The sequence below is a fragment of the Rhizobiaceae bacterium genome, from assembly GCA_023953835.1.
GTDB lineage: Bacteria > Pseudomonadota > Alphaproteobacteria > Rhizobiales > Rhizobiaceae > Mesorhizobium_G.
In genome coordinates this window covers 115343-229629 of sequence record JAMLJB010000003.1, presented here as the reverse complement: position 1 = coordinate 229629, position 114287 = coordinate 115343, and the positions used below count along the sequence as shown (strand labels likewise).

General features: G+C 63.0%; 101 protein-coding genes and 10 pseudogenes (1 of these 111 cut by a window edge). 53 read left to right on the top strand and 58 right to left on the bottom strand.

What is annotated here, in order from left to right:
- From M9924_21145 to M9924_21100, 10 genes are all read left to right on the top strand, one after another.
- Positions 1 to 347 (top strand): branched-chain amino acid ABC transporter permease (locus M9924_21145; protein MCO5066877.1); only part of this gene is annotated, 347 nt, incomplete at its 5' end.
- Between the two features lie 34 nt (positions 348 to 381).
- Positions 382 to 1290, top strand: a complete 909-nt coding sequence (locus tag M9924_21140) for a hypothetical protein (GenBank protein MCO5066876.1) — start codon at positions 382 to 384, stop codon at positions 1288 to 1290.
- Positions 1291 to 1342: 52 nt separating this feature from the next.
- The gene (locus M9924_21135; protein ID MCO5066875.1) at positions 1343 to 2275 is read left to right on the top strand and encodes a 3-keto-5-aminohexanoate cleavage protein; all 933 of its coding nucleotides are present in this window, start codon (positions 1343 to 1345) and stop codon (positions 2273 to 2275) included.
- 193 nt (positions 2276 to 2468) lie between these two features.
- On the top strand, positions 2469 to 3716 hold the full coding sequence (locus M9924_21130; GenBank protein ID MCO5066874.1) for a Rieske 2Fe-2S domain-containing protein: 1248 nt from the start codon (positions 2469 to 2471) through the stop codon (positions 3714 to 3716).
- On the top strand, positions 3713 to 4207 hold the full coding sequence (locus M9924_21125) for a hypothetical protein (GenBank protein MCO5066873.1): 495 nt from the start codon (positions 3713 to 3715) through the stop codon (positions 4205 to 4207). The genes M9924_21130 and M9924_21125 overlap by 4 nt, the downstream gene beginning before the upstream one ends.
- The gene (locus M9924_21120; protein MCO5066872.1) at positions 4204 to 4545 is read left to right on the top strand and encodes a non-heme iron oxygenase ferredoxin subunit; all 342 of its coding nucleotides are present in this window, start codon (positions 4204 to 4206) and stop codon (positions 4543 to 4545) included. The genes M9924_21125 and M9924_21120 overlap by 4 nt, the downstream gene beginning before the upstream one ends.
- 71 nt (positions 4546 to 4616) lie before the next feature.
- Positions 4617 to 5327 carry an aldolase/citrate lyase family protein gene (locus M9924_21115; GenBank protein MCO5066871.1) on the top strand — a complete coding sequence of 237 codons (711 nt, stop codon included), beginning with the start codon at positions 4617 to 4619 and terminating at the stop codon, positions 5325 to 5327.
- Positions 5328 to 5431: 104 nt separating this feature from the next.
- A complete protein-coding gene (locus M9924_21110) occupies positions 5432 to 6295 on the top strand; it encodes an amidohydrolase family protein (GenBank protein MCO5066870.1) in 864 nt (287 codons plus the stop codon).
- A 55-nt stretch (positions 6296 to 6350) separates the two neighbouring features.
- Complete coding sequence (locus tag M9924_21105) at positions 6351 to 7163, top strand: SDR family NAD(P)-dependent oxidoreductase (GenBank protein MCO5066869.1); 813 nt, start codon at positions 6351 to 6353, stop codon at positions 7161 to 7163.
- Between the two features lie 12 nt (positions 7164 to 7175).
- Positions 7176 to 8144, top strand: a complete 969-nt coding sequence (locus M9924_21100) for an alpha/beta hydrolase (GenBank protein MCO5066868.1) — start codon at positions 7176 to 7178, stop codon at positions 8142 to 8144.
- Between the two features lie 28 nt (positions 8145 to 8172).
- Here the strand turns inward: M9924_21100 and M9924_21095 are convergent, their stop codons facing one another.
- Positions 8173 to 8823 carry a GntR family transcriptional regulator gene (locus tag M9924_21095; GenBank protein MCO5066867.1) on the bottom strand — a complete coding sequence of 217 codons (651 nt, stop codon included), beginning with the start codon at positions 8821 to 8823 and terminating at the stop codon, positions 8173 to 8175.
- Positions 8824 to 9227: 404 nt separating this feature from the next.
- On the opposite strand from M9924_21095, the gene M9924_21090 reads away from it, so the two are divergent.
- The 3 genes and pseudogenes from M9924_21090 (at position 9228) to M9924_21080 (ending at position 11135) form a co-directional block, all read left to right on the top strand.
- Positions 9228 to 9689 carry a nuclear transport factor 2 family protein gene (locus tag M9924_21090; protein MCO5066866.1) on the top strand — a complete coding sequence of 154 codons (462 nt, stop codon included), beginning with the start codon at positions 9228 to 9230 and terminating at the stop codon, positions 9687 to 9689.
- 177 nt (positions 9690 to 9866) lie between these two features.
- Positions 9867 to 10463 (top strand): transporter substrate-binding domain-containing protein, encoded by a 597-nt coding sequence (locus M9924_21085; GenBank protein ID MCO5066865.1) that lies wholly within the window; start codon positions 9867 to 9869, stop codon positions 10461 to 10463.
- Between the two features lie 423 nt (positions 10464 to 10886).
- Positions 10887 to 11135 (top strand): annotated as a pseudogene (locus M9924_21080) (transposase).
- On the opposite strand, the pseudogene M9924_21075 reads toward M9924_21080, so the two are convergent.
- The 8 genes and pseudogenes from M9924_21075 to M9924_21040 form a co-directional block, all read right to left on the bottom strand.
- Positions 11122 to 11464 (bottom strand): annotated as a pseudogene (locus tag M9924_21075) (autoinducer binding domain-containing protein). The pseudogenes M9924_21080 and M9924_21075 overlap by 14 nt on opposite strands.
- A gap of 99 nt (positions 11465 to 11563) precedes the next feature.
- Entirely contained in the window at positions 11564 to 15025 is a 3462-nt protein-coding gene (pyc, locus tag M9924_21070; protein ID MCO5066864.1) for a pyruvate carboxylase, read from the bottom strand.
- An 83-nt stretch (positions 15026 to 15108) separates the two neighbouring features.
- Positions 15109 to 16266, bottom strand: a complete 1158-nt coding sequence (locus tag M9924_21065) for an acyl-CoA/acyl-ACP dehydrogenase (protein MCO5066863.1) — start codon at positions 16264 to 16266, stop codon at positions 15109 to 15111.
- A gap of 216 nt (positions 16267 to 16482) precedes the next feature.
- Positions 16483 to 17301 (bottom strand): enoyl-CoA hydratase/isomerase family protein, encoded by an 819-nt coding sequence (locus M9924_21060; GenBank protein ID MCO5066862.1) that lies wholly within the window; start codon positions 17299 to 17301, stop codon positions 16483 to 16485.
- 37 nt (positions 17302 to 17338) lie between these two features.
- Positions 17339 to 18490 (bottom strand): acyl-CoA/acyl-ACP dehydrogenase, encoded by a 1152-nt coding sequence (locus M9924_21055; protein MCO5066861.1) that lies wholly within the window; start codon positions 18488 to 18490, stop codon positions 17339 to 17341.
- A 34-nt stretch (positions 18491 to 18524) separates the two neighbouring features.
- Complete coding sequence (locus M9924_21050; protein ID MCO5066860.1) at positions 18525 to 19457, bottom strand: hydroxymethylglutaryl-CoA lyase; 933 nt, start codon at positions 19455 to 19457, stop codon at positions 18525 to 18527.
- 160 nt (positions 19458 to 19617) lie between these two features.
- Entirely contained in the window at positions 19618 to 20451 is an 834-nt protein-coding gene (locus tag M9924_21045) for an enoyl-CoA hydratase-related protein (GenBank protein MCO5066859.1), read from the bottom strand.
- Between the two features lie 52 nt (positions 20452 to 20503).
- Positions 20504 to 21844 (bottom strand): LacI family transcriptional regulator, encoded by a 1341-nt coding sequence (locus tag M9924_21040; protein ID MCO5066858.1) that lies wholly within the window; start codon positions 21842 to 21844, stop codon positions 20504 to 20506.
- On the opposite strand from M9924_21040, the gene M9924_21035 reads away from it, so the two are divergent.
- The 10 genes from M9924_21035 (at position 21783) to M9924_20990 (ending at position 33168) form a co-directional block, all read left to right on the top strand.
- Entirely contained in the window at positions 21783 to 22727 is a 945-nt protein-coding gene (locus tag M9924_21035) for an acetaldehyde dehydrogenase (acetylating) (GenBank protein ID MCO5066857.1), read from the top strand. The genes M9924_21040 and M9924_21035 overlap by 62 nt on opposite strands.
- On the top strand, positions 22706 to 23755 hold the full coding sequence (gene dmpG, locus M9924_21030) for a 4-hydroxy-2-oxovalerate aldolase (protein ID MCO5066856.1): 1050 nt from the start codon (positions 22706 to 22708) through the stop codon (positions 23753 to 23755). The genes M9924_21035 and dmpG overlap by 22 nt, the downstream gene beginning before the upstream one ends.
- A 186-nt stretch (positions 23756 to 23941) precedes the next feature.
- A complete protein-coding gene (locus M9924_21025; GenBank protein MCO5066855.1) occupies positions 23942 to 24763 on the top strand; it encodes an enoyl-CoA hydratase-related protein in 822 nt (273 codons plus the stop codon).
- Positions 24764 to 24785: 22 nt separating this feature from the next.
- The gene (locus M9924_21020; protein MCO5066854.1) at positions 24786 to 25565 is read left to right on the top strand and encodes an enoyl-CoA hydratase/isomerase family protein; all 780 of its coding nucleotides are present in this window, start codon (positions 24786 to 24788) and stop codon (positions 25563 to 25565) included.
- Positions 25555 to 26328 (top strand): SDR family oxidoreductase, encoded by a 774-nt coding sequence (locus tag M9924_21015; GenBank protein MCO5066853.1) that lies wholly within the window; start codon positions 25555 to 25557, stop codon positions 26326 to 26328. Before M9924_21020 ends, M9924_21015 begins: the two co-directional genes overlap by 11 nt.
- Before the next feature lie 103 nt (positions 26329 to 26431).
- Positions 26432 to 28735, top strand: coding sequence for a CoA transferase (locus M9924_21010; GenBank protein MCO5066852.1), 2304 nt, complete (start codon positions 26432 to 26434; stop codon positions 28733 to 28735).
- Positions 28728 to 29870 (top strand): PrpF family protein, encoded by a 1143-nt coding sequence (locus M9924_21005; protein ID MCO5066851.1) that lies wholly within the window; start codon positions 28728 to 28730, stop codon positions 29868 to 29870. Before M9924_21010 ends, M9924_21005 begins: the two co-directional genes overlap by 8 nt.
- A gap of 178 nt (positions 29871 to 30048) precedes the next feature.
- Positions 30049 to 31044: a tripartite tricarboxylate transporter substrate binding protein gene (locus M9924_21000; GenBank protein ID MCO5066850.1), complete on the top strand. Its 996-nt coding sequence runs from the start codon at positions 30049 to 30051 to the stop codon at positions 31042 to 31044.
- 146 nt (positions 31045 to 31190) lie between these two features.
- A complete protein-coding gene (locus M9924_20995) occupies positions 31191 to 31649 on the top strand; it encodes a tripartite tricarboxylate transporter TctB family protein (protein ID MCO5066849.1) in 459 nt (152 codons plus the stop codon).
- Positions 31650 to 31659: 10 nt separating this feature from the next.
- Entirely contained in the window at positions 31660 to 33168 is a 1509-nt protein-coding gene (locus M9924_20990; protein MCO5066848.1) for a tripartite tricarboxylate transporter permease, read from the top strand.
- Positions 33169 to 34428: 1260 nt separating this feature from the next.
- On the opposite strand, the gene M9924_20985 is transcribed toward M9924_20990, so the two are convergent.
- From M9924_20985 to M9924_20950, 8 genes are all read right to left on the bottom strand, one after another.
- Entirely contained in the window at positions 34429 to 35358 is a 930-nt protein-coding gene (locus M9924_20985) for an electron transfer flavoprotein subunit alpha/FixB family protein (GenBank protein MCO5066847.1), read from the bottom strand.
- 18 nt (positions 35359 to 35376) lie between these two features.
- Positions 35377 to 36123 carry an electron transfer flavoprotein subunit beta/FixA family protein gene (locus M9924_20980; GenBank protein ID MCO5066846.1) on the bottom strand — a complete coding sequence of 249 codons (747 nt, stop codon included), beginning with the start codon at positions 36121 to 36123 and terminating at the stop codon, positions 35377 to 35379.
- 175 nt (positions 36124 to 36298) lie between these two features.
- Positions 36299 to 36982 carry a hypothetical protein gene (locus M9924_20975; GenBank protein ID MCO5066845.1) on the bottom strand — a complete coding sequence of 228 codons (684 nt, stop codon included), beginning with the start codon at positions 36980 to 36982 and terminating at the stop codon, positions 36299 to 36301.
- 159 nt (positions 36983 to 37141) lie between these two features.
- Complete coding sequence (locus M9924_20970; protein ID MCO5066844.1) at positions 37142 to 38425, bottom strand: TRAP transporter large permease; 1284 nt, start codon at positions 38423 to 38425, stop codon at positions 37142 to 37144.
- On the bottom strand, positions 38422 to 38946 hold the full coding sequence (locus M9924_20965) for a TRAP transporter small permease (GenBank protein ID MCO5066843.1): 525 nt from the start codon (positions 38944 to 38946) through the stop codon (positions 38422 to 38424). The genes M9924_20970 and M9924_20965 overlap by 4 nt, the downstream gene beginning before the upstream one ends.
- 82 nt (positions 38947 to 39028) lie before the next feature.
- Complete coding sequence (gene dctP / locus M9924_20960; GenBank protein ID MCO5066842.1) at positions 39029 to 40060, bottom strand: TRAP transporter substrate-binding protein DctP; 1032 nt, start codon at positions 40058 to 40060, stop codon at positions 39029 to 39031.
- 418 nt (positions 40061 to 40478) lie between these two features.
- Positions 40479 to 41849 carry an MmgE/PrpD family protein gene (locus M9924_20955; GenBank protein ID MCO5066841.1) on the bottom strand — a complete coding sequence of 457 codons (1371 nt, stop codon included), beginning with the start codon at positions 41847 to 41849 and terminating at the stop codon, positions 40479 to 40481.
- A gap of 42 nt (positions 41850 to 41891) precedes the next feature.
- Positions 41892 to 43076 (bottom strand): CoA transferase, encoded by a 1185-nt coding sequence (locus M9924_20950; protein MCO5066840.1) that lies wholly within the window; start codon positions 43074 to 43076, stop codon positions 41892 to 41894.
- A 358-nt stretch (positions 43077 to 43434) separates the two neighbouring features.
- On the opposite strand from M9924_20950, the gene M9924_20945 reads away from it, so the two are divergent.
- Positions 43435 to 44640 carry a CoA transferase gene (locus M9924_20945; GenBank protein MCO5066839.1) on the top strand — a complete coding sequence of 402 codons (1206 nt, stop codon included), beginning with the start codon at positions 43435 to 43437 and terminating at the stop codon, positions 44638 to 44640.
- A 78-nt stretch (positions 44641 to 44718) separates the two neighbouring features.
- Positions 44719 to 45915, top strand: a complete 1197-nt coding sequence (locus M9924_20940; GenBank protein ID MCO5066838.1) for an MFS transporter — start codon at positions 44719 to 44721, stop codon at positions 45913 to 45915.
- Positions 45916 to 46205: 290 nt separating this feature from the next.
- Here the strand turns inward: M9924_20940 and M9924_20935 are convergent.
- The 3 genes and pseudogenes from M9924_20935 to M9924_20925 form a co-directional block, all read right to left on the bottom strand.
- A pseudogene (locus M9924_20935) lies at positions 46206 to 46611 on the bottom strand (IS481 family transposase).
- 17 nt (positions 46612 to 46628) lie between these two features.
- The gene (locus M9924_20930) at positions 46629 to 48284 is read right to left on the bottom strand and encodes a thiamine pyrophosphate-binding protein (protein MCO5066837.1); all 1656 of its coding nucleotides are present in this window, start codon (positions 48282 to 48284) and stop codon (positions 46629 to 46631) included.
- Between the two features lie 124 nt (positions 48285 to 48408).
- Positions 48409 to 49383: a tripartite tricarboxylate transporter substrate binding protein gene (locus M9924_20925; GenBank protein MCO5066836.1), complete on the bottom strand. Its 975-nt coding sequence runs from the start codon at positions 49381 to 49383 to the stop codon at positions 48409 to 48411.
- A 434-nt stretch (positions 49384 to 49817) separates the two neighbouring features.
- On the opposite strand from M9924_20925, the gene M9924_20920 reads away from it, so the two are divergent.
- The 4 genes and pseudogenes from M9924_20920 to M9924_20905 all read left to right on the top strand — a co-directional run bounded on the left by M9924_20920 (position 49818) and on the right by M9924_20905 (position 52841).
- Entirely contained in the window at positions 49818 to 50216 is a 399-nt protein-coding gene (locus M9924_20920) for a transposase (protein MCO5066835.1), read from the top strand.
- Positions 50213 to 50559: pseudogene (gene tnpB / locus M9924_20915) on the top strand (IS66 family insertion sequence element accessory protein TnpB). The gene M9924_20920 and the pseudogene tnpB overlap by 4 nt, the downstream one beginning before the upstream one ends.
- A 92-nt stretch (positions 50560 to 50651) precedes the next feature.
- Positions 50652 to 52226 (top strand): annotated as a pseudogene (locus M9924_20910) (IS66 family transposase).
- 75 nt (positions 52227 to 52301) lie between these two features.
- Entirely contained in the window at positions 52302 to 52841 is a 540-nt protein-coding gene (locus M9924_20905; protein MCO5066834.1) for a plasmid pRiA4b ORF-3 family protein, read from the top strand.
- On the opposite strand, the gene M9924_20900 is transcribed toward M9924_20905, so the two are convergent.
- Both M9924_20900 and M9924_20895 read right to left on the bottom strand, forming a co-directional pair.
- Complete coding sequence (locus M9924_20900; GenBank protein ID MCO5066833.1) at positions 52829 to 53902, bottom strand: thiamine pyrophosphate-binding protein; 1074 nt, start codon at positions 53900 to 53902, stop codon at positions 52829 to 52831. The two genes, M9924_20905 and M9924_20900, sit on opposite strands and share 13 nt — an antisense overlap.
- Positions 53903 to 54148: 246 nt before the next feature.
- Positions 54149 to 55549 carry an MmgE/PrpD family protein gene (locus M9924_20895; GenBank protein ID MCO5066832.1) on the bottom strand — a complete coding sequence of 467 codons (1401 nt, stop codon included), beginning with the start codon at positions 55547 to 55549 and terminating at the stop codon, positions 54149 to 54151.
- A 790-nt stretch (positions 55550 to 56339) separates the two neighbouring features.
- On the opposite strand from M9924_20895, the pseudogene M9924_20890 reads away from it, so the two are divergent.
- Positions 56340 to 56831 (top strand): annotated as a pseudogene (locus M9924_20890) (DDE-type integrase/transposase/recombinase).
- A gap of 139 nt (positions 56832 to 56970) precedes the next feature.
- Here M9924_20890 and M9924_20885 read toward each other — a convergent pair.
- Positions 56971 to 57174: pseudogene (locus M9924_20885) on the bottom strand (conjugal transfer protein TrbJ).
- Positions 57146 to 57444: pseudogene (locus tag M9924_20880) on the bottom strand (conjugal transfer protein TrbE). Before M9924_20880 ends, M9924_20885 begins: the two co-directional pseudogenes overlap by 29 nt.
- An 83-nt stretch (positions 57445 to 57527) precedes the next feature.
- Here M9924_20880 and M9924_20875 point away from each other — a divergent pair.
- Positions 57528 to 57698 (top strand): annotated as a pseudogene (locus tag M9924_20875) (conjugal transfer protein TraH).
- A 125-nt stretch (positions 57699 to 57823) separates the two neighbouring features.
- On the opposite strand, the gene M9924_20870 reads toward M9924_20875, so the two are convergent.
- Together M9924_20870 and M9924_20865 are read right to left on the bottom strand one after the other, a co-directional pair.
- Complete coding sequence (locus tag M9924_20870) at positions 57824 to 58852, bottom strand: alpha/beta hydrolase family protein (protein ID MCO5066831.1); 1029 nt, start codon at positions 58850 to 58852, stop codon at positions 57824 to 57826.
- Positions 58842 to 60449: an ABC transporter permease gene (locus tag M9924_20865; protein ID MCO5066830.1), complete on the bottom strand. Its 1608-nt coding sequence runs from the start codon at positions 60447 to 60449 to the stop codon at positions 58842 to 58844. Before M9924_20865 ends, M9924_20870 begins: the two co-directional genes overlap by 11 nt.
- Positions 60450 to 60606: 157 nt before the next feature.
- Between M9924_20865 and M9924_20860 the strand changes: the two genes are divergently transcribed.
- Complete coding sequence (locus M9924_20860) at positions 60607 to 60948, top strand: hypothetical protein (protein ID MCO5066829.1); 342 nt, start codon at positions 60607 to 60609, stop codon at positions 60946 to 60948.
- 594 nt (positions 60949 to 61542) lie between these two features.
- On the opposite strand, the gene M9924_20855 is transcribed toward M9924_20860, so the two are convergent.
- Genes M9924_20855 through M9924_20845 form a run of 3 tightly spaced genes read right to left on the bottom strand, consistent with a single transcriptional unit; the run spans position 61543 to position 63370 of the window.
- Positions 61543 to 62238, bottom strand: a complete 696-nt coding sequence (locus M9924_20855) for a thermonuclease family protein (GenBank protein MCO5066828.1) — start codon at positions 62236 to 62238, stop codon at positions 61543 to 61545.
- Positions 62235 to 62771, bottom strand: coding sequence for a thermonuclease family protein (locus tag M9924_20850; GenBank protein ID MCO5066827.1), 537 nt, complete (start codon positions 62769 to 62771; stop codon positions 62235 to 62237). The genes M9924_20855 and M9924_20850 overlap by 4 nt, the downstream gene beginning before the upstream one ends.
- Entirely contained in the window at positions 62768 to 63370 is a 603-nt protein-coding gene (locus tag M9924_20845; GenBank protein ID MCO5066826.1) for a hypothetical protein, read from the bottom strand. Before M9924_20845 ends, M9924_20850 begins: the two co-directional genes overlap by 4 nt.
- A 36-nt stretch (positions 63371 to 63406) precedes the next feature.
- Between M9924_20845 and M9924_20840 the strand changes: the two genes are divergently transcribed.
- The 13 genes from M9924_20840 to M9924_20780 all read left to right on the top strand — a co-directional run bounded on the left by M9924_20840 (position 63407) and on the right by M9924_20780 (position 76264).
- Positions 63407 to 64390, top strand: a complete 984-nt coding sequence (locus M9924_20840) for a lytic transglycosylase domain-containing protein (protein ID MCO5066825.1) — start codon at positions 63407 to 63409, stop codon at positions 64388 to 64390.
- 75 nt (positions 64391 to 64465) lie between these two features.
- Positions 64466 to 64738: a TrbC/VirB2 family protein gene (locus tag M9924_20835; GenBank protein MCO5066824.1), complete on the top strand. Its 273-nt coding sequence runs from the start codon at positions 64466 to 64468 to the stop codon at positions 64736 to 64738.
- A 3-nt stretch (positions 64739 to 64741) separates the two neighbouring features.
- On the top strand, positions 64742 to 65041 hold the full coding sequence (locus M9924_20830) for a VirB3 family type IV secretion system protein (GenBank protein ID MCO5066823.1): 300 nt from the start codon (positions 64742 to 64744) through the stop codon (positions 65039 to 65041).
- Between the two features lie 2 nt (positions 65042 to 65043).
- On the top strand, positions 65044 to 67458 hold the full coding sequence (locus M9924_20825; GenBank protein ID MCO5066822.1) for a VirB4 family type IV secretion/conjugal transfer ATPase: 2415 nt from the start codon (positions 65044 to 65046) through the stop codon (positions 67456 to 67458).
- The gene (locus tag M9924_20820) at positions 67455 to 68519 is read left to right on the top strand and encodes a lytic transglycosylase domain-containing protein (GenBank protein ID MCO5066821.1); all 1065 of its coding nucleotides are present in this window, start codon (positions 67455 to 67457) and stop codon (positions 68517 to 68519) included. The genes M9924_20825 and M9924_20820 overlap by 4 nt, the downstream gene beginning before the upstream one ends.
- Before the next feature lie 11 nt (positions 68520 to 68530).
- The gene (locus M9924_20815; GenBank protein MCO5066820.1) at positions 68531 to 69229 is read left to right on the top strand and encodes a type IV secretion system protein; all 699 of its coding nucleotides are present in this window, start codon (positions 68531 to 68533) and stop codon (positions 69227 to 69229) included.
- 29 nt (positions 69230 to 69258) lie between these two features.
- Positions 69259 to 69450, top strand: coding sequence for a hypothetical protein (locus M9924_20810; protein MCO5066819.1), 192 nt, complete (start codon positions 69259 to 69261; stop codon positions 69448 to 69450).
- Between the two features lie 9 nt (positions 69451 to 69459).
- Complete coding sequence (locus tag M9924_20805; GenBank protein ID MCO5066818.1) at positions 69460 to 70479, top strand: type IV secretion system protein; 1020 nt, start codon at positions 69460 to 69462, stop codon at positions 70477 to 70479.
- A 33-nt stretch (positions 70480 to 70512) separates the two neighbouring features.
- Positions 70513 to 71208, top strand: coding sequence for a VirB8/TrbF family protein (locus tag M9924_20800; protein ID MCO5066817.1), 696 nt, complete (start codon positions 70513 to 70515; stop codon positions 71206 to 71208).
- A 53-nt stretch (positions 71209 to 71261) separates the two neighbouring features.
- Positions 71262 to 72014 (top strand): TrbG/VirB9 family P-type conjugative transfer protein, encoded by a 753-nt coding sequence (locus M9924_20795; GenBank protein MCO5066816.1) that lies wholly within the window; start codon positions 71262 to 71264, stop codon positions 72012 to 72014.
- Entirely contained in the window at positions 72014 to 73225 is a 1212-nt protein-coding gene (gene virB10 / locus M9924_20790; protein MCO5066815.1) for a type IV secretion system protein VirB10, read from the top strand. Before M9924_20795 ends, virB10 begins: the two co-directional genes overlap by 1 nt.
- Complete coding sequence (virB11, locus tag M9924_20785; GenBank protein ID MCO5066814.1) at positions 73206 to 74237, top strand: P-type DNA transfer ATPase VirB11; 1032 nt, start codon at positions 73206 to 73208, stop codon at positions 74235 to 74237. Before virB10 ends, virB11 begins: the two co-directional genes overlap by 20 nt.
- Complete coding sequence (locus tag M9924_20780) at positions 74234 to 76264, top strand: type IV secretory system conjugative DNA transfer family protein (GenBank protein ID MCO5066813.1); 2031 nt, start codon at positions 74234 to 74236, stop codon at positions 76262 to 76264. The genes virB11 and M9924_20780 overlap by 4 nt, the downstream gene beginning before the upstream one ends.
- Here M9924_20780 and panC read toward each other — a convergent pair.
- Positions 76261 to 77151, bottom strand: a complete 891-nt coding sequence (gene panC, locus M9924_20775) for a pantoate--beta-alanine ligase (GenBank protein ID MCO5066812.1) — start codon at positions 77149 to 77151, stop codon at positions 76261 to 76263. The two genes, M9924_20780 and panC, sit on opposite strands and share 4 nt — an antisense overlap.
- Positions 77148 to 77993, bottom strand: coding sequence for a 3-methyl-2-oxobutanoate hydroxymethyltransferase (gene panB / locus M9924_20770; GenBank protein MCO5066811.1), 846 nt, complete (start codon positions 77991 to 77993; stop codon positions 77148 to 77150). The genes panC and panB overlap by 4 nt, the downstream gene beginning before the upstream one ends.
- Before the next feature lie 596 nt (positions 77994 to 78589).
- Here panB and M9924_20765 point away from each other — a divergent pair.
- Complete coding sequence (locus M9924_20765; protein MCO5066810.1) at positions 78590 to 79057, top strand: MucR family transcriptional regulator; 468 nt, start codon at positions 78590 to 78592, stop codon at positions 79055 to 79057.
- A gap of 224 nt (positions 79058 to 79281) precedes the next feature.
- Here the strand turns inward: M9924_20765 and M9924_20760 are convergent, their stop codons facing one another.
- The 3 genes from M9924_20760 to M9924_20750 are packed head-to-tail and all read right to left on the bottom strand — an operon-like array spanning position 79282 to position 81322.
- A complete protein-coding gene (locus M9924_20760; GenBank protein ID MCO5066809.1) occupies positions 79282 to 79539 on the bottom strand; it encodes a hypothetical protein in 258 nt (85 codons plus the stop codon).
- A 34-nt stretch (positions 79540 to 79573) separates the two neighbouring features.
- Entirely contained in the window at positions 79574 to 79795 is a 222-nt protein-coding gene (locus tag M9924_20755; GenBank protein ID MCO5066808.1) for a hypothetical protein, read from the bottom strand.
- A gap of 9 nt (positions 79796 to 79804) precedes the next feature.
- Complete coding sequence (locus M9924_20750) at positions 79805 to 81322, bottom strand: hypothetical protein (GenBank protein MCO5066807.1); 1518 nt, start codon at positions 81320 to 81322, stop codon at positions 79805 to 79807.
- On the opposite strand from M9924_20750, the gene M9924_20745 reads away from it, so the two are divergent.
- Positions 81287 to 81802, top strand: a complete 516-nt coding sequence (locus M9924_20745) for a hypothetical protein (protein ID MCO5066806.1) — start codon at positions 81287 to 81289, stop codon at positions 81800 to 81802. The two genes, M9924_20750 and M9924_20745, sit on opposite strands and share 36 nt — an antisense overlap.
- An 18-nt stretch (positions 81803 to 81820) precedes the next feature.
- The gene (locus M9924_20740; GenBank protein ID MCO5066805.1) at positions 81821 to 82042 is read left to right on the top strand and encodes a hypothetical protein; all 222 of its coding nucleotides are present in this window, start codon (positions 81821 to 81823) and stop codon (positions 82040 to 82042) included.
- Positions 82043 to 82293: 251 nt separating this feature from the next.
- Here the strand turns inward: M9924_20740 and M9924_20735 are convergent, their stop codons facing one another.
- A complete protein-coding gene (locus M9924_20735; protein ID MCO5066804.1) occupies positions 82294 to 82647 on the bottom strand; it encodes a MobC family plasmid mobilization relaxosome protein in 354 nt (117 codons plus the stop codon).
- Positions 82648 to 82963: 316 nt separating this feature from the next.
- Here M9924_20735 and M9924_20730 point away from each other — a divergent pair, with 316 nt between their 5' ends.
- From M9924_20730 to M9924_20720, 3 genes are all read left to right on the top strand, one after another.
- The gene (locus M9924_20730; protein MCO5066803.1) at positions 82964 to 83665 is read left to right on the top strand and encodes a ParA family protein; all 702 of its coding nucleotides are present in this window, start codon (positions 82964 to 82966) and stop codon (positions 83663 to 83665) included.
- Positions 83662 to 84018 (top strand): hypothetical protein, encoded by a 357-nt coding sequence (locus tag M9924_20725; protein ID MCO5066802.1) that lies wholly within the window; start codon positions 83662 to 83664, stop codon positions 84016 to 84018. Before M9924_20730 ends, M9924_20725 begins: the two co-directional genes overlap by 4 nt.
- 174 nt (positions 84019 to 84192) lie before the next feature.
- Positions 84193 to 84696: an XRE family transcriptional regulator gene (locus tag M9924_20720; protein MCO5066801.1), complete on the top strand. Its 504-nt coding sequence runs from the start codon at positions 84193 to 84195 to the stop codon at positions 84694 to 84696.
- 119 nt (positions 84697 to 84815) lie between these two features.
- On the opposite strand, the gene M9924_20715 is transcribed toward M9924_20720, so the two are convergent.
- Entirely contained in the window at positions 84816 to 85376 is a 561-nt protein-coding gene (locus M9924_20715; GenBank protein MCO5066800.1) for a hypothetical protein, read from the bottom strand.
- A 504-nt stretch (positions 85377 to 85880) separates the two neighbouring features.
- Between M9924_20715 and M9924_20710 the strand changes: the two genes are divergently transcribed.
- Positions 85881 to 86159, top strand: coding sequence for a WGR domain-containing protein (locus tag M9924_20710; GenBank protein ID MCO5066799.1), 279 nt, complete (start codon positions 85881 to 85883; stop codon positions 86157 to 86159).
- A gap of 123 nt (positions 86160 to 86282) precedes the next feature.
- Here the strand turns inward: M9924_20710 and M9924_20705 are convergent, their stop codons facing one another.
- The 14 genes and pseudogenes from M9924_20705 to M9924_20640 all read right to left on the bottom strand — a co-directional run bounded on the left by M9924_20705 (position 86283) and on the right by M9924_20640 (position 103024).
- Positions 86283 to 86558, bottom strand: coding sequence for a hypothetical protein (locus M9924_20705; protein ID MCO5066798.1), 276 nt, complete (start codon positions 86556 to 86558; stop codon positions 86283 to 86285).
- Between the two features lie 65 nt (positions 86559 to 86623).
- Positions 86624 to 86947 carry a DUF736 family protein gene (locus tag M9924_20700; GenBank protein ID MCO5066797.1) on the bottom strand — a complete coding sequence of 108 codons (324 nt, stop codon included), beginning with the start codon at positions 86945 to 86947 and terminating at the stop codon, positions 86624 to 86626.
- 760 nt (positions 86948 to 87707) lie between these two features.
- On the bottom strand, positions 87708 to 88241 hold the full coding sequence (locus tag M9924_20695; protein MCO5066796.1) for a hypothetical protein: 534 nt from the start codon (positions 88239 to 88241) through the stop codon (positions 87708 to 87710).
- Positions 88242 to 88548: 307 nt separating this feature from the next.
- Positions 88549 to 89490 (bottom strand): SLOG family protein, encoded by a 942-nt coding sequence (locus M9924_20690; GenBank protein MCO5066795.1) that lies wholly within the window; start codon positions 89488 to 89490, stop codon positions 88549 to 88551.
- 249 nt (positions 89491 to 89739) lie between these two features.
- Positions 89740 to 90783, bottom strand: a complete 1044-nt coding sequence (locus tag M9924_20685) for a toprim domain-containing protein (protein MCO5066794.1) — start codon at positions 90781 to 90783, stop codon at positions 89740 to 89742.
- A 12-nt stretch (positions 90784 to 90795) separates the two neighbouring features.
- Positions 90796 to 95292, bottom strand: a complete 4497-nt coding sequence (locus tag M9924_20680; protein ID MCO5066793.1) for a strawberry notch family protein — start codon at positions 95290 to 95292, stop codon at positions 90796 to 90798.
- A 900-nt stretch (positions 95293 to 96192) separates the two neighbouring features.
- Positions 96193 to 96771: pseudogene (locus tag M9924_20675) on the bottom strand (intradiol ring-cleavage dioxygenase).
- Between the two features lie 286 nt (positions 96772 to 97057).
- A complete protein-coding gene (locus M9924_20670) occupies positions 97058 to 97690 on the bottom strand; it encodes a DUF1419 domain-containing protein (protein MCO5066792.1) in 633 nt (210 codons plus the stop codon).
- An 85-nt stretch (positions 97691 to 97775) separates the two neighbouring features.
- On the bottom strand, positions 97776 to 98282 hold the full coding sequence (locus M9924_20665; protein ID MCO5066791.1) for a hypothetical protein: 507 nt from the start codon (positions 98280 to 98282) through the stop codon (positions 97776 to 97778).
- Positions 98254 to 98730, bottom strand: a complete 477-nt coding sequence (locus M9924_20660) for a hypothetical protein (protein ID MCO5066790.1) — start codon at positions 98728 to 98730, stop codon at positions 98254 to 98256. The genes M9924_20665 and M9924_20660 overlap by 29 nt, the downstream gene beginning before the upstream one ends.
- A 74-nt stretch (positions 98731 to 98804) precedes the next feature.
- Complete coding sequence (locus M9924_20655; GenBank protein ID MCO5066789.1) at positions 98805 to 100961, bottom strand: ParB/RepB/Spo0J family partition protein; 2157 nt, start codon at positions 100959 to 100961, stop codon at positions 98805 to 98807.
- Positions 100962 to 101077: 116 nt separating this feature from the next.
- Entirely contained in the window at positions 101078 to 101278 is a 201-nt protein-coding gene (locus tag M9924_20650) for a hypothetical protein (GenBank protein MCO5066788.1), read from the bottom strand.
- Positions 101275 to 101745: a hypothetical protein gene (locus M9924_20645; protein MCO5066787.1), complete on the bottom strand. Its 471-nt coding sequence runs from the start codon at positions 101743 to 101745 to the stop codon at positions 101275 to 101277. Before M9924_20645 ends, M9924_20650 begins: the two co-directional genes overlap by 4 nt.
- 82 nt (positions 101746 to 101827) lie before the next feature.
- Positions 101828 to 103024 carry a DUF932 domain-containing protein gene (locus tag M9924_20640; protein ID MCO5066786.1) on the bottom strand — a complete coding sequence of 399 codons (1197 nt, stop codon included), beginning with the start codon at positions 103022 to 103024 and terminating at the stop codon, positions 101828 to 101830.
- A 281-nt stretch (positions 103025 to 103305) separates the two neighbouring features.
- On the opposite strand from M9924_20640, the gene M9924_20635 reads away from it, so the two are divergent.
- The gene (locus tag M9924_20635) at positions 103306 to 104502 is read left to right on the top strand and encodes a DUF1173 domain-containing protein (GenBank protein MCO5066785.1); all 1197 of its coding nucleotides are present in this window, start codon (positions 103306 to 103308) and stop codon (positions 104500 to 104502) included.
- Positions 104503 to 104801: 299 nt separating this feature from the next.
- On the opposite strand, the gene M9924_20630 is transcribed toward M9924_20635, so the two are convergent.
- From M9924_20630 to M9924_20595, 8 genes are all read right to left on the bottom strand, one after another.
- Positions 104802 to 105044, bottom strand: coding sequence for a cold-shock protein (locus M9924_20630; protein ID MCO5066784.1), 243 nt, complete (start codon positions 105042 to 105044; stop codon positions 104802 to 104804).
- Between the two features lie 96 nt (positions 105045 to 105140).
- Positions 105141 to 105308, bottom strand: a complete 168-nt coding sequence (locus M9924_20625; GenBank protein MCO5066783.1) for a cold shock domain-containing protein — start codon at positions 105306 to 105308, stop codon at positions 105141 to 105143.
- A gap of 443 nt (positions 105309 to 105751) precedes the next feature.
- Positions 105752 to 106360 carry an RES family NAD+ phosphorylase gene (locus tag M9924_20620; GenBank protein ID MCO5066782.1) on the bottom strand — a complete coding sequence of 203 codons (609 nt, stop codon included), beginning with the start codon at positions 106358 to 106360 and terminating at the stop codon, positions 105752 to 105754.
- Positions 106361 to 107095, bottom strand: coding sequence for an XRE family transcriptional regulator (locus M9924_20615; GenBank protein ID MCO5066781.1), 735 nt, complete (start codon positions 107093 to 107095; stop codon positions 106361 to 106363).
- Between the two features lie 142 nt (positions 107096 to 107237).
- Positions 107238 to 110546 carry a UvrD-helicase domain-containing protein gene (locus M9924_20610; GenBank protein ID MCO5066780.1) on the bottom strand — a complete coding sequence of 1103 codons (3309 nt, stop codon included), beginning with the start codon at positions 110544 to 110546 and terminating at the stop codon, positions 107238 to 107240.
- A complete protein-coding gene (locus tag M9924_20605) occupies positions 110543 to 113194 on the bottom strand; it encodes a PD-(D/E)XK nuclease family protein (protein MCO5066779.1) in 2652 nt (883 codons plus the stop codon). Before M9924_20605 ends, M9924_20610 begins: the two co-directional genes overlap by 4 nt.
- 64 nt (positions 113195 to 113258) lie before the next feature.
- Positions 113259 to 114197 carry a hypothetical protein gene (locus M9924_20600; GenBank protein MCO5066778.1) on the bottom strand — a complete coding sequence of 313 codons (939 nt, stop codon included), beginning with the start codon at positions 114195 to 114197 and terminating at the stop codon, positions 113259 to 113261.
- On the bottom strand, positions 114184 to 114287 hold the end of the coding sequence (locus M9924_20595; protein ID MCO5066777.1) for a helix-turn-helix domain-containing protein. Its footprint extends 292 nt past the window's final position; the window shows 104 of its 396 coding nt (coding positions 293–396); the start codon falls outside the window, past its right edge — the gene reads right to left on this strand; the stop codon is at positions 114184 to 114186. Before M9924_20595 ends, M9924_20600 begins: the two co-directional genes overlap by 14 nt.

The following is a 114287-nucleotide window of genomic DNA, read 5'->3' as shown; positions in this document are numbered from 1 at the left end:
CCGCCGCGCTGCTCGGCATCCCGGTCAACCGAATGCTGATGCTCTCTTTCATGCTGTCGGCCGCGCTCGGCGCCATCGCCGGCATCCTTGTGACGCCGACGCAGGTGACGTCCTACAATGCCGGCATCTCCATCGGCATCAGCGGATTCATCGCGGCCATTATCGGCGGCTTCGGCAATGCCGGCGGCGCCATCGCCGGCGGCATCCTGCTCGGCGTCCTCCAGGCCGCCGCCATCGTGACCTTCGGCGCCGGCTTCAAGAACGTCGCCGCGCTCTCGGTCCTCCTCGTCGTCCTGTTCTTCTTCCCGGCGGGCATCTTCACCCGCTGGCAGGGCAGGTGGCACTGACGAGCCCCGCCTCGCATTCCGTGGAGTGACAGCGATGTCCTACGACAGCACCGATCCGCGCGCCGCGCTCGCCGCCTCCGCCGCGGCGCGCCCCGCCACCCCGACCGTCTACACCGGCGCCGAGCTCGACCTGTTCTACGACCAGCCACCGCAGGACGACGATGCCAACGGCCGGACCTGGTACATCCACGGCCAGAACATGATCCTCGCCTATACGGAGGCGAAGCCGGGCGCGACCTTCGCCCGCACCAATCGCGACGAATACTGCATCTTGGTGCCGGACCGCGACACGCCGGCGGATGTCTCCGCGGCGGGCGGCAAGGGCCACACGGACGGCCATGCGCTGATCATCATGCCGCCGGGTGAGGGCTCGCTGAGCCTGCCGAAGGGCGGCCGGTTCGTGCGGCTTTTCTCGCCCTTGGCCGACGACCGCGCCGTGAAATGCGCCAACCGCGCCTCGTTCCTGTCGGCGCACCTCAACATTCCGCCGTTCAAGTCTTGGCCGGAGCCGAAGGACGGCTTCAGGATCCGCATCTACACGCTGGACGTGCCCGACGAGCCCGGCCGGTTCGGGCGGATTTGGCGCTGCACCACCATGATGGTGAACTTTCTGGCGCCTCAGGTCGGGCCGCGCGACGTCAGCAAGCTCTCGCCGCATCACCACGACGATTTCGAGCAGTGCTCGCTCGCGCTGGAGGGCGGCTCTATGCACCATCTCCGCTGGCCGTGGACGGTCGACATGCGTATGTGGCACGACGATCTGCACCTGTCGGTCGGCTCGCCCTCGGCCACCATCATCCCGCCGCCGGTCATCCACACCACGCGCGGCATGGGAGAGGGCGTCAACCAGTTGGTCGACATCTTCTCGCCGCCCCGCCTCGACTTCTCGGAAAAGCCGGGCTGGGTGCTGAACGCCGACGAATACCCGATACCGTCCGCCTGATCTGCCCGACCGGAAGGACCGATTTCGAACGCTCTTCTTGAAAGGAATTTCCGTGGCGAAGCGCGGCAAGGTCATCATCACCTGCGCGGTGACGGGTGCGATCCATACGCCCTCCATGTCCCCCTACCTGCCCGTGCAGCCGGAGGAGATCGCGGACGCGGCGATCGGCGCGGCCGGGGCGGGCGCGGCCATCGTCCACCTCCATGCGCGCGATCCCCGCGACGGCCGTCCGAGCCAGGCTCCGGAGCATTTCCTGCCCTTCCTCCAGGTCATCAAGCAGCGCAGCGACTGCGTGGTCAACATCACCACCGGCGGCGCCCCGAGCATGACGGTCGAGGAGCGGCTGCAGCCGGTAACGCAGTTCGCCCCCGAGGTCGCCTCGCTCAACATGGGCTCGATGAATTTCGGCCTCCACCCCATGCTCGGCCGCTTCAACGAATTGCGGCACGACTGGGAGCGGCCCCATCTCGAAGGCTCGCGCGACCGCGTCTTCAAGAACACCTTCGCCGACATCGAGAACATCCTGTCGATCTGCGCCGAGAACGGCACGCGCTACGAGATCGAGTGCTACGACATCGGCCACCTCTACACGCTGGCGCATTTCGTCGACCGCGGCCTCGTGAAGCCGCCCTTCTTCATCCAGAGCGTGTTCGGCATCCTCGGCGGTATCGGCCCGCATCCCGAGGACGTCATGCACATGAAACGCACGGCCGACCGGCTGTTCGGCGACGACTACCTCTGGTCGGTGATCGGCGCCGGCCGCCACCAAATCCCGATCGTCACCATGTCAGTCGCGCTGGGCGGCAACGTCCGCGTCGGGCTGGAGGATTCGCTGTGGGCGGGGCCGTCGCGGCTGGCCGAAAGCAACGCCCAGCAGGTGAGCACCGTCCGTTCCATCATCGAAGGCATGGGCCTGGAAGTCGCCACGCCGCAGGACGCACGCGACATGCTCGGCCTGAAGGGTGCCGACAAGGTCGGCTTCTAGCCGGCAGCCAAGAGCAGGCTTGCTGGCCCCGGAGCCGCCAGTTGAACACCGGCGCGGCCGCCCGATTTGCACCCGCCGCCGAAAGCGGCTTGACCGCCGGGAGATTAATTATTAATAATCTGACTTGCACGACGGATCGCGCCGGCGCCTCGGGCGACGCGGTGCCCGAACGTCAAGAATGAGGATGATGGTGATGGATGCGGCGGCTCCCAGATACTGGCCGGAAGCGCAGGCGGGATCGATCCCCTACTGGATCTACACGGACAAGGACAACTACCTCGAGGAGCTCGAGCGCGTCTGGTACGGGCCGCATTGGCTCTATGCGGGGCTAGAGGTCGAGGTGCCGGAGCCCGGCTCCTACAAGACCACCGTGCTCGGTGCCCGTCCCGTCGTCATCTCGCGCGCCAAAGACGGCACGGTCCACGCGTTCGAGAACCGCTGCGCCCATCGCGGCGTGCGCATCTGCCAGGAGCGCTTCGGCAGCGTCGAGAGCTTCACCTGCCCCTACCACCAGTGGAACTATGCGCTGGACGGCGCGCTGCAGGGCGTTCCGTTCCGCCGCGGCATCAAGGGCGAGGGCGGCATGCCGCGCGACTTCGACCCGAAGGCCAACGGCCTGCGCAAGCTCAAGGTCGAATGCGTCAACGGCGCGATCTGGGCGTCGTTCAGCCACGACATGCCGTCGTTCCGCGAATATGTCGGCGAGACGATCTGGGGTCGCTATTCGCGCGTCTTCTCCGGCAAGAAGCTCCGGATCATCGGCTACAACCGCCAGCTCGTCCCGTCCAACTGGAAGCTGATGCTGGAGAACGTCAAGGACCCGTACCACGCGGCGCTCCTGCACGTGTTCTTCGCCACATTCGGCCTCTACCGGCCCGACCAGAAGAACGCGCTGGAGATGGACGAGAGCGGCGCCCATGCCTGCCTGACCGCCATCATGCCGCCGAAGGATGCGGCCCCGGCCGATGGCAATGCGGTCGCGACCTCGCTGCCGGGCTTCGACGCCGGGCTGCAGCTCGCCGACAGCCGCCTCATCGAGGGCGTGCGCGAACTCACCGGCACCGAGACCGTCAGCGTGATGAGCCTGTTCCCGTCGGTGATCCTGCTGCAGCAGCTGAACTCCATGCAGGCCCGCCAGATCGTGCCGCGGAGCGTCGACAAGTTCGAGTTGATCTACACCCATTTCGGCTTCGAGGACGACGACGAGGAGATGCAGGCCCGCCGCGTCCGCCACGCCAACCTCTTCGGCCCGGCCGGCTTCGTGTCGGCCGACGACGGCGAGGTCCTGCAGATGACGCAGGAAGGCATTTCGCCCGACGCCGAGAACGCCAGCGCGCTCGTCAGGATGGGCGGCGCCGAGATCAAGGACGCAACGCATATGGCGACCGAGAGCGCCATCCGCGGCATGTATCGCTACTACAGAGAGGTAATGACCGCGTGAACGACCTTGTCAGAGCCCAGCTCGCGGTGCCTTCCCGCGACGAGCTGCACGATTTCTACGACAGCTACTTCGAAACGCTGGACTCCGCCCGCGTTTCGGAATGGCCCGACTTCTTCGTGGACGACTGCGTCTACCAGATCATCCCGCGCGAGAATTTCGAGGCCGGGTACCAGCTCTGCACCATGCAGGGCGACAGCAAGGGCATGCTGATCGACCGCGCGCAGGCGATCCTGAAGACGCAGATGTTCGCGCCGCGCTACTGCCGCCGGCTCTATTCAGGCCTGCGGATCACCGGGCGCCGCGACGGCATGATCACCGTGCGGCAGACGCTGGTGGCGATCCAGACGCTTATCGACGGACCCTCGGAGATTCTGGTCTGCGGCGTCGCCAACGACGTGCTGGAGATCGGCACGGTCGGCCTGCTCTTCAAGGAGCGCATCGTCGTCATCGACAGCGAGATGATCGCGAATTCCCTGATCTACCCGATATGACCGTTCCTTTCGTCAGGGTGGCTTCGGTCGCCGAGCTCGTCGATGCGGGCGGCCTTCTCGGCCGCGTGGTCGAGGGCCTGCCGGTGGCGCTCTTCGCCGTCGACGGCAGCTATTTCGCCACGCTGGACCGCTGCACGCACGGCGCCGTGCGCCTGTCCGAGGGCTATCTCGAGGGGACGCTCATCGAATGTCCGCTCCACCAGGGAGTGTTCGACGTGCGCACGGGCGCGGTCGCCGGCCCGCCGTGCACCCGCGCGCTGGAGACTTTCGAGGTGAAGGAGGAGGGCGGCGAACTCTTCGTCGCCGTGCGCAAGCCTGCCGAAGCGCCGCCGGCCTAGCGAGCCCACACCGCCGGCGGACACCGCAGGGAATCGGGAGCGTGACTTAGCATGCAGCAGAGACGCCGACCTTGCACGCCTCCGAGATCCTCGGTCTGGTCGGCTTCGACTTCGTCGTCATCGACCAGGAGCACGCGCCGCTCGACCGCCAGGCGACCGACCAGATCCTGCTCGGGACGAGGGCCGGCGGCCTGGCCGGGCTGGTCCGCGTCGCCGAGTCCACGCCGGCGAAGCTGTTGGCGGCACTCGACGACGGGGCCGCGGGCGTGCTGGTGCCGCATGTGTCGAGCGCGCGCAAGGCCGAGGACGTGGCGGCCGCCTGCCGCTATCGCGGCGGCAGTCGCGGCTTTTTCAATTCGCCGCGCGCCGGCGGCTATAGCAGCCTGTCCATCTGGAAGCATGTCGACGTCAACGACGAGGCCGTGACCGTCATCGCCATGATCGACGACCCGGAGGCGCTGGACGAGCTCGACGCGATCATGGCCGTTCCCAGCATCGACAGCGTCTTCATCGGGCGCGGCGACCTGACGGTCGCGCTTGGCGCCGCCGGCATGGACGCGGACGAGATCATCGCGATCGCCCAGAAGATCACGCAGGCCGCGCGCCGCGCCGGCAAGCCCGTCTGCATGATGGCGGGTAGCGCAGCCGACGCGCAGCGCTTCCAGGCGCTCGGCGTCAGCGCCTTCGTCGTCTCGTCCGACCAGGGCATGATGCGGCAGGCGGCGAGCAAGCTGGTCTCCGACTTCGCCGCGCTACCCAAACCGGCCGCTTCGGGACGCTGACGGACATTCCGGGCCGACGGCGCGTTTCATCCGCCGCGCGCCTTGACCATGAGATTAATTATTAATACTCATAGTGCGAAGCAGGCGCACAGACGGAGAAATACATGTCTTCGACCGAGATCTTGGCCGTCGATTGCCACCTCCACGCGCATTGGCCGCGGCGTTTTCCCTACGCTCACAAGAACACCAGCTTCATCGAGATGGACAACGAGGCGGCCAGCGCGGAATCGCTTTTCCCGACGCTGGAAGCCCACGGCGTCTCCCACACGATCATCGTCCAGCCGGGCGCCTACGGCACCGACAACCGCGCCATGCTGGAGGCCATCGCGATCAGCAACGGCCGCGCCAAGGGCGTCGCTTGCGTGCCGCTCAATGTCTCCGGCGACGAGCTGGAGGATCTGAAGCGCGGCGGCATCGTCGGCATCCGGGTGAGCCTAGTGACCTGGGACAGCGAGGCGTTCGACCGCCCCGAGATCGCCAACTTCCTGTCGCGCTGCCGCGAGCACGACCTCTACGTCGAGGTCTTCGCGCCGACGGCAAGATGGCCGGCGATCCTCACCAAGCTGATCGCATCCGGCGTCCATGTCATCGTCGAGCATGTCGGCTGGCCGACCGTCACCGAAGGAACCGGCACGCCGGGCTTCCAGGCCTTGCTCGAGTATGGCCGGTCGACCAATGCAATCATCAAGATTTCAGGCGGTTTCCGGTTGACGCAGAGCGGCGGGAACTATGACGACGTGAAGCCTTTCGTCACCGACGTCGTGGAAGCATTTGGTCCGGACCGTTGCGTCTGGGGTAGCGACTGGCCGCTGCTGGACTCGCATCTCGGTCCGCTGGAGCGGCCCTTCCTTTGGAAGCTTGACTATTCCACGGAATTCAACTCGCTTGCCCACTGGGTTCCCGACGAGTCGGTGCGCCGCACCATCTTGTGGGATACTCCCGCCAGGGTTTTCGGATTCCAACGTTGATTTGATCCTTTTTGACGCCCTCATCGCCAAGGTCGATGGGCGAGTGGAGGTATTAATGGCTGAGAAGATTTGGTTCGTTACAGGCGCATCGCGCGGCTTCGGCCGTCTGTGGACGGAAGCGGCGCTCAAGCGCGGCGACAAGGTCGCGGCGACGGCGCGCAAGCTCGAAGCGCTCAAGGATCTGCATGAGGCCTATCCGGATTCGGTGCTGCCGCTGGCGCTGGACGTCACCGACCGTGCGGCGGTCTTTGCCGCCATCGACCAGGCGCACAAGCAGTTCGGCCGCATCGACGTGATCCTCAACAACGCCGGCTACGGTCTCTTGGGAACGGTCGAGGAGGTGAAGGAAGAGGACGCGCGCGCCCAGATCGACACCAACCTGTTCGGCGCGCTCTGGGTGATGCAGGCGGCGGCGCCGATCATGCGCGCGCAGGGCAGCGGCCACATCATCGGCGTTTCGAGCATCGGCGGCCTGATGGCATGGCCGGCGGCGGGTCTTTACCAGGCGTCCAAGACCGCGCTCGAAGCCGTGACGGAGGCCTTTGCCGGCGAAGTTTCCGACTTCGGCATCAAGGTGACGCTGCTGGAGCCTGGCGCCTATGCGACCGAGTGGGGCCCGGTGGCGGTCGGCGCCGCGACGATGCCCGAATATGACGGCGCCCGCCTCAAGCGCAACGCCATGCTGAAGGACATGCAGGCCAAGGACCCCAAGAAGACCACCGACGTGGTGCTGCAGCTGGTCGACATGGAGAACCCGCCGCTGCGCCTGATGCTCGGCAGCGTCGTGCTGCCGATGGTGCGCGGCGTCTATCAGAAGCGCCTCGCCGAATGGGACGCCTTCTATCCGCTTGCGTCCACCGCGGAGTGACCGGAGCGCAGGATGTCCCGCCCCGACAAAGACATCCATCCGCAGGCCTATGCCGCCCATATCCAGTTGGTCGGTGATCAGGCGCGGCGTGCCGGAATTCCGGCATGGCGAGCGGATAACGTTGTACAGGGCAGGGAGTCTTTCCGTTGGCTCGCCACCGTCAAGCTGACCGGCGCGCCGCCCGCGGTCGCCGACGTGCGCGACATCGTGCTCGATCTTGGCCACGGCCGGCGGCCGGCCCGTTTCTACAAGCCGGACGCCGCAGGCGACCTGCCGACGCTGATCTATGTACATGGCGGCGGCTACGTGGTCGGCGGGCTGGACGAGGTGGATGCGGAGGCGCGGCGTCTGGCATCGAGTCTCCCCGCCAACGTCGTCTCGATCAGCTACCGGCTGGCACCCGAGCACCAATGGCCTGCCGCGATCGAGGACACGCACGATGCCATCCAGGCCGTAATGGCCGGCCGGGCCGGACTGCCGGCGGGACCGGTCTTGGTCCTGGGAGTCAGCGCCGGCGCAGGCGCTACGGTCGCGGCAGTGCGCCGCCTGATCGAGCTGGATCAGCCGCTGCCCTCAGCCTTGGTGCTGCTGAGCCCTTGGCTCGACCTGAGCCTGTCCTCGCCATCCTACGCGCTATATCGCACCGGCTATGCCCAGGAGACCTCGCAACTCGCCGACTTCAGGGACCTGTATGTCCCGAGCGGGATGGATCTTGCGCATCCGGAACTTTGCGCTGTCAGGCACTCGCTGCCGGACAACTGGCCGCATACGATCATGCTCGCGGCCGAGCGCGATCCCATGGCGGATGACGCAGCCCTGTTCGAGCGTCGGCTGCGGGAGGCGAATGCGCGCTGCGAGCTGCGCTACATGCGTGGAATGCTCCACGGCTCCCACACCTGGTATCAGAGGATTCCTGCTTTAGCGGAGGACCTTGGCTGGCTGGACGATTGCATAAGGCGACAGTTCAGTGACGCCGCCTGACTAGCTCGGCACGCGTGTAAGGACCGCTTCAAATGGTGCCTTTTATCCGCAGGCCGGCGAGTATCTGCTGCGTCAGCGCCCGTGTCGCGGAACGGGCGCGCGCCGTGTCGCCTTTGCAGACATATTCGATCACCTGCCGGACCATTTTGCGGGCCTTCTGGCTCGGACTCCTGGTCAAGGACGCATTGACATAGACAAGCGTGCTGAGCATCGTCGTATCCCAGATGCCGCGCAGAGCCGCATTGCCGGTGGCGTCGACCAGCCATCTGGACAAGCTGCCGTGGAATTCGGGATGTCCGGACTCGCCCAGCCTGTCGAACCAGTCATCGATGCGTGCAAGCAACTCTTTGCCGCTCTCGACCATTTCGGGCGTACAGCGCCGGGCCGCAAGTTCCGCCGCATACTCCAGAAGCGCGGTTCGAACCTGGAACATCTCGACGATCTGCGCATCTGTGAGCGATCTCACCCATATGCCGCGGTAAGGTTGGCGTTCCGCCAACCCCTCCGCGACGATCGTCTGAAGAGCCTCGCGAATCGGGCCGTTCGAAAAGCCGAACTCCGACCTCAACTCCGCCTCCAGAATCCGTTCGCCGGGCTGATACTTCCCGTCGAGAATGCGCTGGCGAAGGATGTCCGAAAGCCACCCCGGCCGCGAGAAACGATGGCTCTCCGCTGCCAAGGGAGGGCCGCTCTTGGCAGACGTTTTTGGGGCGGCCGGCCTTGCGGCGCGCCCGTTGTCGCTGGTCTTGGAACGAGAGGTGCTCACCCGGAACCTGTAGAATTAATAATGAATTATCCTGCCATAGCGAGGCGAGTTTGACAAACACCCATTGAAGTCGAAACAGCGGATGACGAGTAATACTGCACCCGATCCCGTGCTGTCATGCGTTGCCGATCACCGCGCTTTTGGGGCATCTCGCGCGAAGCCACTTCGCCCTCCGCCATTGCAAATCACCTCCCGCGCGATTATTGAATATTAATAATTTTGCGGCCATCTCCCTTCCGCGCCGATCGGCATCGGAAGGCCGACGACGGTCTGGGACATGTCGAAATGGCTGCGCGTATCGGCGGGAGGGATATGAAATGTCGCTGACCCAGGAACGCTTGTGGACCAGTTGGGAGCTGCACACGCTGCTTGTCGACTACTGGCACGACGTCGATACTAATTGGGGTCGCAATGCCGCCAGCTACTATACGGAAGACGCCCTGTTCGAGGGTTCGCAGGCGAGCTACCGCGGCCGCGAGCAGATCGCGAAGTTCTACAGGTGGCGCGAGGACCGGGGCGCCAGAACCGCCGTCCATTTGGTCAGCAATTTCCGCGCTGAGCTTCTTGGCCCCGCGGAGGCCCTATGCACCTGGTATCTGCAGCTCTACGCCGCCGACGGCGTGCCGGTGCTTCCAACGCATGCGCCGATCTTGGTGGCTATGATGACCGATCGCTGCCAGCGCCTCGATGAGGGTTGGCTGTGCAGTCACCGGAAGTTCGAATCCTGGTTCGAGGGCGGGATAGCGACTACCAATCCCGTGCTCGACGCGTCGCGCTAGCGGGCGGTGTCTTGTCGATAGTTTTCCATCCTCGCTGACAAGGGCGCTGAGCAACAAGGTTGGGGCCACGCCAAAAGGTAGGTCGAGGAGGAACCGGTGACCACTCAGAAAGCCGAACTTTCCCGGCAGTTCGCCCCGCATGGGCGGCTGCGCGTCGCGTTAAATCTGGCGAACGTCATGCTGGTGGTGCGCGATCCATCCACCGGCTTGCTGCGCGGCAAGGGCGTCACGCTCGCGAAGGAACTCGCCCGCCGTCTCGATCTGTCCCTTGACATGGTCAGCTTCGGCACCGCAGGCGAGATCCTTCGTGCGCTGGGTCAGGACCTTTGGGACGTTGCATTCTTGGCGATCGATCCTGCGCGCGCCGCGAACCTCGATTTCACCGCGCCCTACATGACCATCGAAGGCACCTATTTGGTCGCGACGGCGTCGACCTTCCGGACGGTAGGGGATGTGGACAGGCGAGGCGTACGGATCGCGGTGAGCCAAGGCTCGGCGATCGATCAGCATCTTACTAAACTGGTCCGGAACGCTGAACTGGTCCGCGCGCAGGGCGACACCGGGGCAACCTCGCTCACGCTTTTCAGAGAACTGGGCCTTGATGCGCTTGCCGGGGGGCGTCAACAGCTTGCTGGATACGCCGAAGGCAACCCGGAACTGCGGGTCTTGAGCGATCATTTCCTGCTGGTCCAACAGGCAATGTGCCTACCCAAAGGACGCGCTGAGGCGGCGGATTTCCTGCGCGACTTCGTTGAGGAAATGAAGGATGACTAAATCGAGCGCGAGGTGTCAGTCATTTCATGGACCACTTTTATTCGAGCAACTTGGAATGCAGCGCGATTTGAACGGGAAGCCATGCCGGGCCCATTGAGACACCAGCGCTGATTGTTCTGAGGAAAATTGCTAACGAAGTCCCTCGCCGGATGCAGCAAATGCTCGTAACCAATTCGGTAGAGGAATTCCCCGCGCACGCGGTCCATCACAGCAAAGGTGACCGCCGGCCGTCATTCGCCTAATCGACATGAACCCTGAGCTGTCGCGCATCTGATGAACCAACACGTCCTATGTCCTGGAAGCAGCAGCGAGAACTGGCCAACGACGACCATCGCCATCGACGACGCACATGTTTGTCAGCTCAAGCGACACATCCAGGCCTGCGTAGAGCCGGCGTCTCCGGAACCGAAGCCCCGACTACGCCTTCTGAATGAAACCCTCTTCTCGTCACTGCCCCATGCCCGATCAGCGCTTTCATACTGGCGCAGCGATTACAACGATCACCGCCCGCACTCCGGCCTCGGCTGGCTGACAACCGCCGAGTTCGCTCAGACCATCAACCCGCGACGTGATGTGGTGCTGCGCAGCCGAAATGGCTCCGCACGGCAACCCGCCGCCACCGCCCCAAATACAGCAACCCAAAACCGCTGGAGCGAACTCAAAATTGGATAAAACTTAGGGGCAAGGTCAGTCCGAACGGAGTTCTGACCGGGATGCTAATGCCTGAGCTGATGCCAAAGTCGCCCGCTTCCTTGTAGAATACTCTCACCGCCTTTGAGGACGCTTGTCTTGGCCTACCTGCCTCCCACGTGAAGGCTTCCAATCTTGCCCGCGCTGACGCAACGACGGGGGTCGATATGCGTGTATCCACGAGATAGGTAGCGAACCTGCCACTCCGCGGGATAGTTGGACATGGCGTAGGTTCGGACCGGTTGGACATTGAGATAGGCATAGCAGTCGAACCCAAGCTCGCGAACAAGTCCTGATAGAGAGCCTTTCAGCGATGCCTCAGACGAAGAAGCCGATGTCAGGTCAATCAGTCGCTGGAACCAAGTTTGCGTAGCGGTCTCTCAGTCCGGTCAATCATGAGGTCTTTGATCTTATCGCTTCTGCATCACCACCAGCAGGTCCTTGGCGTCGATCTGGTCGCCGGCCTTAACCAGCACCTCGGCGATGATGCCGTCGCGCTCGGCATGCAGAGCGGTCTCCATCTTCATCGCCTCGATGGACAGGAGCACATCCCCGGCCTTCACCGCCTGTCCTGCCGCCACGGCGAGCGTCGAGACGACGCCGGGCATCGGCGCGCCGACATGCTCCTCGTTGCCGGCCTCGGCCTTGCGGCGCGCCTTGCCGTTCGCGGCGCCATGGGCGCGGTCGGGAACCTTGACGCGGCGCGGGTGGCCGTTGAGCTCGAAGAACACGGTGACCATGCCCTTCTCGTCGACGTCGCCGATGGCGAGGCAGCGGATGACCAGCGTCTTGCCCTTCTCGATGTCGACGAGGATCTCGTCCTCCGTCTTCATGCCGTAGAAATAGGTCGGCGTCGGCAGCACCGAGACGGGGCCATAGACATCCTGCGCCGCCGCGAAGTCGGAGAAGACTTTCGGATACATCAGCCAGGAAGCGAACTCGTGTTCGGAGAGCGGCCGGCCGAGCTTCTCCTCGATCTCCTTGCGGCTTGCCTCGAGATCGGCGGACTTCAGCAACGAGCCCGGACGGACGGTGATCGGCTTGTCGCCCTTCAGCACCTTCTTCTGCAGCGCCGCCGGCCAGCCGCCGGGCGACTGGCCGAGGTCGCCGCGCAGCATCGACACAACCGAATCCGGGAAGGCGATGTCCTTGGCCGGGTTCTCGACGTCGGCCACGGTGAGGTCCTGGCTGACCATCATCAGCGCCATGTCGCCGACCACCTTGGAGGATGGCGTCACCTTGACGATGTCGCCGAACATCAGGTTGACGTCGTGGTAGGCCTGCGCCACCTCGTGCCAGCGGGTCTCCAGCCCGAGCGAGCGCGCCTGCTCCTTGAGGTTGGTGAACTGGCCGCCCGGCATCTCGTGCAGGTAGACCTCCGAGGCCGGCCCCTTGAGGTCGCTTTCGAAGGCCGCGTACTGGTTGCGCACGGCCTCCCAGTAGAAGGAGATTTTCCGGATCGCCTCGGGATCGAGCTTCGGGTCGCGCTCGCTGCCCTTCAACGCTTCGGCGAGCGAGCCGAGGCAGGGCTGCGAGGTGTTGCCGGAAAAGGAATCCATCGCCGCGTCGATCGCGTCGACGCCGGCCTCCACCGCCGCCAGCACCGTCGCAGCGGACAGGCCCGAGGTGTCGTGGGTGTGGAAATGGATCGGCAGGTCCGTCTCCTCGCGCAGCGCCTTGAACAGCACGCGCGCGGCGGCCGGCTTCAGCAGGCCCGCCATGTCCTTGACCGCGATGATGTGGGCGCCGGCCTTCTCGAGGTCCTTCGCCAGCCCGACATAATATTTGAGGTCGTATTTGGCGCGCGCTGGGTCGAGCATGTCGGCCGTGTAGCACATCGCCGCCTCGCACAGCTTGCCCTCCGCGAGGATGGCGTCCATCGACACGCGCATGTTCTCGACCCAGTTCAGGCAGTCGAACACGCGGAAGAGGTCGATGCCCCCCGCTGCCGCCTGCCTGACGAAGTGGCGCACGACATTGTCGGGATAATTGGTGTAGCCGACGCCGTTGGCGCCGCGGAAAAGCATCTGCAGCAGGATGTTGGGCGCTGCCTCGCGCACCTTGTCCAGGCGCTCCCACGGGTCCTCGGTCAGGAAGCGCATGGCGACGTCGAAGGTCGCGCCGCCCCAGCATTCGAGCGAGAGCAGCTCCGGCAGCGAGCGCGCATAGACGCCGGCGATCCTGGCGATGTCGTAGCTGCGCATGCGGGTGGCGAGCAGCGACTGGTGGGCGTCGCGCATCGTCGTGTCGGTGACGAGAACGTGCTTCTCGGCGCGCATCCAGGCGGCGAATTTTTCCGGGCCGAGCTCGTCGAAGCGCTGCTTGGAACCGGGCGGGATCGCGCCGCTGAGATAGGGCACGATCGGTTCCGCCGTGTCCGGATTGGGCTGCGGCCGGCCGCGCGTCTCCGGATGGCCGTTCACCGAGACGTCGGCGAGGTAGTTGAGCAGCTTCGTCGCGCGATCCTGTCGCTTCACCTGCGCGAACAGCTCCGGCGTCGAGTCGATGAAGCGCGTCGTGTAGGAATTGTCGCGGAAGGATGGGTGGTTGATGATCGCTTCGAGGAAGGTGAGGTTGGTCGCCACGCCGCGGATGCGGAATTCGCGTAGCGCGCGGTTCATGCGCTGGATCGCCTCCAGCGGCGTCGGCGCCCAGGCGGTGACCTTTTCCAGCAGCGGGTCGTAGAAGCGGGTGATGACCGCGCCGGAATAGGCGGTGCCGCCGTCAAGCCTGATGCCGAAGCCGGTAGCGCCGCGATAGGCGGTGATGCGGCCATAGTCCGGGATGAAGTTCTGTTCGGGGTCCTCGGTGGTGATGCGGCACTGCAGGGCGTGGCCGTTGAGGCGGATATCCTTCTGTGCGGGGACGCCGGACTCCGGCGTGCCGATGGCAAAACCGTCGAGGATGTGGATCTGCGCCTTGACGATGTCGATGCCGGTCACCTGTTCGGTCACCGTGTGCTCGACCTGGATGCGCGGATTGACCTCGATGAAGTAGAACTTCCCGCTGTCGGCATCCTGCAGGAACTCGACGGTGCCGGCGCCGACATAGTCGGTCTCCCTGGCGATCTTCAGTGCGTAGCCGCAGAGCTCCTGCCTGAGTTCGTCGGAGAGGTAGGGCGCTGGGGCGCGCTCGACGACCTTCTGGTTGCGGCGCTGGATCGAGCAGTCGCGCTCGAAGAGATGCACCGCTGTGCCGTGCGTGTCACCGAGGATCTGCACCTCGACATGGCGGGCGCGCTCGATCAGCTTCTCGAGATAGACCTCGTCCTTGCCGAAGGCCGCCTTCGCCTCGCGCTTGCCCTCGACGACCTCGCGCACCAGGTCGGCCTCGTTGCGGATGGCGCGCATGCCGCGCCCGCCGCCGCCCCAGGAGGCTTTTAGCATCACCGGATAGCCGACCTCGGCTGCCAGTTTCTTCACGGCCTCCATGTCGTCGGGCAGCGGATCGGTCGCGGGAATGACCGGCACGCCGACCTCGATGGCGAGGTTCCTGGCGGCGACCTTGTTGCCGAGGCGGCGCATCGTCGCCGGCTTCGGGCCGATGAAGGTGATGCCGGCGGCAGCGCACGCCTCGGCGAATTCGGGGCTTTCCGAAAGCAGGCCGTAGCCGGGATGGATAGCGTCGGCGCCCGACAGTTTTGCGACGCGGATCACCTCCTCGATCGACAGGTAGCTCTCGATCGGCCCCATGTCGCGGTCGAGATGCGGCCCGCGCCCGACCTGGTAGCTCTCGTCGGCCTTGAAGCGATGCAGCGAATATTTGTCCTCCTCGGCCCAGATCGCGACGGTCTTCAGCCCCAGTTCGTTGGCCGCTCGGAACACGCGAATGGCGATTTCGGACCGGTTTGCGACAAGGATCTTGCTGATCATTGCATCCCAAGGAACATCATTCACAATTGCAGACTCGTCGCCCGAGTCCGCAACGTGATGAGAATTCGGAGCCAAGCAACGACCTACCCCCGGAAGGCGGGTAGACCGGTCAATTCGCGACCCTCAATGAGGGTTAAGATCTGGTTGGTGCCGTCGGGTATCGGCAGCATCCTTACGTCCCGATAGAGCTGCTCCAGCCCGACCTCGCGACTGATGCCCATGGCGCCGTGAATCTCCATAGCCAGGGTGATGGCCTTTTGGCTCTGCGCGATAGAATATCTCTTTGCCATCGCCGAAACCTGGTTGGCGCGTTCGCCATTATCGATGCACGCGAGCGCATGATAGCAAAGAACCCGGCTGGTCGTGACCGCAGTCGCGATTTCAGACAGGGCTTCCTGAATGAGCTGGAAGCCTCCGATTGGTCGCCCGAACTGGTGACGCTCCTTGGCATACACCAAGGCCGCGTCCAGAGCCTTCTGTGCGAGATGAACGGCAATCAGCCCGTAGATCGCGCGGTTGATCAGCCACGTCAGCGTCAGGATTCGCGGCGCGTCGCCGACCGAACCGAGCGTGTTCCGGCTGAACGCAGTGCAATCGTCGAAATTGACCTCGCCCAAATGGCCCTGCTGCAATCCCAGCACGGGAATCGTGTCTGTTTCAAACGGCGATTCCGCACGATCGACCGCGACGCGGATGATTTCGTTCTGCCCATCGCTGCGGGTACCGAGCGAGGCAGTGACATTCATCACATCGCAGATGGCCGCATTCGTAATCCACATCTTGCGCCCGTTGATGACGACATGTTCTCCCGACCGCTTGGCCCTGGTGCTGATAGCGTGCGAATTCGAGCCGCCGCCGGGTTCGGTGGTTCCGGTGCAGGCGATCTTACGTGCCGAAATCAGGTCGGGAAGAAGACGTTCCCGCTGCTCGGGGCTGCTCTCCATGAAGATGCGATGGATCGTCACCTCGTGACTCATCAGGCACATGGCGACCACGGGAGGCAGTTGCTCGAACATCAGCCCCATCGTCATGGCCGACAGCCCCGAGCCGCCCTCGGCTTCCGACATCCGCGCGCAGGTGAGCCCCTGACTTGCCAGAAGCTCGAGGATCTTCCGCATCGGCTCTTTCGGCAAAGGCTCATGCGTGGGATGGCTCTTGAGGACCGGCTCGATGTCCCGGGCAACGAGCTTCGCCATCGATTCCTGGATCAAGCGCTGCTCGCTTGAGAGACTGAACATCATGGAAGACCTCCTAAGGAAATATCGAACAGATGGGCAGGCCGCGGCGGGCCCGGTTGAAGAGCAGCAGGGCCACCCGCAAAATCCGACGACCGAGCACGCGCCACGCCAAATTTGAAACGTTTCTATCGAAGTGGCAGTTAGGCGCTCCTGGTCTGCCGTGCTGCGGCTGTTCTGCGACGCATATCTGGCGGATGCTGACGCGCCGGGCGAGAATTCCTAGGAGACGGTGCTTTCGGCCTGGCTCCGGTAATAGTCGGGTTCGCGTTTTTCCAGTATCGCCGCCTTTCCCTCGGCATAGTCAGGTCCGAAGAAGCTCATGACTTCCAGTGCGAGGGAGTGGTCGAAGATCGGGCCGGCCTGACGCAGCCAATTGTTCATCGAGGATTTGATGGTGCGCATGGCCAGAGGGGAACTTTGCGCTAGGCGGGACGCGACCGCGATCGAGCGCTCGTCCAGTTCGTCACTCTCCACCGCGAGTGAAATCAGCCCGATCCGTTCGGCTTCCTGACCGGTTATGGTTTCGCAAAGCAGGAGATAGTACTTGGCCTTCGCCATGCCGCATAGAAGCGGCCAGATGATCGCCGCATGGTCTCCGGCGGCGACTCCCAGCTTGGCGTGGCCATCGCGCAGCTTCGCATCCTTCGCGGCGATGGTTATGTCCCCGAGCAGCGCACAGGCCAGGCCGGCGCCGACCGCCCATCCCCTGATCGCGGTGACAATCGGCTTTGGAAAGTTGATCATATTGTAGACGATGTTGTGGGCTTCCTTCATCATCGCCATCCGCTCCTCGAAGCTGGGAACGGCCGAATGCCGACGAAGGTCGCCGCCGGCGGAGAACGCTTTGTCGTTGCCGGTCAAGATGACTGCTGAAACGCTCTCGTCCGCCTCGATATCGCGCCAGATCTCGCCCACCTCGCGATGCAGCGCCGAATCCATCAGGTTGAGGGGCGTATCGGTGTTCAGCGCCACGCGCAGCACACGAGGCGCGGGCATGTCGAATTTCAGGCGTGTGTAGTGTGAATAGCGTTCGAACACCAATTGTCCTCCCGATTGGCCCTGGCGGGCAAACACTTCAATAGGATCGCGGCAGCCCCAGAATATGCTGCCCCACATAGGCCAGGATCATATTCGTCGAGATCGGCGCGGTCTGGTATAAACGGACTTCGCGCCATTTCCTTTCGATATCGTATTCTTGGGCAAAGCCGAACCCACCATGGGTCTGCATTGTCGTGTCGGCCGCCTTCCAGGTCGCCTCGGACGCAAGCATCTTGGCGATGTTGGCCTCGGCCCCGCAGGGCAGGCCGGCATCGAACAGTGCAGCGGCCTTGCGGCACATCAGGTCGGCCGCCTCCAGTTCGGCGTGGGCGCGGGCCAGCGGGAACTGGATGCCCTGGTTCTGGCCGATGGGTCGGCCGAACACTACCCGCTCCTTGGCATATGTCGTCCCCTTGTGCAGCAGCCAGCGGCCGTCGCCCACGCATTCGGACGCCACCAGGATGCGCTCGGCATTCATGCCATCGAGAATATACTTGAACCCGCGGCCTTCCTCGCCGATCAGGTTTTCCCGGGGTACTGACAGGTTGTCGAAAAACACTTCCGTCGTGTTGTGGTTTATTAGCGCTTTGATCGGCTTTATTTCCAGCCCGTGACCTCGCGCCTCCCGCAGGTCGACGATGAACACGGAAAGGCCGTCCGAGCGCTTCTTGACCTTGTCGATCGGCGTCGTCCGAGCCAGCAGGAGCATCAGGTCGGAGTGCATGGCACGGGACGTCCAGACTTTCTGGCCGTTGATGACGTAACGGTCGCCATCGAGGACCGCGCGCGTCTTCAGCTGCGTCGTATCGGAACCGCTTGTCGGCTCGGTCACTCCGAACGCCTGAAGTCGAAGTTTGCCGCTGGCGATCGCAGGCAGATATCGGGCCTTCTGCTCGGTGCTTCCATGCCTGAGAAGTGTGCCCATGATGTACATCTGGGCATGGGCAGGGCTGGCAACGCATCCATTGGCGTTGATTTCCTCCAGGATCACCGCGGCAGCCCGCAGAGGAAGACCGGAACCGCCGAGCTCCTCCGGTATCAGGGCCCCAAGATATCCCGCCTCGGTGAGGGCGGTGACGAACTTGGTCGGATAACCCGAAACCTCGTCCAGATTGCGCCAATACTCGCTGGGGAAACCTGCGCAGATGCGCTTCACGCCTTCGCGCAGCTCCGGAAAATCTCTCCCCATCTCAACCGAGATCGGCGCATTTGCGTGTTCATTTTCAGCGAGCATCGGCAAACTCCACGTCGGTTCTGGGCATCCCGGCCCTCGCGATCGCTCCGGCGAATTCCGCCTCCGGCAACCAGCCTTCGATTTTCCGCCTGAGGGCAATGACCCCGGCAATATCGATGCCGGTTTCCAAGCCCAGCCGGTTCAGCAGGAATGCCGTGTCTTCAAGATTGATGTTGCCCGAGGCGCCGGGCGCGAACGGACAGCCGCCCAGGCCTCCGATCGAAGCGTCGAAGGCTCTCACCCCGGCTTCCACCGCGGCAGTGACGTTGGCGAGACCCAGTCCGCGCGTATCATGGAAATGGCAAGCCACAGGTAGCGGAGCGACTGCGCCGATCACTGAACGCAGAAGGCGCTTCACTTGACCCGGATCGCCGTAGCCGACAGTGTCGGCCACGACAATTTCGTCCGCTCCAAGCTCGGCGAGTCTGGCCGCGATCTCGACCACACGAGCTTCGTCGACGGCGCCCTGAATGGTGCATCCGAATGCAGTCGCGATGCAGCCTCCGAGCGTCGGCTTGGTGCCGGCCTTGAGATTCCTTGCCTCGACGACATCGGAAAAATCGCGGAGCGAGCTGTCGGTTGTGCGGCCGACATTCGCCTTATTGTGAGCTTCGCTGGCGGAAAGGACGAAGTTGATCGTATCGAGGCCGCACGCCAGGGCGCGTTTGGCGCCTCTGCGGTTCGGCACCAGCGCCGCAGCCTTGAAAGTCCTCATGCCGACCGCCCGGCGCGCGACCTCTTCCGCGTCGGCGAACTGCGGAAGGAGCTTGGGCGGAACAAACGACGTCACCTCGATTTCACCGATCCCCGCACTTGCTGCCGCCGCGAACCATTCGGTCTTCTGATCGGTGGTGAGGATGGTCTTGACCATCTGCAGGCCGTCGCGCGGCCCGACATCTCTCAAATGTGCAACATCACGCATATGCGAACCCTGGCAGCGCCCGCAGCGAGCGCATATCAATTCCACCACATATTAGAAACGTTTCCATTCTAATGCAATGGCCCCTTCTGTTTTCTGTGTCCGTGTGTTCGAGGATAGTGACGACTTACGCCGACCGCGCGGAGCTCAGCCTGTGCAGCGTTCAGCGGCCATGGAAGATGGGCTCGCGTTTTTCCACGAAGGCCTTGACGCCTTCCATCCGATCTTCCGTGGAAACGAGACGGTTATAGGCCTCAATCTCGAAGAACATTCCCGTGCGAACGTCCATCTGAAGCCCCATCGTGATGGATTTCTTGGCCTGAATTATTGACAGCGGTGCGTTGTCCCTGATGCGCCCAGCTGTGGCGAGCACACGATCTTGAAGTTCGCCGGAAGGACACGTGAGGTTGATCAGCCCCCATGACAGCGCGTCGCCCGCCGAAAACGTATCCCCGGTCAGGATGATCTCCCTGGCCCGCGATTCCCCGATCTTGCGCGGAAGTTGCTGCGTGCCCGCCCCTCCTGGCATGATCCCGCGTTTGACCTCAGGGAATCCGAATTTGGCGTGCGCGGCCGCATAGGCGAAATCGCAGTTGAGGGCCAGTTCGAGTCCTCCAGCCATCGTGTGACCGTTCAGCGCGGCGATGATCGGGATTGGGCATTCCCAGACAGTCCGAACCATGCGTTCGAATATCCGGTGCTGCGCAAAGAAATCCGAATCCGTCATGCCGTCGCGCTCCTTCAGGTCGGCGCCGGCGCAGAAAACGCGATCGCCAGTGCCCGTCAGGATGGCGCAGCGAAAGGCAGAGGGGTTGCAGATGAGGAAATGAAACACCTCAGTGATCTCGCGCCCCATCATGGTTGTGAGGGAGTTGGCCGCGGCCGGGCGATTCAGCGCGACACGAATGATATGCTCGGCTGGTTCGTCGATCGCCAGGGTTTCAAAGGACCGCCGGATGCCGATATCTATTGCCGTTTCGTTGAAACCAGTTGTCATGGCGGAACCTCGGGAAGTGGGTGCCGGACGCATTCGCCCGCGCAAATGCGTCTCAAAATGAAGACGGCGCGAAATCAGGGCTTGCGCTGTGGGGCGGCGAGCAAGATCCGCGCTGGATAAGTTCGGTCGGGAAAATCATGCTTTGCCTTGGCAGTTTGCCGGTTTCGAGGCGGCGCAGCAGGAACTTCGCAGCCACCACGCCGAGCTGGTCATGCTGCCACCGCACGGTTGTGATGCCGGGCTGATAGAGCTGCGCCAGCTCGCTGTCGGCGCCGCTGATCACCGACAGGTCCTCGGGGATTTTCAGAGCGGCGTCGCGCGCCGCCCTGATTACACCGGCCAGCATGGCGGTGCCGCCCGCAAACACGGCGGTCGGCCGCTCGCGCAGCCGGAACAGCATGGCGGCCTCGCTGTAAGCAAATTCGGTGCTGAACGACCCGAGCCGGATCATCTCGTCAGGGACGGTCAGACCGGAATGCAGGAAAGCGTCGCGAAACCCTGCCAGCCGCTCGATTGCCGGCCGCACGTTCGGCTGACCGGAAATGAGCGCGACACGCCTGTGGCCCATGGCCAGAAGATGCTGCACGCCCGCCCTGGTTCCCGATCGATGATCGACGAGGACGCTGTCCAGCTCCGCGGGATTGTCGCGATCGAGCAGCACCACCGGAATTGGCAATTCACGCAATACTTTGAGCAGGTTGGGGTCATCCTCGGCGGACGTCGCCACGACGATGCCGTCAGCGCGCCGCATCGCCAGCCTTTTCAGGATTGCGATCTCGCGGGTGCCGTCATGATAAGATGAGGCCACCTGCAATCCGAAGCCCTTCGAATCGAGGACCGACTGCATGGCGTCAACAAACATGTTGAGGATGGGCACGGAGAAGTCGCGCGCCACGTAGGCGAAGGTTTTCAGCAGTCCGTTTCGCATCGACTGCGCGATCGGGTTCGGATTGTACCCCAGTCGGAGGATGGCCGTTTCCACCCGATGCCGGGTCTTCGCCTTCACGCCCTCGACCGAGTTGACCACGCGCGAAACCGTTCCGATGCCGACTCCGGCCTCCCTGGCGACGTCCTTTATGGTCGCGGAGGCTGGAGACGATGATGAGTTTTTCTGATCCGCTCGGGTCAAGATGTAATTCCATGAATGCCGCAGCCAGAATCTGCCACACAATGTTTGACATAGCAACATGGAAACGTTACCAATCCGCATGTGTGGATTGTCCTGGCCGACCCGACCTGGCAGATGCTGCACTGCGAGAGCCGCACGGCCCCGACTCATTCGGCCAAGTGCCACAGCACGCTTCTGATCGGAAACCCAAAAGGTGGCGACGGTGCCAAAAGTCAAATGCGCAATAATCGGATCTGGGAACATCGGCACGGATTTGATGGTCAAGATAGCGAGGGGGTCGGCCACGCTTGAAGTGTCGGCGCTCGTTGGCGTCGATCCGGAATCCGACGGGCTGGCGCGCGCGCGCCGGCTAGGGATAGAGACGACGAGCGAAGGGCTGGACGGACTGCGGCGCATGCCCTGTTTTTCCGACATCCGCATCGTATTCGATGCGACCTCCGCACGGGCCCATCTGCGGCATCACGCCGTGCTGGTGTCCGAAGGGAAGCAGGTGATCGATCTCACGCCGGCGGCGATCGGCCCGTTCGTCGTGCCGCCCGTGAACCTGGAAGCCAATCTCGATGCCAGCAGCGTCAACATGGTGACCTGCGGCGGCCAAGCGACCATACCGATCGTGGCCGCCGTCAACAGTGTCGCGCCGGTCGTCTACGGCGAGATCGTCGCTTCGATCGCCTCCAAATCCGCCGGGCCGGGAACCCGCGCCAACATCGACGAATTCACCGAAACAACCGCGGCGGCGATCGAAAAGATCGGCGGCGCGAAGCGCGGGAAGGCCATCATAATCCTCAACCCGGCCGAGCCGCCGCTCATCATGCGCGACACGGTATATTGCCTGTGCGAATCCGGAAGCAGGGAAGCCATAAGCGATGCCGTGCACGAGATGGTGGCAAAGGTTCGATCCTATGTACCCGGGTACAGGCTCAAACAGGACATACAGTTCGAGAACATCGGATCCAACGCACCGCTGTTTATTCCGGAACTCGGCCGGTCATTTACCGGCCTGAAAGTATCGACCTTCCTGGAGGTCGAAGGCGCCGGACATTATCTGCCGAAGTACGCCGGAAATCTGGACATCATGACGTCGGCGGCGATGAAGACCGCCGAACAATTCGCACGCGTGCGGAAATGGGAAGGGGTCGCAGGGTGAGCCAGACGCGGGTCTATATCCAGGACGTGACGCTCCGGGACGGGATGCACGCGCTGCGGCATCAATACGATCCGGGCCATATCCGCGCCATCGCCGAGGCCTTGGACGAGGCGGGCGTGGATGCCATCGAGGTCGCACACGGCGACGGGCTGACCGGCTCCACATTCAACTATGGGTTCGGTAAATGCACCGACGCGCAGTGGATCGGCGAAGCGGCAAAAGTATGCAGGTCGGCCAAGCTGACGACGCTGCTGATCCCAGGGATCGGCACGATCGCGGATCTCCGGCGCGCGCGGGACATGGGAGTGACTTCGGTGCGCGTGGCGACGCATTGCACCGAGGCCGACGTGGCCGCGCAGCATATCGCCGCCGCGAAGGACATGGGCCTGGACGTGTCAGGGTTCCTGATGATGGCCCATATGACCGACCCTGCCGGTCTCGCGCGACAGGCGAAACTAATGGAGGACTACGGCGCCGACTGCGTCTACTGCACCGATTCGGGCGGACGGCTGATCCCAAGCGATGTTGCGGCCCGAATGGATGCGTTCGGCGCGGCGTTGAAGCCGTCCACCCAGGTCGGCGCCCATATGCATGAGAACCTGTCCTTGTCGGTCGCCAATTCGGTCATAGCCGTGGAGCACGGCGCCTATCGCGTCGATGCGTCGCTGGCCGGGATTGGAGCCGGGGCGGGCAACTGTCCCATCGAAGCCTTTGTCGCCGTCGCGAATCTTCAAGGCTGGCAGCACAATTGCGATCTCTTCAAGCTTCAGGATGCCGCCGAGGCGCTGGTGAGGCCGTTGCAGGACAGAGCCGTTCGCGTCGACCGCGAGACGCTGACCCTGGGATACGCAGGCGTCTACTCGTCTTTCCTGCGCCATGCCGAAGACGCCGGCAAAAGGTACGGGGTCGATACCCGTGACATCCTCGTCGAAGCCGGTCGTCGGGGAATGGTCGGCGGCCAGGAGGACATGATCGTGGACATCGCGCTGAACCTGGCGAAGTCGACAGGCCCGCAGGCGACGACATAGTCCATCACCGCTCCAAATCCGGTCTTGACATAAAAATGGAAACGTTTCTATAACGATAGGAGCACGCTTGTGGTGACTCGTGGCTTGCGGCCGGAACTGGGGCGCGCGAGCTTGTCACCGCAAGGTGCATGGCGCCGCCGCCAGGGGACGGTCTTCACGCAGGCCGCAGCAGAGAGCAGCAGATCGATGGTTAAGATGACAGCGCTGGATGCCTTCGAGGACGTACTCTACCGGAAGGTCGACCACGTCGCCTATGTAACGATCAATCGTCCACACTGCCTCAATGCGCTGCGGACCAAGACCTATGAAGAACTCTGCGCGGCTGTGCGGGACGCGACGGACGACGCGTCGGTCGGCGTCGTCGTCATCGCCGGTGCCGGCGACAAGGCGTTTTCGTCCGGCGGCGACGTCAAGGCGCAGCGCATCCAGACCCAGGCGGGCGCGCGGCGCCACCTGCAGCGGATTCTGGCGCTCGGCCAGGCGCTGCGAAATTGCGATAAGCCCACCGTGGCGGTCGTCCGCGGGTACTGCCTGGGCGGCGGACACGAGCTTCACCTCATGTGCGACATGACCCTGAGCGGGGAAAGCGGCAAATTTGGCCAGGTGGGCCCGAACGTCGGCATGGTGCCGGTGTGGGGGGCGACGCAGATTCTTCCCCGGGTGGTCGGTGAAAAGCGCGCCAGGGAGCTGATCTACACCTGCCGGATGCTGTCCGCGGCCGAGGCCTTCGAATGGGGCCTGGTCAACCAGGTCGTTCCCGACGCTGAACTCGATGATCTCGTGGATGCGACCTGCAAGAAGCTGCTGGATATGAGCCCCCAGTCCCTGCGCATCGCCAAGCTTTCCCTGAACCACGCGGTGGACGCAATGTGGCCTTCCTTCGTCGACGGCATGGAGATGCTGTCCTTTCTCTACGGGACTCCCGAGCAAAGGGAGGGCGCGGCCGCCTTCTCGGAGAAGCGGAAGCCTAACTTCAATAAATTCCGGGCGGCAGATGCAGACTCGTGATCGGAACAGTCAGGACGGGAATATGAGCGATACGATCAAGAGCGAAGTTCGCGAAGCGACGGTCATTGTCACCCTCAACCGGCCCGAAAAGCATAACGCCCTGTCACAGGAACTCCTGCGGGCGCTCGGCGACAAGGTCAAGGAATGCAACGCCGATGGCCGCTGCAGGGCGATCGTCATCACGGGTTCCGACAAGGCGTTTTCCACCGGGGTCGACCTCAACGAGGCATTGCAGGCGACGACGCAACGCCAGGCGACCGCATATGCCGCTTCGTTCCGTCAACTCGGCGAGACAATCGAGCGCAGTGCCGTACCCGTGATCGCCGCGGTGAGCGGCTGGTGCATCACCGGGGGCATGGAGCTGGCGCTGATGTGCGACATCCGCCTGGCCGCGCCCAATGCGGTGTTCGGGATCACGAGCGCGCGCATCGGATCTGTCGCGGGCGGCGGAGGAACGCAGCGTCTGCCGCGCATCGTCGGTTCCGCCTATGCGAAGGAGATGCTCTTCACGTCGGAGTATATCGACGCAGCCGAGGCCGAGCGGGTGCGGCTGGTCAACCGGGTCGTCCGGTCCGGATCGGTTGTGGATGCAGCCGTCGCGATGGCCGAGAAAATCTGTGCGATGGCGCCGCTGAGCATCAGCTGGCTCAAGTCCGCCGTCGACCACGGGATGAACATGGACCTGCAATCTGGCCTTCAATACGAAGCCCATCTTTGTTCGTCCGCCTTCATGACGGAAGACAGGGCGGAAGGCATGAATGCCTTTCTGCAGAAGCGCAAGGCGACCTTCCATGGCCGATGAAGCAATGGAAGGGTGTGCCGTCAAACCCCGCGTCGTACTTGTCACCGGCGGCGCCAGAGGCATCGGCCTGGACATCGCCCGTCGCTTTGCCGCGCAAGGGCATCGCATCGCGATCCTCGACAAGGATGCGCCCGCCCTTTCAGCGGCGCAGCAGCTTCTCGCTTCCCATGCCGACGGCTTATGCGGCCTGATCGGGGACATCACTGCCAGTACGTGGGCGATCGAAGCCGTTGAAGAGGTGGCGCGCCAGCTGGGTCCCGTCGAGATTCTCGTCAATTCGGCCGGCGGCGCGCCGAACCGGCCGTTCCTGGAGATTTCCGAGGACGAGGCCGATCGAATCATCGCGCTGAATTTCACCAGCGTCCTCAACCTGACACGGGCGGTGCTCCCTCGGATGCAAAGCGCCCGCTGGGGCCGGCTCATCAACATCAGCTCGGATGCCGCGCGCGTCGGCACTCCGCGAGAAGCGGTCTATGCCGGCGCCAAGGCCGGGGTGATCGGATTTTCGAAGTCGCTGTGCGCGGAAGTGGCGCGCGATGGAATAACCGTGAACGTGGTATGCCCCGGCACCACCGATACGCCGTTGCTCCATGAAGTGCTGACGCCGGAACAGATCGCCAGGCGCGCCGCGGCAAACCCGACGGGCAGGATCGGACAGCCCTCCGATATTTCCGCGGTTGTGCAATTCCTCTCTTCGGAGGAGGCGGGATTCATCAATGGCCAGGTGCTTAGCGTCAACGGGGGCATTTCGCGCGTCGGTTGACCGGCCAGAAGCGCGAACCTGACGGTCCGATCCGCAGACGTGGATCAGCCCGGACGAATGCCGGGACCGACGAGGCGTCTCGCCTGAAATCTGGAGTAAGCATGTGAACGCCGATTTTCCTTTGGACGGACTTCGTGTCGTCGAGCTGGGTTCCGGGTCCGAAAGCGTCATGCTGTGCGGCCGGATGCTAGCTGAACTCGGAGCCCACGTCATCCTGATCGAGCCGCCGGCAGGCCATCCGCTGCGTCGGCAGGACGACGCATTTCACGACGCGCGCGCGCCCCTTTTCGGGCTGTATTCCCGAGGCAAGCACAGTGCCGTCGTCGACTTCGAGGACATGGAGGCGATGAAGGACCTGAAGGGTCTTCTTGGCAAAGCCGATGTCGTTCTGCTCGACAAATCTGGGCACTCGCTCATCGACAGCCATGGCTGGCTCGACGACATCACGGCGGTGAAGTCCCTGGTGCTGTGCTGCATCAGCCCGTTCGGGCTTGCGGGACCTTACGCGAACATGTCCGCATCGGAACTGATCGTCCAATCATTGGCGGGAGTCCTCCAGACCAACGGTCAGGACGGCGAAGAGCCGGTTGCCGCCGGCATTCCGATTGCGGCGTATGGGGGCGCATTCTACGGGCTGATCGCCATCCTTTCGGCGCTCTACAAGCGACTGGACGTGGGCTCGGGCGATGTCATCGACCAAAGCGAATTCGATGCCGTGTTTTCGTTCTTGGGCACGATCCTGCCCGGCTACCTCCTGACCGGCGAGGATTTCGAACGGGTCGGCAACCGGCACACCATGACGGCGCCGTGGAACAATTACCCGACCAGGAACGGATGGGTCGCCATTTCAACGGTCGGTGACCACCAATGGCAAGCGCTGGCCAGCGCGATGGGCCGAGCGGAATGGGGAACGGACGAACGATTCCTCACCAATCCCGACCGGGTGAGGAACGTCGAGGAACTGGACAGGCTCATAAGCGAGTGGACCGCCAGCATTGAAACCGCCGAGCTACTGACCGCCCTCGATGCGGCCAACGTGCCGGCAAGTGCCGTATTGAGCCTGGCGGAAGCGATCGAGGACGAGCATGCGAAATACCGGATCGTCCGCCGGCGCGGCGACGATGCCATGCCCATGCTGCCGTTCAGGCTGGAGAGATCCGCCGCATGGCGGTGGGGCGAATACCCCGAGCTTGGAGCCGGGACGCTGCAATGGCAGGCAGCGAAATTCCCGAGCGGTGACAGGCCGGGCGAGTCGGGGCAGCCGCCGCTGTCGGGCGTCAAGGTCGTCGACGTGGGCATTCTGACCGCCGGGCCGCTGTCCGCCCGCATCCTTGGCATGTTGGGCGCGGATGTATTCAAAGTCGAACCGCCAGAAGGGGAGAGAACCCGAAGGGTCGCAAACCAGATTGCTGGAGCAGCATATCTCTACCACCTCAACAACACGGACAAATTCGGCGTGACGTTCGGGGCGACATCGGCCGACGGGACGCCGCTCTTTTCGCAACTCTGCAAAACCGCAGACGTCTTTGTCTCCAACATCGGCGATCAGGCTCTCGCCAAAATGGGCGTCGGGCCCGAGGACAGGGAAACCGTCAACGACCGGCTGATCTACTGCACGATCGGCGGCTTCGGACGAAGCGGACCCAAGCGGGGCCGCAAGACCTTCGACATGGTGATCCAGGCGCAAACCGGCATCATGGCGGTAACAGGAAGCCCGTCCGGCGCGCCGACCAAGGTCGCCCTGTCCATCGTCGACCTGATGTCCGCGCTTAGCGCGACGGCCGGCGTCGTCGCGGCTTTGATCGCGCGAAAGAGGTATGGGTACGGCCAGCAGGTCGAATCCTGCCTTTTCGACGTCGGCCTCTGGATGACCCAAAGTTTCTGGCCGGAGATATTCCAGGGGAACCTGGAAACGCCGAGATTGGGGAACAGGTCGCCCTACTCCGCACCGCACGGATGCTTCGCCACCCGGGACGGCGCGGTCAGCCTCGCAGTCATCACCGATCGCCAATGGCGCGCCTGGGCTGAATTGGCCGGCCGCGCGGACCTGGCCGATTCGGCGGAGTATCGGACATCGAAGGCGCGGGTGGCCCGCGCCGAGCAGCTGGAACGGATCGTTGCCGACTGGGCCGCAAAGCTCAGCACCGCTGACGTCGTCGACATGTGCCAACGAGCCCATATCCCCGCCGCCGAGGCCTCGACCTTGCAAGGCGTCGTCAACCATCCGCTGACCTCTGTCCGCGAACTGCTCATGCCTGGAAAAAACTCCGCGGGCGACTCGTTCAGCGTCATCGGCGCGCCCATGAAATTCTCCAGATCCGCAGTGTCCGTGAAGCGGATGGCTCCGCAGCTCGGCGAGCACAACCAGGACCTGCGTGAGATGCTCGAGGTAGGTAGCGATGCGTGACTACAAGCCGTCCGGCGAACAAAAGCCATATAAGATTGTGCTGATGCGCGGCGGCTCCAGCAAGGCGGTCTTCCTGAATGCCGACGACCTGCCCGAGGATAAAGGCGAGCTTGAACGCTTGATACTCGCATTGTTCGGCAGCCCCGACATCCGGCAGATCGACGGCATCGGCGGTGCGGACTACCTGACGAGCAAATGCGCCATCATCGGCCGGCCCAGCCGGCCCGACGCCGACATCGACTACACCTTTGCCCAGGTCAGCATCGTTTCACCGGTCGTCAGTTTCGACGTGAACTGCGGAAATATTTCCTCGGCCGCTGCTGTCTACGCGATCGAAGAGGGCTACGTCCAGGCTGGCGACGGGCTGACGACGGTCAGGGTACACAATACCAACACGGCCAAGATCCTGACCATACGCGTTCCCACGGTCGGAGGCCTGCCGGCGGTGGAGGGAGATTTCGAAATGGCCGGCGTTCCGGGCAAGGGCGCCGAGATCAGCATTGACTTCTCCGACACAGCCGGCGCGTGCACGGGGAAGCTGCTGCCGACGGGCCGTGTGGTGGACACGGTCGACATCCGCGGGAGCGCCCTTTCGGTGTCGATAGTCGACGTGGGCAATCCATGTGTGTTCATTCGCGCAGAGGACCTGAGACTGAAGGGCACGGAGGTGGCGGGCGAATACGCGCAGGCAACTCTGGACCTTCTCGAGGAGATCAGGGTTGAAAGCGCGAAGCTGATCAACATCCAGAGTCACGTCCTGCCCCTGCAGGTCCTGGTGAGCAGCCCGCAATCGTACCAGTCCATCGTCGCGGGACGCACGGTCGGCGACAGCGAGATCGACATCGTGGCGCGCCAGTTCCTGGAGAAGATGCTCCACAAGGCTTATGCTGGCACGGCAGCAACCTGCCTGGCGGTCGCCGCGAAGGTGGAAGGCACCCTCGTCCATTCGGCCAGCCGGAAGTCGGCGTCCCGATCCTTCCGCATCGGGCACCCGAGCGGGGTGCTCCCGATAAAGGTCGCCGTCCGCAATGATGGGGACGAGTGGCAGGTAAAGGAAGCTCTTTATTCAAGAACCGCACGCCGGCTGCTGACCGGTGTTGCTTATGTACGGACCGCGCTGCTGGCGCAGGCATGATACGCATTATGCGGACGCGTGCTGCTGTTGAAGTGGAAACGTTTTGACCATTTTCATCGTCCGGTTGCTGAATATGCACTTTCCGCTGCTGTTGAGGCCCGCCAAGCGGACAAATGATTGACAATATAAATGAAACGTTTTCAATAGTGGCGGCCAACCGGGTTAGTGGAGGAACCAGATGACACTATCGACAAAGTTCACCCGTCGGGAATTCGCAAAGATCGCCGGAATTAGCGCCTTGACTTCGCTGGCAGGTGTGCGCGCGGGCCTTGCCGCAAGCTATCCCAGCAAGGCAATCGCGCTTTTGGTCGGCTACGCCCCCGGCGGCGTCACGGACCTTGCAGCCCGTCTTCTCGCCGATCGGTTGGGTCAGTCGCTCGGCGAGACCGTGGTGGAAAACAAGCCGGGTGCCACCGGCAGCATCGCGGCGCAATATGTGGCGAAATCCAATCCCGACGGCCATACGCTGCTCCTTGGCAACAATCCCGAAATCAGCATCAACCAGTTCTTGTCGGCCGATACGGGCTTCAACCCGGAGACGGACCTGCTGCCCATTGCGCCGGTCTACACCACGACCCATGCCGTTGTCGTGCCGGCGAACTCACCGTATTCATCCCTGATGGAGCTGGTCGACGCCGCAAAAGCGTCTCCCGGCAAGATCCGATTCGGATCGACCGGCAATGGCACGCCCTCCCATCTGGCGGGGCAAGCGCTCGCCATCAAGGTTGGCGTTGACATGGTGCACATCCCTTACAAAGGCGGCGGCCCCGCGCTCACCGCCGTGATGGGCGGCCACATCGAATGCTGCGTGTCCAGTCTGCCGAGCGCAAAGCCCCATATCGACAGCGGTGTCATCCGCATCGTCGCTGTAACCTCCACGGAGCGCATTCAACGCGTCGCCGATGTGCCGACCGTAAAGGAAGTGCTCGGCATCGACGCGTTCGATTTCCCATTGTTCGCCGGGGTGTTCGGCCCCGCAGCCTTACCTGTGGATCTGGCGCAGCTGATCCACACAAAAGTCGCCGACGCGCTCAATGCGCCGGAACTGAAGGCCAAGTTTGAAGAGCAGAATATCGGGTTGATGAACTTGGACATGGCCGCGTTCGCACAATACATCAAGGAACAGACGGCGGTGTCCAAAGCTGTGTTGAGCGAGATCGGTCTTGCGAAGTAGACAGTGGTTGTGAGCGCTGACGCGCTCACGACCACATCAGACAGCCATGCTTCCAAGTGTCCGGCATTGCGGACAGACTTGGCTTAGGCATCCTCAGGCGAGTGAGGATATTGAAGCGGGCAACAGCCAGGAAGACGGAGAACCAGATGCGCGCTCAGCCAAAAGAGATCGCCGCAGGCGCGATCTTCATCGTTTTTGGACTGACCTACGGCCTGATAGCGTGGCGCAGGCTTCCGATCGGGGAAGCTCTGAATATGGGCCCAGGCTATTTCCCGATTCTGCTGTCCTGCATTCTAGTCGTGCTGGGAGCGGCGATAGCGCTAAGAACTGTTTCTGCGGGAGAAAACGCACCGCTTGGCGTCATCCCGTGGCGGGGCATCGTGATGCTCACCCTGGCGACCGTCTTTTTCGCCGCGTTCGTCGACCAGGTCGGAATGCTGCCCGGGATTTTCGTCACCACTTTGCTTGCCTACCACGCAAGTCCGAAGGCGAGATTGGTGCGAGGCATTGCGATCAGCATCGCCCTGGCCCTGTTCTGCACAGCCCTGTTCGGTTTCGGCGTCAGGCTTCCCCTCCCGGTCCTTGGACCGTGGTTCACTTTCTAGAGGTTGCGACGTGGACTTTCTGAGCAACATGACGCTTGGCCTGGCGGTGGCCGTGCAGCCGTTGAATCTGCTCTACTGCTTCATCGGCGTGCTGCTGGGTACCGTCGTCGGCGTGCTGCCCGGCCTCGGCCCGCTGGCGACGATCGCGATGCTGCTGCCGCTGACCTTCGGTCTCGATCCGACGCAGTCGCTGATCATGCTCGCCGGGATCTACTATGGTTCCCAGTATGGCGGCTCCACCACCGCGATCCTGGTGAATCTTCCCGGCGAAGCGGCCTCGGCGGTGACGACGTTGGACGGCTATCAGATGGCCCGGCGCGGAAGGGCCGGGCCGGCGCTCGCCGCCGCCGCGATTTCATCGTTCATCGCGGGGACGATAGCCACCGTGCTGATCGCGGTCGTGGCAAGGCCCCTGACGGCGCTGGCGCTCAGCTTCGGTCCCGCGGAGTATTTCTCCCTGATGGTGGTCGGACTTGTCTCCTCGGTCGCCCTCGCATCCGGTTCGGTCCTGAAAGCCATCGCCATGATCTGCCTGGGATTGCTGCTCGGCCTTACAGGGACGGACGTCTATACCGGCGCCCCGCGCTTCACGTTCGGGTTCTTTGAAATGCTGGACGGCCTCGATTTCGTGGCCGTGGCGGTGGGGATCTACGGAATAGGAGAGATACTTCGTAATCTGGAGTCGTCCTCCGGCGAGCCCGGCAATGTGCTGAAAGTCACCAAGCTCTGGCCCGGGCGAGCGGATATAGCGCGGATCGTGGCGCCGGCCCTGCGCGGCACGGCCATAGGCTCGCTCCTGGGTGTCCTGCCGGGCGGCGGCGCGCTGCTCTCCTCATTCGTCGCGTACAATGTCGAGAAAAAGGTTTCGGCGAATTCCGGAGAGTTCGGAAAAGGCGCGATCGAGGGCGTGGCGGCGCCCGAGGCCGCCAATAACGCCGGCGCCCAGACGTCGTTCATTCCGATGCTGTCGCTGGGCATTCCCTCCAACGTCACCATGGCTCTCATGATCGGCGCGATGGTGATGCAAGGCATAGCGCCGGGACCGAACGTCATCACCAACAACCCCGAGCTGTTCTGGGGCCTGATCGCGTCGATGTGGATTGGCAACGCGCTTCTGGTGATCTTGAATCTTCCGCTCATCGGCATCTGGGTAACGCTGTTGCGTGTGCCGTACACCGTGATGTTTCCCGCCATTGTCGCCTTTTCGTGTATCGGCGTCTATTCAGTCAACAACAGCCCGTTCGGCATCTACATCGTGGCCATAGCCGGCCTGGTCGGCTACGCGCTGATGAAGCTCGACTGCGAGCCGGCGCCGTTCGTGCTGGGGTTCATCCTCGGACCGATGCTCGAGGAGCACCTTCGTCGCGCGATGCTGAGCTCAGGTGGCGACGTGACGGTGTTCGTGTCCCGGCCGATCAGCGCGGTGTTGCTGGCCGTGGCCTGCGTGCTGCTCTTCCTGGTCAGCCGGCCCGACGTCGCGAGGCGGCGCGACGAGGTGTTCGTCGATGGCGATGGTTGATCAATTCGGATAGAGCCGGACCCGCCTCGCAACCAAAATACCCCTTACGATGAGGCCCGTCCAATCACCGAAGCCGAGTTACCGCGGGTCGAGATCGTATTGTCCGCTGGTCGGCGTGTCATTGCCGAGGGCGATGCCGACATCGATTTGATGCTCGAAGCTGGTGCCGACCTTGAAGGGCTCAGGTGATCTCGGTTCGCGTTGGCTTGAAGGTGTGGCTGGGCGCTCCCGTTGTTTGCATCGATGCGCGGGAGGCGTATTAAATCCTCAAGGCTTTGAAGGCGAACAAGACCGATCCTCATGATGCAGCCGGCCTGACGCAATTGGCCAGGACCGGCTTCTACAAAAGAGGTGCAAGTCAAATCGCCCGCTGCGCATAGCGTGCGAAGCATCATTATGGCACGCAACCACCTGGTCGAATCCCGAGTGCGGCCCGACAATATGATCCGTGGCCTGTCCGCGACCTTCGGCTTCAGCCCGGTCCCGGTCAGGGCAAGGTCTTCATCGATCGCGTCATGTAGGCAGTCAACATACCCGACCTCGGCCAGATTATTATCGCACTGCTTGCCGTGAGAACAGAGTTGGTGAAGCACATCATGCCCACATCGGAACGCATGACATTCGTCTCAGCTCCGCGATTGATACCATATCCACCAATTCCGATCGCCTGCCTCAACTTCGTGGCAATCACGGAGAAGCTTCTCCACAGCACTACTAACCGCGAGTGCCGGATCGACGCGGCTGATCTGGTGCGTGAGCGTCGACGGCGTGTTCTATGGAGAATGGTATCTACCGCTGTGTAGTTTCCAGACGCCTGAAGCGCTTGCGACAAGCCCTCCGTCTGCTTCCACAAGCCCGCGTCCAAACGCGATGCTAGTAGTCTTCTTCAGAATCTGGGCGTGGCAGACAACGAAAGAGTTTAGCGGTGTAGGAGCTATATACTGAACGCTCAACTCGACTGTGCCTTTTGGGGAAAGAGGATCTTCGTGCAGCAGGGCATACCCCAGAGCCATGTCGGCGATTGTTGCCACCATCCCACCCTGTACCACCCCGACACGATTTGCATGTCGTGAATCTGCGACAAAGCCGAGCGAGAACACACCTTGCTCGACCCGTTGCCAAAGTGGTCCGATGTGGGCGGAGAAACCGCCGTAGGAAATCTGCGTCCAGCCGTCCGCTTCCAATCGATCGAACATCCTCTTATGCAACGCTACTGGTACGGACACCCGACCTTCAAACACCATGGGAAAAGTCGTTGATTCACAGTGCCTTTTCCAGCTCCGGCAGGATGGTGAAGAGATCGCCGACCAAGCCGTAGTCGGCGACCTGGAAGATCGGCGCCTCCTCGTCTTTGTTGATGGCGACGATGACCTTCGAATCCTTCATGCCGGCGAGATGCTGGATCGCGCCGGAGATGCCGACCGCGATGTAGAGCTCAGGCGCCACCACCTTGCCGGTCTGGCCGACCTGCCAGTCGTTCGGCGCATAGCCGGCGTCGACTGCCGCGCGGCTTGCGCCGACCGCCGCCCCCAGCTTGTCGGCGACCGGCAGGATGACCTCCTGGAACTTTTCCGAGGAACCCAGCGCGCGGCCGCCGGAGATGATGATCTTCGCCGAAGTCAACTCCGGACGCTCGCCGCCCGACAGCCGGTTCTCGACGAAGGAGGAGAGCCCGGGATTGGCCGCGGCTGCAACCGTCTCGACCACGGCCTGCCCGCCCTCGGGTGCGGCCTGGAAGGATGCGGTGCGAACGGTGACGACCTTCTTGGCGTCGGTCGACTGCACGGTCTGGATGGCATTGCCGGCGTAGATCGGCCGTTTGAACGTATAGGGCGCGACCACCTCGATGATCTCGGACACCTGCATCACGTCAAGCAACGCTGCGACGCGCGGCATCACGTTCTTGCCGCTTGTGGTGGCCGCAGCCACGATCGTGTCGTAGCCGCCGGCCAGCGAGACGATGGTCGCGGCCAGCGGCTCGGCCAGCCGGTTTTCCAGTTCGGCGGCTTCCGCGAGCAGCACCTTGCGCACGCCGGACAGTTTTGCTGCGGCGTCGGCGGCAGCCCTGGCGCCGTTGCCGGCGACCAGCACGTCGATGTCCGAGCCGATCTTCTGCGCCGCCGACAGCGCCTTCGCGGTCTGGTCGGACAGGCTCTGGTTGTCGTGTTCGGCGATGAGGAGAATTGCCATTTTGTCTATCCTTTCGCCTTACAGAACGCCGGCAGCCTTGAGGCTGGAAACGAGCTCCGCCACGTCCTTCACCTTGACGCCCGCCTTGCGGCCGCCCGGCTCCTCGGTCTTCACCACCTTGAGGCGCGGCGCGACGTCGGCGCCGAAATCGGCAGGCGTCTTCTCGTCGAGCGGTTTCTTTTTCGCCTTCATGATGTTGGGCAGCGACGCATAGCGCGGCTGGTTGAGGCGAAGGTCGGTGGTGACAATTGCCGGCAGCTTCACCTCGACGACCTGCAGGCCGCCGTCGACCTCGCGCGTCACCTTGGCCTTGTCGCCGTCGATCTCGACCTTGGAGGCGAACGTCGCCTGGCTCCAGCCGAGCAGCGCGGCCAGCATCTGGCCGGTCTGGTTGGCGTCGTCGTCGATCGCCTGCTTGCCGAGGATGACGAGGCCAGGCTTCTCCGCCTCGACCGCGCCCTTCAGCACTTTGGCGACGCCGAGCGGTTCGACCGTCTCGTCGACCTTGACCAGGATCGCGCGGTCCGCACCCATCGCCAGCGCCGTTCTCAGCGTCTCTTGCGCCTGCGCCGGGCCGATCGACACCACGACGATCTCCTCCGCCTTGCCGGCTTCCTTCAGGCGGATCGCCTCCTCGACGCCGATCTCGTCGAACGGGTTCATCGACATCTTCACATTCGCCAGCTCGACGCCCGAGCCGTCCGCCTTCACGCGGATCTTCACGTTCGCATCGACGACCCGCTTGACGGAAACAAGTAACTTCATGCGGCGTTGCCCCAGAACTGACGATAATGTCGGCAGCAGTCATATAGCAAAAACGGCGATCGTCAATAGAAACGTTTCCACTATAGTTGATATGCCCATCGTTCCGACCGACGCCTTCAGGGCAAAGCGCCCGCCGTTTGGTCTCGGGGGAACCTTAGATCGCCGCCATTTCATGTCAAAAAAATAGAAACGTTTCAGTTTGTGGCTTAGTCGGCATGTGATCGCCACTACAAGCAGCCTTCAAACAATCCGCCTCTGGTTGGACGGACCTAGGCTCGTCGTATGTGCCGCCGCGAGAGGTGTTCACAAAATAGGCGGTCGGCTTCATCAGACAAAATTGATCCTTGGCGATGAGGTTTGAAGTTTCGTCAGTCAACGGGCAGTGGTGACAAAGTCCGCTGCAAAGTTGCGCGACACGCGTTCCTATGTTGCCTAGCCCGACGATCCCGACCGTCTTGCCCAGTAAATCCGCTCCAAGATAGCCCAAACGATCGATCTGGGGCGTACTTCGCATCACATGATTGACGATCATGACCTTCTTCGAGAGCATGAGCATGAAACCCAGCGTATGCTCGGCGACCGCCTCCGCATTTGCGCCAGACTGGTTGCAGACGCTGATTCCGGCGTCGGTACATGCGTCCACGTCGACGACATCGTGACCGGCCCCAAACGAACAGATGGCCAGCAGATTGGGGCAATCGACGATCAACCTGGAGTCAGGAATCCAAGGAGAACGGCTTTCCGTGCGTGGCGTAGCATGAAAGCCGACGCAGGACTGTAGGTTGAACAGGTTTTCTGCATTGGACTTTTGTTCTGGATTTTGATCATTGCCACATCTGATCTGTACGGGGAAATGCATTCTGCAACGGCAGTTGCGTGTACGGTCGCATACATGATCTGTGGCTTGGATTTCATCGCTGGATTTTCATTCCCGACTTCCAGGGTTGGCGCGCAATGGAGCCGGCGTGCCATCGGCTCCGCGTCACGCGAAGCGGCGACTTTAAATGCCAAGTATCAGTCAGTTCATATGACTCGGTAACCAGAGTATAAAGTCCGGCCAGATCGTAAAGATGACCATCACGCCCAGGATCAGAATAATGTAGGGTGTCACTCCTGCAAACACTTCATGCGCCGGGATATTCGCATACTTGGCGACGATGAACACATTCATTCCCGTCGGCGGCGTCAGGATGCCGAGCTGCGTCACCATAATCATCATTATGCCGTACCAGATCGGGTCGTAGCCGATGCCGACGATGATCGGCAGAACGATCGGCACGGTCAGGATGAGCATGGCCACCGTGTCGAGGAAGGTCCCGAGCAGCAGATAGATCAGCCCCAGTATCAGAAGCACGACTGCGGGCGGAGCATTCAGCGACAGCACCCAATCCGCCATGGCGACCGTGGTGCGTGTCAGCGCGAAGAAGTAGGAGAACAGATAGCTCCCCAGAAGGATGAGCGCGATCATGCAACTCGTCCTGGCCGCCTTCTTGAGTGCCGTCGCCACATTCGCCACCGAGAGCCTGCCAAGCGAGAACGCGATCAGCATGGCGACGAAGGCGGCGACCGCCGATGTTTCCGTCGTCGTCACGATGCCGGAATACAGGCAGATCGTTATGATGCCGAACAACAGCAGCATGGCCCACGTCTTCTGCAGGGCGACAAGCTTCGCGCGAAACGAATAGGCGACGCCGCGAGGCACCCGGTCGGGACGCACCAGTGCGACGACCGTGATATAGCCCACGAGCACGAAAGCGATGATCAGCCCCGGCACCAGGCCGGCGATCAGCAGCTTTCCAATGCTGACGTCCGCAATGAGTCCGTAGAAGACCAGCGCTATACTCGGCGGGATCAGCATGTCCAGCGTGGCCGTCACCACGCATATGCCGCCCGCGAAGCGCGGAGAATATCCGCGCTCCACCATCGCCGGAAGGCTTGTCCCCGACAATGTGACCGCGGCAGCCGTGGACGATCCCGAGATAGCCCCGAAAAGGGCGCCGCCGAACACCGTCGCGATGCCGAGGCCCCCCGGCGCGCGGCCGACCCATACGGCAGCGGCATCGAAAAGGTCGTCGGCCATGCGGGAGACGATGATGAACTCGGCCATCAGGATGAACATCGGAATGGCCAGCAATTCGTAACTGGCGGCCGACAGAGTGCCCTGGCTGACCATGCCGATCAGGACCGGCATGCCGCCGATCATGTAGAAGCCGATCGAGCTGGAGACGATCAGCGCAAAGGCGATCGGAGCACCGGCGGCAAGCAGGACAAGCAAGACCAGCGAGACGATGAGTGCGTTCATAGCAGTTCTTCCTCGGCCAGGATCGCCTCAGCCGGCTTGCCGCGGCTTATGTCGCGCAGGTCTGCAATGATCTCGGAGGCGATGCTGATCACGAGAAGCGCCGATCCGACGGCGATGATCGCCGAATGCGGCCACTCCCGCCACGCGATTACCCCGGGCGAGAATCTGGTCTGCCGGTATGCCTCCATTGCATCGCTCGCGCTTATGTAGACGATCAGCGCAAGCAGCGGCAGAAACGCGATGTTCGCCACCAATGTCAGATAGCGCCGGGTCTCCGGCGACAGGAACTGCGTGATGAAATCGATTGTGATGTTGCCGCGCGATCTGAATGTCGAAGCCAGCGCGAAAAAGGTTGCCGCCGGAATTAGGTACAAGGTTATGACGCTGAACGACCAGCTCAAGGGCGTGCTCAGCGTGTAGCGCGAGATCGCGTCGGTTGTCACAATCAGCATTATTGCGGAAAGACAGGCAGCGGATATGTTCATACCTGCTTCTTCCAGGAATTTGAGTGCGGCTTTCATGGCTGGTGCCTGTGGTTGAGGGCGCATCCCGGTGTTCGTCGTTGAACGGCACCGGGATGTCTCGCCTCTGGTGAGGCTGGCGTTAGTGGCGGCTTGCCGATGCTTTGAACGCATCCAGGATTTCCGTCCCGGGCCTGCCGGTGGCATTCATCTCGGTCGCCCATTCTTCCGCGATCGGCGCCAGAAGACTGTGCCACTTTGCGAGCTCGTCTTCGCTAAGCTTCTGCTGGGAAAGCCCGTTTTCCTTGACCAGTGCTTCGGTGATCTCCTTGTCTTCCTTGGTCAGGAAATCGCAGATATTCTGCTGTGCCAGGGCGCCGGCTTCCTGGAACGTCGTCTTGGTGGCGTCGTCCAGGGTCGACCATACCTTGTTGCTGATCACGAACAGAGCGCTGGCGGCGCCGAGTTGAGGGCCGACCACGTCATATTTGATCGTGTTCTCGAGATTGTAGGCCCGGATGGCCTGGGCGTTCCAGAGCGCGCCGTCAACCGTCCCGCGTGACAGGGCTTCGTAGGACTCGCTGCCGGTCACGCGCACCGGCACGGCCCCGAGCGCACGCACGGTCTTGTCCATGGCCGCCCCGTTCCCGCGGATCTTGAGGCCTTTCAGCTCCTCGAGATTGCTGACCTTCTTTCCGGTCGTGAGAATATGGTAGGGTGCGACGACCATCACGTATAGCGGCCGGAAGCCGAGCGGCTCGTATTCGTTCTTGTAAAGCGCGCCTTCCTCCTGCGCCAGGTCGGCGAACTGCGCCCCACCTTCGCACGGCGTGGTGTGAAAGCCCGGGAGCTCGGTCACGGTGGACAGAGGAAGCTTCGCGCCTTCATAGGACGGAACGAGAAGGCCGAGATCCGTTATGCCCGACTGCAGCAGCGGGATGACCTCGCTCCCCAGCTGACCCGCATGGTAGGCCTCAAACTTCACCTTGCCGTCCGTCTTCTTCTCGACGGCTTCGGTGAAGACCTTCATCCCCTGCGTCCAGTGCCAATGGTTAGTCGAGAAGCCGTGCGCGAGCTTCAGGGTGATCGGGTCCTGGGCCGCGACCGGGCCAAGCATCAACGATGTCGCCAGGCCTGCAAGCAACGATCCCCAGACTGCTTTCATGATATTCATCTAACTCTCCTCCAAAGATGTTCGACGATTGAGTGACGCCCTTTCGCGCTCCCTGGTGGAGGAGCACGCGAAGACATGATGGGCAAAGATTGACCTGACGCCGGCAGGCCGGGAACCCCATGCCAACCTGCAGGGGCCTGGGCTGCACGTCGCCCCGTCAAATGGAGCCGGGCGACGTGGTGTCCGACCTCAGCGCAGCAACGAACTGGGTAACACTGAACCTCCCAAACAGCCGACCCTCACCAAATTGGAAACGTTTCTGGTATAACTGTCAAGCTTCACACAGCGAAATATCGCTCATTCTGTTTGGATTCGTCTTCAGCCTGTATCGGCGTATTCCTGCGAGGCCGAAGGGCAGGGCGGCAGACATTTTGAAACGTTTTGTGCTGCGCCACCGCCGTTGCGCTGAGGTGCCGAGTCAGCCCACACCGAACAGGTTGGCGACGTCGCGACCGCTGCTGGAATGCCACAGCGCGGCTTGCGCGGCGGCGACGTCGAGCGACGGATCGATGTCCCGCGTCAGCCGCGACGTCTTCTCGATCAGGTCGTCGTTGCTAAGGGGATTGGCCGTGGTGCCGCGGCTGTCGAGGATCCGCGCCGACCGGCTCCGGCCGTCCTGCCAGGTCACCTTGACGGATGTTCCCATGTGGGGCGGAAACTGGCTGTCGAGTTCGGGATCGACGCCGCCCTCGACCTTGTCGGCGAGATCGAGGATCCTGGGGTCGTCCAGCCTGTCCTCGCGGTAGCTGTCATAGGCGAACGGCCCGTAGGCCAGCGTGGCGCCGACGATGTAGGGCAGGCTGTACTGAGCCGCCATCGAGGAGGTCGGCCGGCGCAACATGTGCTGGTCGAAGATGACCTCAGGCCCGCCGACGTCGATGCGGGCGATGGTCTGCGGCGACGCGCTGAAATCGTCGGTCACCTGGCCGAGGCCGTCGATGAGCGAGTGGAACAGGCGGCAGCAGGAGTAGGGCTTGTTGCTGATCGCATGGATCTGCAGGGGACCGGCGGGCGGCACCGACAGTTCCGCCAGCACGGGCGCGTTGGAGAACAGCGCCAGGAAGCCGTACTTGCCGTCGAGCACCTGGGTGGGCGAGCCGACTTTGCGCAGGGCGAGTTCGGCGGCCAGGACGCCGTTCTGCGCCGCGTAGCCGGCATGCACCCGCTTGACGGCGGTGCCCTCGGTCTCGTCGGAGAACTGCATCGAGCCTCCGGCAAGCGAGAGCACGTGGCCCCAGGCGCGAACCAGGCCATCGGCGTCGAGACCGTAGAGCCGCGCCGCCGCCGCCGCGCTGCCGAACCCTCCGAACAGCGCCGTCGGATGATAGCCGCCGCTGATGACGTCCTTCGGCGTGCTCGCCATCCCGACGCGGGCGACGGCCTCGTAGCCGGCGGCGATGGCGGCCAGCACCTCGTCCGCCGGCGAATCGAGTTCCGCCGCGACAGCGAGTGCGGCGGGAATGACGACCGCCCCCGGATGGCTCATCGACGCGTCGTGTGTGTCGTCCAGTTCGTAGCCGTGCGCGGCGGTCCCGTTGACGAGGGCGGCGATGGTCGGCGCGACGCGAAGCGCAGTCCCCACCACTGGCGCCTTACCCGACCCGTCGAAGAGCGCCGCCCATTCCGCCAGGGCTTTCGACCACGGCATCGTCACACCGAGCCGCGACACGCCGAGCAGGTCCAGAACAAGGCGGCGAACCTGCTCAGAGTCACCCTTCGCAAGCCCTCCCGTCCCTATGCTTGTAATCTCTTGCGCGAAGCGCAACGTAAGGTTCGTTTTAACAGACATCGTCAGCCTACTCCTCCATGAAACATTCTTTGCGCGCAGCCGTCAGGCGCCAAAGATGTCGGTATGGTTGTGCTCCCCAAGCAGCGGCGCCATCCGGCGAAACGGTTCGCTCAATCCCGCCCGCGCCAATGGATCGACGATCTGGGCGACGCGGCCCTCGTTTTCCGACTGCTCCGTCCTGATGCTCTCGCGCGAAGCGGCCTCGCGCGACTGTAGAACCTCGTCCGACGCATAGATGGGGCATACGGGAATGCCCTCTTTGTGCATCTGCTCCACGAGGTCGTCCCGGGAAAATCGACTGCAGAACTCTTGAATGGCTGCTCGCGCGGCTTTTCCCCGTTCGGGATCGACGCTGTGGCGCTCGGCCAAGCTTTCCTTGACAGCGAGATCGCTGCGCCCGATCAGATCGCAAAAACGATACCACGTCTTGGTCTCCAGAAGGACAACCGTTACGGCCTTTCCGTCCGCGGTCTGGTAGATCGAGTAGCGCGGATTTCCGCCCCATACCTCGAGCTCCCCGGCCTCGGCTCTGCCGGTGGAACGCGCGAGAGCCCCCGCAAGGGATATCGGCGAAAGCGCGAGAAGACTGTCATAAAGGGATATGTCGAGATACGCGCCGCTGCCCGTCGAGGTCCGACGAACAATGGCGCTCAGGATCGCTATGGCGGCATAGCATGCCCCCGCATAATCGGCGGCGTGAAAGCTAGGCATGCTCGGGACCCCGCCATTTTTCACCATTCCCAACTGTCCCGTCATCCCCTGTATGGAAAGGTCGTGGCCCGGAACGCCCGCCATCGGCCCCGAGGATCCGAAGCCGGAGATGGAACAATAAATGATCTGGGGATTGATGCGTTGGACGGAGTCGAAGTCGATGGCCAACTTCTTTGCGACGCCGGGCCGAAACGTCTCGACCACGACATCGGCAGCGGAGAGAAGCCGGTCCAGACGCGCCCGGTCGCCCGGCTCGTTCAAATCCAGCTCGACGCTCTTCTTGTTCCGGTTGATGCTGTGAAAATAGACGCTGTTCCTGTCGAGCATCGGGGCGTTGTATCGGCTCGGGTCGCCGACGCCGGGCTGCTCGACCTTTATCACGTCGGCACCGAGATCACCCAAGGTCTGCGTGCACCAGGGTCCTGGCAGCAGCCGGCTGAAATCCACGACTTTGATACCTTCAAGAGGAAGCTGCTGTTTCGGCATAATAGAGTAAGGCTTACCCAAAAATGACATTGCGACTTCCGCCGGACGCGACCTTCGCAAGCCAGTGCATGTCGCAGCGTCATGGCGCGTACGACCTTGGCTCTCATCTCATAAAAACGTTTCCATTTCAATTGTTAATTTCCACTTCATCATATTGCTCATTCCAGGATTATTCCGCGCTAGGCCTCGAATGAACAGGGCAATTGTAAGCCCCGGCGGCGTCCGCCCTTGACAAACATCACTGAAACGTTTCCATCAACTGCAACCGGCGAAGAATGTCGATCGTCCCGCTCCACGCATACTGGACTCCCTTTGGCCACCCGAAGCCAGATGTCGAACTGGGACAGAGATCTTTGTTGGACCAACGAAACTCAAGGATCCCCCGCAAATGCGACCATTGTCCGGCATCCGCGTCCTGGACCTGACCCACGTCCTATCAGGTCCGTTCGGCACCCAGATTCTGGGCGATCTGGGCGCCGACGTCATAAAGGTCGAGGGCCATGGCGGCGAACATTCCCGCCATATGCAGCCCCACTTCGTCGGCGAGGACAGCGTCTACTTCCTGTCCTTCAATCGCAACAAGCGGAGCGTGGCGATCGACCTGAAGTCGCCCGACGGCATCAAGCTCCTGCGCAGGCTGGCCCTCAAATCCGATGTCGTCATCGAGAATTTCAGGCCTGGAGTCCTGGAGAGGCTGGGCCTCGGTCAGCAGGATCTGCGCGCCGAAAAGCCCGAGCTGATCTTCTGTTCGATCTCCGGCTTCGGCCAGGATGGGCCATACCGGGACAAACCTGCATTCGACATGATCGTCCAGGCTCTCTCAGGCGGGATGAGCATAACGGGCGAGCCGGGGGGACGACCGGTTCGAGCCGGGATCCCGCTCGGGGATATCTGCGCGGGCCTTTACGCAGTCATTGGCATCCTGGCGGCGCTCATCCGCAAGAAGGCCGGCGGAAGCGGTGAATTCATCGATATTTCCATGCTCGACTGCCAGGCGGCGATGATCGGCTATCAGGCCGCCTTCTATCTCCATTCCGGTCACATTCCGGAGAAACAGGGAACGACGCACGATTCCATTGCCAGCTATGGCGCGTTCCGGGCCGCCGATGGCCAGGAGATTGTCATCGCGGCGTGGACGCAAGCCATGTGGCATTCGCTTTGCAAGGTGATGTCGATGCCCGAGTGGGCCGACGATCCCCGCTTCGCCACAAGCGCCGGTCGTCTCGAGAACCGGGAAGCCCTGCTGTCGCTGATGCAGGATGTGTTCGTGACGCGCGAAGCGCGGGCGTGGCTGTCCGATCTCACCGAGGCCGGCGTGCCGGCGGCTCCCGTCAATACTATCGACCAGACCGTCGTCGACCCGCAGCTCAAGGCGCGCGGAATGGTGCTTGAACTCGATGGGCCAGGCAACCGGAAGGTCACCGTCATGGGAGACCCGATCGTCCTGGCCGCCGCACCGAAGATCGCTCCAACCTACCCTCCTCGGACGGGAGAGCACAGTCGCCAGATTCTCGAAGAGGTCCTGGCGCTGACCCGCGATGAGATCGACGAGCTGGTCGACCGCCAGATCATCAAGAGCGCTTTGCCGGCGTGAACACAGTCCGGCGCTGCACATGACGTCCCCACAAGGCGGCGGATCGGACCTGCAATGAGGCATCCTCAAGACATTTCGGTGCCCGTCATCGTCTCCGCCACCACGGCAACACAAGGCCTCGTCTCGATGGCGATGCTAACCTTGCCCGCGATTGCGCCGATGGTTGCTGCCGAGATGGAACTGCCGTCGACCCTGATCGGCGCGCAGATAAGTCTCTTCTTTATCGTTGCGACGGTCAGCGCCTTGTTCGGCGCTCAGGTCGTGCGGCGATACGGAGGTGTCCGCACCAGCCAAATCGCACTGTTCCTGCTCACGATAGGTCTTGGCCTGGCCGCCTTCGAAACATTGCTGCTGCTCGTCGCCGGCTCGGTCTTGATGGGCATGGCATACTCGCTCCCGAACCCGGCTTCGGCACATCTTCTGGTGAAGTTCACCCCAGTGAAGTGGAGGAACTTCGTCTTTTCCTTGAAACAGACCGGAGTACCGCTCGGCGGCATGTTGGCGGGGCTGTGTGCTCCCGCTCTGGCATCCGCATATGGATGGCGAGCGCCGCTTTTGGTATCGGCACTATTGTCAGTCGCCATGATCGTCGCGTTCCAGGCGGTTCGTCGAGAGTGGGATCGCGATCATGAGCCTAAATTTCCGGTGGCTAGATTGCCAGCCGCGGCGATGCGCATTGTGCTTGTCTCCAGGCCGCTGCGACTGATGGCAGCGGTCGGGATGATTCTGGCCGCCGCGCAATTCTGTCTCACCACCTATCTGGTGATCCTGCTCGTCGAGGAACTTGATTTTTCGCCTGTCGATGCCGGGCTTGTATTGGCCGCGGTCCAGGTGACCGGGATGGTCGGCCGTCTCCTTTGGGGAATTGTCGCAGACCGTATCGGCAGCAATGCCGCCCTCAAGATGATCGCGGCATGCGCCGTGCTCCTGTGTCTGGGCCTCCCCTCGGCGGCACATCTGAACCCTTGGCTCGTACCGGCCATCATGATCGGTCTGGGTGCAACCCTCAACGCGTGGAACGGTGTCTTCCTTGCGGAAATCACCCGCCATGTGGACGACAGCCAAGTCGGCGAGGCAACGGCCATTATCCTGTCCGGTACATATTTCGGCGTCGTGATCGGCCCTCCCCTCCTCGGCATCGCGGTGTACGGGATCGGCAGCTTCGCCATGGGCTACTACGTCATGGCCCTGACGCTGATGGCCGTCCTTGCGCTCCTGATAAATGCAAACACTCGCTTGGGGGTTGATCCCCAGAGCAATGTACGATTAGATTGAATCGTTCTATGGGATGCGCCTTTGGGGTGGACACTGATCAAGCTGCGTTTTGGCCGGTCTGTCGGGTGTGTTGATCCTCAAAATTGCCGCAGACTGAGGTACCCCAGCGCTGAATGGAGCGTTCCTTTGTTGTAGACCTCTTCAATAAGGCGAGGTCGGATGACGCGGTTTCGCCAGCCTGTGTTCGATGTCGAGATCGGCGCAGTTAATTCGGAAGAGTGGCAGCGAAACAGCACCTTGTCGCCCCGTATCTGCTTGATCTCGGCAGGCGTCCAGCCATCGCCGGTGGGATCGGTGAAGTGCGTTCCATAGTCGGTGAGCACGTGTGGATCTTGTAGGGAACGGCAGCGGCAAGGGCGCGCAGGAAGTTGCCGCCACACGGCGGGTAGCTTTCTCGTGCAGTTCGACAAAGGCGAACTTAGAGGTTCTGTCGATCGCAACGATAAGATAGAGGCCGGCCTTCTTCGGTGTGCACCTCGGCAATGTCGATGTGGAAGTAACCGAGCGGGTAGTGCTTGACCTTGGCGCGCTGCGGCTTGTCGCCTTCCACATCGGGCAAGCGCGAGATGCCGTCGCGCTGCAAACAGCGATGCAGGCTTGAGCGCGTCAGGTGCGGATGGTGGGCTGAAGTGCGTAGAGGCAGTCGTCCAGCGGCAAAAGTGTGTGACGGCGGAAGGCGACCACAACGGCCTCGTCAATTGGGTATGCTTGGCCTAGACGATTTTGTCGGGATCCAGTTTGATGTCGATCAGTAGTGGTGCCTTCCGGTTGGCGATCGCGATCTCAACCGCCGGCCAGTCAGCTTCCGATCGAACCGTCACGCCTTCGCCACCAAGAGCCGAGGCAAGGGACGCAAAGTCCGGCCAACTGAAGCAGATATTGGCTACGTCCATCTGTCTCTGACGGAACCGCACATGTTCGGCTCCGTAGGCGCCGTCATTGCAAATCGCCACGATCAGGTCCGTCCGGTGCCGAACGGCGGTGTTGAACTCGGTAATGCCCGCATGCATGAATCCGCCATCCCCTTCGATCAGGACTGTCGGCCGGTCGCGCGCTGCCTCCGCCGCGCCGATCGCAAACGCCATCCCCAAGCCGATCGATCCCGCATTGGTGGTGTTGATGAAGGAGCGCGGATCCGTCGCGCGCACCTCCGTCCATGCTTTGCGCATGAAACGTCCGCAACCGGCTACGTAGACCCGATCCTGCGGGAGGATGCGATCAAGCCGGTGGAGTGCGTCGATGAAATCGACCGTTCCGTCGCCGTTGTCCGCAAGCTTCGATCCTTCGCGATTTTGCGCGGCAATCCGGTCCATCATCTCGGACGTGGCAAATCCGGAGGCTGGAATCTCAGCCTCGTCGAGCCAGTGCAGGATAAGGTCGGCCACTTCGGCGCAGTCGCCCACCAGCCCGACGTCGGGAGCGGCGTTCTTTCCGATCTCCTGCGCCTCCTGATTGACCTGAATGATGCGTTTGCCTTCCGCAAAGGTGCCTTTGGACAGCGTCATGTTGTTCAAGCCGGCGCCGAAGGCGAGGATGCAGTCGGCCGCCATGACGACGTCGACGCATACGGCATGGCTTACGGTGCCCACTATTCCCAGGTTGAAGGGCTCTCCCTGAAACAGGTCCTTCGCCTTGAGCGTCGTTGCCAGCGGCGCGCCAATTCGTTCGCCCAAGGCGAGGAGGGCTTTCCTGGCTTCCGGCGTCGCCGCCCCCCGGCCCGCCAATATGACCGGCCGCTTCGAGGAAGCAATGATGCCGATTGCATTGTCCAGATCGACGCTCGACCTCACTGTCGCACGACCTTCCGGCATGTATATCCGTCGCGGTTCGTAGGGTATGTCGATCCAGTCGAACTCATGGGGTATGTTGACCGCTATCGGCCGTCGCTCCACGACCGCCCGCCGCAGACCGCGCAGCACATCCTCGACGACGGTGGAGGGAGCGCGCACCTGTTCAAAGCCGGCGCCGGTCGCCAGTATGAACTGCCGCTGGGGCAGGCTTTGAACGTGTTCGCGGTCCATCTTGTCCGTGTCCCCGCAGAGCAGCAGCAGCGGAATGGAGCCTTTGACGCCCTCGGTCAGGGCGGTCACAGTATTGCTGACGGCGGCGCCGTTGGTGACCGAGCAGACCCCGACCTTGTTCGAAACGAGCGCGTATCCGAGCGCCATCACGGCGCAGCCCGACTCATGAGCCCCGGCAACAAAGCGCCCGTGGGTGTCGCTGATGAAACTATTGACCATGTACATGTTCGCGTCGCCCATCAGGCCGAACAGCGTGTCGACGCCATTGTCCCGCAAGGCGCGCGCAATAGCCTGATGCACCTTCAGCCGGGGTTGCGCGCTGCCGACCTGCGCCTGTGCGAGCGTCATGACTTTACTCCCTATATCTGTGGAATTCCGCGACTGGATCGATCAGATCTGACATGCGGCGCGCGGGCGTTCGCCGGCGCCGGCCGATGCGATGAACCGCGTCCGGCCGGCTTCCGGCCTTGGTCTACTGCGGGACTACACCTGCGTCCGTCGCTGCCTGTCCCCAGATCGCGTATTGCTGCGATACCCAGTCGCCGAAGCTGTCGACTGGCTGGTCATCCATGATCTGCAACCCGGTTGCGTTGATCTTCTGCTGAACCGAGGGGTTCGCCAGCCCGGCCCGTATCGTGTCGTGTAGCCACTTGACGATATCCGGCTGCGTGCCCTTGGGCACCGACAAGCCCGTCCACCCGACAAGGTCGACCGGGGCGAGACCCTGCTCGCCCAAAGTCGCAATTTCAGGCATCACCGTCAGCCGCTGATAGCCCAGCACCGCGAAAGCCTTCGCGCGGCCGGACGTCACATATGGAACCGCATTCGCGGAGTCGGTCACGACGAAGGAAAGCCTGCTGCCCAGGAGGTCCGTCATCATTTCCGGATTGCCTTTGTAGGGGATGGCGACGGTGTCGATCGCCAGTCCCTTCAGCAGGGCGGCGCTCACCATCTGGGTGCTGCCCGTCGCATAGCCGCGCTTCAGCGAGCCGGGATTCTTCTTTGCCTCCGCGATGAGGTCGTTGAGCGATGAAAAGCCAAGCGCCGGGTCTGCGATGAGCACATAGGGAACCTGTACAAACGGGCTGACGTGGATGAAATCGTCGAACGGGCTGTAGGCTAGGGATTTGAACAGATAGGGAGCGGCGCTGTGGGTCGACGATCCCGTGTAGCCAAGCGTGTATCCGTCAGGCTTGGCGCGCGCGATCTTTCCGGTCCCGACAACCCCTCCGGCCCCAGGAGCATTGGAAACCAGAAAGTCCTCCCCAGTGTCGGCCTTGAGCTGGTCGACGAGGATTCGAACTGCCAAATCCCCACCCGAGCCTGCCGCGAAAGGTACGATCACTTCGATCGGCCTGGCCGGATAGTCCTCGGCATACGAAGTCTGAGGAACCATAGACGACGCAAGCGTCACCAGGGCTATTCTCATCATTGCCGCGATCTTCATCGCATATCTCTCCCGGCCTATTGTCATGACTTCACGCTCCGCCCGTGCGCGGCTCCGATATGGGGCCGCGTCGAAGTTGGATCCACAATCAGCCCTGAGTTTGGAAACGTTACCAATTTGTACTTAACGTCGGCGGGGGCGTCAAGCGGATCGGTTGCCGGAGGTGGTGAGTTTTCTCCCGGAGCCCGCCCGAGTGCGGCACCGACCGCGCGAAATCCCGGCAAAGAAGGTTGCGTCCCAAAGCGTGTCGCGATCTGCCAGATTCGCTTCGCCGCTTTGGCTGTTTGTCTTTTCACATGTTCTGGGTCCGAAACCGGGCCACATTCGGGAGACATGCATGTCGTGTACGAGGCTGGTGCGGCGCCTTAGGCTACGCGATCAGGATTCAGCTTGATATCATCAGAAGCGGCGCCTTGCGGTTGGTAATTGCCTCGATGCCGCGGGTGGAGGTGATCACATCGGTTGAGAGACGCCGGCGTTGGTCTCGGGATGAGAAGGAGCGTCTGGTCGCGACGTCGTTAGAGCCCGGCGTGTCGGTGTCGGAAGTCGCGCGATCGGCGGGCATTCACGTCAGCGAGCTCTTTCGATGGCGCAAGGACCTGTGCGATCGGGTCGATGGCGATTCATCGCAGTTGGTCCCGGTCGAGATCGTTCCTGCTGCTACCATCCCGCCCGCCGTTGAGGCGCCGGCGCCATCGGCGTCTGCCGGCCGACGTCGCCGCAAGAGCGGCATCATCGAGATCGAGCTTGGCGGCGGGCGCCGTGTCCGTGTCGATCGCGACGTGGATGCCGAGGCGCTGCGGCGCGTGCTGGACGCGCTCGGGTCTCGATGATCCCGGTTCCGAGCGGCGTGCGGGTGTGGTTGGCGACCGGCCACACCGACATGAGGAAGGGCTTTCCGGGCCTGGCGCTGGTGGTGCAGGAGACGCTGAAGCGTGATCCCAACAACGGTCACCTGTTCGTCTTCCGCGGCCGCCGCGGCGATCTGATCAAGGTTCTGTGGCACGATGGCCAGGGCGCCTGCCTTTATCGAAGCGGCTGGAACGCGGCCGCTTCATCTGGCCGTCGCCCGCCGATGGCGTGGTTACGATCACGCCGGCCCAACTCGGCTATCTGCTCGAAGGCATCGACTGGCGCATGCCGCAGAAGACCTGGCGGCCGACTGCGACCGGCTGACGTTTTGGCCTTGCACATGGAGGGGGATGTGATTCCATCGCGCCATGTCTGCCGCTGAATCGCTCCCTTCCGATCTCGCCGCCGCGCACGCCATGATCCTGGCGGAGCGCGCCGCGCGCATCGAGGCCGAAGCGGTTGCCGCCCGCGCGGCGGCGGTCAGTTCCGGGACGGAGGCGCTGATTGCGCGGTTGAAGCTGGAGATCGAGAAGCTCCGGCGCGAACTCTACGGCAGCCGCTCGGAGCGCAAGGCCAGGCTGCTGGAGCAGATGGAGCTTCGGCTCGAAGATCTGGAGCGAACGCAACGGAAGACGAACTGGCGGCAGAGCACGCGTCGCGTGCCATGACGGTAAAGTCGTTCGAGCGTCATCGTCCATCGCGTAAGCCGTTCCCGGAGCATTTGCCGCGCGAACGTGTTGTCATCGCCGCTCCCGAGAGCTGCGCTTGCTGCGGCTCGACCAGGCCGTGGAAGCTCGGCGAGGACGTCACCGAGACGCTTGAGGTGATCCCCCGCCAGTGGAAGGTCATCCAGACGGTGCGCGAGAAGTTCTCGTACCGGCAGTGCGAGGCGATCCGCCAGCCGCCGGCGCCGTTCCACGTCACGCCGCGCGGCTTCGCCGGCCCGAACATGCTTGCCATGGTGCTGTTCGAGAAGTTCGGCCAGCATCAGCCGCTGAACCGGCAGAGCGAGCGCTATGCCCGCGAGGGCGTTGATCTGAGCCTGTCGACGCTGGCCGACCAGGTCGGCGCATGCGCTGCGGTGCTGCGTCCGCTTCATGCGCTAATCGAGAACCATGTGCTCTCGGCAGAACGGCTTCACGGCGACACACCACGGTGCCAATCATGGCGAAGGGCAAGACTGATACCGGCCGGGCCTGGGTCTATGTCCGCGACGATCGGCCCTCCGGCGGGGCATCACCATCGGCAGCCCTGTTCTACGCATCACGCGACCCGTCGGGCGATCATCCCCAGCGGCACCTGAAGCAGTTCACCGGCATTCTGCAGGCCGATGCCTATGCCGGCTACAACAGGCTCTACCTTGCGGACCGCAAGCCCGGGCCGGTGACCGAGGCGCTCTGCTGGAGACACGCGCGGCGCAAGTTCTTCGTGCTTGCCGACATCGCCGCCAATGCGCGTCGGGGAAGGCCACGATGCCGATCTCGCCGATTGCCTTCGAAGCCGTCAGGCGCATCGATCTGCTGTTCGACATCGAGCGGGACATCAACGGTTTGGCTGACGAGCAGCGCCTCGCCGTAAGGACCGAAAGAAGCGCTCCACTCGTCGCCGAACTGGAGGAGTGGGCGCGGCGAGCGTGTCAGGCTCTTGCGCCATGCCCCGGTCGCCCAGGCGATCGACTACATGCTGAAACGCTGGGAAGGCTTCGCGCGCTTCCTCCACGTCGGGCGCGTCTGCCTGACAAACAACGCAGCCGAACGTGCGATCCGCGGCCTGGCTCTCGGCAGAAAGTCCTGGCTCTTCGCCGGGTCGGAGCGCGGCGCCGATCGCGCGGCCGTCATGTACACGCTGATCGGCACAGCAAATCTCAATGATGCCGACCCGCAGGCCTGGCTCGCCGACGTGCTCGCCCGCATCGCAGACACGCCGCAAAGCAGGCTGGCCAATCTCAGCCGTGGAACTGGAAGGCGCAATCTGCAAGACTGGCGGCATGAGCTACGCCGATCGCGTCGCCCGCATCAGGGATCCAGCTCGACGACTGGCAACCCGCCATCTGGCGGCGCGCCGAGGTGCCGCTGACAACAACGCTCAAGGCCTTGCACGACGTCATAATGGCGGCGATCCCGTTCGACGACTATCGCCTGTTCGAGTTCCGCGCCGACGGAAAACGCTACGCCATTCCCGATCCCGAATGGGACAGCCTGCGCGACAGAACCTATTCGGCGAAGACGATGCGGCTCGGAACGCTGGTTGATCGCGGCATCACACAACTGGCCTATACCTACGACTTCGGTGACGACTGGCGGCACACGATCACCATTGAGGCAGTCGCCGACGCCGATCCCGCTGTCGAGTATCCCCGCTACATCGACGGTGCCGGCAGCGCGCCACCCCAAGATGTCGGTCGCATCCCCGGCTTCGAATTGTTCCTCGACGCGATCACCGATCCCAAGCACGAGCAGCATCGCGAACTCAAACGCCGGCACGGGCGTCGGTTCGATCCCGCACATGCCGCTGAAGACGAAATCCAGACCCGGATGAAAAAGCTCGCCAGACGCCGCGCTCTCGGCAAGGCCGGCTTCGAGAAAAGCCGCAGTCAGGCACGCTGAAGATCCGAAGTGGCCGCGGTCCTCACCGGAGGCTTACAAGGCAGGATGCGATCAAGCTGGTGCAGCGCATCGCGGAAATCGACCGTCCCGTCGCCATTGTCAGCAATCGGGCTTCTTGTCGCAAATTGCGCCGCCAGCCGCTCTGCAAGCTCCGGCGAGCGAAACTCCGATAGTGGAATTTCGGCTTCGTCGAGCCAATGGACGATCAGATCCGTGACCTCTGCACAGTCTCCAACCAGGCCTGCATTTGCGACGACATTCTTGCTGATCGCCGTCGGGTCTTGATTGATCTGGATGATGCGCTTTTCCTTGGCGAATGTTCCCCTCGATATGGTTAGGTCGTTGAGGCTCGCGCCGAAAGCGATGATGCAGTCGGATGCGAGGATGACGTCGACTCTTGCCGGAAGCCTCGCGGTTCCCATGATTCCCAAGTTGAAAGGCTCTCCGGCAAAGAGATCCTTCCCCTTCAATGTGGTGGCGACGGGAGCACCGATACGCTCCGCCAACCTGAGGAGCGCCACTTTGGCTCCGGGCGACGCCGCGCCACGCCCCGCCACGATGACCGGACGTTTGGCGGCGGAGATCATGCCAATGGCATTGTCGAGATCCTCGCTGGCGGCGACGGTAGCGCACACGGACCACAACGGGCTGGTAGGAGACATCCGCCCAATCGAGATCATAGGGGATGTTCGCAGCGATAGGCCGCCGCTCGACGAGGGCGCGACGAAGGCCCGCGCGATATCCTCGGCCGCGGTGTCGGCCGAACGGATCGGTTCAAATCCCGCACCTGTTACCGCGATGAATTCGCGCTGCGAGATATTCTGCGGGTTCTGGCGGTCCAACACGTCAGTGTCGCCGCACAGCAAGACCATGGGCGTCGAGCCCTTGACCCCCTCCACCAGTGCGGTGATCGTATTCGTAACGCCGGGGCCGTATGTGACGGAGCTCACGCTGACCTTTCCCGAGATAAGCGAATATCCGAGAGCCATCAGGACGGCGCCTGCTTCGTGTGCGGCAGAAATGAATCTACCGCCGCAATGCCGCGTGAAGCTGTCCACCATGTACATGTTCGCGTTGCCCATGAGACCGACCGACCATCGTGTCGACGCCGTTATCCGCCAGCGAACGGGCAATGAGCTGATGGAAGGTCGTTGGATTGTGTGACGTCATACCGTTTGCCTCATTCAGTTTGTCGCGGGCCTCTGACGATCAGACGCCGCGAAACCTCGACTCCGGAAACACCCGAGTGGGACCTGTCATCCGAAGCCGCCCTCGCAGGGTAACGGCCTCCTGGAGTGCGGGTGGAATCAGGCTGCGGCATCGGGCTTGGATTCCGGCCGGGAGCCTCCGAACAGTTCGGCGACTCGCCGTCCGCTCGTCGCCGTCCACACCGTCGCCTTGGCGACGTCGACGTCGACGTCGAGCTCGATTTCGTCAGTCAACCGAGACGCCTTTTCCATCAGTTGGGGCGTGGTCAGCGGGTTGGCCGCCGTCCCGCGACTGTCCAGGACCTTGGCTGCTTTCGTCGAGCCATCGGCCAGGGTGAGTACCACCGCGCCTCCCAGTCTCTTGGGGCAATGCGCTTCCAGCTCGGGGTCCATTTCGCCTTCGACCTGGTCGGCGAGTCTCAGGATCCTGGGATCTTGCAACCGGTGCTGTTGATAGCTGTCATAGTCGTAAGGACCATAGGCAAGCGTCGCGCCTACGATGTACGGCAGACTGTATTGCGCAGCCATCGGTGACGTCGGACGGCGGAGCATGTGCTGATCGAAGATGACGTGGGGGCCGCCGACGTTGATGCCGACGATCTTTTCGGGAGAGAGAGAGTAATTGTCGCTAACCTCTCCCAGGGCATCAATCAGGGAATGAAACAGGCGGCAGCAAGAGTATGGCTTGATGCTTATATTGTGGATCTGCAGCGGCTCGTCTGCCTGCAAGAACAAGGCGTCGACCGAGGGCTCCTTGGAGAACAGAGACAGGAAGCCGTATTTTCCGTCCAGCGCCTGCGTTGGCGCGCCGACCGACCGGGCGGCGAGTTCGGCGGCAAGTACGCCATTGTGCGAGGCGTATCCCGCGTGGACGCGCTTGACGGCCGTCCCGCCCTCCTCGTCGGAGAACTGCATCGAGCCGCCGGCCATCGACAGCACGTGGCCCCAGGCGCGAACCAATCCGTGCTCATCGAGACCATAGAGGCTCGCCGCGGCGGCCGCGCTGCCGAAGCCGCCGAACAGCGGCGTGGGATGATGACCGCTGGTCATAACCAATTTAGCGTTCGCCGCCATGCCAACCCGCGTCATCGCCTCGTACCCGGCTGCAATCGCCGAGAGCACGTCGTCAAAGGAGGAGTCGAGTTCGGTCGCCAGCGCGAGAGCGGCGGGAATGACTACCGCGCCCGGATGGCTCATGGACTCGTCATGCGTGTCGTCAAGCTCGTAGCCGTGGCATGCCGTGCCATTCGCGAGGCAGGCGATGGTCGGTGCGACGCGTAGATTGGTTCCGACGACCGGGGCCTTTCCCGATCCGTCGAAGCGCCGGGCCCATTCGGCCATCGCCTTGCTCCATGGCATGGTCGCTCCCATCAGCGAGACGCCCAACAAGTCGAGAAGAAGACGACGGACCTGCTCCTTATCGGCCGGTGAAAGCCCGCGTTGTCCGATCTGCGATATTTGCCTGGCGAAACGAAGTGTTGTGTCGGAAGCTACAGCCATGACCTATTCCTCAGCATTCTGTGACATTGGTTGCGCCGAATGGTTCCAAGTGCGTCCGCCGAAATCTACTTCAGAATAGCGGGCATGTGTCGGGATCAAGCTTCAGATCGATAAGAAGTGGCCGGTCGCGCTGGCGCTTGACAATCGCATCCGCAGCCTCCTGCAATTCTCCGGGCCTTCTTACCGTCACGCCCGCGCCGCCGGGCGCAACGGCCAACGGAGCAAAGTCGGGCCAATCGAATCGTGTAGGGAGGGGCCCAGGCCTTCTTGCAGAACTGAACGTGCTCGGCGCTATAGCTGCCATCGTTGCAGACAATAACGATGAGATCCAAGTTGTAGCGTACCGCCGTGTCGAACTCGATCGAACCGCCCATCATGAAGCCGCCATCACCGGTGATGATCACGGTCGAACGTCGCGTTCCGATCGCCGAGCCTATGGCCTGTGGGAGACCCGCTCCGATCGCGCCGGAATTCAGCGTGTAGACGAGCTGGCGCGCAAGTATGTCAACTGAGCCTCCCATTTCGTTTGCTATTGTAGAAACGTTTCCAAACGAATGTCAAATGCCGGACTGGAAATTTTTCGCACCGCAACTGTAGGCAGCGACACGTCGCATGATAGCCCATCTACCCCGTTGTTTTCGATTCATCGCCAACATGGGGCGAACTGGGTGGCAGGCTGCTGTGGTGCCCATCATAGAGCCGCTCCCAGCGACATTATAGTCTGCAGACTCGACGAGAGGCCAAAAGCGTGTTTTGGCCGAGCGCATGCTCGGGAACGGCTGGAGTTCGATACCGGCATCTTCTCGTGATGCTGAGGCGCGAAGGCCTTATCATGAACCCTTAGAAGTTGTTCCGGCTTTATCGAGAAGAGAGTCTTGCCGTTCGCCGGCGTGGTGGCCGCAAGCGGGCGATCGGGACCAGGGCGCAGATGCTGGTGCCGCTGCGTCCCGACGATCGTTGGTCTCTGGACTTCGTGTCGGACCAGCTCACCGACGGACGACGCTTCCTCATCCTGGCGATTGTCGACGACTACACGCGTGAATGCCTGGCGCTGGTGGTCGACACATCGTTGTCGGACATGCGGGTCGGCCGTGAGCTCGATCGGCTGATTGCCCAACGCGGCCCGCCAAAGATGATCGTCAGCGACAATGGCAGCGAGTTCACGTCGAACGCCATCCTCGCCTGGGCTGACCAGAACCGCGTCGAATGGCACTACATCGCACCGGGCAAGCCGATGCAGAACGACTTCATCGAGAGCTTCAACGGCCGCCTGCGGGATGAATTGTTTCTGTAGTCGGGGCTTCGGCGTCAAGCTCCTCGGATATCCACTGCCGTCGATCTGCGGCCGTCTGGGGTCATGCTTGTGTTCGCGGCCGGCATGTGCGCGCCGCAGGATGGGGACCGAAGGTGAGGCGGACCATGCTAAGCCGAGCGATCTGCGTCATCTGATTGTTGATCTGCTCGGTCGACTTGCCGACCAGGGCCACCAGCTCACCGTTGTTGAGCAACTGGGTCCATTCGGTCGTCTGTCCAGTGACACCGCCAGCTTGAACTGGGCTGTCACCGATCAAACTGGCAATGACAATCGCCGCGGCACTAGCCTCCACGAAGGAGCGCTTGCGCATCGCTGATACCTCTCTGCTGGAGCCAATGGAGGGGCCAATCGCCGCCGTGCTCGGTGCGAATTGCTGCGGCCCGTTTCAGATCGTCCCGACCGGAGGCGCCGGCGAAGGCGAGTGCCACGGCCCAAGCGCCATGTCGAACAGACGGCGGCCGATCGGCGAAACGACGTAGTATTCTCGGTTCGGCAGCGAGGTGGCGACGATCTCGATCTGCCGTTCGTTGAAGCCGATACGTTCGTAGAACGCTCGCGTGACGGGCTCGCGCGCGGCGCCCAGGAAGCGAGCGCCGAGGTCTGGGCGAGCCTGTTTGGCATTCTGCTGGTCACGGCCTTCAACAGCTGAGTCGGAGCTTTGGGATGATCGACGCAGCCCTGATCAAGAAATGCGCAGACCCCACTCTGAAGTCGGCGATCATCGAGCGGTTCATCGCCGAGGCAGGATCGTCCGATCCTCTGGCAGTCACCGTCAGGTCCGGCGATCGCGTCGTTCTGGTGCCGAAGCCGACTAGGCCGGACGAGGCGATGGCCGCCCTGATGCACCAGGGGGTATGCTCGCAGCCATGATCGTTCTAATGGCTGTTGTCCAGCTTTAGCCGGTTATTACGACTCCATGCCGCACGTTTCAGTAAAGTTATTGGCGTATGAATGTGGGGTCACGCTCGCTGGGCCGGTTTGTCAGCTCTCGACACAAACCGCTTCAAGCTCAAACCAGCCACCAAAACGAAGGGCAGCATGGCGAGCGAATAGTGACCACAGTTTAATTCCAGAATATTCGGCTGAGCGCCGACGTCCTTCAGCCCACGCATGAACGTCTGCGATAGCTCGGGCAAGACCACTCTGTCTCTCTTAGCCAGCACGACATGGAGATCGAGATCCGGCCGCGCCAAATTGTGCGCGTAATTGTCCAAGCTAAGCGGAGCCCAGGCCCTTCTGAGATGGGCCAGATCAATCTCAGGGACAAGGCTATCGTGGATCGCGCGTGTGGCGCGACCCGTCCAAACCATATCGGCCAAACTCCCCGCCGTTAGAAAGAGGGACGCCTTCGACACAGTCGGGTCGTGCGCTGCGACTAATCCGGCGACCCAAGAACCCAAGCTCATCCCGAGAACCGAAATTTCGCGATAGCCGGCGCGCCGCAACCAGCGAATGAGCTTTCGACCGTCTAGTACCGCCTGCCTTACGGATTGAATCGTTCGACCAAGGTTGGCGCTGAGCATATAATCGGCGTACGAGGAACGGGGACGGCTGCGCTCGAAGTGATAAGGCATTGCAATCTCGACAACAGTAATGCCACGCCGCGAGAAAAAGTTGGCAATCATACGATTCCGCGCCGTCGCATTCCAATGGTGAAAAACCACCAAGGCCTGATTTAGGGACCCGCTGTCTGTGATTCTCGCCCAGACAACATTGTTCTCTTCGACATCAGTGAAAATGTCCGATGGAAATTTGAGCCATTCGCCTTGTGTTTCAAAATTCTGATCAGCGCCGACGCCCACATCATCGAAAAAGGTTGGATCAGCCGTGGCATCGTCCGCGAGGACACAAAATTCTTGGATACCTGCTACCTTTTTCGCACCCGGAAAGGCACGCTCCGCGTCAAGGACGAAATCGGTTGTCTTCTTCCCTTCGTCACCGCGCCGCGCCCGCTGCTCATCCCATCGATCAAGCCAACTATGGTACACTCTGATCGCTTTCTGCTACGTTCGATCGGCCTAGCCTTGGGTCGAACAGGCCGAATATCCCAAGCAACGCTGCTACGCCCAGAAGAATTGAAAAGCCTGTAAATGCGTCGGTCAATACGTAGCCGGCAAAGAGTATAGCCACGACCGCCGACATCACCCAAAAGGGAATATAAAGCGGGGATGATCTCCCACCTAAGCGGATGGAGGCATCTACAAAAACGAAGCAGGCGGAAAGGGCAACAAGGAAGCTACTATAATGCGTCGGACTTCGATAGCTGATGCCGGCATCGACCTTATCGTGCCCATAGAAAGCTGAAGACACATCGCCGACCAGCCAAGCAAAAATGTTCTCTCCGCGCGATACCAGATAAGCACTTTGGACCTTCATCGCTATGGCGATCAGGATCCCCAAAATCGTGCATCGAAAAATTGCATGCATCACCCTGTGACTGACTTTATGGAACGCGGCGGGTTGCTCAACCGCCTCCGACCAGTCCCTCGAATCTCTTCGAATTTTCGATAGATCGTATGCCACTGTATAAAGTAGAATTAGGCCTGCAAAAAACAGATAAAAACACAGACACATGTATAGATAAGCGAATCCCGTAAACGCGACCGCTACAGGCACCGATATAACCTCAGGGCGCACAATCGCTATTTTTCCCCAATCAATCGCGTAATTTCCACCGCCCTTTAGGAGTGGAACCAAGCACACGCCAACCCACTGAAGAAGACCGGCAAACAGTACACAGATCAAAAACACCGCCCAGTACGAATACGCCGACGATTCGACGTTGCGCACCCATCCGTTATCGCTTTCCAATCGGTCGACCTGAGGTAAGAGTGCTACACGCCCTTCTTCTTTCCAAAAGGTGACCAACTCGGCCACGACAGCAACAAACAGCGGCAAGAACACCATGAAGACGAACGTCCAATTCGCTGTCCACAGAAATCCGACCTGCTTGAGGACGCCATCGGCCCGGGCATGTGTCACGCTGTGAATTCCTAAAATGTATGACAAGAAACCCAGGGCGGTGAAACCCGCAAACACCGACGCTGGTAGGTTCAATGGGGATCCGCGGCTAAAGAGCGCCTCAGATCTCTGCGCCAAACCAAAACGCCGCCCGGCCCCTCTTGCATCAATATCCGGCTCCGGTGAGTGGCCTGAGTGATCTTCGACGCTCTCGGTTCTTGATAGCTCTGGAACCGACCCAGCAATGCCGCCGCCGGCGTTCTTCGATTCTCGTCTCTTGGCCGTCAGCTTCGATTGTGCCGCGCTCAGTTCGATCTGCCATTGGCTGGTAGCACCCGGATCATCGCAGCCACAGACCCTGGCAAGCCAACGGATATTGGCAGCGCTAATTCCCTTGTCGTTCTCCTGAAACCACAGCTGAACCGTTCGTAGATCGACGCCAATGCCGTTGGAATCGATTTGAGAAATCGCCTCCGCAAGAAGCTCCGGCGTCCATGGACCTGCAGGAAATCCATCGCTGCCCAACGGCCGCCCCGCTCCCGCAGCGGCCAACCGCTTGAACAACTCCTTAAAGTCACTCCCATCCTGCGGCGGTGGGAGAAATAACTTTCCGTTTAAAAACAATATCTTACATGCTCTGATTTCGTTCCGTTTCGCTACTCTTCATAACCTATCGTGTCATCGGTCTTGATCAACGTTTTTATGGCGCCTCGATGGGCGGTGGGAAAGGATCGAATCAAAGGACGGGCGAACCAGTCCAACAACTTCCAGGAACGAGAAAATGGGCGGACGTTTCGATGCCTCCGAAAGCACGATTTCGCCGATGATCGAAAACCATAGGCGAGCACACACTCAACGGGCAGCGCTCGAACAACGCGGATGGCTCGGCCGGTCGCTTCTATGTCGCCCCATGTTGGTCTTTGTGCGATGGCGCGAGCGACGGGCTTTGGCGAAACTGGTCGCCATCGTTCCCTCGACTGCGGAAGATGCTAGCTGCAAGCTCATTTACGTTATGGCCAACATGATCGCGGATCGTTCCCCAGGGCAAATGGAAGATGTCGCGACCGTTATGGAAACGCTTCGTCCTCACAAGCACAGTCTGATCGGCTTCCTCCGCAAGTGACGTGCAGCGTTCATCGATAAGTCGCAACCGGCAGTTGGTAAGCTAACGCGAGTTGTGAGGATGACGCGAGACACGAAAAATCGCTTCCGAGGCGGCTAGCGCCTAAGGTTGAACCAATGGCGCGTGAAATTGCCGGCGTCGTCCCGAATGTCGAAATAATATGGGTTTTCCCGTAGGGGTCGAGGCATCGTTGCGGTTTGCTCGCAACCATCGCGACCGCCATAGCCCGACGGACAACTATTTCGAACCTGCATACACAAGTCGCCTTGACCCCCGCCATGATCCTGATTGCTGGATTCAACGCTCCAACCTGCGGGACATTCGTCATAAGCTTCGTGGTTTGCCGGTCCCAGCCTCGGGGCAGGTCGGCCACGAAAAACCCCGCCTTTCATCGCAGAGATCAGCCGATACATCGGAGGGTGACACGCCGGCACGCCTCGCCAGGACGGGTTCGAGGACGCGCACAAAAGCACCTCGCATCCCCACTCACTCGCCTCAACATCGTACGTGAACGCCATCCACGTCGCCGCGCAGACGATTGCCGCAGTCGCGATCAGCCCGACTCGATTCATACGACGTCTCCTTCGGTCAGCCTTATCTGTCTGTTCGCTTCGGGCGCCTGCGCGCGTCCTCGAACGGCGGTGAGATCTCGCTCTCGCGTTCGGGGAGTAGGTTGAAATCAGCGATCGGTCGTCTGGCGAGCGTCCGGTCCACGGCCTTGCTTCGCCACTCAGGCATATCGAGCACATAGGTTGCCCACATGCCGTGCCGGCCCGACATGGCGAAGTTCTGCCAGGTCAGATACTCGGCCGGCGCCGGCGAATTCACGCGGGCCCAGCCGACCCGCAGCATCTCGAGGGCCAGATCGCGACCGCGCACCGCGCAATGGCCGAGGAGGGCGCCGTCGACATCATGAGACCGGAGGATACAGGTCACGTGTCCGCTGCCGACGGTGCGCTTCAACCACGCTTTTGCCAGTGGCCCGCACGGCACCGGCTTCGGGATTGCGCTCTCGCCGTGGCGGCGAGGATCGTAGGACCATTGCGGCAGTTCACAGGCGTCGATCGAGGCCAGCCGCACCGTGTGACGGCCCATCGGGAACCAGAGCGTTCTGCCATCGATGACTGACGTCCGACCGGAGATTTTTGTGATCGGGCTCGAGTCTGGAACCGATCCTGCCGCGACCGAGGACGATCCCTGATCGCGCAAGATGTCCGCCGCATGGACCGGATAGGGCAGGGCGGTCAGCAGCAAAGCCGCGACGCTCGACCTGACGGCAACCGACGTCATGGCGAGGTCCCTCCATCGGCTGCACGCTGACCGAGCAGGAGCGCCGGATGCTGGACATCGTCGAATTGCCACAGCCCGGCCTTCTTTTCTCGCGCGGCCTGCTCCACCACAGCGTAGGGCGTGTGGTGGGGCAGGCCGCGTCCGTCGAGGGAGGCGAAGGCAAAGCCCGAGGAGATCATCAGATTGGCGAGATCGAGCCGGTCGGCGCCGATCGTGGCATAGCAGGACACAAAGACCGTTCCAGCCGATTGCCCGACCTGCGCACAAACGGGATGCGTATCTGCGATGTAGGCGGCAAAAACCGCCAGGGATGCCTCCCCGCAGTCACGATGGGTGCTCGACCTATCGGTGTAAACTGTACCACGCAGGCAAGCCTGCACGCCGAAGAGACGGAAGTGTCTGCCGCCGTCCTGCCAGCTGTCACCGCTTTCGAGCGTCACGCCTAGCTTCAGTTCAAAGTAGCCATCCGGCGGTGCGGCCGTTGCCGGCGTCAAACCGACGGTCAGCGACACGAAGAGGGCAGGGGACTTCATTCGCCCGCAACCCTTGGATCAGCCCACATCCCGTAGCCGCGGCGACCGATGTCCTCGGCCTCTTTCAGATCGGCTCTGGTGGGTGTCCCGTCCGGCCGCTTTGCGATGCGGTGAGTGCCGAGCGAGATCAGCTGCTCCTCGAACATGTCGATCGAGTCGAGGCTGCCTGGGTAGTTGTAGTAACCGTAGCAGGTTGCGTCTTGCGCCTTCGCGCCGGTCTCGCTGACAAACGCACGGCAGTAGATCACACGGGGAGACTGGAGCAACGTTGCAAGACCCTGGCGAGCGTAATCGTCACAGGACCCGGCAAATCCTTCCTTGCGATTGACCATGTCGCCCTTGCACGGCTCGATCCCGTAGAGGTGCACCGTCAGATTGGCGTCGACGCGGAAGTCAGTAGGCGACACAGCCTTGAATCCGGAAGCCGACGCATAGCCTTTGCGCTCCGACACTTTCCTCTGGCCGTCGTAATATTCCATGACCAGGACAGTCTTCCCGGGTGCGGCGAGCGAACGGACATAGGCTTGGTCCACCGGCCCGGCAGCGTGAGCGGGCAGGCATACGCTGATCGCCGCAAGGCAATCGGCCGCTCGTCTCATGTGCAGTCGCCTCCAGGTTGTCACCTGTACTCAACATTGACCTACCTCCTCGTTCTTTGCAAGAAAAATCACAATCAAATTGACATTGTTTTTTCTCTCGCCTATCCATTCCCACATCTGCCGGTACAAGGCTTTGAATGCGGACCCATGGGAAGCCAAGCAAAATCACCATCGATAGCGCCGCTCCTGGTGGTGACAATCTTCACGAGCATGTGCGTTATCGCAGGCCGGGCGGCATTGGCGTCCGAACTGTCTGCGTCCACGCTTCTCCAGCCCAAAGAGCTCCTAGAAAATCGGCAACAGGATGACGTACCCTCTTTGGCCGACACCGTTGCCGAAGCCCGTTGGGCGCGGTTGCCGGACGACTATGTGCTGGGGGAGGCTGGTCAGATCGTTCCCCGGCACCAAGCGCCCGAGGCGATCGGCGTGCCAGCACCCGAGGCCGTCGGACTTGAGCTCGACGCCAATCATTTTGATAGTGGTTCTCTGTCCGAGATGCCGGAATGCGGATCGTCGCCGGCAACGCCGGCTGAGATCACCCGCCTCGTCATCGAGGCGGCGCAGCGGTACGGTGTCGACGCGGAGTTCGCCGTAGCGGTCGTGACCGCCGAAAGCAGGCTCGACCGGCTGCGCAATTCGCCCAAGGGCGCGCGCGGACCGATGCAGCTCATGCCGGCGACGGCCGAACGATTCGGTGTGATCGATATCTGCGATCCGGGAGACAACATCGATGGCGGCGTCCGTTACCTCCGCGAACTAACCGACGAATTCCAAAATCCGCTTCTCGTCGCCGCTGCTTACAACGCTGGCGAGGGACAAGTTCGCGAGCATGGCGGCATTCCGCCGTTCAAGGAAACGATCGGCTACGTCGCCGAAGTCCTCAACATCCAGATGGGTCTTAAGGGAAGCGGTGCGAGCGAACCGCGTGACGTTGCTGATGAGCAGCAACCAACCCCCGCCCGCGGAGTCATCACGACGCGCGAACGCCGCCAGTGGGTCGGCGGTGTCATGCATTTTTAGCCGGAGGCTACCATGAACGACGTTTCCTATTCGCCCGCTGCTCGGCCAGTGTCAGTTCCGATTGCGTTCGCCACGATGCTGACCATCTGTCTGGTGTTTGCGGAGCCCGCATTCGCTCAATCCTCCGGCGCCTTTGCGCCGCTGGAAACCGCGGTCCAGATGATCGTGGATTTCATCACCGGGCCGTTCGGCCGGCTACTCGCCATCATCGCGGTCATCGCCCTCGGCTTCCTTGCCTTCGCCGGCCGTCTCTCGTGGTTCACCGCCGGTGCGGTGGTGCTCGGCATCGGCCTTGTCTTTGGCGCGCCGGCGATCGTCGACGAGATGATCGCGGCCGTGGGGAACTGAGTCATGGTCGAGTTCACCGACGAAAAGCCCCATCTGACCCCGCTCGTGATCGGCCTTACCCGACCGCCCATGATGTGGGGGATCCCGCTCAATGCTTTCTACATCATCGTCGGCTTCACGCTCATCGCCTTCCTGGTGAGCACGAGCTTCTGGGCGGCGCTGATCGCACCACTGATCTATCTCGCTCTCTTCGCCTCCTGCAGCCGCGATATCCGGATTCTCGATCTCGCCCAGGTTGTCGGCCGCCGCACACCGCGTACGCCGAACCGACTCTTCTGGCGCACCAACTCGTACGGGCCGTGATCATGTTGAAAGTCGTCGCCGAAGAGCTTGGATTTGGACCTGACCGCCGGCGGGAGCGGCTTATGTCGACCCACATTCCGTATCTGCGCCATGTCGCCGACACCGTCATCGGGCTCGAAAGCGGTGCGATCCTCTCAGTGATCAAGCTGGATGGCCTCTTCTTTCAGACGGAGGATCAGGCCGAGCTCAACATGCGCGCGGCCGTCCAGAACACGTTGATCCGTGCGCTCGGGTCGAGCCGCTATTCGCTCTGGTCGACGGTGATCCGCAAGGAGGTCAAGCCCTCGATCGGGGGGACCTTCTCGGACCCGTTCTGCGATCTCCTGAACACCCGCTACATGGCATCACTGCGCGAGAAGCGCATGTTCACCAACGAGCTCAACCTCACGATCGTCCGCTCCGGCATGCGTGGCGCGCTCGGCGCCGCCGAAGGTTTTTCGCGACTGCTTGATCGCTCCTCCGGCAGAGAAGTCCTTGAGCAGCGACTGCACGAACGCATCAACGAGCTCGAAGAGATCGTCGGTAACGTCACGCGCGAATTGCAAAAGTACGGCGCGCGTCCGCTTGGCGTCGTCTACCGCGATGGCGAGCCGTACTCGGAGCCCTGCGCCTTCATCAACACGCTGCTGACCTGCGGCGTCGCGCGCGAGATGCGCCTGCCCCGCATGGGCATCCGCAGCTATGTCGGTACGTCGCGTCTGCATTTCTCGAAGCGGACATTGCAGGCACAAGGTCCGACGGAAGCCGAGAATCGTTTCGGCGCGATGCTGTCGATCAAGGAGTATCCTCCATTCTCCGGGCCCGGGATGCTCGATGGGCTACTGCAGATGAACCACGAGTTCATCTGCACCCAGTCGTTCACACTTGCCGACAAGCCGATCGCGCAGGAGCGCATTTCGCGGCTGCAGCGCCAGATCCACGCGTCGGACGAATCGGGCAGCACGGTCGAGACCGATATCGATTTCGCGCTGAACAGCCTGCTCAACCAGGAAGCCGTCTTCGGCTATCACCATTTCAGCCTGTTGTGCCTGTCGCGCGGCCTCGTTGGCCTCGACAAGGCCGTCGCTGAACTCGGCTCCTGTCTCACCGACATGAACATCAACTGGCTGCGCGAGGACCTCAACATGGAGGCCTCGTTCTGGGCACAGCTGCCGGGCAACCATGCCTACATCGCGCGTTCCTGCATGCTGTCGAGCGCGAATTTTTCCGGCTTCTCGTCCCTGCACAATTTCGCCACCGGTTCGGGTCGTGGCTACCACTGGGGACTGCCGATTTCGATCCTCGAGACGACATCGCAGACTCCCTACTGGTTCAATTTTCACGAGCGCGATATCGGCCATTTTTTGGTCACCGGCCCGACCGGGTCAGGCAAGACCGTGGCGCTGACCTTCCTGCTCGCGCAGGCCTTTCGGATCTCGCCTGAGCCGCGAGCCGTCTTCTTCGACAAGGACCGTGGCGCCGAGATCTTCATTCGTGCCGTGGGTGGCGACTATGAGGTGCTCCAGCCCGGCATCGCGACCGGCTTCAATCCGCTGCAGCTCGAGAACAACGCGACCAATCGCGAGTTCCTGCACCGCCTGCTCAAGGCCATGCTCGATCCGGCCGACGGCCACGGTTTCAGCCAGGAGGAAGAGGATACGCTGGAGCGGGCGATCGGCCGCATATGCCAGGAGCCGGTCGAACAGCGCACGCTTGCCAATCTTTCCGGTCTGTTGATGGGTCGCGCGCGCTCCGACGCCAACGATCTCCAGTCACGTCTGCGTCCATGGTTCGAGGGCGAGAAGGCCTGGCTGTTCAATGCGCCGCAGGACGTCTTGTCGTTCTCGGGCCGCCGAATTTTCGGCTTCGACATGACGCACATCCTCGACAACGCAGAGGTACGCACGCCGGCGCTGATGTACCTCTACCACCGGCTGGACGAACTGCTTACTGGCGAGCCCGTGCTCATTTTTATGGATGAGGGCTGGAAGCTTCTGCAGGATCCGGTCTTTTCCAGCTACATCGTCGACAAGATGAAGACGATCCGTAAGCTTAACGGGATCGTCGGGTTTGGGACCCAATCGGCCGCCGATATTGCGCGCTCGCCGCAATCGCACACGCTGATCGAGCAGTCCGCGACCAATCTGCACTTCCCCAATCCGCGTGCGGACGAAGAAAGCTACATCCGGCGCTTCGGACTGACCGCCAAGGAGTACGCCTTCATTCGCAACACTCCGCCCGAGCGGCGGACATTTTTGATCAAGCACGGCAACGACTCCGTCATCGCCAGGCTCGACCTCACCTCCATGCCGGATCTCGTACGCGTGATGTCCGGCCGTAAGGAGACGATCGAGCACTGTGCAGCACTTCGCGCGGAGGTCGGTGACGATCCGGCGAACTGGTTGCCTGTGTTCTGCGGGTGGGAGCGAGCGGCGTGATCAGACGTCTTTCCATTCTTCTGGTCTTTGCAGCATCGCCTGCTTTTGCAGATATCCCCACCATCGACCGCACCGTGCTCGATGAGCGCGAGGATCGCGACCAGAAAACCGGCGAGATCGAGAAGGTCGACGAGGAGCGCTACGTCAACAACCAGAGCGTGACCTGCTCGATGTACCGGCTAGGCCGAAAGGATGATCCGGTCGCCGCGGCGAACGCCAATCCGGCGATTGCCTGGCTGGTCCGCCGGATCGCACGCGAGGAGGGCGTCGACGAAAACCAGTTCCTGGCGCTCGTCTACCAGGAGAGCCGCTTCAACCCCTGTGCCAAATCTCCAATCGGCGCCGTCGGCCTTGCCCAGCTGATGCCGGGAACCGCGGGCGATCTCGGCGTCGATCCCTACAATATCGAGCAGAACCTGCGTGGCGGCGCGCGCTACTACAAGCAGCAGCTTCGAAAGTACAACGGCAATGTCTCGCTGGCGCTTGCTGCCTACAATGCCGGCGCGGGCAACGTGAACAAATATGGTGGCATCCCGCCGTTCAAAGAGACGCAGGGCTATGTCGCCAACATAACCCAAAAATGGCTCCCGGCATTCGGGGGTTCGGACAAGTCCGGCATTCCGCTCAACTATGGCGGTGGCGGCGCCTACGAGGGCGCTCGAACGAGCACCATGAACGCAATGGGCCTGTCCGCGGCGATCGGGGACGGTTCTGGCGATGTCACGTCCTGGCTGAGGCAACTGGGCGACATGGGAGCTGGCACGATCCAGGACAGCTGGGATCACAATTCGGGTGCCCGCAATGCGAACATCGAGCTCATCAATCGGCTGATCCTGCTCTCCACGGCGTTCGCCGATCTCGCCAATTCCACCAATGCCATGACGCTCGGCGGCCTATCCGGCACCAACCGATCGACCCGATACGAGACGGGGACCGATGAAGACGATCGGCCGGTGGCCGGCTTCTGCGACGACCGCGAGGGCTTCGTCTGGGATGCCGACGCAAAGGCATGTGTCCAGCGCATCGATGCGCAGACGGAACTGCTTCTCGAGACTCAGTGACGGAGATCGACATGAAACGTTCATTGGTAATCTTGGGCTTAGTCGGCGCAGGCATCGCGCCGGCCGCAGCCGATATCCCGGTCATCGACAAGACCAACTACGCGGTCGCCCGGGACACGGCCGAAAAGACCGGCAAGATCCTCGATACGAACAAGGAAATCCTCACAACGGTTGAGGAAACCCTGCAGGCCGTAACCGGCGACCGCGGCGGCGACGCTGGTCCTCTGAAGGATATCGCGATTGGCAACGGTTTTAGCGTCTCGTCGATGCCCTCCTTCGACAGTATTTTGAAGGGCGGGATCGCCGACTTTGGATCGCTCAATCCCAAGGTCGTGGAAGCCGCCACGCTCTTCATCAATGGACTTCAGCTCGTGCGATCCTTGTCCGGGAAAAGCGACAGCTCGCTTGCCAGCGACAAATCCTATGAGGAGCTGATGAAGACGGTCATGGGCGTCTCGGCGCTGATCACGGGATCTCAAGCTGCGGTCGAAACGCGGCGCTCCGCCCTCGAAACCGCCGGCGACGACATCGGCAAAGCCGAGGACATCAAGGGGTCGATCGACCAGAACACGCAGCTGCAGGTCCAGACCGGGCTCACGCTCAACGAGATGATCGGCGTGCTGAACGCCGGTGTGCAGTCGTTGCACGCCGAAAACCAGCGCAAGCTGACCGACATGTCGAACACCAAAAAGGCGCTGCGCTACGAATGAGAGGGCGGCTGTGCATCTCGACCGCTCTGATGTTCGCACTGGCCGTTCTCGGTAGCGGTTGCGGCACACCGCGCGAGAAGACGGCGCCGTGCAAACGACCGGCCAATTTGTCGAGCTATGCCAGCATGGGGGAAGAATGCGGGCCGATGTTCTCGGTCAATGCGGACAGGGCTGCGGCATTGGCGGCGATCCAGGATCTGGCGTCCGCGGAAGAAGAATAGGGCAGGGCGGTGGACGACTTCATTGGCGAACTGCTGGATCGGATCGACGCATCGGGGCAGAATTTCTCGCAAAGCGCCTACGAGGCGCTGAGCCAGGATCTCGAGCCGCTGCTTCGCTTGCTCTTCGTCCTTGCGGTCCTGTTCTATGGGGTGCAGCTTTTCCTCGGCACGTCACGCCTCAGCGTTGCCGAGATCGTCGGCCGGCTGGTGCGTGTTTTCGTCATCCTCGTGCTTGTCGGCACCTGGTCGAACTTCAACGATCTTGTCTACGACTGGCTGACCACGGTGCCGGAAGCGGCCGGCCGCGCCATTCTGGCGGCGTCCGGCACGGGCGTGACCGAACCCACCAACGGGCTGTCGCAAATCTGGGAAACCGCTAACGTCGCCGCCGCGACCTTCTCGGAGCAGGCGGGTTATCTCTCCGTCCTGCCCGCTTTGATCGGCATCGTCATTATGCTGTTCGCAGGCATCTTCGTTGCAATCGCCTTGGGGATTCTGGTTCTTGCAAAGGTGATACTTTGGGTTCTTCTCGGTACCGCACCCATATTCATCTCTTGCTTCTTCTTCGATTCGACACGCAACTACGCAGTTGGCTGGCTCAATCAGTCGCTGCTCTATGCAATGATTCCTTTGTTCGTCTACGTGATCGCCGCATTCCTGATCGCGGCGATGGAGCCGGAACTGACGACGATCGACAGCATCTCCGGCGATCGCGAGCTTAAGTTAAGCGACTTCGCTGCCTTTATCATGTTGTGCATCGCCGGTGCGTTCGTGCTTTTCCAAGTGCAGTCTTTGGCGCAAGGCATCGTTGGGGCGTTTGCGACCGCCATCGGTCACGAGTCGCGCCGGCACACCTATCGCGGCGTCTATCTCGGGCGGGAAGCGATCGGCCAGTCTGCGCGCCAGACGCAGGCAGCCGTCCATCGTGTCCAGGCTCGACTTCACTCACCGCGGCAAGATGGCGCCGGCGCCTCCATGCAGCGGGCGATCAGGTCCAACGGAACGCCTCGGCAGATGACGCCAGGTTGATGTTGGATCCCGAACAACACGAAAAGGGTAGGGATGGCAGACAAGTCAGAATCCGCGCTGCGGTCCTATTTCCAGCAAGGCGATATCTGGGAGCAGGAGATCATCAAGCGGGCGAAGCGCTCGGCGCGCGTCGCCTGGTTCTTTTCGATCGTCTTTGCCGGAATAGCCCTGCTCAGCCTGCTTGCCGTAGTGCTGATGCTGCCTCTGAAGAGCTTCGAGCCCTACGTCGTCACGGTCGACCAGACCACGGGCTACATCGAGGTGAAGTCCGGCCTGACACGGCCGGCCAATCTCACCGAGCAACAAGCGGTCACGCAGGCCAACGTCGTGCGTTACATCCGGGCCCGCGAAGGCTACGATCCATACGCCATTACCGAGAATTTTGGTATCGCGGCGCTCCTCTCCGCAGACGAGGCGGCACGCGAGCTGCAGACTCTGTACAGCGCGGCCAACGCGCAGAACCCCACAAAGGTTTATGGCCGGCTGAAGCGGGTCCTCGTCGAGATCAAGTCCGTGACTTTCCCGAACACCAGCACGGCGATCGTCAGGTTCTCCACCAACGAACGCAGCGACACGGAATCGATCGTCCGTCATTGGATCTCCGTCGTGCGCTTCCGCTATACCGACACGCCGGTTCGCAACGAATGGCGCTTCGAGAACCCACTCGGCTTCCAAGTCTATTCCTACCGCCGGGATCAGGAAACGGTCACGCCCGGAGAGACGCAGTGAGGGGCCGCTGCTGGACGGCTGCTCTCATTCTGTACGGCGCGCTGTGGCCCGCGATGGCCGCGCAGACGCCGAAGGGCGGTTCCCTCGACCCACGGGTCACCAGCGTCACCTATCAGGAGAACAACGTCGTCCAGGTTTTCGCGACCTACGGCATCTCGACCATGATCATCTTCGACGAGGACGAGAAGTTCGAAACGATCTCGCTCGGCGACACGGAAAGCTGGCAGGTCGTCCCAGCCGAGAAGGGCAACATCCTGTTCGTCAAGCCGATCGCCAAGGACGTGGTGACGAACATGAACGTCGTCACCGACAAGCGCATCTACTATCTCGAACTGCACGATTTCGCGCCCGAGGCCGGCCGCAAGGTTTTCGGAATCCGCTTCCACTATCCAGAGAAAAACCTCAACGCCGCCTTGCGCCAGGAGGCCGAACAACGAGCTGCCTGGCCGAACATCTCGGGCATCGACAAGGCAAACGTCAACATCGACTATTCGTTCTCCGGTGATGCCCGGCTGAAGCCGCTCATGGTTTTTGATGACGGCAACAAGACCTTCTTCAAGTTCGACGACCAAGTGCCCGCGATTTTCGCGGTCAACTCGGATTTCTCCGAAACGCTCCGAAACTTCCGCAGGGAAGGGGAGTACATCGTCGTCGTCGGGACGGCGACGCAGTTTACCTTGCGGGATGGCGATCAATGGATCTGCATCTTCAACCTCAGAAAGCCGGATTTCGCGGCACCCGACGCCGCAATCCTCGGGCCGGTCGAAGATGACAAGGCAAAACGCCGGCGTCGGAGCGGAAACTGATGAAGCGTTCACCCGAACTCGAGGCTCTCGGTCAGGGCGACGATCCCGTCATTGCCGACAACTCCGTTCGTCGCAAGCACCTGGTCGGCGGTGCGGTTCTCGTCCTCCTGGGCCTAGTCGCCGGATATATGGTTCTTGCCGGCCGGCAACCTCCGGTTCGCGATATGCTCGAGGGCGACGAGGAGTTCACCACCACGACGTTCCGTCCTCCGTCCTTCGTGCGGGAGGGCGAGCCGGAACCGCCGGAGCCGGAGATCGTCCAGGTTCCGCCGCCACCGCCGCCTCCCCCTCCGGCCGAAGAACCCGACACGACCGAGTTCGAGGTTCCACCACCGCCTGTTCCCGGCACACCCTCGCCGCCGGAAGTTGTCGAAGCCCCGGCTGAAGAATTTCCCGAGCGTTTTCGCTCGAAATTGGTCGTAATCGATAATGCAACGGCCAACGGGCAAGGCAGCTTGACGGGGAACGAAGGACCGGGGCTCACCGTCGCCGGTGAGGATCGCAGCAGCAAGTTCCTGGCCGCGGCATCCAGCATTGGTGACCGGGGCGCTAAGGCAAGAAAGATCGAACGCATCGATGCGCTTGTACCGGAAGGCACGCTAATCCCCGGTATTCTCGAGACGGCAATCGTCAGCGATCTGCCGGGCCAGGTGAGAGCGATCGTCTCGCAGGACGTCTACTCCTTCGACGGCCGACGCATTCTGATCCCAACCGGCACCCGCCTCATTGGCGAGTACCAGTCCGAAATCACGCGCGGCCAGACGCGAATTTTTGTGGTCTGGACCCGCATGCTGCGCGATGACGGCGTATCGGTCCGGCTGAACTCGATCGGCGCCGACAGTCTGGGCCGTGCCGGCCTGACCGGGCGCGTCGACAAGAAGTTCCGCGAGCGCTTTGGAGCGGCCATTCTGCTCTCGATCGTCGGTGCTGGCGCCAGCTACCTCACCGGCTATGGCCGTGAAGCGGCGGCCGGAGATAGCGACGATGCCCAGAACGCAGAGGAACTGGCCCGCGAGACGCTCGCGCAGACTTTTTCGGACATGGCCAACCAGGCATTGGAAGATTCCTTGCGAATTCCGCCGACGATCAGCGTCAGCCAGGGCGAGCGCATCTTTGTCTTCGTTCGGCAGGACCTCGATTTTTCCGCCATGTACGAGAATCCCGTCACCGAGACGCTAAAGGAGATCCGTCGTGAACGCGGTCTCAACTGAGCTTGCCGCCGACAATCGGCACTATTTTCTCTATCGGGCGCTCGCTCCTCTGAATGCGTTCCTCAACGATCGCGATGTCGTCGAAATCTCGGTCAACCGACCGGGTCAGGTCTACGTCGAGCGTCTCGGCACCGCCCATATGGAACTTCACGAAATCCCGCTCCTAACGACGGCCGAGATCGTCAATATCGGCGAACGCGTCGCGGCGAGTACAAACCAGTTCGTCAGCCCGGCAAATCCTATCCTCAGTGCCGCACTGCCCACCGGCGAGCGGATTCAGGTCGTCTTGCCACCTGCGGCACCCGATGGCGGCACGCTATCGATCCGCAAGCAGGTCATCAGCAACTTCACCCTCGACGACTATCGTGACCAGGGATCGCTCGATCAGGTGACGGTCGCCGTCGGCGGCTTAAGCGAGACCGATGAAGCCTTGATCGAACAGCTCTCAGCCAAGGACATTTACGGTTTTATTCGAACGGCCATCGTCAATCGCGTGTCCATCCTGATCAGCGGCGGCACGTCGAGCGGCAAGACGACGTTCCTCAATGCCTGCCTCAAATCGGTCGACCCGCATGAGCGGATCATCACGTTGGAGGATACGCGGGAGCTCTTCCCGCCTCAGAACAACGCGGTACATCTGCTAGCGTCCCACGGCGACCAGGGAACGGCCAGCGTGACGATCCAGTCCCTGCTCGAAGCTTCGCTACGCATGCGACCAGACCGGCTCTTTGTCGGGGAGGTCAGGGGATCGGAGGCGTTTGCGTTCCTCCGTGCAATCAATACCGGTCACCCAGGCTCGATGTCGACTGTCCACGCGGACACGCCGCTGGGCGCCTATGAGCAGCTTGCCATGATGGTTATGCAGTCGGGATTGTCGGCGGCCTACCCGAAGGCGGATCTGATCTCCTACATCCAGAGCGTCATCCCGATCGTGATCCAGCTGCGCAGGGAAGGGGGCCGGCGCGGCGTCTCCGAAATCTTTTTTGCCCGCGGGCGGACGGATACGCTATGACCGGGTCGCTCCGCGTCTTCTATTTCGGCTTTTGCTTGACCGTCGCCTTTGCCGTCTGGTTGTTGGCCTATGGTTTCGGGTTGCAGGTGCTATATGGCGATGGTCGGATCCTGCAGGCAACCATCACCTCAAATCCGTTTGCACCGTTCCAGCAGCTTCTCACCTATGGTGACAGCAGCGTCCTGCGCGTTGTGGCGCTTGGCGCTCTGATCCCTGCGGCTACTGTCGCGGGGATCGTCGCGTATGCAGGCCTTCGGCCGAATGCGAGCCCCCTCGGTGACGCCCGATTCCAGACGATAATGACACTCCGACGAGCCGGTTGGTTCAGGAAGAAGGGCAAAATCCTGGGCCGGTTCGGGTGCCAGCTCCTTCGCGTCGACGATGATCGGCACCACCTGATCATCGGGCCGACACGCTCGGGGAAGGGGGCCTGCTACGTCGTTCCGAACGCGCTTTCGCATGAAGGCTCGATGATCGTCACCGATTTGAAGGGCGAGATCTTCCGGAGCACCGCAGGCTATCGCAAGTCGAAAGGCAACCAGGTTTTCCTGTTCGCACCGGGATCGGAAAGAACGCACCGTTACAACCCGCTCGACTTCATCCGGCCAGATCGCGGCGACCGCACCACGGACATCCAGAACATCGCCGCGATCCTCGTCCCGGAAGTTACCGAATCCGAGAATTCGATCTGGCAGGCCACCGCCCAGCAGGTCATCGCCGGTGCGATCAGCTACATCAACGAAAGCGTCCACTACAAAGGACACCGGACCCTCGGCGAGGTCACGTCATTCTTCAACAGTGGCGCAAACCTCCAGGCGATGATGACGATGATCAAGGAGCGGGAACCCTACCTGTCTCGCTTCACGATGGAGAGCTTCAACGCTTACATCGCCCTGTCCGAGCGCGCCGCCGCTTCTGCGCTCCTCGATATCCAGAAAGCGCTGCGGCCGTTCCGTAATGAGCGTGTCGTGGCAGCGACATCGGTGACCGACATGGACCTGCGCGCTCTGAAGCGCCGCCCAATCTCGATCTATCTCGCGCCCAACGTCACCGACATCACGCTGCTACGGCCGCTGCTCGCATTGTTCGTGCAGCAGACTCTCGACGTGCTGATGCTCGAGCATGCGGAGCGCTCGATCCCGGTCTACTTCCTGCTCGACGAGTTCCGTCAGTTGAAGAAGATGAACGAGATCACGACCAAGCTGCCCTACGTGGCTGGCTACAACGTGAAGATGGCATTCGTCATTCAGGACCTGAAGAACCTGGACGAGATCTATGGTGAGACATCCCGGTACTCGTTAATGGGCAACTGCGGCTACCAGCTCGTCCTCGGCGCCAACGACCAGGTGACGGCGGAGACCGTATCCAAGGGCCTGGGCAAGCGGACCGTCCGATACAAGACCGAGTCCCGCACGATCGAGCTGATGGGCCTGCATCGCCGCACCAAGATCGAGCAGCTGAGGGAGCGCGACCTGATGATGCCACAGGAGGTGCGTCAGATGCCTGTAGACAAGATGGTCATCCTGGCCGAAGGGCAGGGGCCGATCTTCGCCGACAAGCTGTGGTTTTTTCAGACGGCGCCGTTCCGGGAGATGGAAAGGTTCTCACAGGCCCACTTGCCGGAAGTTCCCGCAACCGAGTTCCTCCCGCAACGACCGGTGCCGGCGACGATGCCTGATTATGCTGGCGAAGATGTCGACTACTTGAGATCGGTGGAACAGAAAGGACCAGGAAACGAAACGGCAAAGCGTCCCGTTCGAAAACTGTCGACGATGCAAAGCACACTAGAAGGGGGAAACGATACCCAAACCTCAGCAGCCGGAGCGACATCATCGCTGATTGCTTCGGTACGACGAACACCCGACATGGTCGACGCGCGTTTCGCAAAGGCTGCCCGGAAATTGAAGACACTCGTAGAAGCGCCGGCCAAACCCGGGAGACAGCGGGCACGGGCGAACAGCTGGGCACGGGTTTTCGACGAGACAGTTCCGGACCAGTCGGAGATCGTTGAGGCCGAGGCCAGCTAAGACGCCTTCTCACTCCGCGGCGACAATATCATTCTTTCCGGGGAGGTAACTGCGAGGTTGTCGATGAGACGCGTTTCGCCGAGCCAGGCAGCGACAAGCAAGCGGGCGGGGCGGTCCAGCGCGTCGAGCGGCGCAAGATCGTCTTCCGCGCGCAACTCGAGGTATTCGACACTGTCGAAACCGGCTGCGGCAATCGCGGTTCTAGCTTGGCCCAGCGTCGCCATCACGGGGCTGCCAGAGACTAAGCGCTCCGAGGCCATGGCAAGCACCTCGGCAAGCTTCGGTGCCTTCGCCCGCTCGGCCGACGACAGCCGGACGTTGCGAGACGAGAGCGCGAGCCCATCGGCTTCGCGCACAGTGGGGCAGGCGACGATTTCGATTGGGATATCGAGATCCTGCGCCATGCGGCGGACCACGTGGAGTTGCTGGAAATCCTTCTCGCCGAAGAAGGCCAGGTCGGCGCCGGTCTGAAGAAAGAGCTTCGCCACGACGGTCGCGACCCCGTCGAAATGGCCTGGCCGGAACGCGCCGCACAGCCCCTCGCTGACGCCGGCAACCGAGACCGTCGTGGAGAAGCATTCTGGATAGATCTCCTCCGCATTGGGCGCGTAGAGCATATGCGCGCCCAGCGGTGCGAGCTTGGCCGCGTCGTCGGCCTCGGTGCGGGGATAGGCGGCGAGATCCGCCGCGCTGTTGAACTGCTTCGGGTTGACGAACAGCGTGATGACGACCCGGTCGGCCCTGCCGAACGCGGCGCGCACGAGGCTCAGATGCCCCTCGTGCAGCGCGCCCATTGTCGGCACGACCGCGACGGCCGCGCCCTCGCGCCGCCAGCCGGCGACTGTGGAGCGAAGCTCGGCCAGAGTGCGGACGATGGGCACACTCATGCTTCGCCTCCCTTTGCGACGGCCTTGGGCTCGTCGCCGAACACATGCTCTGCGGCGGGGAACCGGCGCGCCCGCACGTCCGCGGCAAAGGCGGCGACCGCTTTGTCGGCTTCCGCGCCCAGTTCGGCATAGCGCCGGACAAACTTTGGGCGGAAATCGGTGAAGGCTCCCAGCATGTCGTCCACGACGAGGATCTGGCCGTCGCAGGCTGGCGAGGCGCCGATGCCTATCGTCGGCACGACGATCTCCCCGGTGATGCGGCGAGCGAGCGCCTCTGGCACCTTCTCGAGAACGACTGCGAAAGCGCCGGCCTCGGCCACTGCGGCCGCATCGCGCGCCACGCGCTGGCCGTCCTCGCCGCAGCCCTGCACGGCGTAGCCGCCGAAGGCGTTGACGGATTGCGGGGTGAGGCCGACATGCGCCATGACCGGCACGCCCCGCGCCGCGAGGAACCGGACAGTCCCGGCGATCGGCTCGCCGCCTTCGAGTTTGACGGCCGCGCTTCCCGTCTCGGCCATGAGGCGGGCGGCGTTGCGGAACGCCTGCTCGGGGCTCTCCTCGTAGGAGCCGAAGGGCATGTCCACCACCATGAGCGCGCGCTCAACGCCGCGGCGAACGGCGCGGCCGTGCATGATCATCATGTCGAGCGTGACGCCGAGCGTGGACGGCAGGCCGTGCAGCACCATACCGACACTGTCGCCCACCAGCACCACGTCACAATGCGCGTCGACAATCTTCGCCATCGGCGTCGTGTAGGCCGTCAGGCAAACGAGCGGGGCTCCGCCCTTCATCTTCGCCACCTGCGGCGGCGTCGGTGCCAGATTCTTCCCGGTTGCGCTCACTCGCTATCCTCCCTCCTGTTTGCTTTGTTAGGCGATGTATTTGCCACAGTTGTTCGCAAATGCGAACAATTTGAGTGCAGTGCGAAGAACCATTTTTTGATAACCCGCTGTGGCCGAGGTGGAGGTGTCTCACGGCTGGGCCAGCGCGGCATTGCCCGCATCGGATTCTCGTGATGATGACAGTCCGCGGCCTTGTCGGCTGACCAACTGGCTAGTCTAGCTCGGCACCTGCGCAAAGCGAGGTGGGGAACCTGCACAGCTTGGTCGACCAGAAAGCAATCCCCTATGAGCCCCTCAGACGCTTGAGGAAGCGCCATTTCCGGGTATCACATTGTTTGAGCCGGCCGAGATCGACGCGGAGTTGCTAGAGGAGACCGCAGCTGGGCAATAGTCAAACAATATCAATAAGTTAGTTCCATAAGATAGATTCTGCGACTTAGCGTTGTGTCATGTACAAGGCAATCTACGGTAGTTCTGGATGGTTGGCCCTTGCCTGCGAGAACTGCGCCGGAGATCACCTTTCATTGTCATGCGCGGAAACCGCCATTATGAAGCTGAAATCTTCGCCGACTGCCTAACCATCACAGGGGAACCTCGTGACAGAAGAAGCTAAGCTGCAAACCGATTCCCTGATCGAGCTGACCGCCGATGTCGTGTCAGCCTATGTGTCGAACAATCCGGTTCCTGCCGTCGACCTTCCTGCCCTAATCGGCCAGGTCCACGCCACGCTTCAGCGCATCCATGGCGGGGCCTCGGTCGAGGAAGCCTCGGCCATGCAGAAGCCTGCGGTGCCGATCAAGAAATCGGTGACGCCGGACTTCATCATCAGCCTGGAGGACGGAAAAAAGTTCAAATCGCTAAAGCGGCACTTGGCGACGCATTACAATCTGAGCCCGGACGAGTATCGGTCCAAATGGGGCCTGCCTGCCGACTACCCTATGGTCGCTCCGAACTATGCGGCCGCTCGCTCCACGCTGGCCAAGACCATGGGGCTCGGCCGTAAGCCGAAGCAACCGGAAAAGCCGTCGCCGACCAAGCGCGGCCGCAAGAAGCCGACCGCTTGACCCCGCTCTTATCACTCCTGTAACGGCGCAACACCTCGGACGAATGACCGAGCTGGCGCGGGCGAGAAGCTCGATCGACCGAATGCCGCATGGACGCGATGCCATGGTTTCATGGACGCTGGCAAAGATCGAAGATCGCAAGGTCCGCGCCGCGTTTCGCACCCTCATTCGGGCACTGGCACATGGGTGACGATCAGGCGATCAGTGTTCGCGAAGACTTCCGGTTATCGCTGCGAGATTGCCCAGCCTGTTGCGTCGATAGTGATGATATCGCTTACCGCGTAACGATCATTGCTGAGAGCCACACGAGTAACGCTTTTTCCGTGCTCGACCTTCTGCCAGTAGCCGGCGCGAGGGCGCGCTACTTCCGCTCCGTCACAGGCCCTGGCGATGTGTTGATCACGCACGCCGGACCGCCGGGCGATCTCCGTCATGGGCATCGACCAGACCAGATCGTGCAGTTGCTCGCGACTTAGTTTCATCGATTGTCCTTCAGGCGCGCCTTGTGCTTGGCTCTTAGCTCAACACAAAGTCCCTGATTGGAGCAATCCAACTATCGACCGTGCGGTAGAGACCAACTAGCCACGCCTCGACGGCGCCAAGCTCGGGGCCGAAATAGATGAGGGGAGCTATTACCAGAAATGCAAGCAAGAGCCAGGTCCCTGGCCAGCGGCTGTCTTTCTCAGACAACTCTTCTGGAGGAGGACCGTACTTGTATGCCCAGTTGTCGTTCTTCATGGTCGCCTTCTACCTTTCCCGATCGTCGCGATCGCGGTCCTGACGCTCCTCGAGTTCCAGTTCGATCTGACGAAGACGCGGCACATGCTGCTGCGGTGGATCGGATCTGGCAAGTTCCGCGTCGAGGGCCGGTTTCCTTTCAACGGATCGGTCGTCGGGATGCTTTGTTCGTTGCTCGGACGGCATAGTCGCCTGCTGCTCGACCATCTGGTCATCCTGCTCCGGCGTCGAACGGACCTCCCGACCCGGATCGCGATGTTGCTCGGCTTCGGCAGCACCCTGGAACCCACCGGGCGCACCGTCGGCCCGCCGGTTTTCGCCGGCGTCGATTGAAGCAGCTTTCTGCTCCCTGTCTTCGCCCCTGTCGCTTCGCGCTTGCTCGGCGCGGGACAGTTCGATCTGATCGATCGTACGCTGCAGATCCCGATCCGATTTCGCGGCTTCGCGCATATATTGGTTGTAGCCATCGACTGCCATGTCGGCAGCCCGGTTGATTTCCCGCTCAAGCCCTGCCCGGTAGCTCGCCGTGAAGGACTGCGGCAGCTCACCCGCTTCGATCCGCTCAAGCCCCTCGCGATAGTGACTGACCTGAACGAGAACCTCGTTCGCTGTTTCGACCGCCTCCAATCCGAACCGCGCCACGGCCGCATTCCACGGGGCATTGGGATCTTCAAAACGATCGTCGCGCGAGCCGCGCGGTTTCTGCCCGCCCTCGCGGTCAACATGGCGTTCGGTGAACTCGAGATATTCCCGGCGGATGTCGACCACTTCGCGCGCGGCCGCGGCGATCTCGTCGAAGTCGGCACGGCCCGTATCGTCGAGCGTCTGCTCCACGGACGAAAGGACCGCTTCTACACGATTTTCGTAGGCCTCGAACTCCGGACGCGTCATCTCTCGCATCTGTCCATCCTCACCGTTCACGAACTCGGTCAGCTCTATCATATTGGTTATGTTTTTGACAGATTCGTTTCCGACATCTGCGAAAACACGCTCATTTTGAGTGTTCTCCGCCAATCGTTCCAGACGACGGCTCTGACGCATTGCAAAGGCGCCCTCGCGCGAGTTGCCCGCCTCTTTGGCAAGATCGCTCCAGGCTTCGGCCGCTGTCTCTGCATACTGCCGGCTGCGGTCGGTGGTTGCGAGGCTAACCTCGTTCGAGCGCTTGGCCCGATAACGGGCATGCGCCGCGGCGCTCGTTCCCTCATGCTCCGTCCGGCCGCGATAGCTGACGGGCCGGACCTGGTTGCGGGTATAGGCCGGCGCATGGGCAAAGTCGCGGCGATCGGTCAGCTCCATGTCGATACCCTGCTCGCATGCCTTCTCGGCCATAACGGAGCGCCATTCCCGGAACATCTGCGGGCTGGTGACGATCCGATCCCCGGTCTCCGAGCGCATGGTGACGATCGCATGGGCATGAATGTGTGGCCGCTTGCCGCCCTCAGCCATTTCCTTTGGATCGAGCGCCGGATCGTGAACGGCAAACACGTAGCGATGCCCCGCGAACTGTTCGCCGAGGAACTCGCGCACGGCAGCTTCGAAGGCCGCACCATCGGTGCCGGCTCGCGCCGACACGATCAGATGCATGACGTCCCTGCCCTTGCGACTGTGCAATTCCCTGCGCCATTCCTTCTGAACGAGATCGCCTGCCTGTGCGGCATCGCTGATCAGTCGGCCAGTGTCCTCGCGAACTTCCCCTTCGGTCCCAGCGAACAGTTCGCGCACACGCGCCGTGCCCCATTCCACCCCATTGCCGTACCCATGGAATCGGAACCGGGCTTCGACATCCCGGCCGGCATCGGAATCATCGAAATGCTGTTGGACGATGCCGGCAGCCTTCCGGTCGCCGGTCAGTCGCTCGCCCTCCCCATCGCGCAGTATAACGACTCCGGAGACATACAGCTCGTCAGAGGATCGCTCTCGCGCGGTGTAAGCGAACCGGCGATCACCAAATCCCGACCGCAGGATCTCGCGCAGCTGGTCATCCTGGTCGACGTCATCGTGCAGTGATGCCGTATCGATCGAAACATGGAATACGCCCAGATCCCGGCTGGCGGTGCGATTGTCGAAGAGATGCTCCCACTCGGCGCGCTGTTCGGCGAGTGCATCCCTGCCGAGCACGCGCTCGCCGCGCTCATTCTCGACGGCGAGTTCCCCGTTGCGAGACGTATAGCTCATCATCGCGCCGGCTCGCGCGCCGCCACCATAGGAGGCAAGCTTGACCACGGCTGGTTGACTGCCGCCCGCTAGTGCCGCGAACCGTGTCCGCATAGAGCGGCCGGCCGCTCCCGCGCCAACACGCGACCACCGCGCGCCGCTTCCGTCCTGCCGCCGCCGCGCTCGGCCGAAGCCGTCCAGCCCCTCCTCACCAATCCGCGCCACCCCTCCCCTTCGCGGCTCGTCCCAGTCGCTCTTTTCAGACTGGCCGAGCTGCATTTCATGCATCAACATGGCGCGCCGGCGCCCCCACTCCCGTTCGAAGGCGCCAGGAAAAAACTCCATCAGGCGCCCTCCCCGCGTCGGACGGCCGCCGAACGCCGGGTCATCTCAGTCAGCTCGGACGCAAGCGTTGTCGCTACGTTATGCGCATCCTTGATGCTGCCTGCGACGTCGCACTCAAACGGCACTATGCCGGTGTTGATGGCCCTGGCAATCTGATTGAGGTTGCCGCCGATCGCACGCATGCCGTCGGCGAGCAGGCTGAGCACCATGCGATCCTCCTCCCCGAGAAACGGCCGCACGCCAGCGCCCTCGATCGATAGCGACCGGACAAAGGCGGAAACGGTCATGTCGGCTGCGCCCGCGGCCGCCTCCAGCGCCTCGAATTCGGCCGGAGAGAAGCGGATATGCGCCACCTTCTCCTTCCGTTTCGACGCTGTCGAACTGCTTCGAACCATCGATAAACACAGCCTTGATCGTGGTGCTTGCGGCCGCAGGCCGCGGATCGAGGGCTTGTCCCTCGATCATCAGGAAAAATGTATCACATTTTTCCGTATCCTGCCAACATAAATGATAGCGATTTTTTCCAGCTATTTGCCAAGAGATCATTTTTTTGTGTCAATATGATTGTGTTTTTTCATGTTCGTGTGCATCTATATCGATGTGAATCCACGTCCACACGACCATGAATTCGTGTGTGAGTAGAAACACATTTTCATGGGAGATAGGCCAATGACCGTCGTGATCGCTGCCATCAACGGCAAGGGAGGCGCTGGCAAGACCACAGCGCTGATGAACATCGCCGGCGAATATGCCCTGCGCGGCGGCCACGTCGCCATGATCGACATGGACGCCCGCAACAATCTCATGAAGTGGTGGTCGGATTGCCAGGGGAAGGACGCCCAGCCCGAGGGCATCGAGGTCTATAGCCACAAGACGGCAAGGGGATTGGAACGCTGGATGGAGGACAACAGCGGCGCGTTCGATCACCTGCTGATCGACACGCCCGGCGAGGACACGTCGATCGTGGATCCGGTAATTGCGGCGGCCAATCTCGTGATCTCGCCGATCCAGCCGTCGAAACGCGAGGTGCTCGGCGCCATTGACAGTTTCGAGAATGTGCTGCGGGTCAACGAAGCGCTGGGAAAGACCTGCCGTCATGGCGTCCTGCGGACCCGGATCACCGTGACGGTCCGGCACACTGAACTGTACCGAAAGATCAGGCCTATCATCGAAGACAAGGTCGGAACCTATCTGTTCCGGACCGAGGTGTTCGAGCGTAATGTCTATAAGGACATCCACAACGGGATTGGCACGCTTCAGATGCAGGAGGTGACGGAGGCGATCGCCAAGGCGCGGCGGGAGACGCAGGCGCTGGTTGCGGAAGTCGACGAACTGCTCGCGAGCGAGGCAGCGACAGGACGCGCGGCATGAGCGGGAAGGAGAGCCTGTCGCTGGACGAATTCGCCACCGCCACGCGCCGGCAGCGTCCGGCGGCAAGCTTGGACCTGGATCGCGCCGGGGACGAAAACCTCGTTGCGTCGCAGAGTGCGCCAGCACCGGCGCCCAGAGAGGAAACGGGGAGAGGCGCGGCATCCAGCGAGGCGAGCAAGGCGCTGCGGCAGATGAAACGGGCGCGTATGAAAGGTGCAAGCCACTTCGTGAATGTCAACCTGGATCGCGACACGAAGCGGCGGCTGAAACTGGCCTCCTTCAACATGGATACGTCCATGCAGGCCCTTATGGAGAAGGCCATTCGACAATATTTGGACGCCAATGGATTCTGAAAGAACGTGTGTCGCGCTCGGCTTGGGCCGAGAGTCGAGTTGAAGTCTCGTCCGAATCCCTGCTAGAAACACCATCGTTTTGGCTCAAATTTTTAGAGTTTGGAGCCAATTTGGGGATTTTCTCGTCTCTTTTGACGGGGTTCGGGCAGCGAGCGGATTCGAGCGAGCCAGACAATGGCCATCAAGGACGTACAGGCTTACATCGACCGGCATGGCCTTGTCGAAACGGACGATCCCGAGGCTGGAAAGCCTATCTGGCGCAAGCCGGGATTTGGCGGAGTTCGTGGCCTTCTTGAAATCGAGGAGGAGCTGAGCCGCTTCCTGCGCGAGCGGCGGGATGCCCAGAACCTGAACCGGGAGCAGGTCGGCATGATGGTCGGCCTCCATCACGAGATTTACGCCCGGCACGAGCGGGCCGGGGCCAAGCTCAGGGTGACGCGGCTGCTGCATCTGGCCGAACTGCTCGATTTCTCGCCAATCGAGGCGATCTATGCGGCGGCTCCGCAGTTCTTCGGCGAGACCGAGCTGGAGGCGGAAACCAGGTTCAAGCTTGTCATGCGCATGCTGGACCTGCCGGCTGCTACGGCGCAGAACCTTCTCAGGCTGGTCGAGGAATTGTCGCCGGACAGCAGGGCGGCGAACGCGCCGAGGCAGCCGGAGACGAAGCGTAGGGGCTGACCGGAAGCGGGAGCCGGAACCGGCGCTATCGACCGGAAAGCGAGTGCCGACACATCACGTCGGCTTAGTGTTCGCGAATTAGAGGATCGAGGCGGCTTGCACCGCCTCGATCCTTGGCCTCATGAGCGGCCCGTTTCGGGTAGTGCGAAAATCTCGTCCGGATTGGCTCCGGTGCTTTCCCACCACGCCGCTTCCGCTTCGGCCTCGCTGTAGTAGACATTTTCGACGCTGAACCGCGCGCCGCTGATGTCCTCGATCTCGGCAATGATAGCTGCGAGACCGCAGAGCTTTTCGGCCGGCACCGGCACCGCGATCGGGACCTCGCCGTCGCGATGATGCCAGCGACCGGTGCGGAAATCGAAATATTCGTTCGTCAGATCGTCGACCAGATAATCGTCGAGGAGCGCGACTGCTTCGATCAGCCACGTCTCGTACCAGGCAGTCTGGTAGTGGTGCACGTCGTAGAATGCATCTTCTTCATCGGTCGTTCCGCGCGCTACGACAAGCGCCCGGTCGGCTGTGAGGATTCTGCGCTGCGCTTCGATCATCTCGGCGAGCTTTGTTGCCAGCCTGTCGTGGACGGTGCGAGCAAGTTCGCTGTCACAGCCGAGGCGGTTGGCGAGGACGAGGACGCGCAGACCCGAAAGCTTCGCGACAAGCATGAGATTGTTGTGTGCCATGTTATGGTCTCCTTCATCTTGATGACGGAGGCCGGCGACGGGCAAGTCGAGCATCGGGTCAAGGATCGCGTAGCGACCGCCGGAGGCGGCGCGTGGGGGAGCCGATTTTCTGACGGCGCCCTCCTTCAGGGCGACGGCTGAAAATTGGGGGCACCGCGCGTCCTTGAGGCGATGGGAGCGGCCAGTAGACTGGGACGTCAGAGAGATAGAGACCCGCATCCCCGCCAGGGGATGCGTCCATATCCGGCGACCAGCCGGCGGGGTGCGCGAGGGGTTGCCCCTCGTGGCATCAGGGCCCGGTCGATCCGAGGTCTGATGCCTCGCGAGAGGGGATCGTTACCGAAGGCGGAGACCGCGCCAGCGGGCTCCGTGAGCGGCGCGGAAGCGTCGCGAGTAGAGCCCGGTCGGCCGCAGGCCGGCTCGCCCAAACACCGTTCATTCAGCCGATGCATCAACAGCTTGAATCGATGCGGTCGGACCGATTCACAGAACTCGTTGGACGGCATGCATTACAGGCGCGACATTCACATCATGCAGATACAAGACGTGATCCACCTCCGTCGCATTGATCCGGCACGCAACATGGCACGGTTTTATCGGCTGTCGTCAGCGCTGAGCCTTTTCGGCGACATCTGTGTTGTACGCGAGTGGGGAAGGATTGGCCGGCCGGGCCGGATGCGCATCGACCTCTATGAGAAGGTCCAGGAGGCCGCTGCCGCGCGGCTTACCTTGGAGCGATCGAAACGGAGTCGCGGTTACTGCGACGCCGGCGGCATTGGATGACATTCGAACGTGGCGATTAGGACGGGCAAAAGAAGCGGCCCGCGCCGGAGGTCATCCCGGCACGGGCCTCTTCTTTGGGGCTACTTCGACTGCAGATGTCGCAGCGGTGCCGTGAGCGGACCGTCATGCGGCGGCCGGTGGGCTTCCGCCGCGATGTCGGCGGAGAGCCGAGCGATGATGTCGTCGGGAACCGGCATGGCGTCGAACCCGCGCGGCCGCGTGCAGCGCGTCGAGCGTTTCGTATTCGCGGTCGCGGGTGCCGAGCCACAGAGCGAGATCGTCGCCGCTCTCTTCAGGAAACGCCTGCAGGAAGAAAGTGCGCAGCGGTGGATCGTAGCCGATGACGGCGTCCGGATCGGAGCGGTGATCGCTGGTGACGGTGATGGTGTAGCGGCTCATGAAAGCCTCCTGATCGAGTGGAGCGAAAAGAGAGCCGGCCCCTTGCGGGGCCGGCTCTCTGCGGTTCACTGCGGGTTGTTCCACAGGATCACCTTCTTGTTCTCGTCGCCGCCCGGGGCGGGAGCGAGGTTGCCGAAGATCACGCCGATCTCGGGGGCTTCCAGCTTGACCGAGAGGTATTCCTCGCCCGAACGCTGGGAGATGCGGTGCCAGCCGGCTCCGATCTCGAAGCCCGTGCGCTTGTTGACGATGCGGTAGTCGGGAGCATCCTCGCGGGTCTTGTTGGCGTTCGGGATCAGGGTGATCGGGGCGTTGACCCGCAGCGTGGCGAACACGCCTTCCATCGAGCCGTCGGCCTTGGCGGTGAGGTTTGCGATCGTGGTGGCCATGGTACTTCTCCTTCGGTTGCATCGGGACCATTCCCGATGGCGCCAAAGGAGGGGGCCGTCCTGCTGCGGTCACTCGGCAAAAATTCTGGAAAATTCTATTTGCCGCAGTCAGCGGGCCGCACTTTCAAGGGCCCCGCTTGCGGGAAGGAAAGTGCCTGGCCCGCAAACAAAAGACCGAAATCGAATTTTGCTGAATTTTTGTCGAGCGTACCCCCAACGGGGGTTGACCGCAAAAGCAGGCGGTCCACTACAAAGGCGACATGACACGGGATTGGTCCGGATGTGAGCGCAGGCGACGAACCCCAGGCCACCATCGCAGATCCACCACGCCGGGCGCGGCGGCAAACGGGTACGCGTTTTCCCCGCCTGCGGATATGCCTCTCCATCGCCCTCCCGAAGCCGACCGGCAAGCGCGGAGGTTCCCTGCCCCCGTCTTCCTTCAAGCGCCCGGCTTCGCGGTCGCGGCAGGCTGGTGATGCTCGGCTCCGACGCCGGCGAGGTAGTCCTTGGTCAAGCGTGGCGGCCGGGAACGCGCTGCCTGATCCGCAACCGCCCTGCCCTTGGCGCGACGGACAGGTAGGATGCCTCTGTGGATCGCCTCGGGAGGCGGCAACGGGCTGGTTCGCAGGGGGTGGCTCCAACAGGGGCCGGCGAACGATCGCCGCAGCCATCGCAAGCTCCGCGGGGGCGGCCTTCGGCCGGGTCGGGGCCGTCGGCTTGAACCGCCCGGTCGCGGGCCGGTCAAGGTGGCTCGCCACAATCAGGCTTCCAGTGCGAGGCGTTCATCCGCCGTCATGCGGCCCTCGACCGCGCGGCGAGTGTCGGGGCCAGAATGTTGGAGCATAGCGCGCCAGTCCGAAGTATCGTGGACCGTCGCCACGGTGCCGCGCATCGTATCGTAGACGACGCAAGGCCTGCCGGTCACGGCAAGGCGCAACACGTTGAGGCAGGTGCCCGGCGATCTGCCGTCCCAGACTATCAGGCCGAAGTCGGCGCGGCGGGCCATTTCGCGGTCCTTCCCGGCGTGCACGCCAAAGCCTTGTGCCCCATCCGGTGGTGGAATGTGATAGGCGGCCCAATCGCCGAGATTGTTGCGTGGTTCGACCCAGGCATGGAAGACGCCGACATGTTCGTAATCGTAGCCTGCGAGCAGGCCCTGCATCTCGGCATCCGCTCCTGGCGCGTCGCCGATCAGGACGCCGTGCTCGGCCGCGACGATCGCGCCGATCCGTTCGATCGCGGGAGGCGGGAGCTCGAAGATATCGCGCGAACCGCCCAAGAATATCATCGCCATGGTCGCTTTCCTTTCTCTCAAATCAACCGCCTCGCCCCGGCTCTCCTCTCCCTTTCCCGCGCGAGGGATCGTCACCGAAGGCCGAGACGGCGTAGCCAGCTCGGGGAGCGGCGGTACGCCGCGAGTAGAGCCCCGCCGGCCGCAGGCCGGCGCGCCGGACCGGATTGAAGGAGAATTGAGCCCCGCGCGCAACTGGCGCACCTACAGCCTGGCTGTGCTGAATTCGGCAGGCCGGGACGGATGTGGGCACACGAAGAACCCGACCGCGAACGGTCGGGTTCTTCGACGTGGCAAAGGAAGGCGGCGCTCACGCGCCACCCTCCGTGAACCGCCAGACCGGGATGCCGAGCCGGCGAGCCTTGTCGGCCAGGTTCTCCGTGATGCCGGATCCGGGGAAAACGATCAGGCCGTAGGGCATGACCGAGAGCAACTGGTCGTTGCGGCGGAATGGTGCGGCCTTGGCGTGCCGGTTCCAGTCCGGCTTGAAGGCGATCTGCGTAACTTTGCGGTTTTCTGCCCAGCAGGCAGCAATGCGCTCGGCGCCGCGTGGGCTGCCACCGTGCAGCAGGACCATGTCCGCGTGCTTCTCGCGGGCCTTGTCGAGCGCGTCCCAGATCCGGTCGTGATCGTTGCAGTCGAGGCCGCCGGCGAAGGCGATCTTGGTGCCGGCCGGGACCAGCACCTCGTTGTCGGCCCGTCGGCGCGCGGCGATGAAGTCGCGAGAGTCGATCACCGCCGCTGTCATCGACTGATGGGAGACCTTGGAGCCGGTGCGCGGCCGCCACGCCGAGCCCGTTTCCGCCTCGTAGAGGTCGGCGGCCTCGTCGCGCATGATCTCCAGCACGTTGCGGCGCTCGATATAGGTGATGCCCTCGGCCGTCAGCCGCTCCAGTTCGACGGACTTCACCTCCGAGCCGTCTTGCTCGTTCTGGCTCGAGCGCTGCGCCTCCTCGTTGCGATCGAGGCTGCGGGCGACGCGCTCGGCGGCACGGTGGAAGACGTTGGTGAAGGACCAGAGCAGATCGTCGAGGTCGGGTTCGAGCCTGGTGTCGCCGAGCATGCCGGCGAAGGCCTCGACGATCCCGGCAAGCCCGGCCCGGATCACCTCGTCGTCGGGCAGCGGCCGGGGGTCCGGCTCGTCCTGATGCGGACGGTGGCCGTACATCTGCAGTTCGAGGATGACGCGATCGGTCGGCGAGGAGGCGTGGTAGGGCTCGTAGCCGTCGTCGAAGGGAAGCTCGTAGGTCATGGCGTGTCTCCGTCGGTTGTTGCCGCGCCCATCGCGGCCTGACAGCGAAACCCGGCCGCGCCCCGGGCGCGGGGCGCACCGAAGGCCGGAGCAAAGCGGAGGACGGCGCAGCCGTTGCGGCCGTGACCGGGGGGTGGCAGGGATCGCCTCTCAGGCAGGCCGCGGGCGCGGCCTTTCCGGCGGACCGCCGCCATGGCTGAGAGACTTCCAGCGACGCCCCGGCTCTGCCCGCCTGCCGGCGAGCGCCATTCATCTGGACGGCAGGAAGAGACGGGCATCTTCCGGGAGGAGCTGATCGCGCAGCCACGCGGCGAGACGGGCGGGGCCGAGATGGCGCAGATCGTCGTTGAAGTCGCCGAGCTGCGGTCGCAGTGCCAAGGCTGCGATCCCGGCTTCGCCTGCGCGCTGGCTGAGGCGTGCGATGCCGTGCCGGCCGGCGGCGTCCGCATCGGCGGCGATGTAGAGGCGACGGCAACCAGGCGGGAAGGTCAGGCCGGCGAGGTGATTGGCCGAGGTGGCGGCGGCCACCGGCAGTGCCGGCATCACGGTGCGGAGCGATGCCATCGTCTCGAATCCTTCGCCGGCGGCCATGACCGGAATGGGTGCGCCAGGCTCTAGGCCGAGCCAGATGGCGTTCCCCAGGAGATGGCCCAGCGAGCGGCGCGGATCGGCGATCTGCGCCTTGCCGGCGCCGCTGGGATCGAGCCAGGTTCTCTGCAGACCGGTGATACGTCCGTCGAGGTCGGTGACGGCGGCGATCAGGGCGGGAAGGGTCAGCGTCTCGCCGGTCGCGAGATCGCGATAGTAGCAGCCCGGGTGGAAGCGCAGGGTGCGCTCACGCGCGGCGAGCAGGATGCCGCGGCTGGCAAGGTAACGCTCGGCGAGCGTACCGGCGATCGGCTGAGACATCGCAAATAGACGACGCGCGGCGTCTGGAGAGCCGCGTGCCGCGGCGGGCTGGCGCTGCGCGCCAGGGGTCAGTGACTGCGGTCGCGGCATTGCGAGAAAGCGACGCGCCTCGTCCGCGACCTCGCGGAACCCCGCGAGGTCGCAGCTCGCTTCGATCACGTCGAGCAGGTCGCCATGTTCCCCGCTTTGTTCGTCGACCCACTTGCCGGCCGGGCCCTTGGCGTTGGCGTTCAGGCGGACATGCATGGAGCTGCCGCGCGTGTTGCGGACATCACCGACGATCCAGTGATTGCCGGAGCGATGGCCGTTGGAGAGATATTCGCGGCACACCGCCACGGCATGTTCGCCGAGACGGCGTGCCAGCTCGGAGGCCGAGCCGGTCATGATCGCCTCCCCCTAGGCTGAAGGAGAGCGATCGGTGACGCCGGTGAGCGGGTGGCGGTCCAGCACCATCGCAAGGATGGAGGATCCGTCCGCGCCGGCCGGGATGAACAGCCTGAGCTTCCAGGAGATGATCTCGGATATCAGACCGAGAGCCTTCAACCGGGGGATCATGGCTTCGGTGAAGCCGATCAATTCGACCCGATAGTCGTTCATGACGCGGCTGCGCCGCAGGATCAGGCCATCGGCAAGCTGCAGTCCGATCCGTCCATCGATCAGTCCGTTCCATGCCTCGTCCGGTGCAAGGGTCGGCACATCGTCGAGACCGAGATTGCGGAACATGGTCGCGACCTGCGTCGGCGCGATATGACGGCCGATGATGCGTTCGCCCGCATCGGTCTGGATGCGGTAGACCTGACAGTCATGGTCCGGAAGCCGCCGCCAGATCGGCAGAAGCAATCCCGTGACGATGTGAAAGGTGCTGGTGGTGAATTCCGGAACGGCGGCGACTTCCGCCTGCCACAATTCGCAGAACAGTTTCCGGTCGGCCGGCTGCCAGTGGGTTTCGGCAAGGGCGTCGAGACCGAAGCGCAGCTCGTTGGTCGGCCGCAGAAGTCGAACACGGTGCTCGACCGTGCCGTCATCGAGCATGAGGCTCGCTATCGGAAGCTGAAGTGCTGCCCGACCCGATCGCGTGTTCACGAGCAGGACCGACTGCGGTTCCGCACGGGCGATCCCGAGCGCGTCGACCAGCCCGAGCGGCCTGACGCGATCCTTGCGGGCAACGGTCAGCACACGCGATTGCGCGCCCGAGACCGGGTGGGTGTAGACCGTTCGGCGATCGGTGACGGTGATGCTCTCCGCCGTGATCGTCTCCAGACCCTTGTCATAGGTACCGGCGGCGATGGCGCCTTCGATCTTGGCCGTCATCAGCTGCTCGAACACTTCGAACAGCAGGTTCTGGGTCTCGATGCGCAGCGCCAGCAGGCGGTTCAACCAGGTCGTGATCGGCGGCAGCTCGTCGCGCAGGCCGCCCTCGTTTGTCGTGAGCGAAAGTCCGGTGACCGCCTCGAAACTCGTGAGCGAGCAGCCCTCGATCTTGCCCTGATGCAGCAGCATGTAGAACTGGCGCAGGGCCGCGCGGGCATAGGGGCTTTCAAGATTGTCCTCGGACCGGAACAGCCCTGCCCCGCCGGTCTGGCGCTGGCCGCGCGTGATCGCGCCCAGCGTGTCGAGTCGGCGCGCGATGGTCGACAGGAACCGCTTGCCCGCCTTCACATTGGCGGCCATCGGCCGGAACAGCGGCGGCGGCGCCTGGTTGGTGCGATGGGTTCGTCCGAGACCCTGGATGGCGTTGTCGGCGCGCCAGCCCGCCTCGAGCAGATAGTGCTTGCGCAGCCGCTGATTCTTCACTCCGAGATCGGCGTGATAGGAGCGGCCGGTACCGCCGGCGTCGGAAAAGATCAGCACGCTTTTGTCGTCATCCATGAAGCTCTGGGTCTCGGCGAGATTGGCGGAGCCTGGGCGGCTCTCAACGGCAAGCCGGTCGATGCCGTCGCGGCCGGTTTTCCTGACGATGCGACGGGAGCGGCCGGTGACCTCGGCGACGGTGTCGGTGCCGAAATGGTGGAGTATCTGGTCGAGCGCGCTGCCGACTGGCGGCAGCGAGGCCAGCTTTTCGATCATCTCGTCGCGCCGGCGTACGGCTTCCCGGCATTGGACGGGGTTGCCGTCGGCGTCATGCACGGGTCGCGAATAAATGTTGCCATCGGCGTCCGAATATTCCTCGAAGAGTTGGGTCGGGAAGGAATGCATCAGGTACCCACCGACGTATTCCCTCGGCGTGACATCAACGTGGAGGTCGGACCATTCCTCGGTCGGGATCTCGGCCAGCCGCCGTTCCATCAGCGCCTCGCCGGTCGAGACGATCTGCACGACCGCCGAATGACCGTCGGCGCGGTCCTGCTCGATCGCGCCGATCAGCGTCGGCGTCATCATCGAGGTGATGAGATGGCTGAAGAAGCGCTGCTTGGTGCTCTCGAAGGCCGAGCGTGCTGCGGCCTTCGCATTGCGGTTCAGCGTGCCAGTCTCGCTGGTGATGTTGGCCGCCTCGAGCGCGGCGGTCAGGTTGTTGTGGATGACCTGGAAGGCGTCGGCATAGGCGTTGTAGATACGGATCTGCTCCTCGCTCAGCTCGTGCTCGAGCAGGTCGTATTCGACGCCGTCATAGGAGAGAGAACGGGACGTGTAGAGCCCGAGCGATTTGAGGTCGCGGGCGAGCACTTCCATTGCGGCAACACCGCCGTCCTCGATTGCCGCGACGAACTCGGCACGGTTCGCGAACGGAAAGTCTTCGCTGCCCCAGATGCCAAGACGCTGGGCGTAAGCCAGGTTCTCGACCGCGGTGGCGCCGGTCGCCGAGACATAGACGACACGCGCGTCGGGGAGCGCGTGCTGAAGCCTGAGGCCAGCCTTGCCCTGCTGCGAGGGCGCAACGTCACCGCGTTCGCCTTTGCCGCCGGCGGCGTTGGCCATGGCATGCGCTTCATCGAAGACCACGACTCCATCGAAATGCTTTTTGGTCCCTGTCGGGCTTTCGGCCCTCCCCGCCTCTTGGCCTACCCAGTCGAGGATCTGGGCAATCCGGGACTTCTTGCCGTCGCGTTCCTGGGAGCGCAGCGTCGCATAGGTCGTGAACAGGATGCCTTCGGCAAGGCGGATGGGCGTGCCCTGCCGATAGCGCGAGAGCGGCTGGACAAGGAGACGCTCCTGACCAAGGGCCGACCAGTCGCGCTGGGCATCCTCCAGCAGCTTGTCCGACTTGGAAATCCAGATCGCCCGGCGGCGGCCCTGCAGCCAATTGTCGAGGATGATGCCGGCGACCTGCCGTCCCTTGCCGCAGCCGGTGCCGTCACCCAGAAACCATCCGCGACGGAATCGGACGGCATTCTCCGCGCCGTCGGGGGCGGCGGAGACGACATCGTAGGTTTCGTCTACCGTCCAGGCGCCGGCGAGATGCCCGGAATGGGCTTCGCCGGCATAGATGACGCTCTCGATCTGAGCGTCGGACAGCAGTCCTTCATCGATGATCGCATCAGGGAGGAGAGGCCGGTACGATGGCTTCGGCGGCGCGACCGCGGCCATCGCCGCGGACTGGACCAGCGGGGTCGGATGGGGTTTGGCCCGGGGAATGTGGATCGACTGGAGCGCATAGGGCTCGTAGATCGTGTCGGTGAGCCGGCCGCCCTCCTCCGGTATCCAGTCGCACAGCTCATAGGTCAGGGAAACGGCAGGTGTGCTGGCTGCGATGCCGGGACGGGCGGGCTTCGCCCGGGCAACGGGACGGACCGGCCGCATGGTCTTCGCAACCGAAGCCGTGGCCGCGACGGGCGCAGTTCCCGCCTCTGAGCGCGCGGCCATCTGCATGGCGCCATTGCGCAGGATGCCGTTCGACAGGGCGCCGATCGAATCCGGAAAGCCGCCCGGTGTGCGGGTCGGCAGGTCGGAGATCCAGGAGAGCAGCGTCTCGACATCATTCGCCTTGCCCGGTGAGGCCGCGAATTTGGACGGATCGGACGCAGGGATCTTGTCGATGATGGTCAGGCGGGTTTCCGCCGTCGTGCCATGGCGGGCATAGACACGGCCGTCGATCGCCGCGGTGAAGACCACCCTGCCCTGCTGCTGCAGCCGCTCGAAAGCAGGCCGCCATTTCGGGTTTTCGGGAGAAAGGCCGGTGCCGGTGATGGCGACGAGGCGGCCACCCGCGCGCAGCCGCGCGAATGCGGAGGAGAGATGTCGCCATGCGGCATCGGCGACATGGCCGTTCACATAGGCTCCAACGGTGAAGGGCGGGTTCATCAGCACGACGGACGGTTCGATGCCGGTATCGAGGTGGTCGTCGATATGGGCTGCGTCATGCCGGGAGACGGGAACGCGCGGAAACAGTAGGCCTAGCAGATCAGCGCGCGTCGCGGCAAGCTCGTTGAGCACGAGCGAGGCGCGGGCGATCTCGCCATGGACGGCGAGAAGACCGGTGCCGGCCGAGGGCTCGAGGACGAGGTCCGACGCCGCGATCGCCGCCGCGTGGGCAGTGACGAAAGAGAGCGGCAGCGGCGTCGACAGCTGCTGCATGGCTTGGCTCTCGTCCGAGCGGCGCGTGTGGGTGGGAACGAGGTCGGCGATGCGTTTCATCATCGCCAGCGTTGCCTGCCGCGAGGTCGACCGGAACAGGATCGCCGGTCCGTACCGACGCAGAAACAGGACCTGGGCGGCTTCGAGCGCCTCATAGGCGTCCTTCCAGACCCAAAGCCCCTGCGCATCAGTGCCGTCGAAGCTGTCGCTCATGGCCGTGCGCAGTGCTGCGGTGGTGATGGGCTTACCCTGTTCGATAAAGGGCAAAAGCAGCAATGCTGCCTGGTGTATCGCGTGGGCGGTGTCGATGGCGTGGGATGCCGGCGCGACAGGGGGAGCTGCCGTCCGGGCAACGGCCGATGTGGTCGTGACGATGTTCATGGAAATGTCCTTTGCGGAAGAGTGTCCGCCCCGCCGGCGCGCTCTCGGCGCTCCGCAAGGCCGCACTCCTTCCGGCCACGCTCTCCCTCCAGCGACGTGGACGAAGGGGCGACGAAGAGATCTCGAACAAGCGCCTCCTGTCGCCTTTCTTTGGCGACACGGACCACGAGCGATGAATCACTGTGGGTGCCGATACCCTGGATCCGAAGTGCTGAGGTGATGGACCGTTGGCCTTCGCCGAAGTAAACAGTGTGTGGATCCGTTTAATCGGATCGATTCTCATCAAGGAACCTGTCTATGAGACGGCCTGCCCGACCTTTCGTCGTGGAAGTGAAGAAGAAGCGCGGCCACCTGGGAAAACCGCGTTCGATTTGGGGTGATCTGGACCTTTCAGCTGTGGCGAGCGACTCGTTGGGCGATCCGGACAGCGGACCTGAACAGGCCGCGGAGCGGCATAACGTTGATCGCGTGGCCGCGAAAGATCGCGCCGATACTGTGGAAGCCGGGTGCGAAATCCCCGCCGACGATTGTGATCTATCCGTTGTCTCCGAGGGGCCGCATGCCGGGCAGCCTCTTGACGCAGCCGAAACAATGGCCCCTAGCGAAGAGCCTGCCCGGCCAGCGCGCAAGCGTATCAGGCGCCACGGCGAGCCAACCTTGCCCCGTGGGCAGCGCTGGAAACGACGCTTGCCGAAGGTTCTGCGTTGACGTGATGGTTGATGCTGCTGATCGGGATTGTGCCATTCCTCGATGATCGCCCTTCGTGTTCCGCAGCCAACGTTCGAAATCGACCTTGGTCAGGGGGATAGTGGCAGTTCGCCGCGATAAGCAGCATCTGCACGGGACCAGATGCCGGTCGATGGCGGCCACCAACTGATCAGACGCAGGCTGCAGCCTTGGTCATGCAACGACGAAATCGTATCGCCCGTAGCCGCCGTCCGGTGCGGACTTGATGTCCAGCAGCAACGAGGCATCGAAGATGTTGTCGCGGTCGTTGCCGGGCTCCCCAGGGAAATAGAGCTGCGTCGTCAGCAGCGGCCCGTTGGGCCGTTGCACCTTTACATGGAAATGCCGCGTGCGGCCGGTGTAGATGCCCGGCACGATCGTCTCGAACCACCAGCGTCCCCCGGCGTCACTAAACTGGTGCCCGCGCAGCCTGAAACCCTCATTGTCGTAGTCGCCGTCGCCGTCGCAATGCCACAGCTAGATCAGTGCCCCAGCCACCGGCTCGCACTGTGGCGTCAGCACAAAGCCGGCGATCGTGATCGCCGTGCCTTCGGGCGCATCCTGCTTGAAGTCGCGCTTCAAGGGCGACCCGGGCGTGAAGTATGGCCCCTCGGTCTGCGCGATCGTCGGCTCCGGCGTGCCGCAGGCCGGCGTCAGCTCGAGCTGTTGTGGCGGCTCCCGAGTCCGAGCCGTGACGGGGACCAGCGCCGGAAGTGCTAGAAAGCCCGAGAGAAAGCTGCGTCGCGTGGTCATGAGATCTCCGGCCGGTGTGGACACTCCAGGCAATCTGGATGTACCAAGTTTCACTCGGGCAATTGTGGCAGCCTGATCCCAGCCGGCATCACAATCGTGCGACCGGACGCGCAGCCGCTCACGTTGGGAGCGCAAGCCGGGTGCTTGCCGGCCCCGTGCTCGCGACTCGGTATAGCCGCCGCCATAGGCGTCTTCGGTCAGCTTCAGCACGTGCCCCTGGGGGCGTGCGCCGGTATCAACGATGAGTGCGCCGCGCAGGTGCGCCTGGCCGCCCGGTGTCGGTTGCTTACGATGGGTCCGCATCCTTGCCTCCCACCCTCCTCGTGCGCCGTGCGCGGAGTGCCGATATGCGACTGTCGATTTCTTCGTCGGACAGAGCCTCCAGGAGCTTGAGGACGGTCCCCTGCTCGCCGGCGTTGACCAGGATGGTCCGCTTGCCGTGATGCTCCGGCGGCCAGGCGTTAGGATCGGCCTCGCCGGCGCCGCCCTTGAAGTCCGCATGCGTCGCGGACCAGATCGCCTCGAGTTTTTCCTCACGCGTCATGCTGTCGACGGCGCCCGTCTCATGGGCGATGATCGCCGCGCGCATGGCGTCGGGACTGCGTTTGTCGGAGAGGTCGCAGAATCCGTGGAACCAGCGTTCGCGACCGCGGATCCTGATCGCGAAGAATACGCTGGTTACATTGCCTGCCTTGTATTCGGACATGCCGAACATGCCGGTTCTCTGGAACAACGGCGGCAACAGATCGAGCATGAAGCGGTACTCGCTGGCCGAGATCTCGAACCATTGGCCCGCGTAAGGCTTGCCGGACAAGGGATCGACACCGGGCGTATCTCTGTGGCGATTGAAGAGCGCGAACATCTGCGCGCGCGTCGCGACGCCCTCGAACACCTTGCGGAACGGCGGATGGGTGGACATGACATGTCTCCGGAAAGCCGAGCCTCCCGCCGCGGCAGTGCTGCGACGAGAGACCGTCGGCGGATGACGGGATCGGTGGGCTTGTTCAGGCGGCGTGGCGATCCGCGGAACGCGCGGTATCCCGTCCGACGCCGGTGATGGCGCGGACGGCTGCCGCAAGCGCCCGAATGTCATCGAGCATGGTCAGCGCGACGAAGTGGTTTGGCCCACCGGCATAATCCTTGCGGCCCTTACAGGTGCGGATCAGGATGCCGTGCCCGGAAGAGAGGCCGAACTGGCCGACTTGGATGTAAACGGTGGTGTGGTGCAAGGTCACTTCACCGGAAACGGCGATACCCGCCCTGTTGGAGCGCAGGTCATAGCTGTCGGGCGGCAGGCCGAGTTCGCCAGCAAGTTTCTTCAGTCGCGAACGGGCGGTCGTGTGAAAACGTCTCTTCTGCTGCTCGTCATAGGAGCAGCTTCTGTTCCAGTCGAACATGTCGATCTCCATGAAACGGGAAAGGCCCGGCGATCGCTCGCGCGACCCCGGGCCTGTCGCCGGTTGGTTCTGTGTGGTGAAACGGTCAGGCGGCGGCGCGGCCCTCGACGACATCGGCGTCGACCTCGTCGGCGGAGACCTCCTCGAGATAAGCACGGCTGTACGAATTGCTGGCGAGCCAGCGTTCGGCCGCGTCCCGATCCCTGGCGAGATGCAGGAGTTCCGGGCTGTCGCCGAGGTCCTGCAGGACGCGGACCATCCCGATGGCGGGGCGCTCGACGATCTCTAAGTGCAGATCGCTCTCGACGGACCAGGTGCGTCGGACTGAGACGACGATGACCCCGCCTTGGCCGAAATCGCCCTCATGCAGAGTGAAACAGGCTGGCGAGCTATAGGTCGCTCGCGATCGCGGCGGCTCCTTCTTCACCAGGCGGCCGGCGTCGTTGCGGCTCTCCCAAGCGGAGAGCTTCTTTCTGAAACGGGCCGGGGGTCTTGCCGTGCCGTCGGAATAGCGGATGACGCTTCCCAAAGGGGCGGAATCGTAGACGATGTGGGCTGACATGCGGATCTCTCCATGTCTGGAAACGAAAAGGGGCCCGGCGGAGATGCCGGGCCCGGTGCGAAGCCGAGTGCCGACTACTCGGCAGCCTGGAGGTGGTCGGTCTCGGCTCCGACGCCGATCGCGGACTCATCGGCTGATGGATCCGCATCGTCAGCGAGAAAGGCGGGCAGCTCGGCGGCATCGTCGTCGAGAGTCGTCTCATCCGTCACATCGTCGGTGGCGGTCCCGACCGCATCGGCAACCGCGTCGTCGCCATCGAGGCGCAGCGGCTCGGGCAGCCAGTTCGACCCTTCGAGAAGACGCGCGGCCTCACGTGCCATCAAGTCCTTCTTCATGTGGTCGATCAGCTGCGCGGAATCCTCGCCACGAGCCTCGCGCACCGCCTGAACGATCCTGGCCTTGGTGACGCGGCCGAGATAGTTGTCCACCGTGGGCGACCAACCAGCCTCGACCATGTCGAAGCCCAGCGTGGCGGCGAGTGCGTCGGCATGGGCAAGCGCGCCAGTGCGCCTGTTCCAGGGCTCGACGACGGCGTTGAGCGAGAGCGACGCGCAGTGCGCGAACAGCGCCTTGCGGCTCGCTTCGTCGAGACCGAGCACGAAGTCCCACAGCTTGTGGCTGTCCGGCATATCCCGGTCCCAGGCCTCGTGACGTTCGGCGATCTCCTTCGCCCAGATGGTTTCGGCGAGGCCCTGGACCTGGCCGAAGCTGTTGCTCGTCAGGCTGATCTCCAGGCAGCTGTCCTTGGCGAAGCGGTAGAACACCTGCAGAACGAGGGCATGGAGAACCGTGACGAAGGCGATGTCGACGTCACTGGCCAGCGCGTTGCGCAGCGCAAGCGTCTTCTGCGCGGTGAGGTCGAAGACGAGCCGTTCGGGCAACGGTTTGATACCGTCATCCTCGAGCTCTTCGGCCGTATCGGATGCGCCGTTCACGGGCCTGCCGTTGACGACGACGCGATTGGCACCATCATCGTCTGCCTCCGACGATTCGCGATCCTCGCCGGTGGCATCCTCGTCATCCTCGTCCGTCTCGTCCCGGGGCTCGTCCTCGGGACGGACGAAGCCGGCGTCGATTTGCAGCTGGCCGTTGGCGCCGAGCGTGACGAATGCTCCGGCGATGGCCTTCTGCGCCGGGTCGTAGACATGAGGCCGATCGCCGAAAGCATCGAGTTCGGCGCCGAGCTGATCGAGCTTGTCCTCGATCTCCTGGTCGGCATCTTCCATCTCGGCATATTTGGCGTCGAGCGCATCATACTCGGCCTTCACCGCGTCGTAGCGAGCGATCTCCTCGGCGCTCATCTCCGCCGGTTCGGCATAGACGCGCCGCATGCCAGAGGTGTGGCCATAAGGGAAGCTGATCGCCGCCTCGACCCATTTCCAGCCGTCGGCGCGAACGGCCTCGGCATCAACCTTGAGCTTGTCGAAGACCAGCTGTTCGAGAAGCGCCGCATCCTGGAACCAGCCGCCGGAATCCTGCTCGAACAGGTCGCGCAGGATGACCCCGCCGGCGGCTTCATAGGCTTCGGCGCCGACATAGACCGCGCGGCGGTCGTCGGCACGAACGGTCGTCTCTGTCAGCAGGCGCCTGATGTAATAAGGTTCCTGCATGTGCGGGTTGTTGGTGATGCGCTCCCAGACCTGCTCCTGGCGCGCATGGTCATCCGAGATTGAAAACGCCATAATCTGCTCGAGACGGATTTCATCCTTTTCGTAGAGCTCGAGCAGCTTTGGCGAGACCGATGCGAGCCTCAGCCGCTGCTTGACGGTCGCCGCCGACACGAAGAAGCGGGCGGCGATCTCCTCGACGTCAAGGCCTTGTTCCTTCAGTGCCTTGAATGCGCGGAACTGGTCGAGCGGATGCAGGTTCTCGCGATGCACGTTCTCGGCAAGCGAGTCCTCTTGAGCCGAGGTCGATCCGCTGCGGTTGACGATGCAGGGGATCGGTTCGTTCTTCGCCAGGCGCTTCTGCTTGACGAGAATGCCGAGCGCGAGATAGCGACGGCCGCCGGCGGGCACTTCGAAGGTGCCGGTCTCCTCGCCGTTTCCGTCGAGCACCGGACGGACGTTCAGGCTCTGCAGGAGCTTCCGCTGACCGATGTCCTCGGCGAGATGCTCGATGGTGACGCCGTCCTTTACCCGGCGGACGTTTTCCTGCGACAGCACGAGCTTGTCGTAGGCGATGTTCTCAGACGGGTTCATTGCGATCTTCTGAATGGCGCTTTTTGCCATGGTCAGGGTCTCCTTGACGGGCGGCCCGGGGTCTCTCCCCAAACCTCCAAACCCGTCAGGAACCCTCCCCTCCCCCCTCTGCCTCTCGCCAGCCGCGCCGGCGCAGGCCGGCGGCCTCAATGCGGCTCGGCGACATCGACCCGTCCAGCCTTGCGCAGAGCCTCGAGCATGCGGGCATGATCCATGAGGACGTGGATGAGCGCCTGGCGATCAACGGTGACCGTCTTGCTGGTGCTGCGCGTGCGATCGTGCCGTTCACGCAGAACCTCGAACTCGTCCATTGTAGTATAGAGCTGGAGGAGAGGGTGGCCGCTCATGGCGCGGTCCCCCGTTCGGCCGGCGCGGGCATGGTTTCGACGCCAGGGATGTTCCAGATCTGGGCGCCAGCCGCAGCGTATCGGATGGCGACTGCCTGCAACGGCGCATAGGAGAGGCCATGCCAGGGGGCTGGCTCGGGCTCACGGCCGACGGCGACCAGCGGTCCGCCTAACGTTAGTTGCACCACGACATCGAACGACACACACCGGCTGTCGATGACCGGGAGGCCCGCGGCGATACATTGAGCCTTGATCGCCCCGCAGTCATAGCCGGAGAGCATCGCGCCGTCGCGATAATGCAGGGTGAAGCCGCCGCGGCCGATGGAGAGGTGACCGCCTTGTGTCGACAGCGCGGCGGCGAGGTCGGCTGAATAGTCGGTGGAAGAGTCTGGTTTCAGCATGATGGATTTCTCCACGACGGCGGCGGGAGGGGTCTCCTGCTGGAAAGCCGTCACGAGGAAAGCCATCCCCTCGGCCGAGGGGATGGCTGAAAACCGGCACGGTGCTGAACCGGCAGTGCGTTGTGCAGGATCGCCGGTCCGGGGAGGATCAATGGACGAGGTCGAGGAGCTTCTTCGCCTTGCCTTCCATCTCCAGCCTTACGTCCTGGTGCTGCTTGTCGCGCGCGACACGCGTGATGCCCTGCACGAAATCGAAAACCGATGCCGGGGGATGGCCCTCGTCGGTGAGTACGGCGTCGATGATCTTCGTGGTTTCGCCCTTCGAGAAGCCGCGCTTGCGCAGGAATGTTGTTCGATCGTCGTCGTCACGGGCGACGACGCGCTCGCGCGCTGCCTTGATGCCGTTGACGAAGGGCATGGGCGAGGATTCCGCGAACTGGATCAGTGCTGGCTCGGCTTCGAGAGCAAAGCGTGAGGCGGCATATTTGGAGTGGCGAATGGTGATTTCCTGAAAATCCTCGACCCCCCATAAATTTCTATTGCAACAGACGGCACGCAGGTAAAAGCTTGCAATTCCAAGGGTTTTCGAGCCGACCTCGCTGTTCCACGCGTAAAATCCGCGGAAGTAGAGATCCGGTTCACCATTCGGCAGTCGCCCCGCTTCGATCGGGTTGAGATCGTCGACCAGGAAGACAAAGATGTCGCGGTCCGAAGCGTAAAGCGTCGTCGTATCTTTCGAAATGTCGATATTGGGGTTGTAAATGCTGGTCGACCAGTCGAGCACGCCGGGTACCTTCCAGCGTGTGTCGCCGGTGCCGTTGCCGGCGATCTTCTGCACCGCTTCGACGAGCTCGTGATCGAAAATCCTGCCGTAGTCCGGCCCCGTGACCGCCCTGAGCTCGAGGCGGCCGTTCTCGATCTCGAGTGTCTTCATTTGCTCGGCGCGGTGCGTGGAAAGGCCGTATTGCAGATTGATGCCGGCGAGCGCGGCCGGCAGCTGTCGCAGGTAGGTCGCGGGTGCGCCGACCAGGTTGGCGAGTTGACCAAAACTCCAGTGTGTCGGCGCGACCGGTGCGTGGGCATCCGGCAGCATGAGCGTCAGCCGCTCGGGATTGTCGCGAGACGTTTCCACTCGGATCGCCTCGCTTTCCACGATCCGGGTCTTGCTGCGTTCGGACCGCCGCCTCACCGCATTGTTGAGGTCGGTGAGGGAAAGGTAGCGTTCGTCGTCCGGCCGGTTGAACCATTCCGACGACACGCGGCCGATGCGCTGGCCACGGCTGACATCGACCTTGTAGCCGTTGGGCGTCGTGCGCGACGGCACCTGAATTTCCATATGGGTCATGGTCGTTCTCCGCGACGGGCGCCGGGAGCCTCTCTCCTGGCCTCGACCCGCCGCCGCATTCCGGCCTCCCCTCTGCCTCTCCCAGCGCCAGCCGGCGCGCGAAGCGCGGCCGTAGCTGCAGTGCGCCTGCGTGTGAGATCACGCGCAAACCGGGGTGCCGGCCGCAGGCCGGTGGCCGTGAAGGAGTGCGTGCACTCGAAGGTCCTGAGGGTTGCATCGCTGATGAAACCGTGAATCAATGAGCGACAGGGGATGCGGCGGCGTCCGGAGCGATGGAGGCGATGCGACGATTCAAACTTGCTGAGCAGGTGATCGATGAGACGGCGCCGGATCTGCAGGTCGCGTTAGCCGACGCCTACCGTAAGCGGATTCGACCGCTCTGCCTTTGCAAGGAAGGCGGGCTTTCGATGTACATCGCCCAGGTCGGCGAGCAGTACATCGTCAAGCGCATGCCAATGTCAGGTGGCGGACACGATCCGGCGTGCCCATCCTACGAGCCGCCAGATGAACTGTCCGGTCTCGGCGTGTTGATGGGCAGTGCGATCCAGGTCGATCCCGAGAGCGGGATGTCCGCGCTGAAAGTCGCCTTCAGTCTGACAAAAATCGGCACCCGGGCTGCGCCAGGCGTCGGAACAAGCGCGACCGACACCATCGCTGGCGACGCAAAGAAGCTCTCGTTGCGCAGCTTGCTCCATTATCTCTGGCACCAGGCCGAGCTCACTGCCTGGACATCGCGATGGGCTGGCAAGCGTCACTGGTGGAATATCCGCTGGCACCTGATCGAGGCCGCGGGCCAGATGATGGTGAAAGGCGGAATGCTCAACGAGATACTCTTCGTGCCTGAACCATTCCGGGCGGTGGACAAGGCCGCGATCGAGCAGCGCCGGACCGCGGCGCTGGTACCGGCACTCCCGCCGAAGAGCGGACCGCGCAAATTGATGATCCTGGTGGGTGAGGCCAAGGATTTTGCTCCGACGCGCAGCGGCCACCGCTTGATCGCCAAGCACATGCCGGACTTTCCGTTCCTGCTGGACGAAAGGCTGTACCTGCGTCTGAAGAGTCGCTTCGAGAACGAGTTGGCACTGTGGGACGCGGACGAGGCTTCTCACCTGATGGCGATCGCGACGTTCGGCCTCACGCCGGCCGGCCTTGCGGTCGTTGAGGACATGGCGCTGATGGTCGTCGCCGAAAACTGGGTGCCCTACGAATCCGCATACGAAAAGAGGCTGGTCGACACACTGGCCAAGTTGCGTGACCGCAGTGTCAAAGGGTTGCGCTACAATTTGTCGGCAGAAACGCCAACCGCGGCGGCAATGGTGCAGCGTCAATCGCAGCCGATCGCGCTTTATGTCGTTCCGCCTTCGGCGGACAAAGCGTACGAAGAGGCGCTGGAAGAGCTGATCACCTCACGGCCGGAAATCGGCGCCTGGATCTGGCGCACGGCGGATGGTGAGATGCCTCCTCTGCCATTCCGGTGAACATCGCACAGAGATCGGCCTCGGCTGTCAGCGCATCCAGCTCGACTGGCAGTCCGTTCGCTGGGCCTGGCGCTCCAAGTCGCCCAAATGCCTCAAGCAGTTCCAGACGGGCTCGTCTTCGATTTTCGCACGCGCAATACAAAATTGTGCATTGCAATATCAGCGCCGCTCGGTATGATTCTGCTATCGGCCATCTACTCCTCCCAGATGCGATGCCGATACTGGATGCGGTGCACCTCCTCCCGTGCCGTATTCATAGATCGAGCCCGCTGCCACCTCCTCCCGGCAGCGGGCTTTTTTCATTGTTCGGCGGCTGGCGTATAGGCCAGGCGAATGGTCCGCACTTCCCTGCCCTTCTTGCCGTGCCCGGACTGGAAAACGACCCGCTGCCCCTCCATCAGCACGCTAAGACCTGACCGAGTCAGCACGCTGGCATGGACAAACACGTCCTTTTCACCGATATCGGGAGCAACGAAGCCGAAGCCCTTTTCTGAATTGTACCATTTGACGGTGCCTTCGATCTCAGGCCCGGGACCGGCCATCGTCGAAGGTGAGCCCGCGATCTGCTCCCGTGCCGGACTTTTCGCAACCGGATTCCCGATCTCGAGTACTTGTATGACTTGCGATCCGCGGGGTGTTTATCCCACCGCAACCTTGAGGTGCGTCCCTTCGGAAACGCCGCGGCTTCCGGCTGCCTCCAGTGCGCGCAGTGGCAGATAGACCTCCGTGCCGTTAGGCAGTTTTACGAAGCCGAAACCCTTGCTGGCGTTGAACCATAGCACCTCGGCGTCGACAGGGTCTGACATGACGGTCTCGGGGCGCCGAAAATAGCTTGGCTCGGATGCCTGCTCCGAAAATGAATCCGCATCATCATCATGGCGACGCCGGCGTGACTCGCGATGGTCCCTATATTTGCTCATGATAGTCCCGACCGACGTGAACAGTGCAATGCGCAACCGCCAAGGTTAGTCTCCTCTGGGCGACACGTTTGTGTCAAATGGCAGGGACCCATGCGGCGCCGGTAGTGTTCAGTTTGAAGTTCGGCTGGTGGGAGCTGACAGTCGGCTTTTGGTGGCAAGCCGAAATCCCCACTGAGCCATGACCGTCAGCTGGCGCATTCGATGCCGTGCGCCTAGTAGCAATCCGGGGTCGAGACCGCGCTGGCCAGCAGCATCCTCGGCGAGATCTTCGATGATGAGGAGGATACGCTGGTGGGATTCACGTCAAAGGCGGAGGTCGCTATTTCGCATCATTGGAATCCCACCTTCAAGTCACGCAGTACCGCGGCGAGCCCGATCTCTTTGAGAAGCTCCCCGTGTGCCACTGCTCGCAGCTTCAGAATTGCCCGATCGTAGACTGCCAGATTTGTCTCACCGTTGAGGCGCGAGGGATAGATAATTCCATCCGGCTTGGCTGGGTGCTCGTGAATTGCCAGCGACCACCGGCGCGCCAAGCTCTGCTTCGAACCGCGGACGACATCACTGGGAATTCCCATCCGCAACGGTCCGTCACCGCGTAAATCGACGAGTGATAGCGCCGCCGTCACCTCGATTGTGGCATAGCTGCGTATGGCTAGGTCCCGTTCATCGAGGAGCAGATCGTCGATGCGACCATCGCCCTGATCGCGCATCACGGCTTCTACGAAACACACCTGCAAGCTGCTGCCGAGATAGAGGACACCGAAGCGATTGGCGGGCACACGGCGGCGAGGATCGCCGAAACGGGTCAGGCTCTTGCCGAAGCCTAGCGGATCCTTGAAGCGGGTAAAGAAGATGCGCCCAAATCGGGCACCAGCGTCGACTGTCGCGCTGTCAAGCGCGATGGTCGCGAACCGTGATGGAGGACTTAGCCCCGGCACTCAGACGAACGCGCCGTCGGCAATGCTGTCGGCAACCGCAAGCGCCTCATCCACTTTGCCGCGCCGCATCGCTTCGCGGCCAGTCATGCCATCGAGTTCAGGATGGGACTGGACAAGAAAACGATACACCGACCACGGGCCGCCGCCGAGCCGCTCGAAAAGACGAGGGAGCGCCGCGAACGGCTTTCCGTCCTCACCGACCTGCCAGACAGGAAAACGAAATCCGCGCTTGGCGCCATCTAGACCCAACACCTGGTGGCTTTGCCGCTTGGTGTTGACCGTCATTCGGCTAATACCCAGCAAAGCGGCGAATTGATCTGCGCTCAGCATGTCGTCACCGGCGAGGATTGTCGCAGCACGCACCTTGCCGCGCGCACGCGCCTCATCGAGCGCTGCAGCCAAATCGTCAGCAGTATCTGTCGTCGGTTCCTCTAACTGAGAGACAGCAGTATCTCCTGTCGGGTCAACCTCAACACGGAAACTCACCGTCCGGCCGGCCGCTTGGCTTTCTGCCATTGCCTTGCCATAGCCAGCCAATAGCGCCTCCACCTTGGCCGGCTTTGCCGAGATGACCTCGACAATGTTGCGTGGCGCGCGGAAAGTGAACCCGGCCGCCCCCTTAGGCAGCGCCGCGCCCGCTTTCGTGATGAATGCGGTCGTGAGCATCGACTTCGGAGAACGTCCCGTGGACCGTTTGGGGACGCGCCGGCTTGATTTCGTTTTGACGTTGGCCATGTCACACCTCTGTGCTGGATTATATGGCGCCATCCGTCAATCTCGTCAAGTTCGTAAATCTCGTCTAATTTTGTGTTTCGTTCACGGCGAGCGAATCCTAGCTGAATTGGACCGGTAGCGTCTGAGCCCGGCTCTTGCCGCCTCACTGCGCCGCGACCCAGCGAATCGTTCCCGGGGTCATGTAGACGACCGCGCCTCGCCTCGCGCCGGTGGCGCGCAGGTAGTCCTCGAGCTGGCCGGCATGGAGGCGCATATCCGCCTCAGTGGGGTCGACGTCGCTTTTCCAGTCGACGACCACCTCAGCCGCGTCGTCCGCAAAGGCGATGGCGTCGATGCGCCCGGCAAGCGCCCTTAGCTCCGTACGGTCGGCAAGCAGACCATAGACCGGCCACTCCGGAATGAGCCGATCACGCAGCGCCACGATCTCCGGCAGCTGCAGCGTGCGCCAGGCCGTCCTGCCGATCTCTTCCGGATCCGGCAACATGGCTTCGTCGGTCGGGTCGAGCACCAGCTCGGCCAGGAGCGCGCGGGCGCGGGTGACGAACCCCGCCACGTTCTGGCGGAGCTCCCCGGTCAGCACCTCTTCCATCAGCTTGTGCAGCAGCAGGCCCCGCACCCGGCCTGCCCCGACAGGTACGTCAGCCTCCGGCGCCTCACCGACTTCCAGGGCTATGGCTTCGGTCACCGGCAGGCGATCGGGATCATGATCGCTCGGTCGAATCCAGTTCAGCGGAACGGCGGCGGCGTCGACTGCGGCGCGCTCGGCGGCGAACACGTCGGCGGTCTGGGCATTCGGCGGGTCGGCGACGATCGACGGCGGCGCCGGCGCCATGTGCGAGACCTCGAGTTCCGGAAGCGCCCGATGGGCAAGGTCCACCACCCGCGCCCACGAATTCTGCTCAGCCGGCGGGAGCTCCGGCACGATCAGCAGCTCGCGGGCGCGCGTGCAGGCAACGTACCACAGCCGTTCCCTCTCGCGCTTCAGGCTCTCGTCGTCGGCCCTAAGCGCGGCCAGCAGCTCAGGCGGCACGACGTCGCCGATCACCCAGTGCAGGGTGTCATCGTCGACCTTATGCACGAACCGCTCGCGCGAACGCAGCATCGTCGCGGCGTTTATCGGAATCACCACCGGCCACTCGAGGCCCTTGGCGCTGTGAATCGTGATGATCTCGATGGCGTCGCCTTCGGCGTCCACCCGGCCTTCGCTACACGACGCGCCTAGGCGCCAGTCGCGGTTGAGGTCGCGAACGAAGTGCTTCAGGCCTCTCACGCCGTAAGGCCTCGCCCGCTCGAGCACCGCCTCGACGTTGGCGGCGGGCCGGCCGCTGCGATCGCCTTCGCGCGCGCTCAGGATCGGCCGCGCCGACAGACGCTCGACGGCCTCGGCCAGCAACAGCGCCGGCGTGGTCGCGCGGGCGCGGCGTCGCAGGTTCTGCAGGATCGACAGCACCTCGCTTGCGGTCGGATGCCTGACCTGATCGGCCGGCGTCCTCACCGAGAACCGCGGCATGGCCTTGGGCCGGTCCGCCGGCGAGGGGAGCGCCGCGGTGATATCAAGCAGCTCCTCCTCCGTCAGGCCGACCAGTGGTCCACGCATCAAGGCGCCGAACGCGAGCGTGTCGCCGCCATCGGCGAGCACGCGCGCGAGCGCCAGCAGATCCTGCACCTCCTGGCGGCGGAAGAGCCCTTTGCCGGCCTGGGAGGCGATCGGCAGTCCGCGGGCTTCCAGCGCGCGTTCATAGCGCCACAGCTCCGCGCCGGTTGGCGCCAAGAGCGCGATGCCGCCAGGGGTGAGCGGCGCGAGCTCACCGTCGTCGTCGCGGACGTCGACGGTGCCGATCAGGCGTGCGCAGACCTCGGCGACCGCCTCGGCCTCGGCGCCGCGAATTTCCGACGAACGTGCGTTGGGCGGCAGCTCCATCGCAATCTTGGCCACGCAAGGCAGATCGTGGCCTGGCGGATCCAGGGTCGGCGTGAGCGCCACATAGCCCGGCTGGTTCCGCCCCGAGAGCGGCGCGGCGAAGCAGCTGTTGATGTGGGTCAGGATGGCGGGCCGCGACCGGAAGTTTGCGGTGATCTGGACGATGTTGTCAGGCCAGCGCCGGACGATGGCGCCGCGCGCCTCGGCGTAGGAGCCGACATCGGCACCGCGAAAGCGGTAGATCGACTGTTTGGGGTCGCCGACCATGAAGAGGCCGCCTTCACGCAAGGCGCTGTCCTGCCAGCGTGGCGCGCTGTCCTCGGCCGCAATTCGGAACAGGATCTCGGCCTGAATCGGATCGGTGTCCTGGAATTCATCGACGAAGATGTGCTGATAACGCTGCCCGAGCGCGCGGCGCACAGCGTCGTGCTCGCGCACGAGAGCGCGCGCCCGCTCCAGCAGGTCGTCGAAGTCGAGCACTGCGGCGGCGCGCTTGAAGTCGGCGTATTCGGCGAGCACCTCATCGAGCGCGTCGGACAGCTTCTCGACCAGCGCGGTCGCGATCCGGCCGAGGATCACCCGGTAGCAGTGATCCACCCGCGCGAAATGCTGGCCGGCGGCCTCGTTGAGCGCTGCGCCGCGATCCTTGCCGGCGACGCGGTCCCAAGCGGTCTTGGTCCTCGGGGTCAACAGGTCGAACGTGTGCCGCCGCATGCAGGGCAGGCGTTCGGGATGGGCAAGCCGCCAGAGTGTGTCGAAGCCCGGCGGGGTTTCGAAGCTTCCGGCGAAGTGACCTGCGAGCGTCTCCAGATGCCCGACCTGCTCGAGCGTCTTGCGCTCCACCGGTTGCGCAGACAGCCAGCGGCGGAAGTCGGCGACCGCCTCGACGAGATCAATGTCGGGCCGGCCACTCAGATCGGCGGCCGGCGCACGCGCCCCGCGATGCTGCAGGCGAAAACGCGCCAGGTCTTGCAGGGTGTCGGCGACATGATGCGGGTCGAAGCGCGACAGGGCGGCGATGGGATCATCGGCTCGGGCAGATCCGCTCAGCCGCTGCCGGAACCACTGCTCGAACGCAGAATTGAAGGCGGCCTCGGCCTGGGTCGCGTCGAGGATGCGTGCGCCCGGGTCGATGTCGGCCTCAACCGCGTAGCTGCAGATGATGACCTGGCAGAAGGCGTGGATCGTCGTGGCCGTCAGCTCGTCGAGCTGGCTCGCGGCCGTCGTCAGCGCACGGCGTTGCGCGTCCGTCAGGCCGTCCGGCAAGGCTATCCGCAACGGCTTGGGAACCCGCCCCGCGAGCAATTCGTGGACGTAACGGTGGACGCGAGCGCCCAGCGCGCTGGCCGCAAGCTCGGTGAAAGTGATCGCCGCAATCGATCGCGGGTGAGCGCCACTGGCCAGCAGCATCGTCACGCGCCCTGCCATGAGCGCCGTCTTGCCCGTACCGGCCGCAGCTTCAACCAACAGCGTCGCGGCGAACTCGGTCAGCGCTCTCAGCCGTGCAGCGTCATCGGCCAGCCGGATCATCGCGCGCTCCAGATGCGGGCGAACTCGCCGAACGCGCGGGCCAGCGCGGCCTGCTTGATTTGGAAATACATCGTCGGCGACGCCGGCAGCGCCAGACCGAACTCGTTCCAGTCCTCGCGCGCATCCGGCCCCGGCAAGGCGACCCCGCGGTTCAGCAGATCGATGGCTGCCGTGATATGCGCGCCGATGTCTGCAATCGCCTGGTCGACGTCGGGCAGCCGGTGCGGACTGGGGTGGTCCGCGCCCAGGAACACTAGGCGGGCGATGACTCGCGGATCGTCCGGTACGAGCTGGCGCACCGCGATCGCATAGAGCACGCGTTGCAGCTCGGCGCCGCGACCAAGGACGATCTCCTCCGCTTTCGGCGGCTCGGCTCCGGTCTTGTAGTCGGAAACCCGCACACCGTTGCGCGCGGCGTTGAAGTCGACCCGATCTATGCTGCCGCAGATCCGCACGCCTGTGCCGGGGATGACGACCTGCGCCGTCGGCGGCCAGAGGAGCTTTGGGTCGGCCTCCGCCTCCGCGCGGCCGAACGCCAGCTCAGTCCAGCTGCGGGTGTCGAGCTGAAACGCCTCGTCGAGCGTCAGCGCCTTCAGCGCGAGCTCGCGCGCGGCCTCCAGCGTGTGCTCCCAGAGCAGCAGCGGCGGGGTCGAGCGCTCGAGAGGCCATTGGGCGCTGATCGAGGCGCATGCGGCATCGAGCGCCGCCTCGATCTCGTGGCGGGCGGCCTTCTCATAGCCCGGTCCGGCTTCCAGCGCGTCGACGGTGCGCTTCAGCACGTCATGGACCAGCTCGCCATAGGCGCGGGCATCGAGCGACAGCGGCTGCTCGTCCTCGACCAGCGAGCGCCAACCCAGCGCGTAGCGCCAGACGAATGCCAAGGGGTCACGCAGCATGATGCGCAACGAGGTCGCCGACTGCACCTCGCCGATCGCCCGGTCGATCACCGGATGATCGGCCCGCACACGACCGTCATGGCCCGTCACGCCAGGGTTTCGCCAGTCCCGCCAGCAGGCATCTGCGCCGCGCACCGACGGAGAGCTTGCCGCCTCTTCTGGCCTCGCGAGCAGGCGGTCGGCCGCGCTGAAGGCGTGGCTCGGAATGCGGGTGCGCTTCAAGACGATGGTGTTCGCGCCCTGCGGCACGAGCGGGCTGGCCGCCTGCAGGCCGCCTTGCGCGTTGCGGCGGCTTCGCGACAACACCAAGGCTCCGGTCGCATGTACGCAGACGAGCTCGAATGCGCGCCGGTCCTGGTCAGTGATCGACTCGGCGTCCAGCGCCTCGCGCGACAGGATGTGGCTCGGCATGAGCGGATCCTCGCTGGCGCGGCGCGGCCAGGACCGTGTCGTCAGGCCCAACAGCCGCACAAATGGTCGTGGCGCGGCCGCCAGATGGCTTGCGGGACACCAGACGGCGCAGGCACCGGGATCATGGCCGTCGGGCAGGCGAAGCTCCTGCAGTGAGAACGCGAGCGCCTGGGGCGGCCCGCGCCGCAGCGCCTCCACCCAGATCGCACGCGCCGCGCTGCCGAGCAGCAGGTCGCCGGCCTCGGCGGCGACGTCGGCACCTCTGGCGAGCAGCTCGAGAACGGGCCCGACGATCGGGCGCACGTCGACGCCGTCCCGCCGGCGGACGTGCGCCTTGTCCAGCGCGCGCCGCCACTGATCGAGCTCGAAGAGCGCCGCGCCCGGCCGCAGGCCCTCAGCCCAGGTTAGTGGCAGCATATCCAAGGCCCTGCAGCGCCCGGCCGCGTGGCCGAAGAGCCGGCGCACGCGATCCTGGCTCAGCCCGTTGAGCAGGATGTCGGCCAGGGCGGCGCACGCCTGGCCCTCGCGCGACGCCAGGGCGGGCACGCCGTGCGAGAAGTGAACCGGCAGGCCGGCGTCAGTGGCCAGCACCAGCATGTGCTCGTCCCAATCTTCGGTCGCGGTCGCGCAGACCGCGATCTCGTCCGGGCGCGCTCGGCCCGAGGCGATTAGCTCGCGCGCCCACCGCAAGGCCTCGACCACTTCGGCGCGCGGCGCGGCGCAGGAGACGACCTCGGGCGTGGCCGGCGTGATCCGGTCATCGGTCTCGACAGCGCCGGCGAACCAGCTGACATCGGCCGCGCCGGGGTTTCGCCAGCTGAGCGGCACGGCGCGGGCCAGCGCGGCCAGCAGCGGGCGCCAGACTGGGGCGGCGCGCACGACGCGATCGAGCTCGACCGGCCCGAGCACCGCGGGCGCACGTGCCACGCGCTGCAGGGCAGCATCGCGCAAATCGCGGGGCGCGAGGACGCCGGCAGGCAGACTTTCCTGAACGCGCGACTCGATGATTGCGAGATCCTGCAGCCGAGCGCTCTCATAAACACGGTTGGCTAAAGGGAAATCGGCGTTCCACAGCTGCGTCAGCGTCCACGCCGCGGAACGGGTCATCCCCGGCAGGCTCCGGATGCTCTCAAGATCGATGAAGCCGCCCGCCTCCAGCGCCGATCGGATCGCGGGATCGAGGTCCTGGGATCGGGCCGGACGCACGAACCCCCCGGCGAGCCGAGCCGCCAGTTGCGGCAGCGTCATGATCTGCACGCCGGCTTCGGCCTTCCGGGCTGCCGCGATTCGTCGCATGCGGAACGCGAGTGGCCCTTCAACGACAACGGTGCGGCGATCCATCGTCCCCCCGATCTTCCCTCTTCACTTCGACCCGTCAGCGGTACCCTTCGCGAGGCAATCCCGCCTAAATCGCGGCCGCGCTGAAGCCTGGAGGCAGTATGATCGTCGAAGCGCTGAGCGCCTTGACCGGGTACAGCAGGATCAGCACGTTGTGCTTCGTGTCGAACGCTTCGGCGACGCATTCGTGCGGATCGCCGTTCCGGTCCAGGATCGAGAGCGAGACTGGGCGCGTCATCTTGCGCCCGATCGGCAGCACCGGACCCAGCTTGTGACCGAGCGTGATCTTCGGGTCCGATGGTCGCCCGAACTGCGCGACGAATGCCGGGGACGGTTCGATCCGGCGGACGACCGCTTCCGCACCGTGGCCGTTCGCGAATTGAATCGGTTCTAGGATGTAGACAACGCAGGCGCGGTGATTGGTGCGCGCAAACTCGCGTGCAGAGGCGTAGATCGACGCACCGAACTTCTTTGCGAGGTTCATTGGCGTTTTGATCTCGAAAGCGCAGTCGGCGGCGTAACGCGCATAGGTGTCGCCCTTGAAGAGGGTGAAACGCGCGAAGTTGTTCGCCTCGCGCTCGAACTGGTCGGCGATTTCCGGGGCAAGGGTCTTTTCGCAATCCTGAAAGAAGCGGAAAAGCCTGCGATGGGTCGGCATATCGTGGTGCGCCGTTTCGTGCAGGGTCAGAAACGTCTGCTTCGGCTTCGCGACCTTGCTGTCGATATGGATCAGGCTCTCGGCTGCATCGTAGAGGCCAAACACCTTGGCAACCGCCGATTTGATGCGCGCGCCTGCGTCGGCGGTCTTGCCTCTCACATAAGCGATGATAGCGGCGGCATCGAACACGCTTGTCGGCGCAACCCGCACCTGGGCTGCGACGAGAATGTCATCCAACGGGACGGGAAATCGATCCCATGCGTCTGCGCGGTCGAGGAGCTTGCGGGCGCGCTCCTCGACCACGCGAAGGTCTTCGGGGTCAAGGCTGCTGTCGTCAGGTTTTGTCACCCGGTCGTTTCCTGCTTCTCAAAAACTGGAGGTACTGCATCATTTCAGCTTCTTCTTCGGATGTGAGATTATGCTCGGCAAAAGTGGCAA

What these genes read in the sequence shown, in the direction of transcription:
- panC (MCO5066812.1), bottom strand. Translation starts at nt 77,151, where the DNA reads ATGAGTGTGCCCATCGTCCGCACTCTGGCCGAGCTTCGCTCCACAGTC.
- M9924_20645 (MCO5066787.1), bottom strand. Translation starts at nt 101,745, where the DNA reads ATGGCTTTCCTCGTGACGGCTTTCCAGCAGGAGACCCCTCCCGCCGCC.
- M9924_20780 (MCO5066813.1), top strand. Translation starts at nt 74,234, where the DNA reads ATGACCGGGTCGCTCCGCGTCTTCTATTTCGGCTTTTGCTTGACCGTC.
- M9924_20895 (MCO5066832.1), bottom strand. Translation starts at nt 55,549, where the DNA reads ATGGCTGTAGCTTCCGACACAACACTTCGTTTCGCCAGGCAAATATCG.
- M9924_21045 (MCO5066859.1), bottom strand. Translation starts at nt 20,451, where the DNA reads ATGACAACTGGTTTCAACGAAACGGCAATAGATATCGGCATCCGGCGG.
- M9924_21130 (MCO5066874.1), top strand. Translation starts at nt 2,469, where the DNA reads ATGGATGCGGCGGCTCCCAGATACTGGCCGGAAGCGCAGGCGGGATCG.
- M9924_20700 (MCO5066797.1), bottom strand. Translation starts at nt 86,947, where the DNA reads ATGGCCACCACGATCGCAAACCTCACCGCCAAGGCCGACGGCTCGATG.
- M9924_20860 (MCO5066829.1), top strand. Translation starts at nt 60,607, where the DNA reads ATGGGCGGACGTTTCGATGCCTCCGAAAGCACGATTTCGCCGATGATC.
- M9924_20975 (MCO5066845.1), bottom strand. Translation starts at nt 36,982, where the DNA reads ATGCATTTCCCCGTACAGATCAGATGTGGCAATGATCAAAATCCAGAA.
- M9924_20740 (MCO5066805.1), top strand. Translation starts at nt 81,821, where the DNA reads ATGGAATACGCCCAGATCCCGGCTGGCGGTGCGATTGTCGAAGAGATG.
- M9924_21025 (MCO5066855.1), top strand. Translation starts at nt 23,942, where the DNA reads ATGGTTAAGATGACAGCGCTGGATGCCTTCGAGGACGTACTCTACCGG.
- M9924_20830 (MCO5066823.1), top strand. Translation starts at nt 64,742, where the DNA reads ATGGTCGAGTTCACCGACGAAAAGCCCCATCTGACCCCGCTCGTGATC.
- M9924_21105 (MCO5066869.1), top strand. Translation starts at nt 6,351, where the DNA reads ATGGCTGAGAAGATTTGGTTCGTTACAGGCGCATCGCGCGGCTTCGGC.
- M9924_20690 (MCO5066795.1), bottom strand. Translation starts at nt 89,490, where the DNA reads ATGACCTACGAGCTTCCCTTCGACGACGGCTACGAGCCCTACCACGCC.
- pyc (MCO5066864.1), bottom strand. Translation starts at nt 15,025, where the DNA reads ATGATCAGCAAGATCCTTGTCGCAAACCGGTCCGAAATCGCCATTCGC.
- M9924_20955 (MCO5066841.1), bottom strand. Translation starts at nt 41,849, where the DNA reads ATGTCTGTTAAAACGAACCTTACGTTGCGCTTCGCGCAAGAGATTACA.
- M9924_21015 (MCO5066853.1), top strand. Translation starts at nt 25,555, where the DNA reads ATGGCCGATGAAGCAATGGAAGGGTGTGCCGTCAAACCCCGCGTCGTA.
- M9924_20835 (MCO5066824.1), top strand. Translation starts at nt 64,466, where the DNA reads ATGCTGACCATCTGTCTGGTGTTTGCGGAGCCCGCATTCGCTCAATCC.
- M9924_20985 (MCO5066847.1), bottom strand. Translation starts at nt 35,358, where the DNA reads ATGGCAATTCTCCTCATCGCCGAACACGACAACCAGAGCCTGTCCGAC.
- M9924_20725 (MCO5066802.1), top strand. Translation starts at nt 83,662, where the DNA reads ATGAGCGGGAAGGAGAGCCTGTCGCTGGACGAATTCGCCACCGCCACG.
- M9924_20630 (MCO5066784.1), bottom strand. Translation starts at nt 105,044, where the DNA reads ATGGCCGGTCCCGGGCCTGAGATCGAAGGCACCGTCAAATGGTACAAT.
- M9924_20855 (MCO5066828.1), bottom strand. Translation starts at nt 62,238, where the DNA reads ATGACGTCGGTTGCCGTCAGGTCGAGCGTCGCGGCTTTGCTGCTGACC.
- M9924_21120 (MCO5066872.1), top strand. Translation starts at nt 4,204, where the DNA reads ATGACCGTTCCTTTCGTCAGGGTGGCTTCGGTCGCCGAGCTCGTCGAT.
- M9924_20845 (MCO5066826.1), bottom strand. Translation starts at nt 63,370, where the DNA reads ATGAGACGAGCGGCCGATTGCCTTGCGGCGATCAGCGTATGCCTGCCC.
- M9924_20730 (MCO5066803.1), top strand. Translation starts at nt 82,964, where the DNA reads ATGACCGTCGTGATCGCTGCCATCAACGGCAAGGGAGGCGCTGGCAAG.
- M9924_20800 (MCO5066817.1), top strand. Translation starts at nt 70,513, where the DNA reads ATGGCAGACAAGTCAGAATCCGCGCTGCGGTCCTATTTCCAGCAAGGC.
- M9924_20710 (MCO5066799.1), top strand. Translation starts at nt 85,881, where the DNA reads ATGCATTACAGGCGCGACATTCACATCATGCAGATACAAGACGTGATC.
- M9924_20745 (MCO5066806.1), top strand. Translation starts at nt 81,287, where the DNA reads ATGCCCCGCGAACTGTTCGCCGAGGAACTCGCGCACGGCAGCTTCGAA.
- M9924_20680 (MCO5066793.1), bottom strand. Translation starts at nt 95,292, where the DNA reads ATGAACATCGTCACGACCACATCGGCCGTTGCCCGGACGGCAGCTCCC.
- M9924_20720 (MCO5066801.1), top strand. Translation starts at nt 84,193, where the DNA reads ATGGCCATCAAGGACGTACAGGCTTACATCGACCGGCATGGCCTTGTC.
- M9924_20660 (MCO5066790.1), bottom strand. Translation starts at nt 98,730, where the DNA reads ATGTCAGCCCACATCGTCTACGATTCCGCCCCTTTGGGAAGCGTCATC.
- M9924_21090 (MCO5066866.1), top strand. Translation starts at nt 9,228, where the DNA reads ATGTCGCTGACCCAGGAACGCTTGTGGACCAGTTGGGAGCTGCACACG.
- M9924_20635 (MCO5066785.1), top strand. Translation starts at nt 103,306, where the DNA reads ATGCGACGATTCAAACTTGCTGAGCAGGTGATCGATGAGACGGCGCCG.
- M9924_20670 (MCO5066792.1), bottom strand. Translation starts at nt 97,690, where the DNA reads ATGTCCACCCATCCGCCGTTCCGCAAGGTGTTCGAGGGCGTCGCGACG.
- M9924_20815 (MCO5066820.1), top strand. Translation starts at nt 68,531, where the DNA reads ATGAAACGTTCATTGGTAATCTTGGGCTTAGTCGGCGCAGGCATCGCG.
- M9924_20605 (MCO5066779.1), bottom strand. Translation starts at nt 113,194, where the DNA reads ATGGATCGCCGCACCGTTGTCGTTGAAGGGCCACTCGCGTTCCGCATG.
- M9924_20925 (MCO5066836.1), bottom strand. Translation starts at nt 49,383, where the DNA reads ATGAAGATCGCGGCAATGATGAGAATAGCCCTGGTGACGCTTGCGTCG.
- M9924_20760 (MCO5066809.1), bottom strand. Translation starts at nt 79,539, where the DNA reads ATGAAACTAAGTCGCGAGCAACTGCACGATCTGGTCTGGTCGATGCCC.
- M9924_20965 (MCO5066843.1), bottom strand. Translation starts at nt 38,946, where the DNA reads ATGAAAGCCGCACTCAAATTCCTGGAAGAAGCAGGTATGAACATATCC.
- M9924_20920 (MCO5066835.1), top strand. Translation starts at nt 49,818, where the DNA reads ATGCCGCGGGTGGAGGTGATCACATCGGTTGAGAGACGCCGGCGTTGG.
- M9924_21065 (MCO5066863.1), bottom strand. Translation starts at nt 16,266, where the DNA reads ATGATGTTCAGTCTCTCAAGCGAGCAGCGCTTGATCCAGGAATCGATG.
- M9924_21050 (MCO5066860.1), bottom strand. Translation starts at nt 19,457, where the DNA reads ATGCGTGATGTTGCACATTTGAGAGATGTCGGGCCGCGCGACGGCCTG.
- M9924_21085 (MCO5066865.1), top strand. Translation starts at nt 9,867, where the DNA reads ATGCTGGTGGTGCGCGATCCATCCACCGGCTTGCTGCGCGGCAAGGGC.
- M9924_20685 (MCO5066794.1), bottom strand. Translation starts at nt 90,783, where the DNA reads ATGACCGGCTCGGCCTCCGAGCTGGCACGCCGTCTCGGCGAACATGCC.
- M9924_20950 (MCO5066840.1), bottom strand. Translation starts at nt 43,076, where the DNA reads ATGTCATTTTTGGGTAAGCCTTACTCTATTATGCCGAAACAGCAGCTT.
- M9924_20810 (MCO5066819.1), top strand. Translation starts at nt 69,259, where the DNA reads ATGTTCGCACTGGCCGTTCTCGGTAGCGGTTGCGGCACACCGCGCGAG.
- M9924_21020 (MCO5066854.1), top strand. Translation starts at nt 24,786, where the DNA reads ATGAGCGATACGATCAAGAGCGAAGTTCGCGAAGCGACGGTCATTGTC.
- M9924_20850 (MCO5066827.1), bottom strand. Translation starts at nt 62,771, where the DNA reads ATGAAGTCCCCTGCCCTCTTCGTGTCGCTGACCGTCGGTTTGACGCCG.
- M9924_20615 (MCO5066781.1), bottom strand. Translation starts at nt 107,095, where the DNA reads ATGGCCAACGTCAAAACGAAATCAAGCCGGCGCGTCCCCAAACGGTCC.
- M9924_20640 (MCO5066786.1), bottom strand. Translation starts at nt 103,024, where the DNA reads ATGACCCATATGGAAATTCAGGTGCCGTCGCGCACGACGCCCAACGGC.
- M9924_20980 (MCO5066846.1), bottom strand. Translation starts at nt 36,123, where the DNA reads ATGAAGTTACTTGTTTCCGTCAAGCGGGTCGTCGATGCGAACGTGAAG.
- M9924_20930 (MCO5066837.1), bottom strand. Translation starts at nt 48,284, where the DNA reads ATGACGCTCGCACAGGCGCAGGTCGGCAGCGCGCAACCCCGGCTGAAG.
- virB10 (MCO5066815.1), top strand. Translation starts at nt 72,014, where the DNA reads ATGAAGCGTTCACCCGAACTCGAGGCTCTCGGTCAGGGCGACGATCCC.
- M9924_20795 (MCO5066816.1), top strand. Translation starts at nt 71,262, where the DNA reads ATGGCCGCGCAGACGCCGAAGGGCGGTTCCCTCGACCCACGGGTCACC.
- M9924_21055 (MCO5066861.1), bottom strand. Translation starts at nt 18,490, where the DNA reads ATGGGGAGAGATTTTCCGGAGCTGCGCGAAGGCGTGAAGCGCATCTGC.
- M9924_21005 (MCO5066851.1), top strand. Translation starts at nt 28,728, where the DNA reads ATGCGTGACTACAAGCCGTCCGGCGAACAAAAGCCATATAAGATTGTG.
- M9924_20900 (MCO5066833.1), bottom strand. Translation starts at nt 53,902, where the DNA reads ATGGTGGACAGCTTCACGCGGCATTGCGGCGGTAGATTCATTTCTGCC.
- M9924_20665 (MCO5066791.1), bottom strand. Translation starts at nt 98,282, where the DNA reads ATGTCGTCGAGGGCCGCGCCGCCGCCTGACCGTTTCACCACACAGAAC.
- M9924_20715 (MCO5066800.1), bottom strand. Translation starts at nt 85,376, where the DNA reads ATGGCACACAACAATCTCATGCTTGTCGCGAAGCTTTCGGGTCTGCGC.
- M9924_21110 (MCO5066870.1), top strand. Translation starts at nt 5,432, where the DNA reads ATGTCTTCGACCGAGATCTTGGCCGTCGATTGCCACCTCCACGCGCAT.
- M9924_20825 (MCO5066822.1), top strand. Translation starts at nt 65,044, where the DNA reads ATGTTGAAAGTCGTCGCCGAAGAGCTTGGATTTGGACCTGACCGCCGG.
- M9924_20610 (MCO5066780.1), bottom strand. Translation starts at nt 110,546, where the DNA reads ATGATCCGGCTGGCCGATGACGCTGCACGGCTGAGAGCGCTGACCGAG.
- dctP (MCO5066842.1), bottom strand. Translation starts at nt 40,060, where the DNA reads ATGAATATCATGAAAGCAGTCTGGGGATCGTTGCTTGCAGGCCTGGCG.
- dmpG (MCO5066856.1), top strand. Translation starts at nt 22,706, where the DNA reads ATGGGAAGGGGTCGCAGGGTGAGCCAGACGCGGGTCTATATCCAGGAC.
- M9924_20970 (MCO5066844.1), bottom strand. Translation starts at nt 38,425, where the DNA reads ATGAACGCACTCATCGTCTCGCTGGTCTTGCTTGTCCTGCTTGCCGCC.
- M9924_20705 (MCO5066798.1), bottom strand. Translation starts at nt 86,558, where the DNA reads ATGAGCCGCTACACCATCACCGTCACCAGCGATCACCGCTCCGATCCG.
- M9924_21000 (MCO5066850.1), top strand. Translation starts at nt 30,049, where the DNA reads ATGACACTATCGACAAAGTTCACCCGTCGGGAATTCGCAAAGATCGCC.
- M9924_21140 (MCO5066876.1), top strand. Translation starts at nt 382, where the DNA reads ATGTCCTACGACAGCACCGATCCGCGCGCCGCGCTCGCCGCCTCCGCC.
- M9924_21100 (MCO5066868.1), top strand. Translation starts at nt 7,176, where the DNA reads ATGTCCCGCCCCGACAAAGACATCCATCCGCAGGCCTATGCCGCCCAT.
- M9924_20650 (MCO5066788.1), bottom strand. Translation starts at nt 101,278, where the DNA reads ATGAGCGGCCACCCTCTCCTCCAGCTCTATACTACAATGGACGAGTTC.
- M9924_20625 (MCO5066783.1), bottom strand. Translation starts at nt 105,308, where the DNA reads ATGTCAGACCCTGTCGACGCCGAGGTGCTATGGTTCAACGCCAGCAAG.
- M9924_20945 (MCO5066839.1), top strand. Translation starts at nt 43,435, where the DNA reads ATGCGACCATTGTCCGGCATCCGCGTCCTGGACCTGACCCACGTCCTA.
- M9924_20995 (MCO5066849.1), top strand. Translation starts at nt 31,191, where the DNA reads ATGCGCGCTCAGCCAAAAGAGATCGCCGCAGGCGCGATCTTCATCGTT.
- M9924_20695 (MCO5066796.1), bottom strand. Translation starts at nt 88,241, where the DNA reads ATGGCGATGATATTCTTGGGCGGTTCGCGCGATATCTTCGAGCTCCCG.
- M9924_20655 (MCO5066789.1), bottom strand. Translation starts at nt 100,961, where the DNA reads ATGGCAAAAAGCGCCATTCAGAAGATCGCAATGAACCCGTCTGAGAAC.
- M9924_20755 (MCO5066808.1), bottom strand. Translation starts at nt 79,795, where the DNA reads ATGAAGAACGACAACTGGGCATACAAGTACGGTCCTCCTCCAGAAGAG.